Genomic DNA, 111,475 nt, shown 5'->3' with positions numbered 1-111,475 from the left:
GTCGTGGAGGGCGCTCCCGACGGCAGGTCGAGGAGCGCCTTGACCGCCGCGTTCTTCCCGGCGGCCATCGGGCCGTCGGGCGACGGCGGCTCCGCACCCCTCGCTGTGCACCCGGTCGCCATCGCGCTCGCGAGCACCAGCAGGGAACCGACACGCAACCACCATCGCCGAGAGTCCATGGGATGAACGTACGGCGGTGCCGGGCATACCGACGGCAGGCAAAGGTTACGAGGTGCGGAAATCAGTCAGGTTCCGTGGGGACCCATGAACCGGGTGCCGAGGGCGGCCTCCAGCGCTCACTCGACGTGGTGGCGGCCGGTGAACGGGCCCGCATCAACCGTGCTGCCAGAGCCAGACGGGGTCCTCGACCAGCGAGGGCTTGGTCGTGACGGTGTCCCAGTCCTGCGTCATGGTCCGCGATACCCATCGATACCGGGGTTGTCCTGCCGTCAGATGCCCGGCAACACCACAGGATGAGCAGGGGAATTCACCCCCGCGAGCGTGTCGATCGAGTTGCTTCGACGTCAATGACCGCACCCCCGGCTGTTGGGACAGGCGCAGGAAGGTGTCGACGTCGAACGCGTCCCGTGCCAGGTGGAGGCGGCGGGGGCAGCAGAGCAGCCGATTGCTCTGGTAGGCGGCCATGAACCGCGCGGTCGGCACGAAACGCAGCCACCGTCCTGCGAACTCGACCATCTCATGGTGCTGAGCGGTCATGTTGGATGGTGAAGCCATCGACATCAGCTTCTGGAAGGTGTCGAACTGGTCGGTGTCGATCTCGGGGATGCAGCCAGCCGGCTCTTCGGCGAACTGCAAGGTCTCCGGATCGACGAGCCGTACCCGGGGTCCTCCGCCGTCGCCGAACCGTAGTTGGGCGACGGTGAGCAGCTCCATCCTCGTCCACCAGCTGCGGTAGTAGTCGGGGGTCGCCAGGATCCAGAACTCTCTGGCCGAGGCGATCCGGTAGGTGAGCTGATTGGCGATCATCCAGTGGCGCTGCTCGGTCAGGAGTTCGTTTTCATAGCAGAGCGCGCCCGGCGGGAAGTAGAACGGCCCCGCCATGGGTGCGACGCGCTGGACATCCGCCGACAACCGGTCCAGGAGGTCGGTCCGCTGCGCCGCCACCTGGGATCCGCCCGAGCGGTAGCTGACGAAGATGCCCAGCCGATCGCCGTAGGGGCGGTGCTTTCGCGATTCGGATTCATCGAGGCGCCGGAGCAAGGGGTCATCGGGGTCGAACCCGGTGATGCCCATGCGTACCGAACGGATGAATGACGACTTCAGCTTCTCGGGCGAGGGGTCATGGGCGTACAGCGGTCCGGGAAACCGCATCTCGTTCAGCTGGGCGGTGACCCAGGCGACGATCTCCGTGTTCGTCCTGGACCGAGGGTAGGGCGGTGCGCCGCCCTCGCGGATCGGATTCAGATTGACCGGTAGCGGTGTGCGGGACACCACCAGGATGTGATCGAGGCCCTGAACCTGGTCGGTGATGACGCCGTAGAGATGGCCCGCATCCGTCGTCGCGTCGATGATCACGAGGTCGTCCTCGAAGACCGCCGCGACGAACTGGCTCATCACGGCTGCCCGCTCTCGGATCAGAAAGCCGCGCGCGGCCAACAACGCCCGGATGTCGGCGGACAGTGCCTGACCTTGCGTGCTGGGCACGCCGAAATACGCGGCGAACCGCTGCGTCACCATGACTCCTCAGCCGGTCGATCGGGGCGGCATGGGTCACCGCGGCCCCGCCTCTGCGACCGAGGCTGGGTATATCGATGATTCTGGACATCTGTCGCGGTCGCAAGGACTGCGGTGGGAGATCCCGGAAACGGCTGCCCCGCCGGCGACGAAGGCGAGTCAGAGGCGCTCGATGATGGTGACGTTCGCGGTCCCTCCGCCCTCGCACATGGTCTGCAGGCCGAACCGCCCGCCGGTCCGCTCCAGCTCGCCGAGCAGCGTCGTCATCAGCTTCACGCCGGTGGCGCCGAGCGGGTGGCCGAGAGCGATCGCGCCGCCGTTGACGTTGACGCGGTCGAGGTCGAAACCCGTCTCGCGCTGCCAGGCGAGCACGACCGGTGCGAACGCCTCGTTGATCTCCACGAGGTCGATGTCGTCCGGGGTCATCCCGGCGCGCTGGAGTGCGTACTCCGTCGCTGGAATGGGGCCCGTGAGCATGTAGACCGGGTCGGCGGCGCGGACGCTGAGGTGGTGGATGCGCGCGCGGGGTCGCAGGCCGTGCTCGGCGACCGCGCGGGACGAGGCGACGAGCATGGCGGCGGAGCCGTCAGAGATCTGGCTGGCGAGGGCCGCGGTGACCCGGCCGCCCTCGGCGAGCGGCTTGAGGCCGGCCATCCGCTCCAGTGACGTGTCGCGGCGGGGGCACTCGTCGGTGTCGACCCCGCTGAGCGGGGCGATCTCGCCGACGAAACGCCCCTCGTCGATGGCGGCGATCGCCCGGCGGTGGCTCTCCAGGGCGAACTCCTCCATCTCCGCCCGGCTGATCTGCCATTTGGCGGCGATCATCTCGGCACCGCGGAACTGGGAGATCTCCTGGTCGCCGTAGCGGGCGTGCCAGCCGGTCGAGCCGGAGAAGGGATCGGCGTGGCCCATCGGCACCGCGACGGACATCGCCGAAGCGATGGGGATGGCGCTCATGTTCTGCACGCCGCCGGCGACGATCAGGTCGGCGGTGCCGGACATGACCGCCTGCGCGGCGAAGTGGACCGCCTGCTGCGAGGATCCGCACTGGCGGTCGATGGTGACGCCGGGGATCTCCTCGGGCAGCCCGGCGGCGAGCCAGCTCGTGCGGGCGATGTTGCCCGCCTGCGGCCCGATCGCGTCGAGGCAGCCGAAGATGACGTCGTCGACGGCGGCCGGGTCGATGCCGGTCCGGGCCATGAGTGCCTGTAGCACGTGTGCGCCGAGGTCGGCCGGGTGGATCGCGGCGAGTCCGCCGTTGCGTCGGCCGACCGGGGTCCGGACGGCGTCGACCAGGTATGCCTCTGCGACAGTCACGACGAGAGTTTACCAAGCGAACGCTTGGTAATAACTCCCGCCCAAGGCGACGGACGTTGTCGGCGCGATCCCCGCTCTGCCACGCCGCCGCGGGCAGGAGCCGCCCGACGGCGATGCGGTCGTCGGCGGCCCTGCCCGGCTCCGCGGATCTCGCGGCGGCAGCGGCCCGGCTGCTGCTCAACGCGAGCGGCACGGGTCGTCGAGGCCCGCCTGCGTGTAGTCGGACGCCTGGCCCGTCGGAGGATATCGGCACATGGCGAATCGTCGCTATGTTGGCGACGATGGACCCGCTTCAGCACTTCATCCGCACCGACCAGGCGCCGGGCGCGCGGATCCTCGTCGCGCCCTCCGGCGAGGCCGAGGTCCTGTGCCGGTGGCTGGGCCGGCTGGTGGCGCCGCGGGGTTCGGCGGCGACATGGCCGTCGCGGCTGCTGGGAGTCCTCGTCGTGGCACCGTTCGCCCAGTTCACGCTGTTCAGCTTCGACCTGCAGGCGTTCCTCTACGAGGTCTTCCACGAGCGGCTCCCCGCGAAGGTGGCACACCTGGCACTGATGCCCGCGGTGAACTTCTTCGTCATGGCGGGCCTGGCCCAGGTCTGGTTCGGCGCACACCCGTCCGGGCACCGCACCGTCCTGTTCGGAGCGAACCTCGCGGGTGCCTACGCGGTGGTCCTGATCACCTGGTACATGGCGCTCGCGGTACGGACCGGGCTGCTCGCCTGGGGACTCGTCATGGTCCCGATCGTGGGCGGCCTCTGGATGGCGGCGAATGCCTACTACGGGTGGTTCTTCGAGCTGGATCCGCAGGCGCGGTCGTTCTTCCGGCCGACCTCGGCGGCGGTCGACCCGTGGCTCGGGGCGCTTCTCTGCGCCGCGCTGATCGCCCTGTCGCACGGATCGGAACGCAAGCTGCCGCCGCGCGTCACCGGCTCGCAGGCGTGGCTGCCGCTGCCGGAATTCCTCGGCGGCGGGCTCCCGCTCCGGCGGCGGGCCGCCAGGGTCATGCTCGTCGCCGTTCAGCCCGTGTCCGGGATGTTCAACGAGCTCGTGGCATCGCCGCGGCTCATGCCGTACGGGATCCTCATGCGGATGTTCGCCCTGGGCTACCGGCCGCAGATGAGCCGGATCCCTGCGGGAGCGGGTCGCACTCGCCCAGGCCAGCGGCAACCCGGCGCTCGACTACGTGGGTATCGGCGGCGGCACCCACCTGGACGCGGCCGCGTTCGGCGAATCCCGAGAGGTGAACCGGTGACGGACCTCCTTCCCGGCGGGCCCAGCGGCGCTCTGCTCCAGACGCTCAGGTTCGCCCGGGATCCCTACGGCCTCTTCCTCGGCGGCAAGGCCCGCTACGGCGACCCCTTCACCGTTCCGACCCTGTTCGGCCGGTGGTTCGTGACGGGGCGGCCGGAGGGGATCAAGGCGATCCTCGGCGCCGATCCGCTGAGTTTCGGGCCCAGCGCGGCTGTCCCGATGGAGTGGTACCTCGGCCCCGGCTCGATCGCACTGCTCGCAGGGGAGCGCCACCTGCGGGAGCGGCGGCTCATCATGCCGGCCTTCCACGGTTCGCGGATGCGGGCGCACGGCGCGGCCATCCAGGGCAACGCCGTCCGACGGCTGGCGGCGCTGCGGCCGGGCGAGCGGATCACCATGGTCCCGTTCGCCAAGGAGCTGTCGCGCCGCAACGTCATCAGCACCGTGTTCGGCGTCCAGGACGACTCGCGCGCGGCGCTGTTCGACGAGGCGATCCGCGAGGTCGTCGGGGCGGTGACCCCGCTGGTGGCGTTCGTCCCGCTGCTGCGGCGCGACCTGTTCGGGCTGACGCCCTGGCGGCGGATCCAGCGGTGGCTGACCGTGTTCGACACCCTGGTCCACGAGGAGATCCAGGCCCGCCGGGCGGTCGGCTCGCCGGGTGACGACGTCATCAGCGCCGTGCTGGAGGCCCGCGACGAGGACGGCGCCGGGATGAGCGACCGTGACGTGCGCGACGAGCTCGTGACGTTCCTGTCGGCGGGCCAGGAGGCGTCGTCGCACCTGCTGGCGTGGGCGGTCTACTGGATCCTGCGGGAACCCGGCGTCCACGACCGGCTGCTCGCCGAACTCGAGCCGCTGGGCCGGACCCCCGACCCGGACGCGCTGGCGCGCCTGCCGTTCCTGTCGGCGGTCATCGACGAGACTCTGCGCATCCACCCCATCGGCCCCAGCGTCGAACGCCATCTGCTGGAGCCGATGGACCTCCTCGGCCACCGCCTGCCCGCCGGCACGGTCGCGGTGGCCGCGACGGTGCTCGCGCATGCGGACCCGCAGACCTTCCCGGAACCGCACCGGTTCCTGCCGCAGCGGTTCCTGGACCGCCGGTTCACGGCGTCGGAGTACCTCCCGTTCGGCGGGGGCGCCCGGCGCTGCCCGGGCGCGGGCTTCGCGGTGCATGAAGTCAAGATCACTCTGGGTACGCTGCTGGCAGCGCACCGGTTCGACCTGGCCGACTCCCGTCCGGTGGCGCCGAAGCGCTACACCGTCACCGTCGGCCCGGCCGGCGGCGTCGGTGTCGTCTACCGAGGCCCCCGCTGACCTGTCGGCGGTCAGGCCGAGATGAATCCCGTCAGGGCCGACCGGACCGGGACGGCTGCGCGCCCGAGGAGGTTCTCCAGCTCGGGGCCGGTGGTGGCGAACTCCCCGCGCCGGGCGGCGTGGAACATGCCGAGCAGCATCCGGGCCTGCTCCGCGGGCACGCCGTGCCCGATCATCGAGGCCGTCCACTCCTCGTCGTCGGCGACGACGCGGCGAACGGTGCGCCCGGTGAGCTCGGAGACGATGCCGGCGACCTGCGCCAGGTCCAGCGCGTCCGGCGCGGTGAGCGGCGGCGTGGCGCCGTCGAAGCGGCCCTCGTCGGCGAGGATGACCGCCGCCGCCTCGGCGAGGTCGGCGTGCGTCGTCCAGGACACGGGTCCGTCGGCCGGCGCGACGAGTTCGCCGGTCACGAGCGCCTGGCCGAGCAGGTGCCGGATCGTGTCGGCGTAGAACCCGTTGCGCAGTGCGGTGAAGGGTGTGCCCGTCTTGGCGAGGTAGTGCTCGGTGGCCGCGTGGTCGGGCATCGGAGCGAAGACCGAGTCCTCGGCGGCGCCCTGATGGCTGGTGTAGAGGATGCGGGCGGCACCGGCATCGCGGGCGGCGTCGATCGCGGCGATGTGCTGGGCGACGGCGGCCTCGCCCGACTGGTTGGTCGAGACGATGAGCACCTGTGTCGCGCCCTCGAAAGCATGGGCGAGCGATCCGGGAGCGGTGAAGTCGCCGTGCCGCACGCGTACGCCGCGGGCTGCCAGGTCACTCCTGCGGTCGACGTCGCGGACGCTGACGCCGACCTGGTCCGCCGGGACCCGGCCGAGCAGCTGCTCGACGATCTGCGAGCCGAGCTGGCCGGTACCGCCGGTGATGATGATCATGATTTCTCCTCGTGTTATCGGTGTTACGGCAACAACGATACCACTGTTAGCAACTTTGGTAGCAGGATTGCGTTAGCATTGGAAACATGGCAGAGGCAGGAGCGGGGACCGCCGGTAAGGCCCGGACGCGAGCGAGCATCGTGGAGTGCGCGGCGCAGATCCTGCATGAGCAGGGCGCCGGCGCAGTCACCACCCGTGCGGTCGCGCAGGCCGCGGGCATGCAGGCGCCGACCATCTACCGGTTCTTCGAGGACAAGGACGCGCTGCTCGACGCCGTCGCCGAGCACGTCTTCGCCACCTACGTCGCCGAGAAGGCCACGGTGGCGGGCGAGGGTGACCCGATCGTCGATCTCCGGGCGGGCTGGGACACGCACCTCGGCTTCGGCCTCGCCAACGCGTCGCTATTCGGCCTGCTCACCGATCCCAGCCGCGCTCCATCGCCGGCGGCGGCGGCCGGGATGGAGGTGCTGCGCGCCCGGGTGCACCGCATCGCGGCGATCGGCCGGCTGCGGGTCCCCGAGCAGCGGGCGGTCGAGCTCATCCACGCCGCGGGCACCGGTGTGCTGCTCACCCTGCTCGCCACCCCGCCGGAGCGCCGGGACCACGGACTCGCGGACGCGATGTACGAATCGGTGACACGCGCGATCCTCACCGACGTGCCGGCGCTTCCCGCCGACGACGCGGCGGCTGCGGCCATCGCGTTCCGTGCCGTGGCGCCGAAGCTGCCCATGCTCACCGGCGCCGAGCGCGCGCTGCTCTCCGAGTGGCTGGACCGCGCCGACGCCGATCCAGCCACCGCGACCGGCTGAGAGGCCGGCCGACCTGGTCAGTGGCTGCCGTGCCGGCCGAGCGTCTCCTCGGGGGTCGCACCCGGGCGGGTCCACTGCGGCACCGGCCGACCGGTGGGGCCCCAGGTGGCGTTCCCGTCCGCGTCCGACCGCCAGTACCAGCAGGCCTGGCGCCCCGTGGCCGGGTGGCCCTCGCTGACGTGGCCGATCACGGGCCACCCGTCGGGATTGTCCTCCCACGCCTCGCCGCGGCCGTATGGCGTCATGTCGAGCAGGCCGAAGAACCCGCTGACCGGCTCGTTGCCCCGCCCCGTGGTGGAGTAGGTGAGGAACGCCCGGTCGCCGTCGCGCAGGAAGCAGGTGATGCGACCCATCTCCCCGCCGACCGGCTCGTCCACGCCGCGCACCGAATACCACGGCTGGGTGTAGCCCATGAAGTCCAGGTAGGGGGCGACCTCGTCCCACGGTCCCGTGGTCAGGACGGCGAACGAGACACCGCGGGCGTTGAGGTAGACGGCATCCTTCACGTTCCAGGCCATCGTGGTGCAGCCCTCGCACTGTCCCTGGTGCGGTGCCCCGTCGTACCACATGTGCTTGTAGACCAGGAGTTCGTCGCGGCCCTGGAACAGGTCGAGGAACGGGACCGGGCCATCGGGTCCGACGACCTCGACCGTCGGGTCGAACTCCACCATCGGCAGCCGCCGGCGGGCCGCGGCGATGGCGTCGCCCGCGCGGGTGTGCGCCTTCTCGCGGACCAGAAGCTCGTCCCGGGCGGCCTGCCAGGTGGCCAGATCGACCACCGGCGGTCGGCCGGGCGACGAGGTGGTCGGATCGTCCGGTGTGGTCGTCATGGGGTCCTCCGTGGTGTCTCGGTCCGGGCAGTATCGTACGGCCGCCCTCCGACATCCGCCGGGCAAACGCGCATTGCGGCCTCGTACTACGGTCGAGACCGTGACGGCTGTCTCTGTTTCGCTGTGGCTCCCCGTGTCCCGGTCCAACTTCTACAGTGCCTCGACCAATGTGGACCTGCTGGACCCGGATGACCCGGGCCGCTGCCGGTCACCCCTGCTCGACGAGTGCGACTACCGGATCCGGTTGCGGGTGACCGTGCTGCGGCGCCTGCTGGAGGTGCTGCCGCGCACGTTCGGCTACGACCGGCTCGCCGCACTGGAGACCACGACCGCCCACGACGCGCTCACCCAGCCGGTCAGCGTCACCGTGCGCCTCGTGCCGTCCGCCCAGACCGTGGCGGCGCATCCGGCCGCGAACGAGCAGCTGCTCGCCGCCGGCGTGGGCGAGGTCCAGTGCTGGGTGGACGAGAACGGCTTCTACGTGTGGACCGCCGACGGGCCCGACCCGGCCGCGACGCTCGCCGCGCTGCGTACCCATATCGGGCATGTCATCGGCGGCGACTTCACCCTCGGCCGGTGGAAGCCGGACCCCGACATCGAGGGCCGCGAAGCCGCCCAGAAGTACAACGACGTCCGCGATGACGATCCGGCGCTCGCCCGGCCCCTGGGCATCCTGACCTTCTTCCAGCTCAACACCGTCTTCGAGGGCCTGGCCAACGAGACGCTCACCCCGGCGGTCTTCTTCGAGAACTTCAGCCGGCTCGACCCCTACATGGCGAGCCACACCGTCGCCGAGACCGGGTTCCGCACCATCGGCGAGATCGCCGACCTGCTGCTCGTCGAGACCGACGCCCGCCAGCCGCTCGGCCAGACCGCGACGCTGTCCCGGTTCCTCGCGATCACCTCCCGCGAGTCGCTGCAGAAGCTGGCCTGGTCCGTCGAGAGCGTCCGCCGGGCGCTGCTCGACGAGATGATGGGCGTCCTGCACCGCCAGTCCCGGCTCAGCCAGCTGCGCCTGTTCTCCAGCGAGTGGACTCCGCAGCTCGCCGCCGGTGCCACCGAGACCCAGCTCCGCGGCTACGTCATGCTCGCCGGTGCCAAGCTGCCGCTGATCGTCAACGTCAACCGGCTCGCCGCGGCGGCGTGCTCGTTCATCGTGCGGACCGTCGGGGCGCACGCGCCCGGTGTCGACAACCTCCACCGGCAGCTGAGCGAATGGGACACCATCGTGCACGCCCTCGGCTCGGAGGTGCACGGGCTGGAACGCGCCATCGAGCAGGCCTGGATGGAACGCCTTCTCTACGAGCAGGAGCAGGTCCGGGCCCAGCAGGAGGTGGTGGCCGAGATCGAGCGCAGCCGCGACAGCCGCGCCTCGACCGGGTCCAGCGACGCCGCGATCAACTCCCTCGCGCTGTTCCTCGCCATCGTCGGCTCGCTGTGGGCCATCGAGACCTCCGGAGTGGGCGCCGACGCGAGCTTCAGCGACCAGGTCGCTGCGGTGCTGCCGGTCCTCGGCATCGGCATCGCCATCTATGGCGTCGCCATGGGGTGTGTGTGGTACCTGCGCTGGTTGAAGCAGCGCAGCAGCGACCGCAGCGTCTACAACTACGAGTACACGTTCCGGCTCGACGAGGACGCCGATCCGGCGCGGGTCGCCGACTACCTGCACCTGACCGAATCGACCCTCATCGACTGCGCCCTGCCGCACTTCAGCCTCACCCACCTCGGCGGCGGGCGCATGGAGCGGGTCTCCCGGGACAAGACCCTGGTCAAGCTGCACTCGGCGATCACGTTCTCGGTGGGTCCGTTCCGTCAGGCGCGGTTCGAGACGGTCAACGAGATCGTGGCGCACAAGGTGGCCGGAAGCCACCAGTACGTGCTGCGCGAGGTCCGCATCTTCGGCGACTCCACCCGGGCGCTGCGGCCCGACGAGACGATCGAGATGATCCGCCTCGTCCTGCGGCACACCGCCGGGGAGCTCCTCGACCGCACGGACAAGCCGCCGTTCGACGTGGACCGGGTGGTCGAGCTGGCGTTGCCGCTCTACCTTCGGGGCAATACAGCGGCCGTACCGGCGGTGCTCGAGGAGGAGGTCATCTGAGCTCCATCTCGGGGGGCCGGGGTCCTCGGTAGGGCAGGGTCTGGCTGTAGACCACGTTGGTGGTGGTCGAGCCGAACTGGGCCAACTCGTTCATCAGCTGTTCGAGGTGGCCCATCGAGGTGGCGGCGACCTTGAGCAGGTAGCAGTCGTCCCCGGTGGTCCGCAGGCACTCCAGGATCTCGGACCGTTCGGCGAGCAGCCTGTGCAGCGGCTGGTGCCGGCTGCCGGGGTATTTCAGGCGGACGACGGCGAGCACCGGATAGCCGGCCATGCCGAGGTCGACGGTCGCGTGGTAGCCGGTGACCACACCGGCCGACTCGAGCCGGCGGACCCGCTCGGTGGTGGCGGACGCGCTGAGGTTCACCCGGCGGGCGAGCTCCGTGAGGGAGATCCGGCCGTCGGCCTGGAGCTCACCGAGAATCGCCCAGTCGGTCGGATCGAGATTCCCGGTCATTCATCGAGACTACCGGGGAATCATCGCCGAAACGCTCCTGAGTCCGGGAGGATTCCGTTCCGGGGTGACTTGGTCGGAGGATAGTCTCGATCAAGTGCAGATCGGTGTGAACGTTCCGAACTTCGGCCCCGGGACCGACCCGGGGGTGCTGCGTGCCTGGGCGCAGACGGTGGAAGGGCTCGGATTCGACCTCCTGATGGTCTCCGACCACGTCGCGATCACCCCGGACGTGGCCGAGCAGTACCCGGCGCCGTTCTACGAGCCCTTCACCACCCTGAGCTGGCTGGCGGGCATCACCTCCCGGGTGCGGCTGGGCACGACGGTGCTGCTCATGCCGTACCGGCATCCGTTGCTCCTGGCCCGGATGGCCGCCAACCTGAACCAGCTCAGCGGCGAGCGGCTGGTCCTCGGGGTCGGTGTCGGCTGGGCGAAGCAGGAGTTCGAGGCGCTCGGGGTGCGGTTCGACCGGCGCGGACGGCTGACCGACGAGTACCTCCACGCGCTCAAGGCCGCCTGGGCGGACGAGAAGGACTACCGGGCCGGGCGGATTCCGATCTGGATCGGCGGCAACAGCGACGCCGCCCTGCGCCGGACGGTCCGCCTCGGTGACGCCTGGCACCCGCTGAGCTTCACCCCCGGCTGGTTCCGCGCGGCGGTCGACCGGCTGCGGGCCATCGCCGAGCAGGAGCAGCGGCCGATGCCGGCCCTGGCTCCCCGGATCAAGCTCTGGCTGACCGCGACCCCGGTGACCGGCACCGACCGGCTGGCCGGGGAAGGCACCCTCGACCAGGTGCTCGACGACATCGCCCAGCTGCGCGCCCTGGGCTCCGGGAGCGTCGTGCTCGACCCGTTCCACGGCGACCCGGAGCAGACCCGTCGCCCTGAGACCTGGTGGCAGATGCTCGCCGCCGTGGCCGCCCACCGCGAAACCGACCGAAAGGAAATCCCATGACCCCCGACGACGAACGCCTGCTCCGCCGGGCACTCGAGCTCGCCGCCGCCGCGCGGGCGGCCGGACACGCGCCGTTCGCTTCGCTCCTGGCAGGACCGGACGGCGAGGTCCTCATCGAGGCCCACAACACGGTCGCCGCCGACAACGACATCAGCGCCCACCCCGAGCTCAAGCTGGCCCGATGGGCCGCGAGCGAGCTCGACCCGGCCACCGCGGCCGGCACCACCATGTACACCAGCTGCCAGCCGTGCGGCATGTGCCAGGGCGGGATCGAACGCTCCGGCCTGGGCCGGGTGGTGTTCGCGCTCTCCACCGAGCAGCTCACCGCGCTCAAGCCGCCGGCGCCGCCGCTCGCCCTCCGCCTGGACGGCCCAGCTCTGCCGGACGAGGCCGGAGTCCCCGTGGCCGGTTACTACCTCTGACTCCGGCCCCGGCTCGGGAGCCATCGACTGCCGCTGTCGTAATAGTCTTCGGGCCATGGCCCTGACACCCGATGAGTTCTACGACCACGCGGTCGCGACGGCGGACGGCGAGCGGCGGCTCCCGCTGGCCCGGATGACGGGGTGGGACATCAGCCCGTTCGAACCGGACGGGCTCCGTGTCTCGCCGCTGCGGCCGCCGGTTCTGCCCGAGCCGCCCCGGCACGGCGAGGATCCGTCGGACTGCGGCACCTGCCGCAAGCGGGACGAGGGGATCTGGTTCAGCGAACGCTGGCGGCTGGCCCGGATCAAGGGTGTCGGCGTGCCGCTGGCGCTCATGCTCTACCCGCGCGACCACTACGACATGGCGGACCTGCCCGACGAGCTCGCCGCCGAGCTGGGGGTGCTGAGCACCCGCATCGTCCGCCACGTGCAGGCGCTGCCGAACATCTCGCGGGCCCACCTCTACCGCATCGGCGACGGCGGCGCGCACCTGCACGTGTGGTTCTTCGCCCGGCCCGAGGGCCAGGCCCAGCTCTACGGATCGTGGCTGGTCGTCTGGGACGACCTCCTGCCGGAGTACCCGGCGGACCTGGCGGAGGCCGACGCCGCCATCGTGGCGGACGCGCTGGTCGCCTCCTCCGGCGGCAGCCGGACGGCCACCGACTGATCCTTCCGCGGTTCGAGCCGCCCGGCGGCGAGTCCCCGATCGGGTGAATCTCGCCGCCACCAATTTGATCTACGTTTTAACAGGTCAGAGCTGTGTAACCGTCCCGGTGGACAACCCGTCCACTTGGTGCCGCCGGGCTGCCGAGCTCTCGACCACAGGGATCCACATGCGATCAGTCACCACCAGTCTTCGACGTGCCGCGGTCTGCGCCGTCGCTACCGCGGTCGCGCTCGCCGCTGCCGCCCCGTCGTACGCCGCGGTCACCTTCATCGGCCGCGACGTCCCGACCACCGCAGCCATCTCGCCGGGCAGCACCGGACCGGTGCCCTTCACCTACCAGAACACCGGCGGGGAAGGGCTCTTCCCGCCCGCCGGCACCTCGGTGGTCTTCACCGCCCCCGGCAAGACCGTCTTCGCTCCGCAGACGTCGGTACCGGGCCAGTACAGCGACGACGGCAGCAACTTCATCTCCAACAACCTCACCCTGCGCAACTGCGTGCTCAGCGCCGGCAACACCACGCTCACCTGCGAGGGAACCAGCATCAACGGCGGCAACAGTCGCTGGCCCTCCAACGGCTACTTCCGCTTCGCGCCGGAGGTCACCGTCGACTCCAGCGCCCCGAGCGGCGCGACGCTGACTCCGCCCGGCTCCGCGAGCATCACCTACGACGACGTGAACGCCGGCCAGACGCTCACGATCACCGACGGTACGCTGAACGTGGCCACCCCCGCCGTACCGCCGCTGGGGCCGAACACGCAGATCACCCTGCGCCCCGCCGCTGCGGTGGGCCAGGCCGCAGCCGTCGACGGCGCCTCCACGACCAACGGGGCCAAGGTGCTGCAGTGGCCGCTGACCGCGGCGAAGCACTTCCGCTGGAACGTCACCGACATGGGCGGCGGCTACTACCGGTTCACCAACGTCAACAGCGGCAAGTGCCTGAACGTCCAGGGTGCGGCCACCACGGACAGCACGCTCGTCATCCAGTTCACCTGCGCGAGCACCGACAACGAGCAGTGGAGCTTCGTTCCCAAGGGCATCGGCTACCAGATCGTCGCCAAGCACAGCGGCAAGTGCCTCAACATCGCCGGTGGACTCGGCCAGGGCAACGCGCTGATCCAGTACACCTGCACCAGCACCGGCGTCGCCAACGACGTGTGGCTGCCCGTGTGGGAACCGATCACGGTCTGACCGCTCCAGCGCACTCCAGCGGGCCGTCCGGAACATCCGGGCGGCCCGCTCCCGCGGATCAGGGTGCCTGCAGGTCCAGGCTCCGACGCAGGAAGTCGAGTTCGTGCTGGAGCATGTTCTCCTGGGAGCCGCCGCGGTGGGTCGCCCCGCTCAGCGGCAGCACCTCGTGGGGGCGCCCCGCCGCCAGCAGTGCGCTCGACAGCCGCAGCGTGTTCACCGGGTAAACGTTGTCGTCGGCGAGCCCGTGGATCAGCAGCAGCGGCCGGGTCAGCTTCGCGGCGGCCAGGACCAGGGAGTTGGCGTCGTAGCGCTCCGGATACTCGTCGGGGTGGCCGAGGAAGCGCTCCTGCCAGTGCGTGTCGTAGAGCCGCTCGTCGGTGACGGGCGCCCCGGCGACCGCGGCGTGGAAGACGTCGGGGCGGTGCAGCACCGCGTACGCGGCGAGCGAACCGCCGTAGGACCAGCCGCGAATGGCGACCCGGGTCAGGTCGAGCTCGGGGTGCAGGGCGGCGGCACCGGTCAGCCCGGCGATCTGGTCGTCGAGCACCGAGGTGTAGACGTCGCCGTGGACCTCCTTCTCCCACGCCGGTCCGCGGCCGGGCGTACCGCTGCCGTCGACGACGAGCACGGCGAAGCCCTGCTCGGCGAACCACTGCGCGACGAACGACGGCGGGAAGTGGTCGGCCGCGGTGACCATCTGCATCGCGGTTCCGCCATAGGGGCTCATCAGCACCGGCAGCGGACCGGAATCGTGCCGGGACGGCAGGAAGAGGTGCGACCGCAGCGCCCTCGGCCCGAGCGAGAGCCGGATGCGCCGCAGCGGGAACGCGGGCCGCTCGGCATGGCTGGCCACGACGATCGGCGGGCGACCCGGGCGGGTCACCGTCGCCACGTCCGGGTAGCGGCTCCGCGTGAGCAGGGTCTGGCCGCTCGACAGGCCATTGTGGACGCCGGGCTCGCCGGTGAGCTGCTCGATGCCGTCGGCGGTGTGGCGGTAGAGGTGGACCTCGGTCGGCTCCGCCGACGCCTGGAAGAGGACCGGATCGACACCGACGAGCGCTCGCAGCTGTAAGCCGGGCGGGGTGACGATCTCGCCGCCGACGGTCAGGTGCCGGGTGTCGCCGACGTCGCGGTGCCAGATCCACACCCCCTCCGCGGTACGGGTGGGCAGGCCCGCCACCAGCTCGACCCAGCACTCGTCGTGCCGCTCGTCGAGCACCGCCGTCGTACCGTCGACCTCGTCGATGCCGAGCAGCCGCACCGTACGCTGGTCCCGGCTCTGCACCGCGGCGAACGGCCCGTGCCCGTCCCAGCCCGCCGTCACGACGTACTCATAGGATCTCCGATCCCAGTCGACGGGGGTCCGGCTCCCGTCGAGGGAGTAGAGCCAGAGGGTCACGTCGGCGTTGGCCGTGCCCGCGATCGGGTAGCGCACCGCGGTGGGCTCGGCACCCGGATCACCGGGATCGCCGATCCACCAGACGTTGACGGGCGAGTCGTCCACCCGTGCCACCAGCAGCCGCTCGCCGTCGGGCGACCACCAGAAACCGCGCAGGCGGTCCATCGACTCCATCGCCACGTGCTCGGCGAGCCCGAAGGCGACCTCCGGCCCGTCCGGCTCGGCGAGCACCAGGTCGGTGCCGCCGTCGCACCCGACGACCCGCAGGGCGCCGTCCGCGACGTAGGCCACCCGCCGCCCGGTCGGGTCGAGTCGCGGGTCGACGGCCCCGGCTGCGCCGGGCAGCACCGTGGCGGACGCTGCCCCGATGTCGACCAGCCACAGCTCGCCGGAGAGCGCGAAGACGGCCCGCTTCAGCTCGGTCTCGGCGTGGTATTCGACGATGCCCGAGCCCGAGATCCGGGCCCGCTCCCGCCGGACCCGCTCCTCGTCGGGGAGGCTCCCGTCGTCGCCCTCGGGGGAGCCCGCGAGCAGCCGCTCCTCGCCGGTCGACAGGTCCAGCTCCCAGAGGCACGTGTGCGGGTCGTCACCGCCGGGGCTGCGCAGGAACAGCAGGCGCGAGCCGTCGGGGGAGAGCGAGAAGTCGCGGGGGGAGCCGAGGGTGAAACCGCGGGTGCGAACCAGCTGGTCCAGGAGGGAGGTCGCCGACATACCCCACATCATGGACCAACCGCCGCTGCGGGGTGAGCCGGTTTCGGCCGGCGACGTGGCGAAGGCACCGGAGACGAACCCCTCGCTGTCGTCAGCCCGCTCCCCGGCGCGGCTGCCACCGCGGGCGGCCTGTCCCACCGCCGGCAGCCGTCGGACCTACACCCGCTCGCTGATCGTGATCCCGCCGCGGGCGGCGAGTTCCCTGAACTTTAATGCTGGACACGCCGGTGTGCCGGAGTCGATCCTGACTTTCGTTGCAGTTTTCGCGGCGTGTCCAGCATTAAAATTCAGGGAGGAGCCGGCTCAGCGGAGCCAGTAGACGATTCCTGCCAGACCCGCCAGCGCGATCAGGCCCAGATAGGCCAGGACCAGCCGGGTGTCGCGCAGTACGCAGCGGGACCGGGTCAGCCCGGCGCGGCGCGCCCGCCAGTAGCCGACGAACCCGAGCACCCCGAAGAACAGCACCGCGACCGGGCCGAGGACCCAGGCCAGCAGTGCGATCGTCGCGTAGATGCAGAGCCGGAGCGGGTCGGCCGACTCCGTGGGCCGGGTCGGCTGCGGCGGTGCCGGGCGCACCACGGGCGTCACGCGAGTACCCCCGGCTCCGGCGTACCGATCAGGGGCAGCGACCGCTCCGGCACGGCGGACCGGGAGAGCCGCTGGGCCGACAGCGCGGGCCAGGCCTGGACGGCGCAGAACGGCGCGCACTGGTCGGCGGCGTCCTCGCCGCGTGTCGCCACGTGCACGCAGCACTGGGTGAGCCGCTCCTCGATCATGGTGGAGATGTCCATGAACGGCTTGACGGTGATCCGCTTGACCCGCTCGGCGAGCAGCTTGCGCAGCCGGGCCTGGCCGCCCGGCAGGGCCGATGAGGCGAGGGTCAGCATCGTGGAGATGCCCAGGTCGCAGTTCTCGCAGATGTCGCGCCACAGCTGCCCGACGTTGGGGTGCGACAGCGACGACTGCTCGGACAGCAGCCCGAGCAGGGACTCCTTGACGACCCCGCGCAGCTGGGCCGGGATGCCGGCGTCGGCGATCCGGTTGGCGACGAGGTCGGGGGAGAGCTCCAGGAACTCCAGCAGCTTGTCGTGCCCGATCAGCGCGGTCAGCGAGCGCCACTGCCCGGCGTCGTCGAGCAGCAGGTAGCCGACCGAGCAGCAGTGCGGGTGCGAGCAGGGCAGCGCGGTCAGGTCGGGCCAGCTGACCAGGTCGCCGGTCTGCGGGCCGAGCCGCGCGAGCACCCCGGTGTGGGTGAGCCGGTCCATCGGGTCGATGTCGCCGGAGCGCCCCGACCCGAACTGCGGCTGGATGCTGACACCGCCGACATAGGGGGTGTCCAGCGCCCGCTTCACGACGGCGCCGATCTCGCCGTCGTTGACGCCGAGCGTGGCGGTCATGGTGAGCGTGGTGAAGATGCCCCGGTCGGACAGGCGGTCGACGGCCTGCTCCTTGAGCCGGGTCAGGTCCGCGCCGCGGTGATGCCGGGAGGTGGCCGCGGACGGGCCGTCGTACTGCAGGTACACCTCGACCCGCTCGCGGTGGGTGGCGAGCAGGTCCAGCAGCGCGTCGTCGCGGGCGATCTTCACCCCGTTGGTGTTGATCAGGATCCGCACCACGTTGCGCGCACTGACCTCGGTGAGCAGCTCCGCCAGGTGCGGATAGAGCGTGGGCTCGCCGCCGGAGAGCATCAGCACGTCGATGCGGCCGTTCTCCCGCGACAGCCGGGTGTCGAGGCTCGCCAGCACATCGGCGAGGGGCACGACGCCGCTGATCGCCGGGGACGAGTCGGCGAAGCAGGTCGGGCAGCGCAGGTTGCAGTGGTCGGTCAGGTCGGCGAGCAGGATGCAGGTGTGCTGGGTCTGCCCCTCGGGCAGCCCGCGCAGGTAGGCCGACGGGACGGGGTCGAAGTTCCCGGCGACGTCGGGCAGGTGCGTCTTGGTCGGCGCGGTCCACTGCTCCAGGTAGCGCAGGATCTCCGGGTTCTCGTCGTAGAGGGTGCGCACCAGTCCGTGGTCGGGGCAGCCGCGCTCCAACCAGATGCGGGGCACCCCGGCGGCGTCGGGGCGCTCGGTCAGCCAGCCGGACAGGCGGCGTACCTGCGCCAGCGGCACGTCGGCGTGGTGGCAGTGCGGGCAGAACGCGTTGACGTAACGGTGCAGCCGGTCGCCGCGCAGGCCCATCCCGGTGCTCATAGCTGGGTCCCGCTGATCAGGGAGACGCACACGCCGAAGCCGACGACCGGCGTGATGATCAGGCCGACGGCCCAGCCGATGAGGATGCCGAGGCCGATGCCGCCGTCCTTGCGTACGGTCAGGATGATGCCCACGGTCAGCGCGGCGATGAAGACGATCACCTGGCCGATGAGCGCGGCCATCAGGAAGAACCCGGCCCGGTCGCTGTCGTTGGTGTAGTCGCTGGCCCCGCTGGGCTGCACGACGAGCACCGCGAGTCCCCAGGACGCGAGCACGGTCAGCAGGTGGGCGCCGATGGCGATGCCGATGCCGATGAAGACCCGCCCGGGCCGGACGGTCTGCTGGTGCTCTCTCGGCGGCGGTGGCGGGACCCACTGCGGTCCTGGCTGATAGGGGCCTTGCTGGTGCGGGCCGGGGTAGGTCAAGACACTGCCTCCATTTCAGAGGGACGGCGGAACAGGCCGGAGTAGGCGCCGCGGCGGGCCTGCCGCACGATGCGCCAAGCCGCGAGCGGGGCGAAGGCGAGCAGGAACAGCTGGGGGCGGGTCAGACCCGCGAGGACGACCTCGTTGCCGCGGACGAACTCCACCCCGAAGCGGAACGCGGCGTAGGCGGCGAGGTAGAGGGTGAGCAGCTGCCCCTTCGCGACCCGGCCGCGGATGCGCAGCAGCAGGAGCAGGGCGAGCAGGTGGAAGGCGATCTCGTACGCGAAGGAGGGGTGCAGGGCCACGCCGGCGGGTGCCCCGACCGAGGCCGCGTCCTGGCTGTTCAGCGTGATGCCCCACCAGCTGCCGGTCGGCGTACCGGGCAGCTCGGTGAGCAGGCAGCCGACCCGGCCCAGCGCCATCCCGGCGGCCACCGCCGGTGCGAAGAGGTCCCCGGTCGGCTCGCGGTAGCCGGTCAGCCGCTTGGCGATCAGCGCACCCGCGTACGCCCCGACCAGGCCGGACAGGATGCTGCGGTTGCCGTAGAGCCACTGCTCGAGCAGCGTGGCGTTGTCGCGGGGGTCCAGGTGCTGTGCCCAGGTGCCGAGGCGGCCGAGCAGCGCGCCGCCGACGAGGGTGCCCGCGACGACGCTCCAGATCCGGTCGTCGACCGGCTGCCCGGTGCTGCGCTGCTGATAGCGCGCCTGCATGACGAAGACGATCGCGGCGAGCACCACACCCAGCCCGACCAGCACGTCGTGGGTGCCGATCGGGATACCGCCGATCGTGGCGATCAAGGGGTGCATGGCGGGAGCTTATCGTCAGCTGGCTCAGCGGGCGGTGGTCAACCCGTCGAGGAACAGCGACGTGCAGTCGTCGGCGAGGTGGGTGATCGTGTAATCGGCGCTGGGCGTGAACCAGCGCACCGAGAGCCACACCGCGTCGCGCATCAGCCGGTGGAGGATCTTCGCGTCGAGGTCGCCGCGGAACGCACCCTGCGCGATGCCCTCCTCGATCACCTGCAGCCAGGTGTTCCGCACCTCCTCGCCGGCGTTCTTCAGGTAGGCGAAGCGCTCGAACTGCAGCAGGTAGTTGACGTCGTTCTGGTAGATCTCGGCGGCGTGCGGGTGCGCCTCGACCACCTCCAGCGAGGCCACGACGAGGTTGTGCACCCGCTGCCTGGGATCGGTGGCCCGGGCCAGCACGTGGCGGAAACGGGTCTGCAGGTCCTCCAGGTAGGCCGACATGATCTCGTCGACCATGCCCTCCTTGGAGTCGAAGTGGTGGTAGAGGCTGCCGGACAGGATGCCGACCTCATCGGCGATCTGGCGGACGGTGGTGGCGGCCACGCCCTTGTTGGCGAAGAGGGCGGCGGCGCTGCCGAGGATCGCCTCGCGCCGGACTCCTGGATCGCGCGCCATGTTTTCTCGCAGACGGGTCGGCGGAACGGGATCTGTATCGTAACCAACCAAGCGTTTGTTCTGTCCGACTCCGTGAGGTAGCGATCCTGCCGCGCTCAGCCGTATCGCTCGACGAGGGCGGTGCCGATCGCAGCGAGGTGGTCCCGCACGCCCGGCGGGCCGGTCACCTCGATCCATTCGATCAGTCCGGCCAGCTCGCCGGCGAGCATGGACTCGCTGTGGCCGCGGATGCCGACCTCGATGCGCCCGTCGGCTGCGGGGCCTCCCACGTCGAGCCGGTCGCCGAAGGCCATCCGGAGCACGTCAATCCCATGCGGCGCGCATACCGCCTGGATCTCCAGGGGTGTACGCCTGCGGTCGACCTCGTCGGCGATCTCGCGCCAGCTCTCGGCGAGGTCGAAGTCCTCGGGCCGGTGCACGGGGTCGTCGGTCGGGTCGGCGGACGACACGCGGTCGATCCGGAAGGTCCGCCGACCGGCCTCGGTATGGGACACGAGGTACCACGACGGGCCTTTGGCGACGATGCCCAGCGGGTGGACCGTCCTGTCGGTTGCGGCGCCTTTGCTGTCGACGTAGCCGAGCCGCACCTGGACGCCGCGGATAACCGCGTCCTGGAGTTCGTCGAGGAAACGGGGCCGCCGGTGCTCGATCCGACTCGACCCCCACCGTTGCGGGTCCATGACCAGCGACGACGCTGCTGCCTCGGCCGGCACCCGGAAAGGCTCCGGCAGGGCATGGACGAGCTTGCGCAGGGCCGCCTTCACGGTCGGCGTCGCCGCCGAGGCCGGGCCGGCGACGAGGAACAGGGCGCGGGCCTCGCTCGCGGTCAACCCGGACAGGTCGGTGCGGGCGCCGCCGACGAGGCGCCAGCCGCCGCTTCGGCCCTGCATGGAGTAGACGGGCACCCCGGCCATGGCCAGGGCGTCGAGGTCGCGGCGAGCGGTGCGCTCGGAGACCTCCAGCTCTCGGGCGACCTCTGCCGCTGTCACCTGCTCGCGGCGCTGCAGCAGGAGGAGGATGGCCACCAGCCGGTCGGTTCGCATGCAGGCAACATTGTCAGATAAACCGGTCACGAGGTGACCGGTTTAGGTCGGCAGGATGGCGGCATGACCTCACCGACAACGTTCAATCCTGACGACTTTCCTCAGCCCACCCTTATCTCGGTCAACGGCGTGGAGCTGGAGGTCTTCGAAGCCGGCCGAGAAAATGCGGGGAAGCCCATCGTCCTGTGTCATGGCTGGCCGGAGCACGCCTTCTCGTGGCGCCATCAGATGCCCGCCCTCGCCGCAGCGGGCTACCACGTCATCGTCCCGAACCAGCGGGGATACGGCCGCTCATCCCGCCCGGCCGATGTGGCGGAGTACGACATCGAGCACCTGACGGGTGATCTCGTCGCACTTCTCGATCACTACGGGTACGAGGACGCCACCTTCGTCGGTCATGACTGGGGTGCCATGGTCGTCTGGGGACTGACCCTGCTGCATCCGGACCGGGTGAACAACGTGATCAACCTGAGCCTGCCGTATCAGGAGCGCGGGGACAGGCCCTGGATCGAGTTCATGGAAGAGGTGCTCGGCGGCGACTTCTACTTCGTCCACTTCAATCGGCAGCCCGGCGTCGCGGACGCCGTGTTCGACGCGAACACTCGCCGGTTCCTCCGCAACCTGTACCGCAAGAACGAGCCGCCCAGGCCGCCCCAGCCGGGTATGGCGCTGATCGATCTCGCCAGGGCGGAGGCGCCGCTGGGCGAGCCCGTCATGAGCGACGGCGAACTGGCCGTCTTCGTCGCCGCCTTCGAATCGACAGGATTCACCGGCAGTGTGAACTGGTACCGCAACCTCGACCGCAACTGGCACCTGCTGGCCGACGTGGACCCGATCATCCGGCAGCACACGCTCATGATCTATGGCGACCGGGATGTGATCCAGAAGTCCGAGCGGCTGGCGGAGTTCGTGCCCGCTGTGGAAGTGGTCAGCCTGGACTGCGGTCACTGGATCCAGCAGGAGCTGCCGGAAGAAACCAACCAGGCGATCCTGAAGTGGCTGAACCAGCGGGAGGCCGCCCGGGACTCCAGCGTCAGGTAGCGCTTATGCGCTGGTAGCCGGGGCGTGGCGGCGTCATGTGGCTGCGGTGGGTCGGGGCGGTTCCAGACACACGGAGCCGCCCCGACACCCTATCCGGCGTTGCGCTGCCGACGTGCGCGCTCGAACTCGGCGTGGTCCGACATCCACGGACCATGCTGTTCGAGTGCGGCGCAGCCGCCGCTGACGAAGGCACTCACCAGCTTCCGGTAGTCGCCGATCCCGTCGACCAGGCTGTACTCGACCCGGTACTCCGGCTCCGACCCGGCTTCCCCGGGTCGCACCGTCGTGATCCGGGCGATGGAGTCCGCGTAGAGGTGCAGCTGAATCCCCTCGCCCATCTCCTCGTCCTCGATGGTGAAGACTTCGTTGTTCCCGGCGTAGCGATCGGCGACGAACTCCCAGAACTCGGCGGAGGCGGTGCGCGAACCGTCCCGCAGCCACTTCTTCTCGCCGTCCTTGTCATCGGTGAACGACAGGGCCGTCTTTCCCGCGGGCCCGCCGAGGTCGTCGTCGTCCTCCACCGGTGTGTTCCTGGCACGGCTCGCGGCCTCCGAGCACATCAGGAAGCTCACCGTACGCACGGCGTCTTCGACGAGTTCGGGGTGTGCGGCGCGCACGGCCGCGTCGACCGCCGCCGCCATCCGATCCCAGTCACGCTTGTCCGTGCCCCGTTTCCCCCGCCGCGGATCGAGGCCGATGCGCATCCCGGCGCACGCCTGCTCCGCGGTGGCGATCACCTCCATGACCCGGGGCAGCAGCTCGGGATCGACGGCATCGGGCAGCCGCCGCGGAATCGTCGAGCCGTGCAGATACTGGCCCGTGTACCTCAGGATCCCGGTGTCGAGCGGGCCGAGGACCACTCCGCGCTCGGCGCGACGGCGGGTCACGTGATATTCCTGGGCCCGCTTGTCGTTCGCCTGCTCTGTCGCCGCGTGCATCGCCGCGTAGACCTGACCGCGCTCGAGCAGGTCGATGTCGGCACCATGGGCGATGAGCCGGGCCTCGTACCACCGGACGCGCTGGAAGAGCGCGTCGACCTCCGCCGGCGCCGCGAGCAGAATCGGGTCCAGGAGCGCGACGGCGGCACTCTCGTCGAGCTCGCCCCGGGTCCCGGCGGCGTCGCACAGCGGAAGGACCGCGCTCCACAGCAGCAGGTGCCTGGCCAGGTCCTCCCGGATCACCGCGAGGTGGGACTCCTCGATCGGGAACGTGAACGTGCGCGGATCGTGGTTGGCGTCGGCCCCGGCGCCGAGCATCAGCTTGAGCTGCCCGTCCTCGCGGATCACGTTCGGGATCCAGCCGCTCCTGCGCGTGAAAACGATGTCTTTCATGACTCAGTCCTCCCCAGGACGGTCGCGGCGGGCATTACGACCACCGTGCAGATTCGGCGTCGAGGCGCGGGTCGGTGCGCACCCAGACTTCGCCCCCGGCGGCCCCGGCCGGGGCGTCTACTCGTTGGAGATCGAGGAATCCGATCAGCTGGAGCAGTTCGGCTCGTTCGGCCCGGTCATCGTCGGCATCATGCGAGCCGAAGAAGACGTAGTACTGGTCGCTCGGGTCGACGTGGCCCGAATCCGCCCAGATCCGACCGACTTCTGCGATCGCCGCCGCTTCCGTCGTGATCGTGGCGGCGCGGGCGGCGCCGCGGATCTCCGGTGACGCGTCGAGGTCGGTGAGGTCGGAGTACCACTGGCCGAAGCGGTCCAGGCTGGCGTATCCGTTCTCGAAGAACAGCATCGCGCTCGGAAGGTAGCGGTTGGGCCTGTCGACCTGGAGGTGCTCCGACCGGGGTTGGTCCGCACCCTTGATCCGGGAGATCACCCCCAGACGGGGCATGAGCACCAAAGTTTGCCCCCGCCGGTTCGTCCTTGACGGTGTAGGTGTCGGACTCTCGACCCCGGAAGAACGCAGAGAACGCCACGTAGGCTTCCTGGGGGTCGCTCACGGACACGTGTTGATCATCACCGTCGCCGGCGGCGAAGACGAACTGCTTCGGTCCGGGAGTGTAGGGGCGGGCCATGTGCGTCCTTCGTTCACGGGGGATGGCTCCGGCCAGCGTAGTGGATCACTGCGAACATGCTCGCGGCCTCTTCATCCGCAGGTTCAGGTTCGAGTCGACTGGCGGCCCGCTGCAACAGGTCCCTGGAGGACGCCGGTCCGATTACGTGGTGATCGAGGTATTACAGGTCGGCGGCGATCTCCAGGGCGCGGGTGATGGCGGTGTTCTCGGGCCGTCGTGCCTGCGCTGGCTTGGTCATCGAAGGCGATGAGCGCAGGTGTCCTCCACCGGTGAGTGGCCCCGTTGTCAGAGAACTGGTGTTCGCCGTTGCTTGTACGTGTCGAGTAGGGCAGACACGGCGTCAGTGACGGGTACCTCGCCGTCGAGGGGCGCCCATTGGTAGCTGTCGTGTTCGGTGAGGCGTACCGGTGATGTGGAGCTGACCTTGGCGATTGCGGCGATGTACTGGTCGGCGAGATGGCGGTCTGTCCACCGGTGCGCGTCGCCGAGTCCCGACCGACGCGGCGCCGGGAGCGAACAGCGGCCGCAGGCTGTCCGCGGCCGTGTCAACAGAATGACACAAGCAAGCACTTGTTACCGTAAGTGTTCCGCTTGGATCCGCCCCGCCGGGCGGGTCGGGTCACCGTCCGGCGGGGGCGCGGGGCTGCTACTGGCTGATGCCGATGATGTTGCCGTCGGCGTCCTTCACCATCGCCACCAGCATGCCGCCGCCGACGTCGGTGGCGTCCTGGAGTACCTCGGCCCCCGCCTCGACCAGGCTGGCGATCGCCGCCTTCACGTCCGTGACCTCCCAGTAGGGGACGGTGCCGGTCATGCCCTTCTTGTGTCCGTTGGGGTCCAGGCCGATCCGCTGGCCGTCGAGCTCGTACTGGACGTAGTAGGGCTCGTCCACCACGGGGGTGACGCCCAGGAGTGCGGCGTACACCGCCTTGGCCTTGTCGAGGTCGCTCACCGGGACGATGATCGTTTGTGCGGAGCCGGTCATGGCTGTTCCTCTTCTCGCTGGTCACGGGGGTGGATCCCCCTCTGATGCCAACCTACGGCCCGGGACCGGGGTGTTGCTTCTTAATTCCTGATCGTTGCCGTGGCTGCTTCGCCAAAGTGGCACGGGAGATGCTTGGCGAAATAAGTACATCCGGTTAACATGTTCACAGATCTCAATGTCTAGTGCTGATCTGCTCGGTTCCATCCCGATTCGCCGCCCGCCGCGGACTCGTTCGATGGGTTGACCGAGGCACGGCCACGGAGATCGAACAGCATCATTCGTGCTCATGTTCCTCTATCGGGAGGAAGTCAATGGGTTGGGGCGGGTCGAGGTCGTCGTTCACGACATGTGCTCTCCTGGGTAAGGCTGCGAGTCTCGGCATCCCGCGGTGGCTGCCGCCGCCTCGTCGGAGTCTTCGGCACTAACCATCCTCAGCTCCCGCTCGCCCGGATGCCGCTGCGACAAGCGCGGTCCCGTCGGGCTCGGCTCCCGTTTCCGTGTGTCGTTCGAGCGCCCGCATCTCGCCTTATTGCATCGACATTTGTCGATTTATATATCACCCAGAGGAAGGAACGACCATGAGGCTATTGCCGCGATCCCGCGGAGCGAGGCACAGGTTGGCGGGTGCCGCGATCCTGGCGCTCCTGTTGTCGGTGGGCGGGCCCGCCGGCCTGGCCGCGAGCGGACCCGCGCCCACGGAGCAGACGCTCCAGTCCTGGCACATGAAGATTTCGAAGGTGCCGCTCCCCGAGGCGAAGGGGTGCTTCACCGCCGACTACCCCCGGCTGGCGTGGCGGGGCAGCGCGTGTGCCGAGGCGCCGTCGATCCCGATGATCCCGAAGGTGCCGGGACCGATCCCCACCATCGTCGGCAACGGCAACCACATCGTCACGCAGACTCCCGGCGGGCCCATCAGCCAGGCGTTCGGCACGTTTGAGAACGTCACCGGCCTGTCGAGTGTGAGCTCGCCCATCAACAACGTCGGGCCGCCGGTGGCGAATGCCTACACGCTGCAGCTCAACACGAACTTCTTCCCGACCCCCGCCTGCGCCGGCGCGGCGATCCCCGCGCTGTGCACGGGCTGGCAGCAGTTCATCTTCGCCAACGACGGCAGCAACGGCGCGCTCTACATCCAGTACTGGCTGCTCGTCTACAACAACCCGTGCCCGGCCGGCTGGACGTCGACGATCATCCTCGGGGACACCTACTGCAGCAAGAACAGCCCGGCCGCGGTGGTCGCGGGCAACACGCCGATCACCCTGATCTCGAGCTTCGAGCTGACCGGCGACGTGACCGGAGCCGTGGACCTCGCGACGATGAAGATCGGCGCCAGCGTCTACGCCACGGCGGACACCAACATCGTCGACGCCACCGGCAACTGGATCATGGCTGAGTTCAACGTCTTCGGCTACGGCGGCGGCGGTATGGCCACCTTCAACGCCACCGCGTCGGCCCACGTCCGCACCCGGATCAACTACGGCGCCATGCCGGCGCCGATCTGCCAGGCGATCGGCTTCACGGCTGAGACCAACAACCTCAACTTCGGCCTGCCTCAGCCGCCGTCGACCCCGGGAACCCCAGCAGGGCCGAACCTCGTCTTCCTGGAGAACCTGCCCGGCGGAGCTGCGGCCAACTGCGACGCGGCGAACACCTGGGGCGACACGCACCAGGTCACCTTCGGCGGCCTGCTCTATGACTTCCAGGCCACCGGCGACTTCGTCGAGGCCCAGGTGGGCACCAACTTCGAGGTGCAGAGCCGCAAGGTCTCCGGCGCCCCGACCTGGCCGAACACGTCCCTCAACCGGTCGATCGCGACCCGCATGGGCAGCACCAAGGTCGCGGTCTGCGACGGGACCCGCCTGGTCGTCAACGGAACCACGGCGAGTGTCGCCCCCGGCGGGACGCTGTGGATCCCGGCCGGCGTGACCATCCACCGCACCAGCAGCAACGTCTACGTCATCCGGGACAACTCCGGCAACAGCGTCAAGGTCACCGCGAACAGCGGCTACAACAACCTCGACGTCGGCCTCGGAACCTTCCCGGTGACGGTGCGGGGACTGCTGGGCAACCCCGCCAACAACCCCAACCAGCTCGAAGCCAAGGACGGGACCAAGTACACCGTCCCGCTCTCGTTCAGCGACCTCTACAACAAGTTCGGCGCCAGCTGGCGGGTCAGCCCGGCCACGTCGCTGCTGAACCAGTGCAACACGGTCGCGTCGGGCAACCCGTCGGCGCCGTTCTTCTCCAGCAATCTCAACCCGACGGTCCGCACCCAGGCGGAGAACGCCTGCCGCCAGGCCGGGGTGAAGCAGGTCTGGCTCGACACCTGCGCCCTGGACGCAGCGGTGATCGGCCCGGAGGCCGCAGCGGCCTTCGTCAAGATGGAGCCGCCGCTGGTCAACGGCAACCGGCCAGGATCGCAATCCTGACCGCGTAGCCACGAAGTTCCGGGGACGGTCCGCTGAGGCGGGTCGTCCCCGGAACTGTTTCGATCCGCATGTTCTAGAGCGCTTGGACGGAGTCGTAGAACGTTTCTGCGGCGGTGCCGAAGTAGGAGCCGAAGAGTGTGAGTCCGAAGGCGTACTTGAAGGAGGTGACGGAGTTGAGGTATCCGGCGCCGGTGGCTTCGCTGAACTGGTAGAGCCACGGGCCTCCGCTGGAGCCGTTGCTCATGCTGCACAGCATTCCCACGGCGTTGGCCCGGCCGGTGACGTCGGGCACGGTGGGGCCGCTGCAGTAGGTGAGGCTTTGCCCGCCGGAGAAGTTGGACGGGTAGCCGAACACGTACGCGGCGATCGGCCGTGGCTGGCTGAAGGCGATGCCTTGTGCGCCCACGGTGTCCTGGAGGGATGTGCCGCCGAGTGTGGAGACCACGGCGGCGCCGAAGTCGTAGTTGAAGTCATCGCCGGCCAGCCATTGCGGTGAAACCTTGAGAATGCTGGCGGTCCAGGCGCCGTACGGCTGGGAGCCGTTGGCGTAGGCGGGAGCGAATATCCAGTTGGCGGCGTACCGGGCGGTGCCGAACATCGGGTGTTCCAGGATGCAGTGTCCGGCGGTCATGACGGTGCTTTTGTTCGCGCTGGTGACGGCTGCGGCGGAGCAGGTGTAGTCGGAGGACCCGAACTTGAAGAAGACCTTGCCGGTCGTTTTCGTGGCGATTCCGGCGCTGGTCCAGGGCAGGCCCGGCGACGGCAGCAGTTGCGGCACGGCGGCGCGCGGGGCGATGGTTCTGGGGGTACCGGCGTCCTGCCCGCCATCGGGCGATGAGGTGCGCGTGATGTTCAGCGGCCGGGATCGGCGCATTCGGTCAGGTGTCCAGTAGGCGAGGGCGTCGCGCTGCGAAGTGTCAGGGGGTGTTTCATGGGTTCTCCCGCGGCGTGATGCCGTTCTCAGGTCTGGGTGATGACCCAGATGGTCGGCCCGCTGCTGACGAGCAGGCCGCCCGCGGAGTCGCAGGCTGCCAGGTCGGTGTTGGGGATGGCCTGCTGCTTGACGACGGTGGCGCCGGACAGGACGCCGCTGGTGATGGGGCCCTGCGCGGTGTGGATGTGGGTGCCGTTGACAGTGGTCGCCGAGGCGGTGAAGGACCACTGGCTCGTCATCGACGGCACACCGTTCCAGATCAGGGGCCGCAGGCCGCTGCTGTTCTGCAGGATGCCGTCGCAGGACACTGGCGCGGTCCCGGTCAGCGGCGGGGTGAACGAGGTCAGAGCGGGGTGGGTCAGGCTGGCGCACATGGTGGCAGCGTCAGCCGAGTTGATGGTGACCGTGCCGGTCTGGTGGGTGATCCTGGGCGAGAAGGTGGTGTAGTTGCTGCCGGTGCAGGTGACCTGCCCAGGCTGGCGGCAGCCGGCGATGCGGCGGACACGGCCGTCCCCGCAACGGCAGAAAGGGCCAGTGCGACGGCGAGGAGAGGACGTGAACGGTTCATCTCCGCAGTGTTAGATCATGCCTGGCTGTCGCACAACGAAGGGTTCCGTCTGGCGGAATACCGATGGACGGCAGCGCAGCCTGTCGGCAACGGAGCGCAGCCAGACCGTGCCGGGCGGTGTTCCGTCCAGCGGAACGCACTATTGCGATCACGCGGTGAAGTCCCGAAGATGGCGTCGCCCCGCTCGATGCCGACCGACGCGAAGTGGCGGGCCGATGCACGGGGCCGGATGATATCCAGCGCTCCCGTCGGGAAGGATTCCTGATGTATAGGCGCCTATCACGGTCTGGAGGCCGCACCCGGTGCACCGCGTGCCAGCTGGTCTGCGCGGACTTCGTCTTCTCCGTCTACCGCGTGGCCCCGGCACCGCGCTGGGCGTCGACGTGCAGCACCCGGTAGGAGTCCTCGTCGTCCTCGGCACGCCCCACGAAGGTGTAGCGCAGGGTTCCGCTGAGGCCGAAGACCGTCGCGTCGAGGTCGAAGCTCTGCCGCCGTTTGATCCCGGCCATGATCTGGTGCAGCGCGATCCGCTGGGCGGACGGCAGGTGGACGCCGAGATAAGTGAAGATCACCGCGAAGTTGTCCTCGATCTTCTCCGCTGCGGTGCTGGTCGCCTGGGTCCGGTAGGCGGCCGGGACCTCGACCACCGTCGCGCGCTCCCGGGCGGCGAGGAAGAGCTGCTCCAACTCCAGCCCGTAGCCAAAGCTGGTCGACTCGCGGGCGAACGTCTCGGCGAGCCCGCGCCGGTAGACGCGCATGCCGGCCTGCACGTCGACGAGCTGGTAGCCGGTGGCGGCGCGGACGACACCGGCGAGGCCGTCGGTCACGGTGACGCGGTGATCGTCGTGGCGGCTGCCCTCAGCCGCGTACCGGTTGGCTATCGCCATCTCCGGGCCGCTCGCCGACCGCACCTGTGAGATCAGGTCCGGCAGGTAGTGCAGCGGCAGGTCGAGATCGCCGTCGACCTGGGCGACGATGGAGATCTCGGGATCGCGCAGCAGCTCGGCGAGGCCCTGCCGGTATGCCTCCGCCTTGCCGGCGCGGCCCGCCAGTCGGAGCAGGGTGGTGTCGGGGCCCGGCGCGGTCAGCGACGGCACCGGCGGATCGTCGTTCTGCACCACGACGAAGCGGCCGACGTGATCGGCGAGCTGGTGGCAGGTCTCGTCGAGCTGCCACTGGGCAACGGTGCAGACCGGAACGACGCAACCCACGGTCATCAGGCCACCTCCCGTACCGACGAGCCGGGCGCGGCCCGTTCCACGGCGTACCAGCTGAAGGCCCGGACCATCGCCTTGATGTCGCTGTCGCGCAGCGCCGCCTGGGATGTGTCCCACGCCCGGTCGATGATGTCGGCCGCCCGCCGCAGGCTCTCCTCGACGGCGCCGCAGCCGTTGATGATGTCGGCGAGCCGGTCGAGCGCGTCCGCACGGTCGGCGTCGGGGCCCAGCAGCCGCAGGATCTCGGCCTTGCCCGCCGCGCCGGTCCGGGCGAGGGCGACCGCCACGGGGTAGGTGAGCTTGCCGTTCTTCAGGTCGTCGCCCGCGGCTCGCCACAGGTACTCGATATCGGAGCCTTCGGTCCGGCCCAGGATGCCGGTGAGGTCGAGGACGTCGTCGGCGATCTGATATCCCACACCGATGGCTTCGCCCAGACGCCCGAGCGCGCGCTGCTGGTCCTCGGTGCCGCCGCCGAGCAGCGCGCCGATGCGCGCGAACGCCCCGGCCGGTACGCCGGTCTTGAGCCAGTGGGTCGCGAGGATCCGATCGGCGTGCGGCGCGGCCGGGTCGAGGCCGCCGGTCGGGTCGGCGAGGTCGAGTGCCTGACCGGTGTGCGCGGCGCGCAGCGCGCCGAGGAACAGGCGCTGAACCCGTGCCGTGGTCTGCGCATCCGTGCGGGTCATGCCGCGGAGCACATGGTCGAAGGCGAAGTACGCCGCGGTGCCGGAGTTGACGGCGTGGGCGATGCCGTACCGCAGGTGCGCGGCGGGAACCCCGCGCCTGGTCGCCGAGGCGTCCTCCACATCGTCGATGATCAGCGAACCGGTGTGGAGGAGTTCGCAGGCGCCCAGCAGCGGCCGGTGCTCCTCGTCGAGCCGTCCGCACGCGTCGATCGCGGCGAACATGAGGAAGGACCGCCACGACTTGCCCGGCTGATCGGTGATGTGCCGGACCGGTGCGATCAATGAGCGGACCGCGGCGTCGGTGTCCACGCTGCGCAGGCGGTCGTCGTCGGGGTCGACGTCGGCGAAGCTGGCGATGAAGTCCGCGTCCACCTGATCCGGGTAGAGCTCTCTGACCTGCACCCTGACCTCTTTGCCGACCTGGGCGAGGAAGGACTCGATCGAGGTGAGGCGAGTGGCGGGCTTCGTCTCGCAGAAGCCCTCGCCGTGGACGGGCTCCCCGCCCAGCCGCCCCGTCACGGTCACCGGGCCTTCCCAGTAGCCCCGGCTGAATCCTGCGGTCACCGACCGCACCTCGTGGTCGTCGCCGACGGCGGTTATCTCCAGGATGTCGCCGCCGGGCCATTCGTAGCGCCACCGTACGGGGTACTCGTTGAAGGTGGCCGTCGACACCCACACCCGGTCGACCGTCAACCGATGAGCTGCGAGCCGCATCGGATCGCCGGCCGAGTCCACGAACAGCGAGCTGCTGTGGGCGGATGTGCGGTTAGTGCCGACGACATTCCACAGGTCGTAGAGGCTGAGGTCACGGCCGTCGTCGAGATGGATGCTGGTCCACTCCCACGCCGTCGTCGCGCCCCCGGTGGCGCTGCCGGGGGCTTGGATGGGGCCGCCGAACTCGTGGTCGTACCACGCTGTGCCGGTCACGGCCCGTCCTCCGGCGGTCCCGGCGGGGGTGATGGCGCCGCTGACGTCCAGCCGGGTGACGCTGTAGTAGAACATCGCGTCCGCGCCGTCACCCCGCCGACCTGGCACGATGCCGTCGTCGCCGTACCGGTGGGCCTGCTTGCGGGCATGGAGCCGCAGCGTGATCTCCGGGTCGTCGCCGTGCCGAAGACGCAGGTCGTAGACGCCTGGGCCGGCCGATTCGAGCGAGGCGACGTCGGCGTACCGCAGCGCCAACCGGTCTTCGGCGATCCGGACGGGGCCGGGCAGCGGCAGATCCGGGAGCAGGACGCGGCCGTCTTCGATCAGCGGCAGCATCGCCCGGCGCACGTAGGGGTCGAGCGACCCGGTCGTGCGGATGCTCTCCCGCAGGCCCGCCGCCGCTCCGTCGTCCAGGAAGGCACGGCTGGTGCCGCCGGACCGCGCCGCCGAGCCGACGGTCCAGTGCACGGCATGGCCGCGCCGGATCGAGCCAGTGCCGGCATCACGCCAGGCGAAGCGGAAGAACGCCGCCGCCAGGGTCGTCTCCTGCCCGGCGTCGTCGCGCAGATGCGCGTTGAGGTACCACCATTCGATTCCGCTGGATTCGTGCGGCGATTCATGCCGGACGAGATCCAGCGGCTCGCCGGCCGCGGGCCAGTCGTCGTGGGCGCCGGTCACTGGACATCCATTTCCCCGCCAGGATAGCTGGCGATTACTGGTGCCGAGCCGACTCGTACGGATACGAGTGGGCTCGGCATTAATCAATGGGATGTCACGTGACGACGAGCCCCGACAGCGATAGGGCCGGCCCGAAGGTGAAGGACGGGTTGTCGACCGGGTCGCCGAAGAGGGAGAGGTCGTCCTCCCGCTGCAAACCTCCCAGCACGGAGCACGCCGTGCCCTGGTATGCGCTGGTGGCGACGAGGGTGGCGTGCGGTCCGCCGCCGATCTTCAGGGAGCGGAACGGCGTGGAGATGCAGAACGTCGACCCGAAGAACGAGCTGTAGTCGTAGCTCGTCTTCGTGCCGGTGTAGTTCGCTCCGGTCCAGAGGCAGATGTTCTCGGCGGCGCACGAACTGCTGGCGTGGGCGGGAGTGGGAAGGATGAGGAATGCGGTGGCGGCGGCCGTCGCGATGAGAGCGGCGAGGCGTGACCGAGGCGCGGATGTGAGGAGCATGAAATCTCCTTTCGAATTCAATTGTCAACGGGACGCTATGCGGGGTGATCGACGCTCGGCAAGAGGTTGTTCCGCTGCGCGGAACGGAATATGCGCGGCAATCCCCAGGCGAGCCGGACGGAGATGGATTTCGTGGCTGCGGCCTTCGGGTCTTCGCATGGAGCCAATGACGGCATACGCGCTGCGTGAGGCGATCCGGGACGTGCTGGGACATTTCTGGAACGAGAGCTTCGGGCAGATCTACCCCACCCTCTACGCCCTCGAAGCGGACGGCCACGTCATCCGCGAGGGCGGTCAGCGGGCACGGTCGTCCACCTTCACGATCACCGCCTCAGGCCGGGCCCGGCTGCGCGACCTGCTCGACGAGCCGGTGCAGGAGTCGCCGCCCCGCAACGGGCTGCTGCTGCGCCTGTTCTTCGGGCGCGCCCTGGGCCCGCAGCGCTGCGCCGACCTGCTGCGCCAGGCACAGACCCAGGCGCAGGTCCGGCTCGCCGAGCTCGAAGGACTGCTCGTCGAGCTCACCGCAGCCGAAGGGCACACCCCGGACTGGCCCTACATCCGGCTGACCATCCTGGCCGGAATCCGTCAGGCCCGCGCCTCGGCCGACTGGGCCGCCGAAGGCCTCGCCTCCCTCGACGCCGTCACCCCAGACACAGGAGCATCCTCATGAGCAGCACCACCCCACCGCGTCCCCGGCGGGCCCGGCTGAACTTCACGATCTTCGCGCTCGCCGCGATCGGCGCGGGCTGGCTCGGCGTGCTCATCGACCTCGGCAGCGGCGCCGAGCTCACCACCGGCGTCGCCACCAGCGACAGCGGCGGCACGGCCGGCCTCGCGGTCTTCATCGCCCTTCCCGCCCTGGTGGCACTCGTGCTCTACATCGCCTCACGCGACAGCGCTGGGCCGCTGGGATTCACGCTGCGCTTCCGCCACCCGGTCGGCTGGTTCGCCGGTGCCGCGGTCCTCTACCCGCTCGTCTCCGCGGTCGCGGTCGGCGTCGGGATCACCACCGGCCTCGCCGTGCTGCTGCACAGCGTCTCCAACGCCATCGTGACCCCGCTGCTCGTCAACGGGCACCTCACCTTCACCGGCCACGGTGATGTGCTCGCCTCACCCGTACCCAGCTCGATCGTGACGATGGTGCTGTTCACCGTGGTCGGCGTGGTCCTGGTCCGTCGGCGTCCACCGGCGCAGGCGCCGATCGCGGCGGCGGAGCCGGCGCTCGCCACCGCGCCGGCCCGAGTGTGACGCCGACGGCAGGTCAGACCCGGGTGAGCCGGACGGCGTCGGCGATGACGTAGCCCGTCCCGCTGGTCCACCGGCTCACCCCGACCTTGTCGCCGTCCCCGGCGGCGAGGGTGAACACGCCCAGCGTCACCCACCGACCGCCGTTGACCCGCTGGTTCACCCGTACGGTCTGGTTGCCGCCCGAGGTCGCGATGATGAACGGCGTCGAGTCGTTGTAGCCGGCGTCGGCCGGGTACCAGACCGCGACCTCGTAGGAGGCGAGTGCCGGGGTGCTGGCGGCGAACCAGGCCACGTCGCTGCTCGCCACCGGGTCGGCGAAGCGGTAGCCGGTGCCGTAACGCTGGCCGGAGTAGCTCGACGTGCCCCAGTTGGCGCTCGCCGTGAACCCGCCGGCGGTGGTGTCGTCGACGATCGTGCTCCAGGCCGGCGGCGGCTGGGTCCCGCCGCCCGCGACATCGAGGTAGTTGCGGTCGATGTTCATCGTGACGCCGCCCCAGGTCTCGGTGACGTCGCCGGCGTACTGGTGCAGGCGCTGGTGGTCGGCGTAGGCGGTGGCCGGGCAGTAGGAGCCGCCGTCGGTGTTGGCGACCCCGTTCCACCAGGCGATCCACAGGTGGTCGAGCCGGATGTAGGAGCTGTCGTTGTAGGCGGAGCAGACATCCTTCACACCGGACGACCCGCTGGAGTACATCCCCGACAGGTAGCCGAGCGCGTGCAGCCGCTGCGTCCAGCCGGACAGGTAGGAGAGCACGGCGGCCTTGCACGACGCGGTCGACGGGTACTGCTCGATGTCGTTGTAGATCGTGCTGCCCGCGCCGATGCCCAGGGCCGCTGCGGCGTTCACCGCGCTCGACGCGGCGGTGGCGCCCTCGGCCCGCGCGGTCGACGGGGTGCTCGACATCTTCGGCTGGCGGGTGCCGCAGGGGGCCTGGCGGCCGAGCTCGATCGGGATCAGGTGCCAGCCGTTGGCGGTCTGGTTCGCCACCCAGGTCGCGGTCAGGTTGGGCTGGGCGCACGATCGGCTGCCGCCGCTGATGTAGATGCCGACGGCCCGGTAGGGGGAGCCGGCCCGCCATGCGTTCATGGCCGACTGCGACGGTGCCGTGCAGGTGTCGAAGCCCTTGCCCACATAGGTCCCGGGCTGGGGCCCGACCGCGGCCAGCGGTGCCTGCGGGACGGCCGGGAGGGGAGCGGCGGACGCGGGAACCCCGGTCAGCGCGGCCACGAGGACGGCGAGACCCGCCACGGTTCTTCTCATCCAGGTCCTCCGGGGAAGAAATCTTCACGAGCATCGGTGTAATTGGAGAATTCCTACCACGTATTCACCGCCGCCACCAGTATTGACGGTGATTGATGGTATGCATAGGATGGTGCCCTCGGTTCGGCGACCGGATGCGTCAATCCCATCCGTCCCCCTCATGGGAGCGCCCGAATGAGCCGCCGCCGCACACTCCTGCCCGCCCTCGCCGCCGTCGCCGCCCTGGTGCTGTCGACCTCCGTGGGCAGCCCCGCCGCCGCCGCACCGCGATTCCGCGTGCTGGTCTTCTCCAAGGTCACGAACTTCTACCACGACTCGATCCCGGCCGGTGTCACCGCCGTCCAGCAGCTCGGCGCCGCCAACAACTTCGAGGTCGAGGCGACCACCGACGCCGCCGCGTTCACCGACGCCAACCTCGCCCGGTTCGACGCGCTGGTCTTCAACAACACCAACTCGATCCCCGGCTCCGGCGACCTGCTCAACGCGGCCCAGCGCCTGGCCCTGCAGAACTTCATCCGGGCCGGCGGCGGCTGGGTCGGCCTGCACGCGGCGTCCGCCAGCGAGCGCGACTGGACCTGGTACGACGGCCTCGTCGGCACGATCTTCGACTACCACCCGGACTTCAGCGCCACCGGCGGCGTCTTCCCCGGCCGGATCAAGGTCCTCGACCGGGCGCACCCGTCCACGAAGAACCTTCCTGAGCTGTGGGAACGCAGCGAGGAGTGGTACAACTGGAAGACCAACCCGACCGGCCGCGTGCACACCCTCGCCCAGGTCAAGGTCCGCGACGGCATCAACGGCCTCGACGAGGGCGTCGACCAGGCCTACTCGTGGTGCCAGAACTACGACGGGGGCCGGTCCTGGTTCACCGCCGGCGGGCACAGCATCTCCTCGTTCAGCGAGCCGTTCTTCCTCGACCACCTGCGCTGGGGCATCGAGTGGGCCGCAGGTGCCGCCGCCGGCGACTGCAGCGCCACCCAGAACGGCCAGTTCCAGCGGGTCCCGCTGGTCACCGCCGACCTCGCCGACCCGTTCGAGCTCGCCGTCGCGCCCGACCGCCGCGTCTTCTACATCCAGCGCACCGGCGCGGTGAAGGTGATCGACCAGGCCACGCTCGCCGTCACCACGCTGATCGACTTCGCCTACACCCCGGCCCAGACCAGCCAGTCCGACGGGCTGCTCGGCCTGACCCTGGACAACAACTTCGCCACCAACAACTGGCTCTATCTCCTGTGGTCGGACAAGACGCTCAACCAGCTCAACCTGTCGCGCTTCACCGTGACCGGCTCGACGATCGCGATCAGCTCCGAGAAGCGGCTGCTCGCCATCCCGACCCTGCGCGGTGAGGCGCGCGCCAACTCGCACATGGGCGGCTCCATCGCCATGGGCAAGGACGGCAACCTCTACGCCGGGATCGGCGACAACACCGACCCGTTCGAGTCCAGTGGTTACACCCCGATCGACGAGCGGGCCGGGCACCGCGCGTTCGACGCCCAGGGCACCGCGGGCAACACCAACGACCTGCGCGGCAAGATCCTGCGGATCCGCCCGCAGGCCGACGGCACCTACACCATCCCGACCGGCAACCTCTTCGCGCCGGGCACGGCCAAGACCAGGCCCGAGGTGTACGCCATGGGCCTGCGCAACCCGTTCCGCGTCACCATCGACCCGCTCACCAACGCCGTGCTCGTCGCCGACTACGGACCCGACGCGTCGGCGGCGAACGCCAACCGCGGTCCGGAGGGGACGGTCGAGTTCAACCGGATCACCAGCGCGGGCAACTACGGCTGGCCCTACTGCATCGGCAACAACATCGCGTTCAACGACTACAACTTCGCCACCAGCACCTCGGGACCGAAGTTCAACTGCGCGGCACCGGCCAACAACTCGCCCAACAACACCGGCCTCGCCACCCTGCCCGCCGCCCGCAGCGCCCTGGTCTGGTACGCCTACTCCGCCTCCACCCAGTTCCCGGAGGTCGGCACCGGCGGCGGCGGACCGATGAGCGGCCCGGTCTACGACTACGACCCGGCGAACCCGCGACTGTCGAAGTTCCCCGAGTACTTCGAGAACAAGTGGATCGTCTACGAGCTGACCCGCCAGTGGTGGAAGACGCTCTCGGTCCACAAGACGGCCCAGACCTTCACCGACCCCCGTTTCGGCGCCACCACCGTCGGCTCGCTGCAGTCCATCAACGGCATCTTCAGCGGGATGACCTGGATCCAGCCCTTCGAGGCCGAGTTCGGGCCCGACGGGTCGCTCTATGTGATCGACTTCGGTGCGGGCTCCGGCAGCGGTCGGGGCGGCTCCAACGAGGGCGCCGGGATCTACCGGATCGACTACGTCGCCAACGGGCTGCCTCCGGTCGCGAAGATCACCGCGAGCCGCGACAACGGCCCGTCGCCGCTGGCGGTCACCTTCGCCAGCACCGGATCGACTGGGGCGACGAGCTACGCCTGGGACTTCGACGGCAACGGCACCGTCGACTCCACCGCCGCGAACCCGTCCTACACGTACCCCGCGAAGGGTCGTTTCAACGCCCGGCTGACCGTGACCGGCGTGGGCGGCCTGACCGGCGTCGCGAGCACCGAGATCACCGTCGGCAACACCCGTCCCACCGTCACGATCAACGTGCCCCACGGCGGGTTCTTCGAGTTCGGCGACCGCATCCCCTACACGGTGACCGTCACCGACCCGGAGGACGCGGTGATCGACTGCAACCGGGTCGTGGTGCAGACCCTGCTCGGCCACGACTCGCACGCCCACCCCATGGACAACTACATCGGCTGCAGCGGAACGCTGGTCACCGAGTCCGGCGGCGGCGACGGGCACGGCGCCGGGACCGACCTGTTCACCCTGATCAGCGCCCAGTACACCGACGGCGGTGCGACCGGGGCAGTGCCCGCGCTCGTCGGGTCCGTGCAGGTCCAGCTGCAGCCCCGCAGCACCGAGGCCGAGAACTTCGACGCCGCGTCCGGGATCTCGGTCCTCGACCGGGCGACCGCGCAGGCGGGCCGGCGCCTCGGCGACATCGACAACGGGGAGTGGATCAACTTCGGCCCGGTCAACCTGCAGGGCATCGGCGGCGTCGTGGTCGGCGCCAGCTCCGGCGGGACCGGCGGCACGATCGAGTTCCGCAACGGCTCGCCCACCGGAACCCTGCTCGGTACGGCGACGATCCCGGTCACCGGCAGCTACGACAGCATCGTGTCGCCGACGGTCCCGCTGACCAACCCGGGTGGCACGTTCACGCTCTACCTGAAGTTCGTGAAGTCCGGCCAGACCGGTGACCCGGACATCATGGCGCTGGACTGGCTGCGGTTCAACGGAGCCGGAGTCAAGGCCGAGACGGGTGCCACGCTCTCGGTGAGCGCCACCCCGGCCACCGGCACCGGGCCGCTCACCGTCGCCTTCAGCAGCACCGCGACGGCTCCGCCCGGGCGGACCATCGTGGAGCGGCAGTGGTCCTTCGGCGACAACACGGCGACCGTGCACGCCGCGACGGCGAGCCACGTCTACAGCCGCAAGGGCACCTACACGGCGTGGATGACGCTGACCGACAGTGCCGGGGCGACCCACTCCAGCAGCGTGGTGATCACGGTGAACTGACACCGGCCGATCCCGTCGTACGCGTACCCGTATGAGGTGCGTGCGACGGGATCGGCGCTACGTCGCCGATCGTGGAGCATCGTCATCCCGGCCGGGCGTGATCCCGGGCAGGCCGGTCAGACGTAGGAACAGCGGTCGTAGTACCACCAGGTGGGTGATGCCCCGTGGTTCACGGTGGAGGTGTAGAAGTCCTCCTGGTGGCCGACGAAGGCTCGGCCGTGCTGACCGGGACCACCGGCTGGTCCACCAACGGCATCCTCGGCAAAGCGGTCAACCTGCCCGGCGGCAGCACCGCCAACGCGGTCGACCTGCCGGACAACCTGCTGCAGAACGCGGCGAACTTCACCGTCGGGTTCTGGGTGCGTCCCGATACCAAGAGCAACTGGACCAGCATGTTCCACATCGGTGACGGGCTCGGCGGCGCCGGGAGCTACTTCCACATCCAGATGCAGACCCAGATCAGCGGCAACACCGGGCTCGCCGCCAGCTTCAAGGCGAAGACCGGTCCCGAGGAGCGGGTGTACGCCAATCCCGTCCGGGACGTGGTCGCCAACCAGTGGAACCACGTCGCGTTCACCCGGCAGGGCTCGACCGGCACGCTGTACCTCAACGGCGCGGCGATCGCGAGCCGTTCCGACCTGACCGTCACCATGACCGGCATCGGCCCGACGGCCAACAACTGGCTGGGCCGCAACGGCTGCGGCGACGCCCCGTTCGACGGGCTGATCGACGACGTCCGGGTGTACACCTCGTCGACGCTGAACGCTTCGCAGGTGACGGCGATGTACAACGAGGGCAGCGCAGTGCGCTACACCTTCAACGAGAACACCGGCACCGCCGCCGGGAACTCGGGCGCGAAGGCGTCGATCGGTGCGGCCGCGCTGCAGGGTACGACGTCCTGGGCGGCCGGCCGGTTCGGTAGCGCGGTGAACCTGCCGGGCGGCGCCGCGAGCTCCGGCAACCAGGTCAGGCTGCCCGACAACATCCAGGCCGGACTGGCCAACCAGTTCGCCGTGTCCTTCTGGGCGCGTCCCGACACCCTCCCGAACTGGGTGCCGCTGCTGCAGATCGGCAGCAGCACGGACACGTTCTTCCTGCTCCAGTCGGGCACGAACAGCGGAACCACCGGCTTCGGAGCCACCTTCAAGGCGGCGGGAAACCCGGCGCAGGAGCGCCTCACGCTCGGCTCCGGCCGGGACCTGCCGCTCAACCAGTGGACCCATGTGGTGTTCACGATGAACGGCTCCACCGGCAAGATCTACTTCAACGGCGTGCTCCAGGGCACCCGTACCAACTTTCCCATCGGCATCGGCAACGTGGGCGTTGGAGACACCACCACGGCCAACTTCATCGGCGGGACGAGCTGGGGCGACCCCCGGTTCGACGGACTGATCGACGACTTCCGGCTATACGGCTACGAGCTCAGCGCCGAGCACGTGACGCAGCTGTACTCGGGTCGCCGGTGAACGCGTTGCGCTAGTCCCAACGCCGCTCGGTGAGGGCGGCGCGCTGGTTGTCAAGACGGCGTGTAGCGCAGGTAGACCAGAGCGGAGTTCCGGTATCGAGGTGAGTCACTCCAAGACACCCTCGAGACCAGGAACTCCGCTTTGGTCGATCAGATTGCCACTATTAGGCCAGTGGGCATGCTGTGGCCTGCGCCTGGCGCATGGACGCCAACCGTCCCGGTGCCGCCGAGGCGGGTCAGCCGAACGTCACCACGAGCCGGCCGTCCGAGGCGAACGACCAGTGCAGCGCACCTGCATACGCGGAGCACCGGCTCCCGTTCGTCCCCGACCAGAACTGGTTGGACGAGTCGGAGTTGCCGACGATCCGGTCGTTGGTCCCGCTGCCGCTGCGGCACGACGTGTTGCCGCGGAACACCGAGCTGCCAGCGTCGAACGAGAAGTTGCGCTCGGAGTTGTTGATGCTGACGTTGTCCGTGATCGTCATGCTGCCCGGGTTGCTGTTGTAGGTGAACCCGTGCTTGCCGTTGTTGTAGGCGATGCTGCGGCGCACGATGTGGTTGACCGCGATGTCCTCGCCGCCGAGCTTGTAGCCGTTGCGGTCACCGGCGCCCGCCTGGCCGCCGTTGCTCAGGGTGCCGTTGTTGTAGGCGAGGGAGTCCTCGATCGTCACCACGCCGATCGCGCCGGTGTCGGTCTTGGTGTAGAGGTCCCAGCCGTCGTCGATGTTGTTGTGCGACACGGCGTAGCGGAAGACGTTGCCGGAGCCGACGGTGAGCTTCGCGGCGAAGCCGTCCGCGTCCTCACCGTCGGAGTCGGCGTTGTCGTGCGACTCCGCGCTCAGGATCAGGTTGTTGGCCGGCCAGTCCGCCTTCGGGGTGGTGGAGAGCGTCCGGGACAGCTGCAGGCCGGTGTCGCGGTTGTAGCGCGTGATGGTGCGCTCGAGGATGTTGTTGCTGCCGCTGACGAAGATGCCGTTGTCACCGGCGCGCTCGACGATCAGGCCGTAGACGTGCCAGTAGTTGCCGTTCACCGCGAGCCCGCGGTTGGCCGGGTCCTCGGCTTGCGCCGAGAAGTTCAAAATCGGGATCTCACTCTGGTACGCCGTGAGCTTCTTGCGGGCGCTCGACGTGCCGTTGTTGCCGGTCTCGATGGTGACCGTCGAGGAGAAGCTGTAGGTCCCGCCGCGCATGAAGATCGTCCCGCCCGCGGTGACGCGGGTGATCGCCGAGGCGAGCGTCGTCGGGTTCGTGATCGTCCCGGCGGCACCCGCGACACCGTTCGGTGCCACGTAGAGCGCGCTGGACGGCGGCTGGCTGGTGCTCGGCGACGGCGACGCGCTGCTGGGCGACGGCGACGGGCTCGTCGGCGTGGAGGAACTCGCCGACGGTGCCGGGCTGCTGGGCGGGGTGGTGGTGCTGTCGGTGACCAGGACGTCGTCGAAGCGAGCGCTGGCGTAGCCGGTGAACAGGCCGATCCGCCCGGCGCTGATCGCGCTGTTGGTGGCGGTGCCGATGAGAGTGCCGTCGATGTAGCCGCTGATCGAGGACCCGCTGGCGGTGATGCGCAGCGTGTACCAGGTGCCGGTGGCGACGGTCCGGGACACTCCGGCCAGGACGGTGATCGTGGAGCCGTTCATGTACTGCAGCTCGACCCGGTTGGCGCCGGTCAGCGCGAGGCGGTACATCGTGGTGGCGCCGTTGGACCGGGCCACCAGGGCGGAGACGCCGCCGGAGCCGAAGCCGAGCGGCTTGACGCGGGCCTGGACCGTGTAATTGGTCCAGCTGGTGCTGCCCGCGAACTGGCGGGCCCGGTCGGTGCCGGTGTTGGACTGCTGGAAGGTCTGCGAGCCGTCGGCGACGAGGGTCCAGTCGCCGCCGGACTTCGACCAGCCGCTGGAGCCGGATTCGAAGTCGGCGCTGAACAGGGTGGCGGCGCTGGCGGGCGTCAGCATGACGGAGCCGGCGACGACGGTCATCGCCGTCACGGCCGCTGCTGTCGCCAGCGCGGCGACGAAGCGGCGTCGGTGAGAGAGCGCGAGCAATCTCATGGGTGTCCTTTCGGGAGACGGGAGCGGAGCGCGGACCGTGCCGTTCGGGCGACGACAAAGGACCTCGGAAAGCGCTTTCCGCACCGACGGTAAACCCGCCCGGAACATCCGTCAACCGGGAAATTCCGCGTCGCCGCCGTTCACGCCTCTATTTGCAGCGACGAATGTAGATATGTTCTGGTGCGGGGGTTTCTCCCGCCCGCCCGTGGATCCCCACAGTTGCAGGATTGGCCGATCCGTCGCCCACGATCGCCGCAACTCTTGAAGAGTCGGTCTCAGGCGAACAGCTCGCTCGCGGTCACCGGCCGCAGCCCGCGTCCGGCCAGCCCGGCCAGGATGCCCGGCATCGCCTCGACCGTCGTCTCGTGTCCGAAGTGGAGGCTGATGATCGAGCCGGGCCGGGCGAGCTCCAGCACCGTCCCGACCACCTGCGCGGGCGGGGGATCGGTGTAGTCGAGCGAGTCCACATCATAGGAGAGGCAGGCCGGGTAGCCCGCCCGCTTCGCCTGCGCCAGGATCAGCGGGGTGGCGGTCGGCGTCTGCGACGGCCGGAACCAGGCACCGATCGATCCGGTCAGCGTCCGCAGCCGCCGGGCGCAGGCGGCGATCTCGGCGTAGGCGGCACCGGCATCCAGTTCGGTGATCGCCAGGTGGTTCTGGGTGTGGTTGCCCAGCTCGTGACCGCCGGCGAGGACCCGGGCGGCGCTTTCCGGCTGCTCGTCCAGCCAGGAGCCGACGGCGAGGACCGTCGTTCGCGTACCACTCGCCGCGAGGACGGCCAGCAGGCGGCCGACCTGGCCCGGGTCGCCCTGCCCGTGGAAGGTGAGCGCGACCTGCGCGCGGTCGCGCGGCCCGTGGCGGACCTCGCCGACCACCGGAGCCGTGGTCGTCGCGACCACCGGCGCGGGTGTGGTCGGTGAGGTCACCGTCGCCGCTGTCGGCGGGGGAGCGCACGCGCCGACGCCGAGCACCATGGCGCCTGCCGCGCCGGCCTTCAGTACGTCCCGCCGCCCTACACCCATCTGTGCAGGCTAGAGCCCCTGCGGTCGGAATCGGCGGAGCCCGGGCCGACAGCACCCGTCCTGATCGATCATGCTGACGAGAGTCCACCACGGGTATCGGCGGCCGGTGGCGCCGCTCCGGACGGGCATGACGGAAATGTCGACGGGCCGGTGTGAGCGCCGCCCACCTGCTGCGGCGGTTCAGGTGCAGAAATGGGCGCTGATCCCGCGGCAGGGAATCCATAGCATCGACGAATGAGAATAAATAGAAACGCCGTCCGGCGGTGGGGACTGCTCCTCGCGGTGGTCGCCGCCGTCAACACCCTGACGACGGTGGCGCCCGTCGTACCTGCCCAGGCCGCGGACGGGGCCTACTGCGAATGCGTGAAGTACGTCAAGACCCGGTACGCCCTGACGCACATCGGCGACGCCTTCCTGTGGGAGACCTACCTCCCGCAGGAAGGCTTCACCAAGATGTCCGTCACCACCGTCCGCGTCGGCGACATCGCGGTCTGGGACCGCACCGAGGAGCCGCAGGTCGGCCACATCGCGATCGTGCAGGCGATCTACGGCAGCAGTCAGGGTCTGGCCATGACGTTCCGGGGCGCCCACCAGCGGGGGACCCCGCAATTCACCCACAACGGCTGCAACAACGTCACCGACTGGGTGAGCTCGTCCGCCTGGTCGACGGCGGCGTTCTTCCACCGGTAATCACTGTCCTAGGATGCCTTAGGGGGTGTGCGGCCGTTCACCCGGCTCGGCCAGGGTGGACGGCCGGTCGCCGACCGGCCGCGGAGCTCCGTCAGCTGTGCGCGGTGGAGATCTCGGCTACGACGAGCTCGGTCGTCGGGACTTCGTCCCAGTCGTTCTGCTCGGCCTCGGCCCAGGCGACACGATCCCCATCGCTGCTCACGCCCATGGACAGCATCGCCCGCGGCTCGGCGACGAGGAGCAGGCGCTCGCCGACGGCCGTGTCACCGACCGTCCGCGCGACCAGGCCGTCGCTGCCGTGAAAGACCACGAACCCCTCGCCCGGTACGCAGAGATCCGCCGTCGCATATGCGCCCACCTGCACCGCCGCTCGAGCAACGCCATCGGACCCCGGCAGCCGGGCGGTCCAGATCGTGCCGTAATCGCGGGCGGGCTGGGCCTCGAACCAGGCGACCCGACCCGCTGCCGCAGCCGGATTGACGGCCCCGCCGTGGGAGTCCAGCCGAACGGCTCGCCCGCCTGTGGCAGGGACCGCGTGGACCTCACCGAGCCAGTGGGTGCCGTAGGTGAACCATCCCTGGCTGACATCGGCTCCCGCTCCACCCAGGGTGAGCACGGTGCGGCGCCGATCCGCGATCGAGTAGGCGTGGACCGTCCGACCCGCCTCCTGGTTGTCGTCCCAGACCACCTGTCCTTCCCAGACCACCAGCCCGTCCCGGGCCACCACCGGCTGGGGCGGCGGGGAGTCCTTCGGACTCTGCTCGATCACCAGATCGGTGCCGGTCACGACGTTGGTCAGGTGCATCCGCCAGGGGACGGCGAAGCCGCGGTCGGGGTCGCCCGGCCTGACCTGCTCGGTCCAGACGACATGGTCGCCGGTCGCGGCCAGGCTGACGATCATCCCGTTCGGGTATCCCGTCCGGGCGACGGTCCGCCGCTTGCCGGACACGAGGTCCATCACCATCACCCGGTCGGCGGTGCCGTGCCGCCACACCTCGCCACTGGAGGTGAACGCCAGCCGATCACCCGAGAGCGACAGGTGACCGACATTGTGCTGCTTGACGGCTAACCGAGCCACCGGCAAGGCCACGGTCTGCTGGGTCGCGGCCGGGGCGCCACTCTGCCCCGGCGACGGTCGGGCGGCTGAGGGCTGGGCGGCGGGTGTCGCGGTGCAGCCGCCGACAAGCAGCGCGATGCACAGCGCGACGGCGCCAGCCGACGCGTACGATCTCGACCGTGCTCCGGGGCTCATCCGGCCACAATAGATTTCCACAGGCAACGGCGCTGTCCCGCTACCCGTACCATGCTGGACACGTGGACACACTGGGGGAGATCGCGGCGGCGTTCCGCATCGGATCACTCGTCGCGGCACCGCGACAGCTCAAGGGCGCCGAGGTGGTCGCCGTCTCGGCGGGCAACGGCTCCTTCGTCGTCAAGACCGAGCAGTCGCCGCCGTCCTGGCGGCTCGACGCGATGCGCATGACCGGTCGGGTCGAGAGCGCCGCGCTCGCCGCCGGTCTGGAGATCGCCCTGCCCGTCGAGCCGCCGTCCGGTCATGAGACGGCAGGCTACTGGGCGCGCTTCGGCGACCAGTGGTTCCGGGTCAGCGAACTCCTGACCGGCGTGCATCCCAGACCGCCTTTCGACATCAGGACAGCGACGTGGTTGGGCGTGACGGTCGCCAGGCTGGCGCGGCTGGGCCTCCCCGGCGACGTGCGCGACGACCCGTCCCGGCCGCTCTACCCGGCGCATGATTGGGCACCGTGGCTGGACGATGCCGCCCGGGCCGGTCTCGCCTGCGCTCCGGTGCTGCGTGCGGCCGTCCCGGTGATCGCCGAGGCGACGGCGCTGGTCCAGGCCGCGCTGGTGGGACCGGTCGAGGCCCGGCTGATGCACCGGGACCTCTCCGGACGCAACATCCTGCGCACGTCGGCGGGGCTGCGGCTGCTGGACTTCGACTACGCGGGTCCGGAGGTGCCGTGGTGGGAGGCGGTCGCCGTGGCGGTCCGGTCCGCGCAGGCCGCCGACCTCGCCGAGCCGTCCGAGCCGTCGCTGCGTGCTCTCCTCGCCGGGTACGCCGAGGCCGACGGCCCGATCGGGTCCGCCGACCACAGTGCCTTCGCAGGTCTCGTGTGGTCGCAGGTGGCGATGGCGGCGTACTCCCTGTGGGTGGCGGCTGGGCACCGTGGCGGCGACGCGGTTCGCCGAGCCGCCGCCGACCGCGACGCGGTGCACCTGGCCGGAGCGCTGACCCACACGATGTCCAGCCTGGACCGCTGGGTCGACCTGCTGCGCTGAGCCAAGATCGTCGCAACTCTTGAAGAGTTGGTCCTAAACCATTTAGGACCAACTCTTCAAGAGTTACGACGATCTTGGCGGCGATCAGGGCGCGCTGCCAGCGCCGGTCGGTGGCTGCGCGGGTCGGGGCTACGCGGGTTGGGGGGTCTCGGTGGGGTGGGCGGGGGCGGCGCCGAGACGGGAGACGGCGGTGACGAGCTGGCTGACCTGGTCGGCGAGCTGCGCCGACTGAGCCGTCGCGGCGGCGGCGTCCCGGCGGGCGGCGTCGCGTTCGGCGATGACCGCGGCGAGCTGTGCCGCGATCTGGGCGACCTGCAGGTCGGCGGCGGCGCGGGCGTCGCGGGAGGTGGCGAGCTCGCCCTCGACGGTCGCCAGCCGGGCTGCCAGGGACTCGGCGCGGGTGTGCGCGGCGGCAGCCTCGCCCCGGGCGGTGTTGAGGTCGGCGCGGACGGCGGCGGCTTCGGCGCGGACGGTGTCGCGCTCGGCGAGGGCGTCGGCGCGCAGCGCTTCGGCGGCGGCGAGCGCGGAGGCGGCCCGGTCCCGTTCGGCGAGGGCGGCGGCGGTGGCCTGCGTGGCGGTGGCGGTGGCGGCTTCGGCGGCGTCGATCCTGGTGGCGGCGTCGGTCCGGGTGGTCTCGACCTCGGTGGCGGCGGCGGCGCGGGCCTCGGCGACCGCTTGCTCGGCGGCGGCACGGGCGGTGCGGATCTCGTGGTCGGCTTCCTGGCGTACCCCCGCGATCGTGGCCGTGGACTCCTCGGCCGTGCGCTGCGTCTCCTCGCGTGCGGACTCCTCGGCCGCACGGGCCAGGTCCGCGGTCTGGCGGGCGAGCGTGGCTTCGGCCTCGGCGCGGCGCATGCCGGCCAGCGCGGTCTCGGCGGCGTGGCGGGCGTCGTCGCGCTCGGCGTGGGCTCCGGCGATCTCGTTGGCGGCGGCGGCGCGGGCCTCGGCGACCTGCCGGTCGACGCCGGCGGGGGAGAGGTCGGCGTCGAGGGCGTCGGTGAGGGTCTCGACGACCTGGTCGAGGCGGTCGACGAGCTCGAAGGCCTTGGCGACCTGCCCGGCGAGGCCGGGGGAGTTGCGCTGGCGCATGCGGGAGTTGCGGGAGGCGCGCTGGCATTCGCCGTCGTTGTCGCGGCAGTAGCGGAACGGGCGTCCGGCGGCGGCGCGCTGGGCGACGGGCTTGCCGCAGTGCAGGCAGGGCTTGGTGATCGAGTCGTCGATGTCGGCGGTCGTGCTCATGGCGGCGAGCCTAGCTGGCGGCGAGGGTCAGCCAGCGCAGGCCACGCTCGGTGAGGGCGGCGGCTTCGCTCGCGGTGAGGGGTGCGCGGCCGGTGGCCTTGCGCAGGAAGGTGTCGCGGTCCCAGCCGAGGCCGTCGGGGTCGCCGAGTTCGCGCAGGAGCCGGTCGGTGACGCGGGCGGCGGGTTCGGTGAGCCAGGGCGCGCGGCCGAGGGCGTCGGCGAGGTCCAGGCCGTGGACGGCGAGTTCGACGACGCGGGTACGCAGGTAGTCGCCCAGCCGGATCGGGTGTCCGTGCCGGGTCCGGACGAGGCGGTCGGGCGCCGCCCAGCCGGCGGCGGTGACCGCTGCCCGCCAGGTGTTGTCGAAGGTGTCCGGGGTGGCCCGCTGGTGGTGGGCTTCGTCGAGCCGGGCGGTGTCGGTGGCGGGGTCGAAGAGGCCGGGCGCGTCGTAATACCCCGCGGCGGTGAGCGGTTCGCCACCGGGCGGTGCCGTGGTGAGCATGGTGGTGGTACGGCTGAGGGTGAGCTGCACGTGTGCGAGGAGGTCGCGGGCGTCCCACGGTGCGCACCGGGTCGGAACGCCGAGGTCGGCGCCGCGCAGCGCGTCGGTGAGGGCGGCGGCTTCGGTGGTGATCGCGTGCAGGGCGAGGTCGTCGTGGCCCCCGTCCCAGTCGGCGGGCAGGGTGTAGGGCCAGCCCGTTCGCCAGCGGAACTCGCCGATGACCTCGCCGCGCAGGGTGGCGCCGCCGAGGAGGGTGGCGAGGGCGTGCCGGGTGGCGGCGTGTCCGATGAGGAGGATGTGCTCGCCGTCGTGGCGGGCGGCGAGGTCCCGGAGCAGGTCGGCCATGTGCGCGGTGACCTCGCGGTAGGACTGTCCGCCGGGGAACGGGACGTCGATGCGGGCGCCGCGTTCGCTGTGGAGCTTGGCGTGGGGCATGCCGTTCCAGGCGCCATAGTCGACCTCGCGCAGCCGGGTGTCGGTGATGATCGGGATCCCGGTGCCGCCGAAGGCGAGTTCGGCGGTCTGGACGGCCCGGTGCAGGTCGGAGCAGTAGACGGCGTGCAGGCCGGTGCCGCGGCGGCGTTCGCCGAGGGCCCGGGCGAGGTCGATGCCGTCGGCGGAGAGCTCGCCGGGAAGCCAGCCGGTGGCGTGGCCGGTCTCGTTGTCGAGGGTGACGGAGTGCGTCTCGTAGACGAGGTCGACGGCCACGGTGCGCTCCTACAGTTGGGCGAGGTAGCCGGTGAGCTGCTGGTAGAACCACTGCCGCTTGGGTTCGAACTCGGCCTTGTCGAAGCGCTGGCTGGCGCCTTCGGTGACGAGGACCATGAGCAGGTAGCTGGTGTAGAGGCACAGCCGGGTCTGCTCGGCGGGGGTGAGCTCGCGGCCGAGCATGGCGTCGATGACGATGTCGGCCTGGTCGGGTGCGGCGAAGGCGATGGTGGGGACGAGTTCGGCGAGCGGGTCGGCGTAGAGGGCCCGGCCGGCGTCGATGATGGCCTCGACGCGCCAGCCCCAGCCGTTGTCGATGACGAAGATGTTGCCGTCCCACAGGTCGAAGTGGACCAGGCTGGGGGTGGTGACCTCGTCGAGCAGGAGCGAGTGTTTGGCGACGAGGGCGGCGATCTGCTCGGCGGGCAGGGGCAGTTCGGCGTCGAACTCGATGGCGTCGAGGAGGATGTCGTCGATCATGGCGAGGAACGCGGCGCGCCAGCTCGGGGACCGGGTGCGGCCGTCGCGTCGGGGGTAGCCGAACAGGGGGCCGGTGAGTCCGGTGCTGCGGGCGGCGATCTCGCCGAGCTGGCGGCGGATGGCGAAGAGGTCCTCGGTGGGCAGCTTGTCGCGGACGGAGTCGAGGGTCTGGCCGCGCAGCATGTCCATGAGCAGAACCCCGCTGTCGGGGTCGCCGTAGCGCAGGGCCGGCAGCGGAACCCCGACGGTGATGGCGCGCTCGTAGAAGTGCATCTCGGCGCGGATGAGGTCTGATTCGTGGCGCAGCAGCCGGGGCCCGGCGGGCGGGGCGACCTTGAGGACGAGTTCGCGGCCGTCGGCGAGGCGTACGCCGTGGACGGCGTTGAAATAGCCGTCCGTGAACTCCGTCATGGCGATGATGGTGCCGCGCTGCTTGGCGAGTCCCTTGTGGACCAGGCTGGCGATCTCGCCAGGCGCGAGGCGAGGCTTGATCGCGTTCTGCACGTGCGTGATGGTAATCGGTTGCGAGCACAGCGTGTGCACCCGACCCGCGGTTGCGTTGTGCGGCAAACCGTGATCATTCCATAACCGCAGGCCACGCTTTGTTGCGATATGTGACGGGAGCTGGCGAGATCTCCCGGGTCGGGTCAGGTCGGCTGGGTGCCGGGCGGCAGGGTGCGCCAGGCCGCGGCTTCGGTGAGGTAGGCGTCGAGGGTGTCGCGCAGGGCGCGGGCGGAGTGGGTGAGGGCGACGTCGCGGCGGTGGGCCAGGGCGATGGTGCGATGGAACCCGGGCGGGGCGAGCGGCGTGACGCGCAGGCGGGGGCGCCCGGTCGCGGCCATGCTCGGGACGAGGGCCAGGCCGAGCCCTGCTTCGACGAGGCCGAGGACGGCGTCGAGTTCGCCGCCCTCGACGGCGAAGGTGGGGGTGAACCCGGCGGCACGGCAGGCGGCGAGGGTGACGTCGCGCAGGTCGTAGCCGGTGCGGAACATGACGAGGGGCTGGTCGCGCAGGTCGGTGATGCGCAGCGGCGGATGCTCGGTGGGCGGCGGCATCGCGGCGGAGGAGGCGACGACGAGGCTCTCGCGCAGGATCGGGGTGGCGGTGAGCGCCGGGTCGACGCCGGTGTCGGGGGCGATGATGAGGGCGAGGTCGAGCTCGCCGTGCAGGAGGTGGCGGACGAGGTCCTGGGAGCCGCCCTCTTCGAGGTGGAGGCTGATGCGCGGGTGGGCGTCGGCGAAGCGGCGCAGCACGGGCGCGACGAGGCTGACGCAGAGGCTGGGGGTGGCACCGAGGCGGAGCCGTCCGCGTTGCAGGCCGACGAGCTCGCGTACCTCCAGGCGGGCGGTGTCGGCGTCGGCGAGGATCCGCCGGGCCAGCGGCAGGAGGGCGGCGCCGGCGGGGGTGAGGGTGGCGCCGCCCCGGGACCGGCTGAACAGTTCGGCGCCGAGGTCGGCCTCGAGGGTGTGGATCTGCTTGCTCAGGGACGGCTGGCTGACGCCGACGGCCTCGGCTGCCTGGGTGAAGTGCCTGGTCTCGGCGACGGCGACGAAGGACCGGAGCTGCGCCAACTGCATGTCGATAGCTTATAGCTATGGGAATCGCTGCTGGGCAACCGTAAGCTCTGCGACCCAGGGTGCAACGTTTGGGCGCCCCGCGCGGACGTGACTGATGTGACCACCGACGTAGACACCGCCGACCCGCCCGCGCTGGAGCAGGTCTACCGGGAGCAGCGCATCGCGCTGACCCGGCTCGGCTACCTGCTCACCGGCTCCCGCGACCTGGCCGAGGACATCGTGCAGGCGGCGTTCGCCTCCGCCGCGCCGCGCTGGGACTCGATCGACCGGCCGCTGCCCTACCTGCGGCGGGCGGTGGTGAACATGGCCCGAGACGCCTACCGGCGGCGGGCCCGGGAGCGGGGCAGCCCTGCACCCGAGCCGGTGACCCACCTGCCCGAGGTCGACGAGGCGTGGGCGCACATCCGCCGGCTGCCGGACCGGCAGCGGGCGGTGGTGGTGCTGCGCTACTACGAGGACCTGCCGCTGACGGAGATCGCGGCGCTGCTGTCGCGTCCGGCGGCGACGGTGCGGTCCGACCTGTCCCGTGCGTTGAAGACCCTGAAGAAGGCGCTGACATGAAGCCGACCCCGTCCGACCCGGCGCTCGACGCCCGCCTGCGCAGCACGCTGCGGCAGGTAGCCGCCGCCGCGATCCCGCCCGGCCACCCCGAACCCGCTGCCCGTGCCGTCACCGCGCCCGCCCGCCGGCCTCGGCGCCGGTGGCGGCCGGCGCTCGTGCTCGCCGCTGTCCTGGTGCCGCTCACGGCCGCGGGGGTCGTCCTCGGCCGGGAGTACGTGGACCAGATCCCCCCGAAGAACGTGTTCTACACCGGTGTCGCCGCCGACGGCGAGCGCTACTGGCTGGTGCCGTCGTTCCATGACAACCCGTGCGATCCGGCGCTTCCCCACCCCGGGATCGAGTGGCTGCAGGAGGCGCGCAACTCGGTCGGCGGCGAGTGGGCGAGTGCCGGTTTCACCTACGGCGACTACGACGGGCGGACGTGCGCCGTCGACGAGGCGCCGTGGCTCGCCGATCCGGGCCGGGTCGGCGTGGGCAGCAGCCGGTTGGGCGCTGATGAGCAGGGCGAGCGGCTGTATGTCGTGGGCGCGCACCCGACGGTGGTGACGCTGCGGGTGACGGTGGGCGGGCGGACCTTCGACGTGGGGACGGTGCCGGTCCCGGGGCGAGCCGACGGTCCCCGCTACGCCGCGTTCCCGGTCCCGGCCGGGCAGCCGATCGAGGTGTCGATGCTGGACGGGGCGGGTGCCGTGGTGCCGGGCGGGCGGTGGGGCGCCGACGGCGACGGGCACCTCAGCTTCCTGACCAAGCCCACGTCGAAGTCGCAGGATTCGCGGTCCGCCTCGCCGGGTATCGAGATGCCATGACAGACGACGGCGAACGAATTCCGACAAGCGGGCCCGCGCTGCTCGACCAGACTCCGGTCGTCGAGCTACGTGACCAGGAGCTGCGGCGCGAGCTCACCAACGTCAAGGTCATGATGAAGGAGGCGCCGAGCAGCGTGCCGCTGGTGCGGGCGCTGTTCGAGCACCGGTTCACGGATCTGCGTGCCGAGCTGGACCGGCGCAGCAGCGCCTCCTCGCGCTGAACGGCGCTGATCCGGCCGGCTCGGTCGAGTCGGCCGGATCAGCGCCGGAAACAGCAGGCCAGCCCCCGGCGTGCCGGTCGGGGGCTGGCCTGCCCCCGTTGTGGTCAGTGCCAGTCGCTGATCATGACGTCGTCGGGTGCGGGGCTGCCGGTGCCGGTCTCCAGCAGCGACTTCAGGCTCATCAGGAAGATCGCCCACTTGGTGCTGCAGTGGTGCATGAACTCGTTCGGCTCCCGCCACCCGGTGTGGCTGAACAGGACGATGGTGTAGTCGCCCTCCTGCTTGAGCTCCCAGGTCACTGTGGTGCCGATCCACTCGGGCGGCCCGTCGACGACCAGCCAGGCCACGCGTTCACCCGGGGTGAGTTCGACGACGCGCATGTCGAAACCGCCGGGTACGAAGCGGAACGCGATCACCCCGCCTTGCTCGACGGATCCGGTCGTGTCGCGGGTCCACCAGCCGGCCAGGCCGTCGATCGTGGTCAGGGCGTCGTAGACCTTGTCGGGCGACGAGTTCGTGACACCGATTCTGTGCAGAATGTCCACCATGTCTACTCCTGTGTCGTGTCGTTGTCCTGGGCGCGCTGGATCGCCTCGGCGAGGCGCTTGATGCGGCGCAGGCGCGCGTCCCAGGCGTTGCCGACGGCGGCGAGCTGGGCCACCGCACGGGCGAACTGCGCCTCGTCGACCCGGTATCGCATTTCGCGCCCGGCCGGGGTGACCCGGACCAGCCCGGCCCGGTCCAGGACGCCGAGGTGCTTCGCGACGGCCTGCCGGGTCACCGGCAGGTGCTCGCTGAGGCTCGTCGCCGTCCCCTCGCCGTCGGCGAGGAGCAGGTCGAGCATCCGGCGGCGGGTCGGGTCCCCGAGCGCCGACCAGAGCTCGTCGTCGACGGCGACCGTCATGACGACGACACCAGTCGGGCGAGGTAGGCGCCGAGGCGGGGGATGAAGTGGTCCCAGCCCCGCACGTGGTCCTGGTAGGCGTGCTCCAGGACTGCGGCCTCCCAGCCCCGCTCGCGGAAGCCGGTCTCGGTCATCCGCACCCGGGTGCCCGCGCCCGACGGCTCCAGGTCGAAGGTGACCAGCAGCGAGTTGTCCGGCCCGGGTGCGTCGCCCGCCTCATAGACCCAGCGGAACGCGAACCGGCGCGGTGGCTCGGCCTCGACGACCGTGATCGGTTCGATCTTCGGCTCCTCGGATGCGGCGCCGTGGAAGACGATGTGCCCCTCGGCGCCGACCACCGGCTTGATCTCCGCCTCGTCCGGCCACCACTCCTTCAGGTGCTCAGGGCTGCTGATGACCTCGAAGACGACCGCCGGGGAGGCGTCCACGTGGATCTCGCGCTCGATGCTTCCGTACTCCATGATCATCCCTCTTTCGCAACGTTCGGTTGCGTATTACGGTAGATCGTCGCGGCGAGATGTGCAACATTTGGTTGCGCATGTGGGTAGGGAAACGCCCGGCTGGCGTACCAGCCGGGCGTTTCGGTTCTTCGTCAGACGGCCGCGAGGTGCGGTGCGGCCGGGACCTCGGCGGCGGCCGGCTCCAGCGCGATCCGGAGCACGTCGGCGACGTCGGCGAGCGGGTGGATCCGCAGGCCGGCGCGGACCTCCTCGGGGAGGTCGTCAAGGTCGGGCTCGTTGCGGGCCGGGATGATCACGTCGCTGAGGCCGGCCCGGTGCGCGGCGAGCAGCTTCTGCTTCACCCCGCCGATCGGCAGGACCCGCCCGGCGAGGGTGACCTCGCCGGTCATGCCGATGTCGGACCGCACCGGCCGCCCCGAGGCCAGCGACGCCAGGGCCGTGACCATCGTGATGCCGGCGCTCGGGCCGTCCTTGGGGACCGCGCCCGCCGGGACGTGCAGGTGGATGCGGCGTGCGGCGAGCGCGTTGGGGTCCAGGCCCAGCTCGCGGCCGTGCGACCGCAGGTAGGACAGGGCGATGTGCGCGGACTCCTTCATCACATCGCCGAGCTGGCCGGTGAGGGTCAGGCCCGGCTCGCCCTCCATCGAGGTCGCCTCGATGAAGAGCACGTCGCCACCGGCTCCGGTGACCGCGAGCCCGGTCGCGACGCCGGGGACCGCGGTGCGCTCGGCCGACTCCGGCGTGAACCGGGGCCGCCCGAGGTAGCCGACGAGATCGCCGACACCGACGTTGACCTGCCCATCCGTCCCGGCGAGGGCCACCGCGACCTTGCGGAGGATCTTCGCCAGCGCTCGTTCGAGCTGGCGTACGCCGGCCTCCCGCGTGTACTCCCCGGCGATCAGCGCCAGCGCCTCCTCGGAGACGGTGACGTCGCCGGGGGAGAGCCCGGCCCGGTCGAGCTGCCGGGGCAGCAGGTGGTCGCGGGCGATGCCGACCTTCTCCTGCTCGGTGTATCCGTCGAGGGTGACCAGCTCCATCCGGTCCAGCAGCGGGCCCGGGATGTTGTCCACGACGTTGGCGGTGGCGAGGAACAGCACGTCCGACAGGTCCAGGTCGACCTCGAGGTAGTGGTCGCGGAAGGTGTGGTTCTGCGCGGGGTCGAGGACCTCGAGCAGGGCCGCGGCCGGGTCGCCGGAGAAGCCGGTGGTGAGCTTGTCGACCTCGTCGAGCAGGATCACCGGGTTCATCGAACCGGCTTCGCGCAGCGCCCGGACGATCCGGCCGGGCAGGGCGCCGACATAGGTACGCCGGTGGCCGCGGATCTCGGCCTCGTCGCGGATGCCGCCGAGGGAGACCCGGACGAAGTTGCGGCCCAGGGCCCGGGCGACGGACTCGCCGAGACTGGTCTTGCCGACCCCGGGCGGACCGCCCAGCGCCAGCACCGCACCGGACCCGCGACCGCCGACGACCTGCAGGTTGCGGGCGGCGCGCCGGTTGCGGACGGCGAGGTGCTCCAGGATCCGGTCCTTCACGTCGGCGAGACCGGTGTGGTCGGCGTCGAGGGTCGCCCGCGCCGCGACGAGGTCGGTGTTGTCCTCGGTCCGCACGCCCCACGGCACGTCGAGCACCGTGTCGAGCCAGGTGCGGATCCACCCGGCCTCCGGGGTGGCGTCGCTGGCGCGCTCGAGCTTGCCGACCTCCTGCAGGGCCGCGGCGCGGACCTTCTCCGGCAGGTCGGCGGCTTCGACCCGGGTGCGGTAGTCGGCCGAGCCGTCGGGCTCGTCCTCGCCGAGCTCCTTGCGGATCGCGGCGAGCTGCTGGCGCAGCAGGAACTCCCGCTGCGACTTCTCGATGCCCTCGCGGACATCGGTGCTGATCTGCTCGGCGACCTGCTGCTCGGCGAGGTAGTCGCGGACCCAGCCGATGAGCAGCTCCAGCCGGTGCGCGGCGTCGGGTGCCGCGAGCAGCTCCATCTTCTGCTCGACGGACAGCCACGGCGCGTAGCCGGCGGAGTCGGCGAGCTGCACCGGGTCGGTCATCCGCTCGACCGCGTCGACGACCTCCCAGGCGGAGCGCTGCTGGAGCAGCGACGTGAGCAGGGCCTTGTACTCCCGCGCCAGCTCGCGGGTGCGGCCGGTGGGCGCGGGTTCGTCGAGGAGTTCGGCCTCCACCCACAGGGCTGCGCCCGGACCGGGTACGCCGGACCCGATCCGCGCGCGGGAGACACCCCGCAGGACCGCGGCGGGTTCGCCGCCCGCGAGACGGCCGACCTTCTCCAGGATCGCGGTGACCCCGTGGCTGGCGTAACCGCCGTCGATGCGCGGCACCGCGAGCAGGGTCTTGTCGCCGGCCGAGCGGGCGGCGTCGACGGCGGACTGGGTGGTGGAGTCGAGGGTGACGCGGATGACCATGCCCGGGAGCAGGACCGCGTCGGTCAGGGGAAGAACGGGATATGTCGACATCTGACACCTGCCATCGTGAAGTTGAGCGTGTCAGGCTCAAGTCGCGACGGGGTCGGTCTGTTCCACGGCGGCCCTCGATGTGACGCAGGCCACTTGCCCCGTCACTCCGCGCTGCGCTCGTGCCCGGATCGTCATAGGGTGACGGGTATGAGCCGGGTAATCGCTGACATCTCCATGTCCCTCGACGGATACGTCACCGCGCCGGGCGTCGACATGGAACACGGGCTGGGCAAAGGCGGGGAGTCCCTGCACACGTGGGTCTTCGCCAAGGACAGCCCGGAAGACGCGGCCATCACCGAGCGGAGCATGGCCGAGACCGGCGCCGTGATCATGGGTCGGCGGACGTTCGACTTCATCGACGGACCCAACGGGTGGAACGACGAGCTCGGCTACGGCGCGGGGCCTGACCAGGCGACCAGCGGACCGCCCGTCTTCGTCGTGACGCACTCCGCCCCGGCGTCGTGGCGGCTGGGGGCGCGGTTCCGGTTCGCGGGCAGCGTCGCCGAAGCCGTCGAGCAGGCGCTCGCCGCCGCCGGTGGCAAGGACGTGGTCGTGATGGGCGGCGGGGACGTGGTGCGGCAGGCGGTGCTGTCGGGGTACGCCGACGAGCTGCGGATCCACCTGTCGCCGGTGCTGCTCGGCGGCGGGACGCCGCTGTTCGCCGGCGACGGTGCCACGGTCGCCCTGCAGCAGACCGACGTGGTCGTGACCCCGTACGCCACGCACCTCACCTACCAGGTCGGCGGCTGAGGAGTCACCGCAGATCGCCGTCGCCGTGCAGGACTCCGCGGGCCTGCCGGTCGGCGAGCTTGGCGATGTTGCGCGCGGCGACGTCCTCCAGCCGGATGCCGAGCCGGGTGCACAGCTCCGACAGGTACCACAGGACATCGCCCAGCTCCATGGTCAGGGCATCCCGGTCGGCGTCGGTGACGACTCCGGCGCGGTCCCGGAAGATCTTCTTCACCTTCCCGGCCACCTCGCCGGCCTCGTTGACCAGCCCCAGGGTGGGATAGACGATGGGGTGGTCGGTCGCGATCGGCGCCCCGGTGCGGGCGGCGGCCTGCTGATAGGCGCTGAAGTCGACGGTGCTCTGCTCTGTCACGACCGCCAGTCTGGCCCCTGGCCGCAGGACCGGCCCGGGCGGACCCGCCGCCGGTGCGGCCCGGCGCAGCGCTGGCTACCGTGGCGGGATGACAGGGGCGGGGCCGGGCATCAGCCTGGCGGAGCGGTTCTACCGGGAGGCCGTCGCGCCGCTGCTCGGCCGGGTGCCGCACGGGGCGGCGCTGCTCGGGGACGGGTCGGAGGTGCTCGGCTTCGACGACGGCGTCTCCACCGACCACGACTTCGGACCGCGCGTCCAGCTCTTCCTGCCGCCCGGCACCGATCCCGCCCCGGTCCACCGGCTCCTGGGAGGCCTGCCGGAGCGGTTCGAGGGGTTCCCGGTCGCGTACGTCGACACCGACAGCCACGACGGGCAGCCGTCCCATCAGGTCGAGGTCACCACCGCCGCCGCGTTCTTCGCCGCGCGGACCGGTACCGACCCGGCCGACGGGATGGGCGTCGCGGACTGGCTGCTCACACCCACCCAGATCCTCGGCTCGCTCACCGCCGGGGAGGTCTTCGCCGACCCGGACCGCGCCCTTGAGATCCGGCGTGCCGCCCTGAGCTGGTACCCCGACGACGTGTGGCGGTACGCCCTCGCCGCCGGGTGGCTGCGGATCGCGCAGGAGGAGGCGTTCACCGGGCGCACCGGCAGCACCGGCGACGACCTCGGCTCCCGCGTCGTCGCGGCGAGGCTGGTCCGGGACCTGATGCGCCTGGCGTTCCTCGCCGAGCGCCGCTGGGCGCCTTACGGCAAGTGGTTCGGGCGGGCCTTCGCCGGACTGCCCGTCGCCGCGAGCCTCACCGGCACCCTCGACACCGCGCTCGCGGCCACTGACTGGCGCGAACGCGAGCACGCCCTGGCCGCAGCAGCCTGCGTCGTCGCGGCCGCCACCAACGAGCTGGGCCTGTGCCCGCCGGTCGACCCGTCGCCGCGCCGCTACTACACCCGCGACATCGAGGTCGTCGGCGCGGACCGGTTCACCGTCGCGCTCACCGCCGCCATCACCGACCCGGTGCTGCGGGGCGTCCTGGACCGGCTCGGACATCGGCACGGCGGCCCGGTCGGCACCCTGCCCGGCACCGTCGACCAGGCCGTCGACTCCGCCGACATCCTGTGCCACCCCGACCGCTGCCGGGCGCTCGCGCCCGTGCTCGGCCTGGTGTGACCCTGGTAACTGGCGTGACTGATCGCTCACACCCCGCCACGCTCACCGTTGCGCGCAATGCCGGGTTTCGCCCGATGATCAGTGACCCGGAAGGCGCACAGGCTGCTCACAGATAGCCGCTGGCTATTGAGAAGACGCAGTTCATGCATTGGACCATATGGCCAACCCGCTCCTAGCGTTTTCTCCGTGGTAGTAGCTTCCCCGCCCCGCGCCAGGGCCGCCGTTCCCCTCCCGCCCCGGGCCACCCGGCCCACGCCGGGACGCTCCACCGTCGCGCTCAAAGCCCTCATGGCCGGCACCGGACTGCTGCTCGTCGGGTTCCTGCTCGCGCACATGGCCGGCAACCTGAAGATCTTCGTCGGCGGCGAGGCGTTCGACCACTACGCGCACTGGCTGCGCGGGCTCGGCTCGCCGGTGCTGCCCGAGACCGGCTACCTGTGGCTGCAGCGGACGGTGCTGTCCCTCGCGGTCGTCGGCCACATCTGGGCCGCGACCGTCCTCACGGTCCGCGCGAAGAAGGCCCGACCCGTCCGGTACGCACACCGCAAGCCGGTCCAGGGCAGCTACGCCGCTCGTACCATGCGCTGGGGCGGGGTCATCGTCCTGGCCTTCATCGTGTGGCACATCCTGGACCTCACGGTCGGTGCGGTGAACCCGGTGGGTGACCCGGCGCACCCGTTCGCCAACGTCGTGGCCGACTTCGCGCCGAGCCGCTGGTACATCACCGCGTTCTACGCCCTCTCGATCATCCTGCTCGGGTTCCACCTGCGCCACGGCGTGTGGAGCGCCCTGCAGACCCTCGGCGTCAGCAACGCCCGCCGCCAGCGCGCCCTCAAGGGCGTGGCGCTGGCGCTGGCCGTGGTGCTCGTCGTCGGCTACCTCTCCGTGCCCTTCGCAGTGATGACGGGATTGGTGAAATAGATGGACACCTACTACACCGACGGCGACCCGATCGCGGACGGCAAGGCGCCGCAGGGCCCGATCGAGGACCGCTGGGAGCGGCGCCGGTTCGAGGCGAAGCTCGTCAACCCGGCCAACAAACGCAAGCTCACCGTCATCGTCGTCGGCACCGGACTGGCCGGGGGATCAGCAGCGGCGACCCTGGGCGAGCTCGGCTACCAGGTGAAGAGCTACTGCTTCCAGGACAGCCCCCGGCGGGCGCACTCGATCGCCGCGCAGGGTGGCATCAACGCGGCGAAGAACTACCGCAACGACGGTGACAGCGTGCACCGCCTCTTCTACGACACCGTCAAGGGCGGCGACTTCCGCAGCCGCGAGTCCAACGTGCACCGCCTCGCCCAGATCTCCACCGAGATCATCGACCAGTGCGTGGCGCAGGGGGTGCCGTTCGCCCGCGAGTACGGCGGCCTTCTCGACACCCGCTCCTTCGGCGGCGCCCAGGTGTCGCGGACCTTCTACGCCCGGGGCCAGACCGGTCAGCAGCTGCTGCTCGGGGCGTACCAGGCATTGGAGCGGCAGATCGCGGCCGGGACCGTGCAGATGAACTCCCGCCACGAGATGCTGGAGCTGATCGTCGTGGACGGCAAGGCGCGCGGCATCGTCGTGCGCGACCTCGTCACCGGGGAGGTCACCACCGAGTTCGCCGACGCCGTCGTGCTCGCCTCCGGCGGCTACGGCAACGTGTTCTTCCTGTCCACCAACGCCAAGGGCTGCAACGTCACCGCCGCCTGGCGGGCGCACCGGCACGGTGCGCTGTTCGCGAATCCCTGCTACACGCAGATCCACCCCACCTGCATCCCGGTCTCCGGCGACCACCAGTCGAAGCTGACCCTGATGAGCGAGTCGCTGCGCAACGACGGCCGGGTCTGGGTGCCCAAGCGCGCCGGCGACGACCGCGCCCCCGGTGCGATCGGCGAGGACGAGCGCGACTACTACCTGGAGCGGATCTACCCCGCCTTCGGCAACCTGGTGCCCCGCGACATCGCCTCGCGCGCGGCGAAGAACGTCTGCGACGAGGGACGCGGCGTCGGTCCCGGCGGGCTCGGCGTCTACCTCGACTTCGCCGCCGCCATCGGCCGCCTCGGCCGCGACGCCGTCGAAGCCAAGTACGGCAACCTCTTCGAGATGTACGAGCGGATCACCGGCGAGGACCCCTACACGGTGCCGATGCGGATCTACCCCGCCGTGCACTACACGATGGGCGGCCTGTGGGTCGACTACGACCTCCAGTCCACGATCCCGGGCCTGTTCGTCATCGGCGAGGCGAACTTCTCCGACCACGGCGCCAACCGGCTCGGCGCGTCCGCGCTGATGCAGGGCCTCGCCGACGGGTACTTCGTCCTCCCCAACACCATCGGCGACTACCTCGCCGCCGGGCCGTTCCCGAAGATCGACGCCGACACCCCCGAGGTCGCCGCAGCCCGCCGCATCGTCGAGGACCGGATCACCCGGCTGCTCGCCGTCAACGGCGACCGCACGGTCGACTCCTTCCACCGCGAACTCGGCCGCATCATGTGGGAGTACTGCGGCATGGAGCGCACCGACGAGGGCCTGCGCAAGGCGATCGGCATGATCCGCGACCTGAAGGCCGAGTTCTGGCAGCGGGTGCGTGTTCCGGGCGGCGAGGAGGGCTTCAACCAGTCCCTCGAACGCGCCGGCCGGGTCCTGGACTTCTTCGAGCTCGGCGAGCTGATGTGCATCGACGCCCTGCACCGCACGGAGAGCTGCGGCGGGCACTTCCGCGCCGAGTCGCAGACCGACGAGGGCGAGGCCCAGCGCGACGACGAGAACTTCTCCTACGTCGCGGCCTGGGAGTACACCGGCGGCGACCCGATCCTGCACAAAGAGGACCTGGTCTTCGACTACGTCCACCCGAGCCAGCGGAGCTACAAGTGAAGTTGACACTGCGCATCTGGCGCCAGGAGACCCCGCAGGTCAAGGGCAGGATGGTGACCTACCCGATGGACGACGTGTCGCCGGACATGTCGTTCCTGGAGATGCTCGACGTCCTCAACGAGCGGCTCACCCTCGACGGACAGGAGCCGGTCGCCTTCGACCACGACTGCCGCGAGGGCATCTGCGGCGCGTGCTCGCTGGTGATCAACGGCGTACCGCACGGACCGGAGAAGGCGACCACCACCTGCCAGCTGCACATGCGGCACTTCACCGACGGCGAGACCGTCGACATCGAGCCATGGCGGGCGCGGGCGTTCCCGGTCGTGAAGGACCTCGTCGTGGACCGGTCGGCGTTCGACCGGATCATCGCCGCCGGCGGCTACATCAGCGCCCCGACCGGATCCGCGCCCGACGCGCACGCGACGCCGGTGCCCAAGCCCGACGCGGACGCGGCGTTCGAGGCCGCGACCTGCATCGGCTGCGGCGCCTGCGTGGCGGCGTGCCCCAACGGGTCCGGGATGCTCTTCACCGCCGCGAAGATCACCCACCTGGGCCTGGTGCCGCAGGGCCAGCCCGAACGCGACTCGCGGGTCCTCGACATGGTCGCCACCCACGACGAGGAGGGCTTCGGCGGCTGCACCAACACCGGCGAGTGCACCAGCGTCTGCCCCAAGGGAATCCCCCTGTCGGCGATAGCGGGCCTGAACAAGGACTACCTGCACGCCCTGCGCGCCCGCTCCTGACCGCTCCTTCCTGAATTTTAATGCTGGACACGCCGCGAAAACTGCAACAAATGTCAGGATCGATTCCGACACCGGCGAGTCAGCATTAAAGTTCAGGGAACTTGAACGGCGGGCACCCCCGACCGGGGGTGCCCGCCGTCGCCTTCGATGACTACTTCGTGGGGCTGGCGGTCGGCGCCGGGCCGTGGCCAACGCGGCCGCCGAACCCAGGCCCGCCCAGTACGCCGGCCGACTGCGCCTTGATGATCGCGTCCGCCTCCGCCTGGGTCAGCTTGCCGTCCTTGACCGCCTGGTCCAGGCGCTCCTTCAGCTTCGCCGCCCGATCGGCCTTCTGATCGCCCTCCGCGGGCTTGTCACCCGTCGTCGGCCGGAGTTCGTCGCGGACCTTCGTCAGCGCGTCGGCGACCTTCTGCTCGTCGATGCCGAGCTCCTTGGCGAGCGCGGCGGCGAGCTTCTGCTGGTCCGGACCGCGCTGCTTGACCGTGCCCGGGGAAGCGGACGACGACGTCGACGGCGACGGGGTGGCGTCCTCGGCGTAGGCGACGGCGGGGACCGCGATGCCGACAGCCAGCACACCCGACGCACCGAGCAGCAGAACGGACTTCTTCGACAATTTCTTCATGGGGGTTCCATGCCTCCTAGTCGATCGGTGAGACACGACCGTGACCTGCGTTTCTCCAAGAACCCCCAGGTCAACCTCATAGAACCCTGGCAGTCGTCCACGAACGGCGATCGTCGCGCAGTCCAAGATCGCCGCAACTCTTCAAGAGTTGGCCCTATTCGGGGACGGCAGGCGGCGCCGTTATCGTGGCGGGGTGGTTCGGCCCGAGTACGCGTTGACGCCCGCCGTCCGGGCCGCCCTGCCGGAGCTGCCGTGGCACCTGCCCGCGCAGCGGCTCGGGCTGGGGGAGGAGTCCGCCGCCTACCGGCTCGGGGACGTCGTGGTGCGGGTGGGGCCGGTGTGGCGTACCGATGCGGAGATCTTGTGGTTTGGAGAGCTCGCGGCGACGGCCCGGACGTTCGTGCCGGAGGCGATCGCGCCGCTGCGGGCGCCCGTGCGCGTCGGCGGGCACCCGGTCACGGTGTGGCCGTTCGTCGAGGGCGAGCCGACCCGGCGCGGAAACCCGCAGTCCAGGGCGCAGGCGGCGCGGATCCTCGCCGGGATCCACGCGGCGCTCGCCACCGCGCCCGGGACGCGGGTGACCGCGATGACACAGGCCGACGCGGCCGACCTCCACGATCCGGAGCTCGACGCCTGGATCGCGGAGTTCGACCGGGCGGGCGGCCGCGTCCAGGCGCTGCACGGCGACTTCTGGCCCGGCAACTCCCTGACCAGCGCCGACGGGCGGATCGTCGCGGTCCTGGACTGGGACGACGCGTGGGTGCAGCGCCGCGAACGGGAGCTCGCCCACGCGGCGTGGGAGTGGGGCGACGGACTCGATACGGGCAGCCTGGACGGGGTGCGGGAGTTCCTCGCCGCCTACGGTGAGCACGGGCTCGACGAGGTGGCGCTGCGGCAGCTCATCCGGGAGCGGCTGCGGTTCGAGATCCGCTACGCGCGCAGCCGCCCCGAGGTCCTCGACGACGACGATCTCGTCTACCACGCCGACCAGGCTGCGGCATTCCACGCGCTCCGGCCGTCGTGAGCTGCGAAAATCAGGGCATGACTGGACGCGTGGTGCACTTCGAGATTCCCGCGGACGACCTCGCCCGCGCGCAGGACTTCTACCGTGAGGCGTTCGGGTGGAACATCGTGTCGATGCCCGAGCTGCAATACACCATGGTCAGCACGACGCCGATCGACGAGCAGGGCATGCCGACGGAGCCGGGCGCGATCAACGGCGGCATGCTGGCCCGGCAGTCGCCGATCACGAACCCCGTCATCACGATCGACGTCGAGGACATGGATGCCGCGATCGACAAGCTGGAACGCGCCGGCGGCACCCTCGTCCGCAAGCCGCAGGCGGTCGGCACCATGGGCATCGCCGCCTACTTCACCGACCCCGAGGGCAACACGCTGGGCCTCTGGCAGACCACCAGCTCCTGATCTAGGCTCCGCCTGGTGATGACGACCGAGCGGCTCGAACTGCGCGAGTTCACCTACGAGCTCGCCGAGCAGATCGTCGCGGGCGAGCGCGAGGACACCTGGGCGGCCGACTACCCGACCGGCGGCGACGTCGTGGTCGCGCAGCACGTGCTGCGGGCGCAGCTGCGCGGTGAGTGGGTGCCCTACCAGCTCGTCCTGCGCGAGTCCGGCACCGTCATCGGCGGTGCCGGCTACCACGGCCCGCCCAACGTCGAGGGAACGGTCGAGGTCGGCTACGGGGTCGCGGTGTCACACCAGGGCCGGGGGTACGCGACCGAGGCGACCCGGGCGCTGGTGGAGCGGGCGATCGAGCTGGGTGCGCACCGGGTCGTGGCGCACACCGACGGGAGCAACGCCGCGAGCCGGCAGGTGCTGGAGAACCTGGGCTTCGCACTGGTCCGCGCCGAACCTCAGGTGGAGGACGGCTACTACTACATGCTGACGTTCTGAACCGCCGGGTAAACCGGTGCGGTAGGCGCCCCCATTCTTCCGCGGTATCTTTCGCCGCCCGGCTTGCCTGCTCCGGACCGCATTGATCTCCTTGAGGCCCTGCCTACTGACAAGGAGTGTCCATGCATCGCAGCACGCGCACCATCGGCCCTGTCCGCCGGATCATGACGGCCCTGCTTCTCGCGGTCGGCCTGATGGCCGTCTCCGGCGTGATCGCCGCACCGGCCTCCGCGGGGGTCGACGCGACCGGCTGCACCGCGTACGGCTGCTACGGCGCCGACGGTTGGGGTTCCGGCTACGGCATGTGGGTGTCCGACGGCGACAAGATGTGGGTCTGCGACAGCTACCCCGACGGCAAGTCGGTCGCGGTCATGGCGGTCGTGGAGCCCGGTGGTCCGACGATCGTGAAGTGGCACACCACCGGCGCGAACAAGTGCACCGAGCGGTCCTTCGGCAACCTTCCCGAGGGCAGGCTGGTCGTGTTCTTCGCCTGCCTTGGCAACAACCTCATCGTGGACGAGAGCACCTGCGGCGACATCAAGAAGGCGTACGCGTAGGAGGCTTACGCGTAGGAGCGGCGGAGACGACCGCGGCGGCCACGGCTGCCCGGTCGTCTCCGCCGCCGAAAGCTATTATTATAAGATGACGTTCTGATGCGTCGATCCGTACGATGGCGAACCATGCGGCTGGAACTCGTCACCAAGGACAACGTGCACAAGGTCTGCAAGGTCAAGGTGCACCCCCATCAGGAGGTGTTCGTCGCTCCGGTCGCCAAGTCGCTGGCCGAGGCCTACGTCTACCCCGACGCCGCCTGGCCGCGCGCGATCGTCGACGGTGATCGCATCGTCGGGTTCGTGATGGTCGCGATCCAGCCCGACGATCCGATCGAGGCCTACCGGTTCTGCCTGTGGCGCCTCATCATCGACGCCGACGAGCAGGGCAAGGGCTACGGGCGGTTCGCGGTGCAGGCGGTCGCCGAGGAGGGCCGTCGGCGCGGCATCGGGCAGCTGCACAGCACCTGGCACCCCGGCGACGGCGGGCCGGAGGAGTTCTACGTGCGGCTGGGCTTCGTCCTCACCGGCGAGGTGCTCGACGACGAGACGGTCGGCGTACTCCAGCTCTGAGAGGGTCGGTCAATTCGGCCCTCGTCGGCGATAATCGCGAGCATGGGAAAGGTCCATGAGCGCATTGACGGTCGCTTGCGCGAGTTCATCGAGTCTCAGCACATCTTCTTCACCGCCACCGCGCCTCTGACCGGCGACGGCAAGGTCAATCTGTCCCCGAAGGGTTTGGCCGGGTCGCTCGCGATCCTCGACGAGGTGACCCTCGCCTATCTCGATTTCGCCGGTAGTAATGCCGAGACCATCGCCCACCTGCGCGAGAACGGTCGCATCACGTTGATGTGGTGTGCCTTCCAGGGGCCGCCCAACATCGTTCGGGTGCACGGACGGGGAGAGCCGGTGTTCCGTGACGACCCCCGGTGGGACGGGTTGATGGCCCGCTTTCCCGACATCGACACCAGCCTGCACGGTCACCGGGCCATCATCGTGGTGCACGCCGACCTGATCCGGGACTCGTGCGGGTTCGCCGTGCCTCTGATGACCTACGACGATGATCGTGACCAGCATGCCAAACGGTTCGCGCGCGAGGACGATGACTCGCTCGACGCCTATTTCCACAGCAAGGACCACATCGCGACGAGCCTCGACGGGCTGCCAGGCCTGCCGCTGCCGTTGCCGCCGACACCCGCGCGCCGCTGAACGCCTGCGGTGGGGAGCCCACCAAACCCAAGATCGCCGCAACTCTTCAAGAGTTGGTCCTAAGAGCTCTTAGGACCAACTCTTGAAGAGTTGCGGCGATCTTGGTGGTGCGGCGGGATCAGTCGCGGTGGAAGAATATGTCGTCGAGGTCGCCGTGGAACTGGTCGGTCTGCGAGTCGACCTTGTTCGCCGAGATCACCCTCGCGCCGATCGCGGCCGCGCCCGTCGGGGTGATCGCGCCGAGGGCGACGGTCTTGGTCAGCACCGACGCGAGCAGCCCGGTGCTGAGGTCCGTGATCCGGATCTCGAAGACGTTGCCGGTGAGCCGCGAGCACTTGACCTTGTACCAGACGTTGTCGGTGAGGGTGAACTTCGGATCGCCGGGGCCGGGGACGAGGACCGCGGTGGTCCCGTCGGACCAGCGGCACGACGGCGTCCAGTAGTCGGCCTGCAGCTTCCACTGGTGCAGGCCCGTGCCCGCGCTGCCGAACTGGATGACGTTCATCCCGGCGGTGACGGAGGAGGCCCCGGTGTGCAGGCGGATGTTGGCACCGAAGGTGAAGGTGCTCGTTCCGCCGCCGTTGGCGACGAGGGTGCTGGAGGAGGCCGGGGTGATCAGGGCCTGCGGGCACGGTGCGGTGGCGCATTCGGTGCCGCCGAAGGCGAGGTAGGGATCGGTGGTGCCGGGGTCCGTCACCGAGGTGACGGTGCCGCTGTTGGCGGTGCTCACTGTGCCGTCGTTGAGGTTGCTGGAGCTGTCGGTGACGACGGTGGCCGAGGACATCGTGCCCTGGTAGCGCAGCTCGTAGTAGGGGACGGCGTGGGCCGGAGCGGCGGCGGCGACCGCCAACGCCAGTCCGGCCGTGATCGCGATGGCCTTGCGCCGCATGGCTGATACCTGCTTCCGGTCGAGGGGAGGCGGGTCGAATCACGCCCTGCGGCCACTGTTGCATCCATGTGTGACGATGAACAGAGCTTCCGGTGACGGCTTGCCGTCATGGTTGGCGGAGACGACCGCTGCAGCGTTGCCCGGTCATCTCCGCGGCGAGATGGTCAGCAGTTGCGATACACGTGATCGGCCATGTTGCGGTATGGCGTCACGTCGGCGTCGGTCTTGTTGGCGGAGCTGACCGAGAAGAGGAACAGGTCGTCGGAGTGATCGGGCTGGGTGCGGTGGTTGAGATAGGAGACCGACCCGCTGCTGAAGTTGTAGTGCACGGACTCGGTCCGGTCGTGCCAGCCCCACCAGGCGAGGTCCTGCCAGCCGCAGTCCGACAATTTGCCTCGGGGATAGGTGTAGTTCACCCCGTCGTAGAAGCAGAACCAGCCTGACGGGCAGTCGGCGGTCGCCGCCAGGGAGGAGCGCGGCCGGGTGAGCGTGACGACGAACTTCCCGCCGTCGTAGCTGATCTCGTTGGGGCCGATCTGGACACCGCCGGGTGCGGCGGCGAGGTAGTCGTCGATCAGCTCCTGCGCGGAGTGCGGCGCCGGCGTCGGCGCGGCCTGGGCGGGAGCGGGCGGTGCGGTGAGGGAGAGAACGACGGTGGCGATGACGGCCCACCGTCCTCTGACGGCCATGGGGTGCCTCCTGACTAGTGCGGGTCGCTGCTCGCTGAGGGTTAATGAGTCAGCGCTTACCGTAACGGTGACACTGCGTAGCAACCCCTTACCCCGCTTATGTCAGCGGCAGTGCAGAAATCAATTGCGGCCCTCCACTTCATGGCTTCCCTGGTGGCACATGGTGTGCCATCGGCCAAGCTCAGTGCGGGTCGCGCTTGCAAATCGACCGGGCTAGGTCGTAACTGATTTGTGACGTCATGGAGTGCCCGTGCGGGACAACTCCTATGTGGGCGCCCACCCCGCCCGCCACCGCGACGATCTCCAACCATCGCCCGGTGTTTCACAGTGGTCAGGAGCAGCGAGTGACCAGCGACGGTCCCCGTAGTGAAGCGTGGCATGACGCGCTGACCGATAAGTACCGCGACGAGGTGCTGCGCATGCTGGTACGCAACCTCGGCGGCTACCCCGAGGAGGCACGGGACCTGACGGCGCACACCTTCGAGACCGCCTGGCGGCGGCGTGACCACGTGCCCGACGACCCTCGGGCCTGGCTGATGCGCACCGCCCGCAACTTCCTGCGCAACCACCTGCGCGCCAACCACCGGCGCCCGCTCGACCTGGTCGAGCCGGACGTGATGAACACCCCCGGCTGGCTGGTGACCGAGGACATCAGCGACACGATCAGCACGCTCGTCGACGTGAAACGGGCTCTGCTGCTGCTCGAACGCGAGGAGCAGGTCCTGCTCTGGGCACGTTATGTGGACGACGCGACCACCGCCGAGCTCGCGTCATCGCTCGGGATCAGCCAGAACGCCGTACACCAGCGGCTTGTCCGGGCGCGGACCAACCTGCGGCGCCTGGTGGAGCGCAACCCCGGCGCTGCCGAGCGCGGGCCGGGCGTCGATGCGAGGGGGAGTTTGCAGCGATGAAGGACAACGAGTATTTCGAGGATCTGACGCGGCGCGCGGCGCGGGCGACCGACCCGTGGCGCCACGTCGACCCCGGGCCGCCGCTCTCCGCGGCGGACCTGAGACGCCAGGCCGAACGGCCCGACCGCCAGCCCTCGGGCTGGAACCGGCTCCGCGAGCTGGTCGGCGGCCGGGCGCGGCCGGGGGTGATGACCTGGCCGAGGACCGGTGTCGTCGGCGGCGTGGTGCTGGCGCTGCTCGTCGCCGTCGGCGTCGGCTTCGCCCAGACGCCGGGCGCCGCGCCGGACGCCGTCTACGGTGCGCCGGGATCGCTGCGGCTGGAGTTCCCCGGCGACGCGCCGGCCGCCCGGGACACCCTCAAGGAACTCGCGGCCCGCGTCGCCGCCGTCCACGACGACCCCGGCACGGGCGGCTACTCCTACCTGCGGGTGCAGACCTGGTCGGCGGACCTCACCTCGGGGAAGGCCGCCTACACCGGCACCTTCACCGCCGCCGACGAGCAGCTCTGGGTGGCCGGCGACCGGTCCGGGCGCCGGGTGATCACCGACCTGCCGGCCCAGCGCGCGGGGGCCGTCACCGCCGAGCGCACCGGGCCGAACCCGCCCGCGCGCGCCGATGCCCGTGACGTCGCCGAGTTCGCCCCCGGGGAGCTCAGCCTCGTCATCGACGAGGTCTCCAGCGAGCCCTCGATCTTCGCCGGGCAGCTCGCCTACCACGACTCGTCGCCCGGCCCGCAGGCCCCGCTGCGGTCCATCGCGGCGATCTGCCGCTACCACCTGCTCACCCCGGCGCAGCGGGCGGTCGCGCTCACCGTGCTCGCCAACACCGACGGGGTCCTGTTCCGCGGGCGCGTCACCGACCGGGCCGGTCGGCCCGGGCTCGCCTTCAGCGCCGACAACCCCGGCGCCGCGACCCGGGACCTGCTCATCGTCGACGCGGCGACCGGCGGGCTGCTGGGACACGAGCAGATCATGCTGGTACGCCCGGACCGGGCCGACATCCCCGTCCCGTCCACCTTCACCTACGTGATCTACCTCGCCGGACGGCGTGTGAACGCCGTCGCTTAGGGTCGTTCAGTGACGAGCAGACCCGCCCGGATCCTGGTCTACGGCGTGACCGGGTCGGGAAAGACCACCCTCGCCGCCCGGATCGGCGAGCGCTTCAGCCTGCCCTGGCACTCCGTCGACGACCTGACCTGGGAACCCGGCTGGGTCGAGGTGCCGCCACCGGTGCAGCGGGAGCGGATCGCGGCGATCTGCGCCGGGGACGCGTGGGTGCTCGACTCCGCTTACGGCTCCTGGCTCGACGTCCCGCTCGGCACGGCGGACCTCGTCGTCGGACTCGACTACCCGCGCTGGCTGTCGCTGGGACGGTTGCTGCGGCGCACCGTCCGGCGGTCGGTCGCCGGGACCGTCGTCTGCAACGGCAACCGGGAATCGCTGAAGAGCCTGCTGTCCCGCGACTCGATCGTGGTGTGGCACTTCCGCTCCTTCGCCCGCAAGCGGGCCCGGATGCGCAGCTGGCAGGCCGCACCCCACGGTCCGGCGGTGCTGCTGTTCCGTTCGCCCGGCGAGGCCGAACGCTGGCTCCGGACCGTGTGACGGGTCAGCACGGCAGCTCCTGGACCAGCTCGTAGAGCCTGCCGTCCGGGGCGTGGAAGTGTGCATACCGCTGGCGGTCGGTCTCCGCCGGTTCTTCGGTCTCCACACCGGCGGCCTGCAGCTCCGCGACCGCCGCGTCGAGGTCCGCCACGAGGAAGCCGATCGTGCGGGAGGTCCCGCCGCCCGGCTCGCGCTCATCGGCGACGCCGAACCGCGAACCGTCGGGCAGTTCGAAGATGTCGGAGTCGGCGGGGTCGTGGTCCGGGGCGCGCCGCAGGCCCAGGGTCGACTCGACGAACGCGGCCATCGCCGCGCGTTCGGCGGTGGCGCTGCCGGCGAATACCAGCCCGAGGATCTCCATCGGCTGATCTTCTCATCAGCGCCCCGGCGACGATACGGTGCCGGGATGCAGGAGTCCGGGTTCTGGGATGTCATCGACGACGCGTACGCGTCATTGGAGTGCGGCTACTACGACGAGGACCACCCGGGTGCCGCGGTCGCGCAGGCGTGGCTCGACGGACTGGCCGGGTTGCCGCCCGCCGAGGTGCTCGACTTCGCCGTCCACTTCGAGGCGGCGCTGGAGCGGGCCTGGCGTCCCGAGGTCTGGGCGGCGGCGTGCCTGCTCACCGGCGGCACCCCCGACGACATCCACGCGGCCTTCGGCTACGAGGACCGGTTCCTCGACTTCCGGGCGAGCCTGGTCGCGCTCGGCAGCGCGTCGTTCGGCACGGTCGTGGCCGACCCGGACGCGTTGGCCGACCTACCGGATCTGGAGGCGGTGGAGCGCGGTGACTGGGACCTGTTCATGAAGCTCGACGGGGTGGCCGAGGACGCGTATGCGCAGGCCGGCGGCGGGGTGCTCGCGAGCGTGCTGGCGGGAAGGCTCGGCGGCCCGCCGCACCGGGGCGCCCCGGCGGATGAGACGTGGTGGGTGCCCGACAGCGTGTCGCGGCAACGCTTCCCGCGGCTGGCCGCCCGGTTCCCCCACGGCATGCCGTGACGGCGGCCGTCCCGGCTGGTGTGCCGGGACGGCCGCGTGATCGCTAGGCCGTGGTCACGGCGAGGGAGTCGATCAGGAAGTCGGTCTTCAGCGAGGCGTCCTCGACGCTGAGGAACTTCAGCGTGACCGTCTTGCCGCGGTAGGCGGTGAGGCTCACCGTGCGGCTGACATAGGTGCTGCCGGCGTTGACGTTGGACCAGGTCGCCAGGGTCGTTGTGGTCGAGCCGTCGATGACCTGCACCTTCACGGTGTCGTAGACGGTCGAGCCGGTCTCGGCCGTGACGATGCGCAGGTAGTACCCGAGCGTCGCCGAGGTCACCGTGGACGGGATCGTGATCGACTGGGACAGCGTGTCGGTGTTGGTGGTGCCGTTGCCGCCCATCCAGGCGTACCAGCTGCCTGCCTGCGCCGGGTAGGTGGTCCAGTTGCCGACGACGCCGCCGGTGATGGTCCAGTTGGCGGTGCCGCTCTCGAAGCCGCCGTTGGCGAGGATGGTGCCCGGCGTACCGGTGCGGTAGTCGATCGTGTGGGTGTAGACCAGGTCACGCGCGGTCGCGGTGACATTGAGGCCGGTCAGCGGCCGGTCGATGGTGAACCACTCGCGGAACGAGCTCGACGTGTACTGCCGCATGTTGTTGAACGTCCCGCTGGGGCCGCCGTCGATCTGGCGCCACAGGTCGATCAGGGAGCCCGCGACCCGGGCCTCCACCTGCTCGCCGTCCTCCGGGTTGGTGCGGCTGGCGGCCTGGCCCGGGTTGTTCCACGCCGTGATCATGAGATCCATCCACTGGCCGTCGGCCCAGTAGAACCGGCCGTCGCCCATGACGTATCCGGTGATCGCGTTGGCGAAGCCCTCGGTCCAGGCGCACATGTTGCCGGACTTCTTGTGCAGGTAGTGCGGGCTCGGGCAGTCCGACGCCGGCCACCAGAAGCCGTAGAGCATGTGCTGGAAGGCGTGGCCGGTCTCGTGCAGCACCAGGTGCTCGGAGTCCGGGTCGGCGTCCATCAGCGCGACGTAGCGGGTGGAGCCGGTGGTGTAGTAGGTGCCGTCGGTGCTGCCCGGCTGCCAGTGGATCGTGATCTTGCTGCAGCTGCTGCTCTCCCGCGCGGTCCAGCAGTTCGTGCTCGATCCGCGCAGGTCCCACAGCTTGTTCAGGGTGTCGAAGGCGTGCCAGCCGCGCATGTTGGTGCTGGTGGGCGCAAGGGTGCCGAAGTTCGCGTCGGTCCCCGAGGCCACATTGGACAGCGTCGCCGAGGTGACGGTGTAGGCGGTCGACCCGGCGTTGTTGGTGACCCGCCACAGCGTCGAGTCCGAGGTGAACTTGACGAACAGCGAGTAGAGCGTGACCGACGAGGCGAAGCACAGGTTGAAGGTGCCGTCGGTCGCGCCGGTCAGACCGGTCGCGAAGGTCAGCGTCGACCCCGACGACGTCTGCTTGCCCTGGACCGTGATCGGCACCCGGCGGGCCGGGATCCAGGCCCCGGCCTTGTTGGTCACCTGGAACGCGCCCACGGCGCAGATCTGGCCCGGCACCGCCGTGGCGACGGCGTGCGGCGCGATGTCGACGCGGGCCGACCGCGTGACCGACGCCGAGTCCTGGTCGATGCCGAGGCGGGAGGCCCCCGCGGTGGCGCCGATCGTGAGCAGCGCCGAACCGTTGCCGGACCGGCCGGTGGTCACGGCGTCGAGGTCGGTGACGCTCGCCTCGATCTGCGCGGGCCCCGCGGCCACCGCGGTCACGACGAAGGTGATCGTCCGACCGGCCAGGGGCAGCGCCAGCACCTGGTCGGAGACCTGCAGCAATCCGCTGGTACGCGCGGCGGCGAGCCCGGAGACGACGCGCAGGTTCCCGGGCAGCCGGATCGACAGCTGGGCCCGGTCGATGGCGATCTGCGTGCGCAGCCGCACGCGGACGGTCGCCGCCTCGCCGACGGCGGGCAGCCGGTCCAGCGTGACCTCGGGGTGCACGCAGCTCGGTGCGGCCTCGGAGTCGCGATGGGTGAGCTCGGTCGGGGCGCAGGCGGCAGGCGGCGCGGACGGTGCCGGGGGAGCGGAGAGGGCGGGGGCGGCGGGCACGAGGACGCCCAGGGCCGTCACAGCGGCGGCGGCGAGAACAGCGAGCCGGAGGGGTCTGGATGACATGGGGACATGCCTTTCCCGGCAACCGGTCGGCCGCCGTGAAGGTGAGGTGGAGCAGGGGGTTCGATGTGCTCTAGACCTTGGCCCACGCCATCAGATCGGTCAATATCAAGGACCGTAGCCAATCGAATAACGTTGGATGCATACTCAGCGCGTGAGCGCTGCCTTCGGTGCGGCACTGCGCGTCGCCATCCAGCGCAGCGGCCGCAGCCTGCACAGCATCGCCGATGAGCTGCGCGAGCGGTCCACCCCGGTGAGCCCGAGCACGTTGAGCTGCTGGCAGAACGGTGACAGCCAGCCGGAGCGGTCCCGGTCCCTGGCGGCGCTGGCGAACGTGGAGCGCATCGTCGGCGTACCGGCCGGGTCTCTTGTGGACAAGCTGGGGCCGCGACGGCCGCGCGGCAGCTGGCGGCCCCGGACCGGGGACGTGCCCTTCGAGCATTTCTGGGACAGCCCGGAATCGCTGGTCCGGACGCTGGCGAAGCTCGACGCGACGCCGGAGGACACCTACAACCCGCACCGGGTCTCGACCTTCTCCAGCTACCAGGTCGACCACCATGGACAGATCCGCTCGCTGCGGACGCGGCGGCTGGTCCGGGCCGACCGTGACGGCGCCTCCCGGATCATCTTCCCGATCTGCCTGAGCACGCTCACCGAGCCGCCGCAGGTCGTGCACACCGACGGCTGCGCACCGGCCCGGTTCCGGGTGGACGTGGCGAGCTCCACCTGCGTCTTCGAGTTCCGCCTGGACCGCCCGCTGCGGGCCGGGGAGCTCGCTTCGATCGAGATCGCGCTGCGCTACCCGGCCGGGCAGGCCGAGGGCTACGTGCGGCTGGACGCGTTCCGGCCGCCGCGGGACCTGACGATCCAGGTCGCCTTCGACCCGGCCCGGCTGCCGGCGCGGTGCTACGGATATGTCCAGCCGCACCACGCGCGGCCCAAGCGGGAGGTGAGCGGCGGATCCGTCGCGCAGCCCCCGCACACGCTGCAGTTCATCACGATGGACCCGGCTCCCGGGGCCTACGGGGTGGGCTGGGAGTGGTGAAGCGGCGCGGCCTGCTGCGCCTCCCGCTCCGCTCGGGCGGACACCGGGACCGCAGCGGCGCCGAGGGCCGCCAGGACCGCTGCGAGCCCGATCCAGCCGAGCATTCCCGCAGGCAGGACCACTGCCGTGATCAGAACGGCACCGGTGACGTCGACGGCGTTGACGCCGAGGTTGAAAGCGGTCAGGAACCGGCCCCGGAACCGCTCCGGGCTCAGCGCCAGCGACAGACCCCAGGATCCGGCCGAATGCCACAGCTCCCCGCAGGTCAGCGCCAGCACGGCGAGGACGGGCAGGACGATGACGACCCAGCCGCCGGCACCGGCCGAGACGGAGATCAGCAGGGCGAAACCGGCGAGCATCACCGCGGCGAGGCGTAGCTGCCGCGCCGCCTCGACGGGTGCGTCGCTACGGCGGCTGAACCGGACCTGCAGGAGCATCACCAGCACCGTGTTGACGGCGATCAGCACCGTGACCATCGCGGGCGGCGCGCTGGTGTGGCCGATCAGCCACAGCGGCAGGCCGATCGCGAGCAGCGGGCGGTGGATGCTGATCGCCCCCGACAGCAGCGCGGAGAGGCAGAACCAGGGGCGCCGCCGCAGCGGGGCGCCGGCCTCGGTGCGGGACGCGGCCGGCGGTGCCTGCCGCGCGCGCAGCGTGCCGAGCATGGCGGCGGCGAAGACGAAGGTGGCGGCGTTGCCGCAGACCACGAGGAGCAGCGCGGTGCGGTCGCCCGCGAGCACGGCGAGGGTCGCCAGGAGGGAGCCCGCGGTGAAGCCGACATTGCGCACGCTGCGCAGGTAGGCCAGGAGCTGCACCCGCCGGTCCGGCTCCACCGTCGCCGCCGCGACGGCGGTGGTCAGCGGCGGGCTCGCCTTCTCCGCGAGGCCGAGCAGCAGCGTCACGACCAGGTAGCCGGTGAAGTCGTCGACCAGCACATAGCCGAGGAATCCGATCGCGCGCCAGAGCTGCAGGAGCTGCAGGACGCGGCGGGTGCCGAACCGGTCGGCGGTGATGCCCCACGGGACGGCGAAGGCCATCCCGGCGACGCCGGCGACGGCGATGGCGGTGCCGATCTGGACCGCGCTCAGCCCGAGCAGCCGGGTGAAGAGCACGACCGACGCGGCCATGAAGGCGCCGCTGCCGAGGGAGTCGATGAGGGCGATCAGGACGAGGCGGCGCTCGTCGCCGGAGCGGGGCCAGGAGGAGCTGCGACCGGGTGCGGGCGGCGCGGCGGTGGCGGTGGCGGTCATCGGGTGGCGATGCTGATCGTCGCGGCGGCGAGCCCGGCCGTCGCCCACGCCTGGTCGGCGTCGGCGCCGGTGGCGAGGACATGGCCGACGCGGTCGTGCGAGGCGCGGACCGGGCCGAGCCGCTGACCGGGCCAGGCGTCCACGACCACGTCGTGCACGCCCGGCAGGTCCCGCGCCTGGGCGATGCCGTCGACGCCGGTGACGGTGCCCGGCTGCGGGGTCAGGTAGCGGATCGCGGCACCCCGGAGCGACCGCGGTATGCGGTGCGGGGCCTGACCGGCCATGATCTCGAAGTAGAGCTGGGCGACCGGCCCGTCGTAGGCCAGCTCCAGCAGCTCCATGATCCGGTCACCGGGGATCCGGGCGGCGCACTCGACGAGGGCGGGACCCTGCGGGGTGAGGATCCACTCGCCGTGAAGGATGCCGTTGCGCAGGCCGCTGACGGCGGTCAGCCGCCGCATGCACTCGGTCAGCGCCGAACCGCTCCGCGCCGCGAGCGGGCCGCGGACCTGGTGTCCGATCTCCACGGGGTGGTCACCCGGCAGGACGTGCTTGTCGGTGAGGTTGGTGAACACGACCTGGCCCTCGTGGACCAGGCACTCCACGCTCACCTCCGGACCGGTGAGGCGCGTCTCGACCAGGAAGCGGGCCGGTTCGGCGTAGGCGATGCCCGCCGACACGGCACCGGCGGTGCGCTGCCAGACCTCGGCCGGGTCGTCGGCGGTGTCGAACATGGACACCCCCTCGCTGCCGGCCCGGTTGGAGGGCTTGAGGACGAACCGGTCGCCGCCGAGGTCGGGCAGTGCGGCGGCGAGCGCGGCCGGGCCGTCGACCTCGCGCCAGTCGGGCTGGTGCAGCCGGGCCAGCTCGGCCGCCTCGCGCAACCGCAGCTTGTCGCGGAAGAGCAGCGCGGCGGGCACGCCCGCGCCGGGCAGGCCGAGGCGCCGCGCCAGGTCCGCGGCCGCCACCACGGCCGCTTCGGTGCCGGGCACCACCCGGTCGACGGGTACGCCGCCCCGGTGCCCCGCGAGCGCGGCCACGATGGCGTCCGGGTCGAGGCCGGGTACGCCGATGACGGCGTCGACGAGGGCGACCTTGTCCGCAACGCGGTGCAGATCCCGGCGCTCGATCGTCTCGGGGGTCTCGACCACCACCACGGAACCGTCCGGGTAGTGCCCGGCCAGCACCCGCAGCAGCATTCCGGCGTAACCGACCATCACCGCGGTCATCGGGCCGCCGCCATCAGCGACGGCTCCGCCAGGGAGCGGCAGCGCAGGTCGAAGCTCGCCGCCGCGGCCCTGATCGCCGCCTCCACCTGCCCACTCGTCGAGCCGCGGAACCGGAACCGGCCGCCGACGTGCTCGTAGAAGGCGTCGGTGGAGGCGGGCACGATCTCGCCCGCCGGCAGGACCTTCTCCGCGTAGGGGCCGTCGGGCAGGTGCAGCAGCGAGCAGGAGCGCTCGATCAGGCACGGCGCCGAGGCCGGGCTCGGCATCAGCAGCCACCCGCCGACCGGCTGGCCACCGGCGAGCGGTTCGACGGCGGGCCGCTCGCCGAGCTGCAGCGCCACCTCGATCCGCATCAGGTCCAGGCCGTGCAGGTCCCGCCAGATGAAGGGGATCTCGGCACCGCCGACCCGGCAGCCGACCTCCAGGAACGTGGCCCGCGGCGCCCCGGCGGCGTCCTCGCCCACGAACATCTCCAGGTGGAAGATCCACGGTTCGGCGGACATCGCCCGGGCCATCCGCTCGGTGAAGTCCTCGATGACCGACAGCGTCGCCGGGTCGTCCTCTTCGACCGAGCCGAGCGGGTCGCCGGTGGTGAAGCCGAGGCAGGTGTTCACGTAGCGCGACGCCCGCCACGGGCCGAGGCGGTGGCCGTCGAAGACCCCGTCGACGTGGTAGATCTGCTCGTCGACGAACTCCTGGACGATGCTGGGCCGCTCGGGTGCGAAGCCGACCAGGTCCGTGGCGGAGGTGATCCGGCGTACGCCGGAGCTCGCGCTGCCGCGGCGCGGTTTGACGATGACGGGCCAGCCGACCCGGTCGGCGAAGGCGGCCACGGCGGCGGCGTCGGTGGCCTCGGCGTATGCGGGCAGCCGCAGCCCGGCCGCCTCGACGCGCCGCGCCATCTCCAGCTTGTCGAGGAACCGGCGCAGGTCTTCGGGATGGCGGCCGGCACAGCCGTACTCCGCTCGCAGCGCCGCGACCTCGGGCAGGTCGCCCTCCTTGAGCGCGATGATCGCCACGGGCGGGCCGTGCCGCCGGGCCAGCGAGGCGACGGCGTCGCGGATGGTGTCCCCGGCGGCGGGGTCCAGGACGAGGATCTCTGCGGCCGACGCGGGTACCGATTCCCGGCCGAGCGCGGTGGTCACATAGGTGACGGGTCGGCCGGCGTGGTCGACATAGGACGGGTAGTGGGCGTAGCGGTCGCGCCAGCGGTGGACGATCACGACATGCCCGGACTGCTGCGTGGTCACGGTCATTCTCCTGTGGTTCGGGCGGGCGCGGTCAGTCGGCGGCGGTGACGACGTCGATGCGGTCGCGGGCGGCTTCGCAGCGGGCTGCGGCGTCCGCGGCGTCCACACCGCGGCCGATGACGAATCCGATCGTCCGGTCGTGGGAGGAGCGCAGCGGGGTGGCGCGGTCGCCCGGCTTCGCGGTCAGGTGGACGGTGATGTCGCTGTCGGCCGCGGCCTCGGCCACGCCGTCGAAGCGCTGGATGATGCCGGGCCGCGCGGTGAGGAAGCGGACGGCGGCGCCGTGGCGCATGGCGGGGGGCTCGGCGGGTCCGGGTTCCAGGCCCAGCGGCACCGAGGCGGCCCAGCGGGCGAGGTCGATGCCGTAGGCGAGCTGGATGAGCTCGCGCAGGCTGCCGCCGCCGATCCGGTTGTGGGACTCGACGATGCGCGGTCCGGCGGGCCCGAGGATGACCTCGGTGTGCGCGGGGCCCTCCACGATCCCGACCGCGTCCAGGAACCGGTGGACCAGGTCGGCGATGCCGGTGCCGTCGAGGTCGACGCGGCTGGGGATGGTGTGCCCGATCTCGACGAGCCCGGGGGAGAGCACCTTGTCGGTGCTGGTGATCACCACGTGCCGGCCGGCGTGGGAGAAGGTCTCGACGCTGAGCTCGGTGCCGCGCAGGAACTCCTCCGCGAGCATCGGCCGCTCGCCCAGCAGCTCCCAGGCCGCGCGCGCCTCCTGCTCGCCGGCGATGGGGAAGACGCTCTCGCTGCCCGCGCCGTCGACGGGCTTGATGATGATCCGGTCGCCGACCTCGCCCAGGAACCGCACGGTGGCGTCGAGGCCGTCGACGACCCGCCAGCGCACCGGGCTGATGCCCCGCTCGGCGAGGTGCCCGCGCATCGCCACCTTGTCCTTGAGCAGCCGGACGCTCGCCACGCTGTTGCCGCCGAGCCCCAGCGCCTCGTTGAGCTGGGCGGCCGGGACGAGGCAGTCCTCGGTCAGCGACAGGACCCGGGCGAAGGGGCGCTCGGCGTGCAGGTCGCGGACGATCTTCTCCAGGAGGGCGTAGTCGCCGAGATCGGCGTGGACGATCCGTTCGGTGAGCTGCGCGGCGCGCGGTTCGTAACCGCCCTCGCGGTGGATGAGAACGGTGTCCAGGCCAAGCCCGTGCGTGCCTTCGAGGATGTTCGCGCGACCACCCAGCACCACGACGCGTACCGGCATGACCAACCCCCTGAGCTGCGACGACAAGGACATGTGTCCGGCCGTGACCGGAGCGTGACCGACGGTACCGGGGCGGTCGGCGATTGTAAATAGGTACATTTCAATTGACGAATTGTTAACATCGTGCCCGCCGGGCAAAGTTCCACAATAGACGCCGTTGGTCATTATCGATGTGCTTGACTCGTCTTTGTCGTAATGGATTTTTGAATTAAATATCGAGGCGAGAAAATTAAAAAATGGCACTGAGCTGTGATGATGTGCGACTAGTGCCAAGTTGCTTGACGCATCCAATGCGCGCCATTACTGTTCCATCGCAATCGATCAATGCCTTGGCGCATTGGATGAACGGCGTCTTTCCCGCCTCGTTCTGCCAGCCACGCGCCGCCGATCGCCGTCCACTGCGACATCCAGAAAGGCGAACTGTCATGACCGTGCTCGCGTCACGAACGCAGCCCGCCAGAGCAGACCGACCGGCCGCGTCCGAGATCAGGGACTCGATGACCGTCCTGCCCCGCTGGTGCCAGCTGCCGCTGACCCTCCTCACCGGCAAGCCGTACACCGGTCAGGCCGCGCCGCAGCTGACGGCGACCTTCCACCTCGCCGCCGCCGTGGCCTCCGTCGTCGTCGGGGTGGCCATCGCCGCGGCCGGCTGGCTCACGGCCGGCTGGGCCCTGCTGCTCCTGCCGGCCGGCTGGGCGGCGACCCTGCACGGCGCCCGCAACCTGCGCATGCTCATCTTCCACCAGTGCTCGCACCGCAACATGTACGGGCGGCGCAGCCTCGACAACGCGATCGGCTACGCCATCCCCAGCCTGCTGATCATCCAGAACTTCCAGCGATACAGCCGCGAACACGTCAGCGACCACCACGCCGTGCACCACATGACCCTGCGCGACCCCACCGTCCAGGCCTTCCTCGTCTCCCTGGGCCTGCGCCCCGGCACGACCCGCCGCCAGATGTGGACCACCGTCCTGCGCAAGCTCGTCTCGCCGTGGTTCCACCTGCAGTTCCTGGTCGCCCGGATCCGGTCCTTCGCCACCGGCTCGGCACCGGCGGAGAAGGCCGCCGCCATCGGGATCTACGGCACCGCCGCCGTGCTCGCCACGGCCGCCGACGCCTGGGCCCTGCTGGCGGTCGTCTGGTTCGTGCCCCTGGTGCCGCTCTACCAGATCAGCAACACCCTGCGGCTGTGCGTCAAACACACCTTCCCCACCGCCGACACCACCCACCGGCGGGGCAGGGAGCACTTCGCGGGCCTCACCAACGCGATCTTCCTCGGCTCGCCCGCTCCGGCACCCGGCGCGTCCCCGCTGCGGGCGGCGCTGGCGTGGCTCGGCTGGTCCGCGCGGATGCTGCTGTGGCACCTGCCGGTCCGCTACCTGGTCCTCACCGGCGACACCGTCGTGCACGACTTCCACCACCGCTACCCGGTCAGCCGCCGGTGGGTCGACTACATCTTCGCCCGCCAGCACGACCTCGACGCCGGACACCCGGGCTGGCCGCCCTACACCGAGGAGTGGGGACTGATCGCGGCGATCAACCGGGTCTTCGACTCCCTCGCCGCCGCCGACCCCGACGAGTTCGACATCCGGCGCATCGCCTCGGTCAGCCGACGCGAACTCTTCGCCGCCTTCGACGACTGACCGTCCCCGTCAACCACACCCCAGCTGCCCAGAGAGGGCCAGTCATGCCATCGCCGGAAGAACGCAACGGCCGCCTCGTCATCCTCGGTGTCGCGGCCAGCGACAGCCACGCCGTCGCCAACCACCTCATCGCGCAGGCGCTGCGTACGCGGGGCTTCACCGTCGTGAACCTCGGCGTCTGCACCCCGGTGGCCGAGTTCGCCGACGCGTGCGAGCGCCACCCCACCGCCGAAGCGGTGATCATCGGCAGCCTCAACGGCCACGTCCACGAGGACCTCGCCGACCTGCCCGCGGCGAAGGAGTCCGGGCGCATCGGCGTACCGGTGCTGGTCGGGGGCAACCTGTCCGTCGGCGCCGCGAAGGACCCCGCCGCGGCCCGGCACCTGCGCGCGCTCGGCGTCGACCACGTGTTGGACTCCGTCCACGAGCTCTTCGAGCTCCTCGACGAACTGCACACCACCCGGCCCGCCCGCTTCCTGCTGCCACCGGTCGGTGCGGGCCATGGCCGATAGCGGCGCGGGCGAGCCGCTGCCCGATCCGGGCGAGACCGCCGCCTACCTCACCGAGCTTGGCAAACCGACCGTCGCCGAGGTCCTGCGATCGGCCCGGGAACGGGGACGCGTCGCGCTGCAGCCCCGATGCGGTGTCGGCGACCACCCGAAGATGGGCGCGCTCCTGCAGCGCCTGGAGCAGGACGGCCGGGCCGACATCCTCACCATCACCATCGACTCCCACACCCGGCTCGGCCGGTTCGACCGGGCGCTCGCCTCGCTGCGCCGCGACCCGGACACGCTCAATGGCTACCCGCTCGTCACCCACGGCTGGCGCCGGGGCCGGGAGCTCAACGAGCAGGTCGGGCCGCCGCTGCAGATCCGGCACGGCTCACCCGACGCCCGCACCCTGTTCCAGGTCTCCGTCGCCGCGGGCATCACCTCCTTCGAGGGCGGCGGGATCACCTACAACCTGCCCTACTCCAAGGACGTACCGCTGCGGGACTCGATGTCCGCGTGGCGGGAGGTCGACGCCCGCTGCGGCGAGCTCGCGGAGCTGGGCGTCGTCGTCGACCGGGAGATGTTCGGCACCCTCACCGCGGTGCTGATGCCGCCCTCGATCAGCCTGGCGATCAGCCTGATCGAGGCCGTGTCGGCCGCCGCCGAAGGGGTGCGGTGCCTGTCCATCTCCTATCCGCAGAGCGGCAACGTCGTGCAGGACATCGCCGCGCTGCAGGCGATCCCCGTGCTGGCCGCCCGCTACCTGCCGTCCACGGTCGAGGTCCACCCCGTGCTGCACGAGTTCATGGGCGTCTTCCCCCGCGAGCGCCACCACGCCGAGCAGCTCATCTTCTTCGGCGCGCTCGTCGCCCGGCTCGGCGGCGCGGCGAAGCTCGTCACCAAGACCTACCAGGAGGCCTTCGGCATCCCCGACCCGGCCGCCAACGCCGCGGGTCTGCGGCTGGCCGACATCGCCAACTCGTCGCTGCTCGACTTCGTCACCGTGGACACCGCCGCCACCGCGGAGGAGCGGGAGTGGATCCTGCGGGAGGTCGCCGACATCGTCGATCCCGTCCTGGGCCAGCCCCGCCTGATCAACGCGGTCGTGACGGCCTTCGCCGACGGGCGGCTGGACGTGCCGTTCAGCGCGAGCCGGCACGCCCGGTCCGAGATCATCCCGGGGCGTGATCCGGCCGGAGCCATCCGCTACCACTCCTGGGGACGGCTGCCCATGTCCGAACCGGTCGTCCGGCGCAACCGCCTGATGCTCCGGCAGCAGTCCGCTGCCGCGCCGACGGACCTGTTCGACGTCCTCCAGGACGACATCAACTACTTCCCGCGCCTGTTCGGTGAGACCGCGGTCCAGAACATCGGGCACGGCGGCCCCGCGCTCAGACCGTGAACGGCCACGGCACGTCCCGGTAGGCGGCGTCGACGAGCAGGCGCTCGATGCCGCGCAGGAAGCGCTCGGCGGCCTGCGGCGGCAGCACCGAGGTGTCCGCGGTGAGGATCATCCGGACACCGCCGGGCGCGTCGACGATCTCGACCCGGGTGAGCCAGGCGAAGTGCTCGTAGCCAGGGGCCGAGGTGACCGTGGTGGCGTCCATCGCCGCGCGCACCTCGGCCTCGTCCACGGCCCGGCCGGTCAGGTCGGCGTCGGTGGCGAGCCGGAAGTCGTTGACGTAGCAGTGCGGGCTCACCCCGGTGGCGTAGGGGAAGCCCGCCGCCTCGAACGCCGCGCGCATCAGCTCCGGGTCGTGATAAGCGTGCTGGTACGCGTCGAGCGCCGCCCGCCACACCCGGGGCAGCAGGGCGGCGAAGTCCGGCCGGTCGCCGAGGTCGACCACGGTGAGCGCGAGCTGGTTGAGTTTGGCGATCGCGTCCTGGTATCCGTCGAGGAAGCGGTTGCTGACCATGGTGAAGATGCCGACCACCGGGTTGCCCGACCAGGCCGACGCGACCGCGGCGATGGCGGCGAGCAGCACGGTTGCTGTGCTCACCCCGTGGCGGGCGGCGAGAAGCCGGGTGGCGGCGTCGGCCGCGGTGGAGACCATCGCCGTCCGCCCGAACCGTGGCGTCAAAGCTGGTCCGAGCACCGGCAGGGTCTGCTGCGGCAGTCGCGCGTAGCCGCGTACGCAGTGCGCCACCGCCCGCCGAGCCCGCCGTGCATGCGTGCCGCTGCCCTCCAACGCGGCGATGTCCGCCGATTGAAGTCCGGCCGGTGCGGCGACCGGTACACCGAGGAACAGCAGCCGCAGATCCCGCAGGACGATCCGGGCCGACAGGAAGTCGACGGTGGTGTGGCTGAAGACGACCACCACCTCGCGTACCGCCCCGCCCGCGACGACCACCGCGATCCGCTGCGGCCACTCCCGGCCGTGCTCGACCGGGTCGATGGAGAGCCGGTTGGCGACTCGCGCCGCAACACCCTCGTCGCCCGGGTCGGCGCGGACCAGGAGGACCGGCTGTGCGCCGTGGGCGGCCACGATCTGTTCCGGCGTGCCGCCGGTCGCGACCAGCCGGGTACGCAGCGAGCTGTGCCGCCCGAGGAGGGCTCCGATGGCGGTGAGGGCGCTGTCCACGTCGGACGGTGCCGGCAGCGGAAGGACACGGCGCAGGCTCACCATGGACTGGTCCAGGCCGGGCCGGTGCAGTGCCGTCCACAGCGTGCTCTGCCCCCAGGTGAGCGGTACCGGAAGCGCTGCGACACCGGCGAACTCGGCCGCCAGCCACTCGTCCGCCGGGTCGTCCTGTGACACCACTGGGGTACCTCCGGTCGCAGTAGTCGAGAGACACGGTGCCATACGGCCGTCGGGGCGGGATTGCGGTAGACCACGTCGCCGAGACGAGCCGTTCCGGTCGATAGTGTTGCCGACCGGCTACCCGCAGTGATCGGAAGCCGTCGTCATCGCGACCGGGCGGCCCTCGACCACGGGACCGGACAGTAAACGAAGCTGCCTTCTCAGCTGTTATCCGCGACCAGGCAACGCTATTACGGTCGATCAATCAATCTCCGATCCCTCCTGGCGCCCTGCTCCAGGGGGATTCCGCTGCGCCGAAGGGGTTCCATGCAGATCTCCCTGCAATCGTTCAACTTCTCGGATCGGTTCGTCCGCCACATGGGCCAACTGGGCGAGCTGACCCCGATCACGTCGGACCTGGACCGCCGGGACGCCACGTTCCGCCTGATCGACGGCCTCTCCGACAGCAGGTTCGTCACGTTCGCGGCGAGCAATCTCGCCAACCACGTGCTGCGGCAGCAGGGGACCCGCCTGCGGCTCGACGACAAGGCGGCGGCGGACTCCACGTTCAGGGCGGACGCGACGTTCATCCTGACGCCGGGGCTCGCCGACGCGACCGCCGTGTCGCTCCGGTCGGTGAGCCAACCCGACCGGTTCGTCCGGCACCGGCAGTTCCACCTCTACGTCGAGCAGGTCGTCGGCGACGGCGACCTGATGGACGCGACGTTCACCATCGCCAGCGGATTCGTGAGCTGAAGGCAGGCCGACATGTTCATCTCTCTGGAGTCCCTCAACGTTCCGAACCGCTTCGTCCGGCATGCGGGCTTCCTGGCGGAGCTGTCGCCGATCGTGTCGGACACCGACCGCCACGACGCGACGTTCCAACTGGTGCCGGGCCTGTCCGACAGCCGGCTGGTCTCCTTCGCCTCGTACAACTACGGCAACTCCGTGCTGCGGCACCAGGATTACCGGGTACGGCTGGGGGAGCGGCAAGCCGACGATCTGTTCCACCAGGATTCCACGTTCGTCATGACACCGGGGCTCGCCGATCCGACGGCGGTCTCGTTCCGCTCGGTGAACTTCCCGGACCGGTACCTGCGGCACCGCGATCTCCACATCTACATCGACCCGATCACCGACGACGCCGGACGCCGCGACGCGACCTTCCGGGTCGGGCCGGGCTTCCTGCCGCAGTTCACCTTCGACGCCTCGATCTCGGCCGCCGACACGGTGACGCTCGTCGACCGGCACCGGGCGGCGGTCGCGAGCCTGGCCGCGTGCACCAGGCTCGCCGGTGACGAGAAGCTCAAGGTGCTGCGCACCTACGAGAAGGCGATCAACCATCGGACCATCACGACGCCGGGGGTGAACGCCAGCGCGCAGGTGGGGGGTTCGTATCTCAACGTCAACTTCGGCGTCCTCTTCCCCCAGGGCGGCGATGAGATCGCGCAGACGCTGCTGCACGAGATGGCGCACTGCGCCGGATACACCCACCCCAGCCGGCGCGACCCCGACTGGAGTCTCGGGCAGAGCTGCGACGATCCGGCACCCCGACCGTTCGACTGCCCTGGCGACAACGGGCCGTACTACGGCACGCCGCCGCTGCGGGCCGAGTTCTGCATCGCCGGCGTACAGAGCGATGCGCAGCTGCGGGTCGACCGGAAGGCCGCAGGCGAGCGCTGCGAGATCGACCCGGACGGGTTGGCGACGCTGAGCGCCTAACCCGCGGTCAGGGCTTGGGCTTGGGGCCGATGTGGAGCGCGGCGGTGGCCTGGCGCAGTGCGGTGACCGCGCCCCTGTGGTCGCCGAACTCCGCGAGCAGGTCGCCGAGCTCGGCCCAGACCCGTGCCGCCTGGCGGGTGGCCTTGAGCCCGGTCAGGGCGTCGGCGGCTTCGGCGAAGATGACTTTGGCGGACTTCCTGTCGCCCTTCGCCGCGAGGGCGGCACCGAGCGCGGTCTGTGCCCGGGCGCGCTCCAGCGCGGGCTCCGCACCGAGCTCCCGCAGCGATTCCCGGGCCGTGTCGGCGGCGAGGTCGAGGTCGCCCTCCAGCAGGTGCGCGCGCGAGAGCTCGGTCAGCACATAGCCGCGGTCGAAGCCGATCGTCAGGCCCGACAGGGCTTCCTCGAGCGCCTCGCGTGCCTCGGCGGGGCGGGGCGGGTCCTGGTGCAGGAGCAGGTAGCCGTAGGCGGCGAGCAGCCGCAGCGCGCTGCGCTGATCGCTGCCGTGGCGGAAGTAGGACAGGGCCTCCTCGGCCAGCTCCAGCGCCTGCCAGTGCTTTCCGCGCTCGCTGGCGACCTCGCTGGCGTTCCACAGGACGGAGGCGCGGGCCCGGGGCGACCGCATCCGCTCGGCGCGCTGCAGCCCCTCCTGCAGCAGCCGCTCGGCCTGCGAGTAGTCGCCGAGCTCCACGTGCGCCGAGGCGATGGTGACCAGGAGCTGGATCGCCGCCTCGGACTCCCAGGCGTTGAGCCGGTCGAGCTGCTGCATCGTGCCCGAGCCGATCTCCACCACGCGCTCGAGCTCGCCGAGCTCCCGCAGGCAGCGGCACCAGCTGACCATGATGCCCAGCGAGGCGGTGAGGCCGGTGGTGCGCACGGCCTCCTGGACGAGCGCCTCGTATGCCTTGGCGGCCTCCTCGAGGCGTCCGTCGGCTTCGAGCGCGCGGGCCAGGCCGATCGTGGCGGCGGTACGCAGGATCGGGCTCAGGTGCGCGATGGCGAGAGCGGTCTCGAAGTGGGTGCGGGCCGCGTCGCCCCGGCCCGCCTCGAGGGCCAGCTCTCCGAATCGGACGCTGAGCTCCGGCGGGCGGGTGTCGCCGCCGTCGATGGTGCCGAGCAGCTCGTCGGGCTGGCACCCCAGCCGGGTGGCGAGCAGCCTCACCACATCGGCGGTCGGGTTGCGGCGCCCGGACTCCAGCAGCGACACGTAGCTGACCGAGAGGTCGTCTCCGGCGAGATCGCGCTGGGTGATGCCGCGGGCGGTTCGAAGGGCGCGCAGCCGACGGGCGAACTCGTTTACACCCGGTTGACTGACTTGACTCATCGTGTCAGCTCCTTATTTACTCAAGCAAAGCTTACCAACCTTCCAAGGAGCTGATATGAGGGTGCTGAGCAAACTGGCCATGATCGCGCTCGCGGTGGTCGCGCTGTCGGTGGCCGCCCCGGCGGCGGCCCAGGCATCTCCTGGTGGAAACGGTTTTCCGCCCTGCTGTGACGGCCGCTGACGATCCACTGACGACAGAAACGCACCGGCTCGACGCCGGTGCGTTTCTTTTTGATCTTTGTCAAATTTATTGACAAGCATTGGTCAACACTTGATGATTTGGGGAGTCACAGGCACTAGGAGGAATAGTGAGCAAAGTCAGATCAGTCGTGGCGACCGTCGCCCTGGCGATCGTCGCGACGCTTTCCCTGTCAGCCGCACCGGCACAGGCGGTGCCGCCGGAGATCCCCGTCCCGCCGCACGGCCACGTCTACAACGGAGCCAGCCCGCGCTGCCTCGACTCGGGCGTGCCGGCCTTCTCGCAGCTCTGGACGTGCAGCACCAGCACCTACCAGAACTGGACACTCACCCGCCTCGGCACGATCCGCGGGCAATCGCCGGCGGGCTGCCTCGACGCCGGCGCGGGCACCAACGGAACGGGCGTGCCGCTCGTCGCCTGCAGCGGCTCGCTCAGCCAGAAGTGGACCTGGAACGGCAGCACCATCGTCAGCCAGTCCAGCGGCCGGTGCCTCGACGCCGACCTCGCCACCATCGGCTCCGGCGGCACCAAGGTGCAGCTCTGGGACTGCGCCGGCGGCACCAACCAGCAGTGGTATTTCGAGTTCTCCTGAGTTCCCCTTCCGCGCCGGTCGGTCTCCTTCCCGGCGGGGTGCTGGGGACCAACTCTTCACGAGTTGGTCCCCAGCACCGGCGCAGCGGGCGGTCAGGACGACAGGAGGGTGCGGACCCGGTCGGCGCCGACGGCGAGCAGGAGCGTGGGCAGGCGGGGGCCGGTGTCTCGGCCGACGAGCAGCCGGTAGACGAGCACGAAGAAGGCCCGCTGGGCGGCCTTGAGCTCCGGCGTCGGCGCGGTGTCCAGGGGCAGCCCGAGCTGGAGCTTCGGCACGCCGTAGACGAGCGCGGTGAGCCCGTCGAGCGACCAGCTCGCGGCCAGGCCGTCGGCGAGCAGTTTCAGCGCGTGCCGGTCCGCGTCGCCGAGCGACGCCAGCAGCTCCGTGTCGGGCCCGCCGCGCACGCGGGTGCGCTCGGCCGCCGGGACCTGCGTCGTCACCCAGGCCGCCGCCCGGTCCAGGCGCGGCCGGAAGTCCGCCAGGTCGCCCGGTGCGAGGTCGGCGAGGACCCGGCGGAGCTGCGCCGGGTCGCCGGTGGTCACGTCCACGATGGAGGCGAGGGTGCGGAACGGCACGGTCACCGGTGTGGTGGGCAGCGTCCGCGCGGAGGTCGCGCTCGCCCGGGTGTACGCCGCCAGCTCCACCTCGTCGGCGGACCCGGCCCGCACCCGGCGGGTCAGGGCGTCCCACTCGTCGTAGAGGCGCCCGATCTCGGCGTCGAACGCCACCGTGATCGCCTGGTTCGGCCGGCGCCTGCCGTAGAGCCAGCGCAGCAGCTGCGGCTCCATGATCTCCAGGGCGTCCGCCGGGGTCGGCGCGCCACCCGCCGAGCCGCTCATCTTCGCCGAGCCGCTGGTCCCGACGAACGAGTAGGCCAGGTATGCCGGCGGCCGCCCGCCGAAGACCTCGGCGACGACCTGCGACCCGACGGTGAAGCTGGACCCCGGGGAGGAGTGGTCGGCACCGGCGGCCTCGAAGTCGACCCCCTCGTACGCCCAGCGCATCGGCCAGTCGACCTTCCACACCAGCTTGCCCGCCACCTCGGCGAGCAGCCCGGCACCGGTGTGGCCGCAGGCGCAGTCGAAGGCGAGGTGCGTCGATTCGTCGTCGAACGCGGTGACCGACGTGGTGTCGCGCCCGCAGGCGGGGCAGTAGGGCTTGAACGGGTAGTAGTCCTCGTCGGGTTCGCCGGTGCGGTGCAGGGTGCGGTAGCGGGCGAGGATCGCGTCGATCTCGGCACGGCGGCGCATCGCGAGCAGCGTCGGCCCGGCGTAGGCGCCCTCGGCGTACCGGATGGATTGGCTCGTCTCGGTGACCGCGACGCCGAGGTCGGCGAGCGCGGCCCGGAACGGGGTCTGGAAGTGCTCGGCCCAGCTGGCGTGCTCGCCGCACGGGTCCGGGACGGCGGTGAGGGGGCGGCCGATGTACTCGGCGAAGCCCGCGGGCAGCCCGGCCGGGACCTTGCGGAGGCGGTCGTAGTCGTCCCAGGAGAGCAGGTGGCGGCAGTCGTGGCCGCGGCTGCGCAGCTCCTCGGCGACGGCGTGCGGCACCATCACCTCGCGCAGGTTGCCCAGGTGGATCGGGCCGCTCGGGCTGATGCCGGAGGCGACCGTGAGCTGCTTGCCCGGGATCGCCGCCGCGAGCACCTGGTCCGCTGCGCGGGCCGCCCAGTCCTGTGTCCCGCCGCCGGCCATGCCTGTCTCCCTGTCCGTTGTGTCCGGTCAGGATAGGTCCGGGGGCGGTCGGACCGCCCCCGGAATATGCATTAGGCCTTGTCGATGGCGTTGGCGAGGATGGCGTCGTGGACGTAGCGCGCCATTCCCACCGTGTGCTGCTCGTAGTGGGCCGTGAAGCGCTCGTCGGCGAGGTACATCTCCGCCAGGCCGGTCTGGATCTCGTAACTGCAGTCGTAGTACGACGCCGAGATCTGCCGCCGGTGCTCCTCCGCGAGGGCCATCGCCTCGGGGGAGTCCGGCGCGAGCCCGGCCCGCATGGCGGCGGCGAAGTCGTCGAGGAGCTTCGCCGCCTCGCCCTGGATACGCTGCCAGTCCTCCTTGGTGTATGTCGCGACCCGGCGCTGCGACTGCTGGTAGGCATCGGTGTCGCCCCAGCGCTCGCGGGCCTCGTCGGCGTACTGGTCGGGGTCGACGTCGCCGAAGACCTCGAACCGCTCTTCCGGGGTCAGTTGGATCCCCACTCTGCTCGCCTCCAATGCGAACTCGACTGCCGCGATCATGGACTGGATCCGGTCCGCCCGCTCCGACAGCAGCTCGTGCTGGCGGCGCAGGTGTGCCTGGAGGTCCAGGTCCGGGTCGTCCAGGATCTTCGCGATCTCCTCGAGGGAGAACCCCAGCTCCCGGTAGAGCAGGATCTGCTGCAGCCGCTGCAGATCGCCGTCGGAGTAGCGCCGGTAGCCTGCCGCGGTCCGCCCGCTCGGGCTGAGCAGGCCGATCTCGTCGTAGTGGTGCAGTGTGCGTACGGTCACGTGGGCCACCTCGGCGACGCGGCCGATGCTGTAGCTCATGGGCTCTCGCCTCCCTTCGCACCCCAGGTTGCCGCCTTCCGCTACGTGAGAGTCAAGCGCAATCTCCCCGGCCGCGTGTGCCACTTCATCAGGTGTGCCACTTCGGCGCCCGCGCTGCTGGTGCTCGTCGGCGGCCTGGTGTGGCGGCGGCGCCGCCCGGTCAGCTGAAGGGCAGGGTCTGCAGGCCGGTACGCCCGCCGTCGCCGGTGGTGATCAGCCCGTCGAGGACCTGGAGGATGCCGTACCGGCCTGCCAGCTCGAACTGGCCGGAGTCGCCGGCGGGCACGACCCGCCAGGTCTGCGCCGGATCGCCCGGGACGCACACCGCCAGCGTGAGCGCCGCGCCGGCGGTGTCCGCGACGCAGTGACCGGGACCGGCCTCCTGGTTCCAGAAGCGCGGCTTGATGACGACGAGGTTCTGCCCGGCGACCGGGGCCGGGTAGAGCGCCATCATCGTGGACTCGCCCTTGGCGGTGCCGGTGAAGTCCACCACCCCGTTGGCACCGACCTCCAGGAACCGGTCCACGCCGTCGTCGGCGACGTCGATGAGCACGTCGGCTCGCAGGTCGATGCTGATCTGGGCCAGCTTCGACACGTCGGCGACGACCGTCGGCGACGGCAGCGGGGAGGCCGACCGCGAGGGCGGCGTGCTGCTGGGCGCGGCGCCCGAGCTCGCGGGTGCTGGTGCTCCCGGCGTCTCGGCCCGCCACCGGCCGAGCACCGTACTCGCGCCGATCGCGGCCAGGAGGACGGCGGCGAACGCGGCGCCCGCGGCCCGGCGCTGCCGGCGTCGGGCGGCGCGGTGGCGGACCTCGCGCGCCGGGGCCGGTGCGGCTCCGCGTTGAACCTGGTCGGCGTAGGCCCGCAGGCCTTCCCTGATGCGGTCGTCAGACATCGCGGTTCCTCCGCCCCGTCGCTTGGTTGTCGCTGTCGGTCAGATAATCGGCCATGGCGCGGCGGCCGCGGCTCAGCCAGGTGGTGACGGTCCCGATCGGGATGCCGGTCTCGCGATGGATCTCGGCCACGGTGAGGTCGACGAGATGATGCAGGACGATGACCCTGCGCTGTTCGGCGGGGATCCGGCGGAGCGCCTCGACGATCACCACATGATCCGGGCTGAGCCCGTCGATGTGCTGGTCGGCATGGTCGCGGCGATGGGCGTAGAGGCGGTTCACCGCCTTGCGCCAGGTGCTGACGGCGAGGCGGTAGGCCACCTGGCGTACCCACGCCTCGGGGTTGTCGTAGTGCCGGATCCGGTGCCACCGGTTCCACGCCCTGAGGTAGGCCTCCGCGACGGCGTCCTCGGCCTCGGCCTGGCGGCCCACCATGATGGAGACGTGGGCGAGCACCCGGCGCGATGTCGCCGCGTAGAAGGCGTCGAAGTCCTCGTCGTCACGCATGGCAGTGAGCTCCAGTGGTAGTGCGGTACCGCTGGGCCGCTGGTTCACCGGCCCGGCGGGTCACTGCGCGTAGCGGATGGTCTGCAGCCCCGTGCGGCCGCGGTCGGCCGTGGTGATCAGGCCGTTCTCGACGTGGATGATGCCGTGTGCGCCCTCCAGCTCGAACTGGCCGGAGTCGCCCGCCAGGACGACCCGCCACGTCTGCTCCCGGTCGCCGGGCCGGCACGGGTCCAGCCGCAGCGCGGCGCCGGTGGTGTCCGCGACGCAGTAGCCGGGGCCGACCTCCTCGTTCCAGAACGGCGGCTTGATGACGACGAGGTTCTGTCCGGCGACCGGCGCCGCGTGCAGCGACATCATCGTCGAATCGGTCCGGGAGGTGCCGGTGAAGTCGACCACCCCGCCCGTTCCGACCTCCAGGAAGCGGTCCACGCCGTCGTCGGCGACGTCGATGAGCACTCCCACCCGGAGGTCGACACCCGCGCGGACCAGCTTCGACACGTCCGAGACCACCGTCGGGGACGGCACCGGCGACGGCGGGGGAGTGGGAGTCGGGCTCGCGGTCGGCGAGGGGACGGCCGACGGGGTGCTCGGGGCCGCAGGCGTTCCCTGGCCGTCGGCGCAGGCTGCGAGTGCCGCCACCGCGGCTCCCGCGGCGATCATCTTGGCGGTTCGGGACATCGTGACTCCTCCGGGTGGTGGCGGCTGTCGCTGCGTTTCCCCACACACGCGCGGTTCAGTCGGTCGAATGCGGATCTGAGGTCACGGTTGGGTAACGGCGTCGGCGACGGCTGCGTCCGGAACCCGCTCGCCGGACCCTACGCGCTCGCCTAGGCTGGCCGTATGGGTGAACTGGTCTCCGTCAATGTCGCCGTACCCCGCCACAATCCGGCCAAGTCGACCGGCACCACCGGCATCGACAAGCGCCCCGTCGACGGCCCCGTCCGCCTGCGCCGCCCCGGCCCGAAGACGACCGGGCTCGGCAGCGGGGTCATCGGCGACGCCGTCTACGACGTCCGCCACCACGGCGGCGACGAGCAGGCCGTCTACGCCTACGCCCGCGAGGACCTCGACGCCTGGGGCGCCGAACTGGGCCGCGAGCTCACCGGCGGCATGTTCGGCGAGAACCTCACCACGTCCGGTGTGGACGTCAACGGCGCCCGCCTCGGCGAGCGCTGGCACGTCGGCGACACCGTGGTGCTCGCGGTGACCGTGCCGAGGATCCCGTGCGACACCTTCTCCCACTGGATGGGCGAGCCGGGCTGGACCAAGCGGTTCACCGCCAAGGCGGTCCCGGGCAGCTATCTCAGCATCGTCGAGGAGGGCGAGGTCCAGGCGGGTGACACCATCACCGTCGTCGACCGCCCGGACCACGACGTCACGATCGGGCTGGTGTTCCGGGCGCTGACACTCGAACCGGAGCTCCTGCCGCTGCTCCTCGCCGCCGACGCGCTCCCCACCGATATGCGGGAGAAGATCGAGCGCCGCATCGGGTGATCGCGGTCACCCGATGTCACGGATCGCGGGGGCATCCGGTCACCTGGGCATGACGACAGAGAAGCTCACCATCCTGCTGGCCGGTGCGAGCGGCGTCTTCGGCCGGGAGATCACCACGGCGCTCACCGGGGCGGGGCACACCGTCATCGGGTTGGGCCGCGCAGCGGCCAACGGCGTACCGGCGGATCTGCTGGACCGCGACGGCCTGCTGCGGGCTGTGGCCGGGACCAGCGCGGACGCCGTGGTCCATGCCGCGACGGCGCTCAAGCGCCCGCCGCTGCGCCACCGCGACATGGCCGCGACAGATCAACTTCGCATTCTGGGTACGCGCAACCTGCTCGCCGCCGCCCGCGAGGTCGGAGCGACGAGGTTCATCGCGGAGTCGATGGTGTTCGGATACGGCTACGGCGATCATGGCGATACCCCGCTCGCCGAGACCGACGGCTGGGCGCCCGTGCAGCGCGATCCGGCGCTGGAGCAGCACGTCGCCGCGATGCGGACCAAGGAGGAGCTGATGCTCGGCGCCGGTGGCATCGCCCTGCGGTACGGCCTGTTCTACGGCGGCGCCGGCACCGACGCCATGGTGCAGATGCTGCGCAAACGCATGCTGCCGCTGCCCGCCGACGGCGGCCGGGCGCTGCCGTGGGTGACTCTCGCCGACGCGTCGGCGGCGATCGTGGCCGCCCTGGAGCACGGGCGGCCCGGGCAGGCCTACAACATCGCCGACGACGCGGCCGTGGGGTTCCGGGAGATGGCCGAACTCACCGCCGAGGTCTTCGGAGCGCCCGCCCCGATGCGGGTGCCCCGCTGGGTGCCGGGCATGCTGGGCTACCTGTCGGTGATCCTCTCCACCAACCTGCGCGTCGACAGCGGCCTGGCCCACCGCGAGCTCCACTGGCGCCCGAGCCACGACGGCGCCCGAGCAGCCCTCGCCGAGCAGGCATGATGTGGGGATGATCGACGTCTTCGACGAGAACCGGCGGCTGCTCTTCTCCGTCGCCTACCGGATGACGGGCAGTGTCGCCGACGCGGAGGACATCGTCCAGGACGCCTGGCTGCGCTGGTCCGCGGTGGAGGCGGCGGCGGTGGAGCAGCCGAAGGCGTACCTGGTGAAGACCGTGACGAACCTGGCGCTCAACCAGCTCACCTCGGCCCGCGCGCGGCGCGAGTCCTACGTCGGGCCGTGGCTGCCCGAACCGCTGCTGACCAGCCCCGACACCGCCGAGGAGGTGGAGATGGCCGAATCGGTCTCGATGGCGATGCTCGTCGTGCTGGAGACGCTGTCCCCGCTGGAGCGGGCCGTCTTCCTGCTGCGGGAGGTCTTCGGCTACGACCACGCCGAGATCGCCGAGATGCTCGGCCGGGAGGAGAGCGCGGTCCGCCAGCTCGCCCACCGCGCCCGCGAGCACGTGCGGGCGCGGCGCCCCCGCTACGACGCGGATCCGGCGACCCGGGCGCAGGTGGTGGAGCGGTTCCGGGCCGCGTGCGCCGGCGGCGACCTCGCCGAGGTGATGGCGGTGCTCGCACCCGACGTGACGGTCTGGTCCGACGGCGGCGGCATCGTCTCCGCGGCCCGGCGGCCGGTCGTCGGCGCGGACCACGTCGGGCGCTGGATCGTCGGCGTGCTCGGCAAGGTCGAGGGGCAGGAGTTCACCGCGCGGCTCGCCGAGATCAACGGCGAGCTGGGGGTCCTGTTCGTGCTGGGTGGGGTACCGATCGGCACGGTCAGCCTGGAGGTCGACGGCGACCGGATCGCCGCGCTGCGGATCGTGATCAACCCGGAGAAGATGCGAGGTGTCACCGGGCAGGGCTGAGTGGAGGATGCGCCGGTGGCGAGTTGCGGGGGATCGTGGTTGCATGTCACGCATGGATGACGCTGTGGAGATCGCCGGGATCCCGGCCCCGATGCACTGGTCCGAGCCGCCGGTCGCCACCCGCTACGCGGACGGTGTGCTGCGGATCGAGGCCGGTGGACTCACCGACCTCTTCGCGGACCCGGCCGGGCTCAACGCCACCGTCAACGCGCCCCGGCTGCTCGCCGAGGTCACCGGCGACTTCCAGCTCTCGGCGAAGGTCACGGTCGGGTTCAAGGCGACCTACGACGCCGGAGTGCTGCTGCTGTGGGCGGGGGAGCGCCAGTGGGCGAAGGTCTGCTTCGAGCGCTCGCCGCAGGGGCAGCCGATGGTCGTCTCGGTGGTGACCCGGGGGACCTCCGACGACGCCAACGCGTTCACCGTCGACGGTGACACGGTGTGGCTGCGGGTGTCGCGGATCGGGCCGGCCTACGCGTTCCACGCCTCGACCGACGGGCAGCACTGGGAGTTCGTGCGCTACTTCGGGCTCGGCACGGACGCCGCCGAGGTCGGGTTCGAGGTGCAGTCGCCGACCGGCAAGGGCTGCACGGCGAGGTTCGCCGAGATCACCTTCACCGCGACCCGCCTCGCGGAGCTGCGCGACGGCAACTGATCAGATGTCGGCCGGTGCCGGGGCGACGGCCTTCTCCGCCGCCCCGGCAACGCATGTCATCGACCGTTATGGCTCACGGTGCCAGTCTCGGAACAGCTTCGCCGTCCCGAGCAGCACGAAGAAGAAGACGTAGATCCCGCCCAGGGCGCTGACCCAGATGCGCCACGACGCCCCGGGCAGGGCGAAGAAGGCCACCGATGTGAGGAACGGGGTGGCGATCAGCAGCGCTTTTCCCGGCACCTCCCACCAGCTGTCCGCCGGTGGTTCCTGCACGGGCCGCCAATGATCCAGCGGTAGCTCGTCCGGTCGCCAGGTCTCGACAGGTAGTTTCTCCACCTTCCCCATTCCGCGCCCCCCATCCGCGTAACCCGACGCCAGGCAGGACGGATATGACGCTCCGCCAACAACTGCGACCGGGTCTGAGGCGCCGATTCTACCGTCGGTTCCTCAGGTTTCTGCCCTCGTCCAGCCCTGCCCGGTCCACAACCGACGGACGGTGCCGGACAACACCCGGTCGATCGCCGACGCGGACCTCGGACCGGCGCGGGGGTCTCGCGGCGGGGGCGCTCAGAGTGCGTCGACCTCGTCGGCGAGCCGGGGCCGGTGCCCGGCGAAGTAGAGGGTGACGGCACCGCCGACGATCGCGTAGACGGCGAGGACCAGCAGCGGCAGCCCGATGCGGGCGCCGCCGAAGTAGATGATGCCCCGGAACGCCGAGACCCCGGCGCCGGTGGGCAGCCATGGCCCGATCGCCGCCCAGAACGCGGGCAGCAGCGGCGCCGGGTAGGCACCGCCGGCGCTGGGGTTGCCGAGGATGACGAAGAGCAGGACGGCGAGCCCGATGCCGATGATGCCGGAGACGACCTGCAGCGCCATGGTGAAGGCGCCGACCGCGAAGACGACGAGGGTACCCAGCGCCCAGAGCTTGAGGAAGTGGTGCGGCAGGCCGCCGACGTATCCGTAGGTGATGGCGGCACCGCCGAGCCCCGAGGCGACCGCGTAGGCGGCGAGCGCGGTGAGGCGTACGGTGGCGCGCTGGCGGGTGGCGGGTCGGGCGCCGAGGCTGACGCTGAGCGCGGAGGCGACGAGGTAGCCGCCGATGACCCAGCCCACGATGAGGTAGAACCCGGCGAGCCCGCGCTGGTCGCCGGGCGGCAGCGGCTTGGCGTCGCTGACCTGCAGCATCCGGCCGGCCGCCTGGTCGACCTTGCCGATCACCGCGATGAGGGCCTCGGCGACGGGGGCACCGGCGGCGGAGGCGACGACGAGCTGGTCGCCGGTGGTGCCGACGAGCACGGCGCCGTAGGCCGTGCGGTCGTCGATCCGCGCCCGGGCGACGGCTTCCGAGGCGACGGCGGTGGCGTGGACGGGGTCGCCGGGCAGGGCGTTGAGGCGGGCGGCCGCCTGCTCGGCGGCGGCCGGGGTCGGCGCGGCGACGGCGATCTCGACGTGGTGCGGCGCGGGTGCGTGGAACGCGGCCAGGTAGCTGGCGATGAAGCCGAGCTGCAGCGCGAGCACCCCGGCGACGAGCATGGCGGCGCGGGGCGTGACGCCCTCGGTGATCCAGCGAACGGCCCTCATGGGCCGAGACTAATGTCTGTTTAGTCGGTTTCGCCGAGATACTTGTAGAAGTACGTCGTGGCCTTCAGCTCGCCGTCCGGCTTCGCCGCGTGGAACGGGATCGTGCCCACCTCCACCCAGCCGCTGCTGCGGTAGAGCGTCTCGGCCGGACTGCCGGTCTCCGTGTCGAGGATCAGCAGCGTGGCACCGGCCTGCTCGGCACCGCGCTCGGCGGCGGCGAGCAGCGCCCGGCCCAGGCCCCTGCCGCGCGAGCGGCGGTGCACCAGCAGCTTCTTGACCTCGGCCCGGTGCCGGCCGTTGGGCATCTGCTCCAGCGCCGCCTGGACCGTGCCGGTGACCCGGCCCTCGTCGTCACGGGCCACCCACATCAGCGTCGTGCCGTCGTCGACCGGGCCCAGCGCCCTGGTCCACCAGTCCGCCGCGTCGCGGGCGCCGAAGGGGTGGACGAACCCGACCGAGGCGCCGTCGTCGACCGCGTCGACGAGCACCTCGGCGAGCTCGGCCAACAGGTCCGGGGTCAGGTCGGCCGCGGTGAGTCCGCTGATCTGCTGCACCCGAGGATCTTAAGCCGCGTCGCTCACGCGGCCGCCTGGAGCTCCTTGACGACCGCCAGGGCACCGTCGACGTGGCCGCCGATGTTCATCTGCGAGTTGAAGACGTGGCGGATGATCCCCGCGCCGTCGATCACATACGTCACCCGGCCGGGCAGCAGGCCGAAGGTCGCCGGTACGCCGAACGCCTTGCGCACCTCGCCGCCCTCGTCGCTCAGCAGCGTGAAGGGCAGGTTGTAGCGGTCGGCGAACTTCTTGTGCGACTCGACCGAGTCGGAGCTGACGCCGATCACGACGGCACCGGCGTCGGTGAAGACCTCGTGCGAGTCGCGCAGCGAGCAGGCCTGCGCCGTGCAGCCCCGGGTGTCGTCCTTGGGGTAGAAGTAGAGCACGACGGTCTTGCCGCGGAAGTCGCCGAGGCTGACCTTCTCGCTCGACGTGTGCGAGGCGAGGGTGAAGTCCGGTGCGGCGTCGCGGACACCGGGACCCTTGACGGCAGCCATGATGCGCTCCTTGACTAGGCGGTAACTCCTTCGAGCCTACTCAGGGGTAGTTGCCTCATCAACCGAACCTCACACGGCGGCGAGTTGCAGCAGCTGCGGGGTGACGGCCTTGAAGTAGAGGGCGGCACCGGCCTTGTAGTAGTGCACCCCGTCCCACCGGTAGCTCTTGCTGGTCGAGATCTTGGGATCGGTGCAGAACTGCACCGGCGGCTCGACGGTCGAGACGTTGAGCGGATCCGCCGCCGCTGCCGCGGTGAGCAGGTCGTTGACGTGCCGGGTCCGGGTGTCGTCGCCGCGCTCCGGCCAGAACCCGGCACTCGCCCGGATCGGGCGGTAACAGGGCAGCAGGGCCAGCGCCACCTTCGCCTGGGCGCCGCGCAGGGCGCCGATCGCCCGCCCCAGCGCCTCGGTGAAGGCGGCGTCCCAGGCCGGCGAGGCGAAGATCAGCTTGCCGGTCTCGGTGGTGAGGTCGAAGACGTCCCACGCGCCGAGCATCACCAGCGCGATCGTCGGTTTGGTGCGCTGCGCGTCCGAGCGCCAGTGCGACTCCCAGCTCCGGCAGTCCGCGAGCAGGTTCTTGCGCTCGCCGGTGCGGCTGGTCACCTTGCCGAGCAGGACACCGCAGCCGGTCAGGGTCTCGTCGGTGATCTTCAGGTACTTGTCGATGTCGGACGGCTTGTTGATCATCAGGGTCATGCCCTGCGAGTCGCCGAAGACCGCCACGCGTACCGGTGATGTGGGCGGTTTCCTCGTCGGTGACGGCAGCACCGAGCCCGAGGGCGACGGCGCCGGCGGGACCTCCAGCGGGCCCAGCTCGATCTCCGGACCGGCGTCGACCGGCGCGGCCGGGCCGGCGCCGGTCCGGGCCGCGACCACCGTGAGCTGCCAGCCGAGCCCGCCCGCGACGAGCGTCAGCACCATCGCCATCGCCGGGGTCCGCATGGTCGCGACCCGCAGCTTCGGCGCGCGGACGGCGTGGCGGGGCCGGCGCGGGTGCAGCGTGAAGAAGCTGGTGCTGCGCCACGGCCGCTCCACCAGCCAGAACGACAGCTCGGCGAGGACCAGCACGATCGCGACCCGCAACCCGGTGTTCTCCCACCCGGTCAGCGGCACGTCCACGCCGGGCCGGGTGAGCACACAGACCGGCCAGTGCCACAGGTAGATCGCGTAGGACCGCTGGCCCAGCCACCGCAGCGGCTGCGCGCCCAACACCCTGCCGAGCCAGGTCGCCCGGTGACCCGCCGAGGCGACCAGCGCCGCCGCGAGCAGCGCGATCACCAGGAAACCGCCCCGGTAGAGCAGCGGATCGTTGTCGCCGAGCAGCACCGCCACCGCGCCGAGCCCGCCGAGCGCGGCCAGCCCCAGCAGGTCCAGGCCGATCCGCCGCCCGGTCGACAGCACGTCGAGCTGCCGCCACGGCCGCAGCGCCACCGCGAGCGCCGCGCCCAGCAGCGGCGTCGCCGCCCGGGTGTCGGTGCCGTAGTAGACCCGCGACGGGTCCGCCCACGGGTCGAACAGCAGCCCGGCCGCGACCGACGAGGCGACGATCGCCGCGCCGATGAGCAGCAGCATCGTCATCCGGCTCACCCGCTTGCGGGCGAACAGGATCAGAACCAGCGGCCAGAGGACGTAGAACTGCTCCTCGACCGCGAGCGACCACAGGTGGGTCAGCAGCGCCGGGCGCTCGCCGCCGCCGAAGTAGGACGAGTCCTGGATGATCAGCCACCAGTTGGTCCCGTAGACCAGGGAGGCGACCAGGTCACCGCGCAGCCGCGCGGCCTGCTCGGGCAGCAAGAAGACCGCGACCGCGGTGACCGCCGCCATGAGGGCGAGCGCTGCGGGCAGCAGCCGCCGGGCCCGCCGCTGGTAGAACTTCTTGATCGAGATGGTGCCGGTGCCGCGCGCCTCGACGAGCAGCAGCGTCGTGATCAGGTAGCCGGAGAGGACGAAGAAGACGTCGACGCCGAGGAATCCGCCCTGCAGCGGTAGCGCCCCGGTGCCGGTGGTCCCGACGTGGTACGCGAAGACGGCCGCCACCGCCAGGGCTCGGACGCCGTCCAGCCCTGGCGCGTAGCGGAAACCTGAACCGGTGCTGTGGGCCACGGCTGCATGCTAGTGATTTTCTGAGATCAATCTGTGCCGCCGTTTGGCCAATAATGCGCAGATCACGGCCCCGATGATCGAACCGGCGAAAGCAAGTCCCATATCTTTCTGCGCGTCCCAGATGTCGCCCTGCTGACCGTTGTAGGCCTCGGCCATCCCGGGCGCCAGAGCGATCGCGATGCCCCACTCGAAGAGCTCGTAGAGCGCGCCGGTCGACAGGACCACGTTGATCGCCGACACCGCCGAGCTCACCGTGGCGCGGCCCCGGTCCATGAGCACCCGCATCAGGATCGGGGCCAGCAGCAGGCCGTAGGCGAAGTGGACCAGCCGGTCGAAGTGGTTGCGTTCCCAGCCGAACCGCGCCGACAGCGTCGAGCCGGTGAGGTGCCGCGCCCACTCGTCGTAGGGCACGAACGAGTAGATCCACCGGGCCGCGACCGTGTGCAGGGTCAGGAACACCAGGGCCAGCACGAACGACGACAGCGGCAGCCGCAGCCGGTGCTGGGCGTAGACCAGCCCGACCAGCGCGACGGCGGTGAGCGAGTGGTGCAGGGCCTGCTCGGTCGGGTAGATCGGCCGCCACCAGCTCACCGCCAGCAGGGCGAGGAAGACGGCGAGCGCGATGCGGTGACCCCGTGGTAACGACATCCCGGCAGGGTAGGCGTTGCGTGTGCGCTACGCCAGGTCGTCGGCGTCCGGGCGGCGCAGCAGCGACTGGTACCGCGGCTTGTCGGCGAAACGCGCGAGCACGTAACCGGTGGCCGGGGTGAAGGTCCGGCCGCTCTGCAGGTCTGCGCCGGGCACGAACTCGCTGGTGAAATCGGCCGGGTTGACCACGACCGTCGCGGTGCTCGGCACGGCGTAGAAGTAGACCTCGGCCGGGACGCCGGGCAGGAATCCGTTCCAGATGCCGATCAGCTCGGCCTCGACGGTGATGCCGGTCTGCGCCGCGACGAGCCGACGGCCAGCGTCACGCGGGTCCTCCCCGGTCTCGACGGCGCCACCGGGCAGGCTCCAACGATTGGACCGGGTCACCGACTGCTCGTCGCGCATGCGCAGCAGCACCGCACCGTCCGGGTGGACCAGCGCGACCAGGACAATCCGCAACGTCGTCATGCGATCAACCCTAAACCCGCCGCGCTCGTCCGCCGCCCGCCCGGCTTTCGCCTGCTTGGCCGCTTGGTCGCGCTGTTGCTTGGTCGCGCTGTTGCCTGGTCGCGGTGTTGCTTGATCGCGTGGGAACCCGGAAACTCGCCCCATCAGGCTGCTGGATGGGGCGAGTTTCCGGGTTCCCACGCGATCAGGTCGCCCTACTGGACGGCGAGGAGGTCCACCACGAAGATGAGGGTCTCGCCCGGCTTGATCAGCCCACCCGCGCCGCGGCTGCCGTAGCCCAGCTCGGCCGGGATGGTCAGCTTGCGCCGGCCGCCGACCTTCATGCCGGCCACGCCCCTGTCCCAGCCGGCGATGACGCGGCCGCCGCCGAGCGGGAACTGGAACGGGCTGTTACGGCTCCAGGACGAGTCGAACTCCTCGCCGGTGGAGAACGCGACGCCGACGTAGTGCACGACGACCTGGTGGCCGGCGGTGGCCTCCGCGCCGTCGCCGACGGTGATGTCCTGGATCACCAGGTCGGCGGGCGGGGTGCCCTCAGGGAATTCGATCTCAGGTTTGGTCAGGTTCATGTCACGAATCCTAGGGCCTGAATCCGCCCACCCGTCATGTCACCGGGGCCGCGCGAGCCGGGCGGCCGCCGCCGGACGGGCGGCTCGTCCTCGACCAGTCGGCTGAGGCACCGCTCAGGATCGGGGTCTACGCACCGTGCGACATCGGCGGACGCCGGTTCATCACGGCTCGGAACGCCCGGCCGGTCTTCCGGCGGTCTCGGGACCGGGCGACGCGTGTCAGGACGCCCGAGTGCCGGTGACGTCGGCGAGGTGGTGCACGACGTCGTGCAGGAAATACCGGGCGAAGGTGTCGATGGTGAAATGCGCCCCGTCGCTGCGGGTGCCGGGCCGCTGCCACTGCTCACCGGTGACCGCGTCCAGCTCATCGGCGAAGGCGTCGGCTGCGGCGACCAGCTCCGCGCTGACGACGGCCGGGTCCTGCTCGCTGTAGCGGTCCGCGATCGCGGTGGCGTCCTGGTTCCAGTCCGGGAAGGTCGGGCCGTCCTCGGCGAGCATCAGCCCCAGGCGGTAGGAGTAGAGGTTGCACACGTCGCGGACGTGGCAGGCGTACTCCAGCGGTGACCAGGTCTGCGGGTCCGGCCGGACCGCCACATCGTCGCGCCGGGCGAGCAGGTCGGCCCAGGCTGCCCCGTTGCCGCGCAGCGCACTCGCGACAGCGGCCGGGGCGATGGAGGCTGCGGTGTAGCCGCACTCGGGGCACGGGCGCTCCAGCACCCACGTCCAGTCCTTGGTGTCAGGCGTGATCGTCACCGGCCCACAGTAGGGCCTTCGGCGGCGGATGGTGTGCTGTGGCGCGGGACACAGGGAACTCGACGGTGCGGAGTGGCAGCAACAGACATGGATCCAGGATTTCGCGCCCGCGTACGGGTCGGGGACACCGATGCCTTCCGGACACTGTTCCGCGAGCATTCCCGGGCGGTCTACAACCACTGCTTCCGGCTGCTCGGGGACTGGTCGGTGGCGGAGGACTGCGTCTCGCTCGTCTACCTCGAAGCGTGGCGCCTGCGGGCCAAGATCGACGCCGACGGCGGGACGCTGCTCCCGTGGCTGCTGGGCATAGCCACCCACGTGCTGCACCGCCGCCACCGGGTGTCCCGCCGCCACCGTGCCGTCCTGGCCCGGATGCCGCCGCCCGCGGTGGTGCCCGACTTCGCCGACGAGGTCATCGGGAGGCTGGCCGACGCGGAACGCGTGGCGGCAGTGGGAGCCGTGCTGCGCCACCTGCCCCGCGGTGACCGCGAGGTGCTGGCGCTGTGCGTATGGGCGGGGCTGGACTACGCCGCGGCGGCGGAGGCGCTCGGCGTACCGGTGGGCACCGTGCGGTCACGGCTGTCCCGGGCGCGCGTGCGGCTGGCCCGGCTGGCCGAGAAATCTCCCGTCGATCGGGAACCCGGGTTCGACGAGTTGGCAGTCACCGATTGGCCGCACACCCGCGGCCCGGCCTTGCGGGAGGAGCTTCGATGAAGGACACCGATGCGGACGTGCGGTGGCTGCGCCAGCTGCTCGCCATGCCATCCGAGCGCGAACTCCCCTCGGGCCGACAGCGCCGACGAGAGGAACACCTGATGGAGAGCTTGCAGGAGATGACCGGGACGCAGACGCGCAGCCGGCGGGCGGTGGCCGTGCGCCGCTGGGCCCTGGTCGGCGGGGCGGTCGCCGTCGCCGCAGCGGCCGTGGTCTTCGTGGCGACCGCTGTGCTGGGGCCGGCACCGACTCCGGCCTACGCCGTGAGCACCGATGACGACGGTTCGGTCACCATCACCGTCAACCACGCCGGTGACCCCGCCGACGCCAACGAGCAGTTGCGGCAGGCAGCGGTCCGGGCCACGGTCATCCTGCCGTCGGCGGAGAGCGCCTGTCCGGCCGGAGACCGGCAGGGGGTGACGATCATCAGCTTCCACAGGAGCGGCTTCGCCACGCAGCTCGTGCCGGCACCCGACTACCTGGAGGTCATCCAGGAATCGGGCCAGGCGAGCCGGGTGCGGATCCGGCCCGGTGACATCCCGGCCGGGCAGCTGCTGATCATCACGCCGGTGGAGAGTTCCGCCGGGATGGTGATCCAGGTCGGCAGCTCGGATCTGTCCGGCCCGAGCTGCATCATCAGCTTCGCCGAGACATGGGGCGGCTCCGTCCCGGTCCCGTCGTCGTCGCCCTCCCCCGAGAGCTGATCCCGATCCGCCGGGGCCACGGGCCGGTGCCGTCGCCGACCCGTGGCCCCGGCGGTCCGCGCCGCCGGATTCGGCAGACGCGGGCCCGTCCGGCACACTGCGGGGAAGGTGCGAGCGGCGGGGGAGCGACATGGGCCAGCGGATCAGCGTCGAGGAGTACGACCCGTCGTGGCCGTCTCGGTTCGACGAGGAGGCGGCGGCGATCGGGGCCCTGATCGGGGCGTGGGTCACCGGCGGTGTGCACCATGTCGGGAGCACGGCGGTCCCCGGGCTCGCGGCGAAGCCGATCATCGACATCATGGCCGGGGTGGTCGACCTGGAGTCGTCGCGGCCGTGCATCGAGCTGCTGGGGGAGCTGTCCTACCTGTACGCACCGTATCGGACCGACGTCATGCACTGGTTCTGCAAATCGTCGCCGGAGTCGCGTACCCACCACCTGCACCTGGTGCCCACCGGGTCGCCGCGCTTCGCGGAGGTGCTCGCCTTCCGGGACCGGCTGCGGGTCGATCCGGCAGCGGCGGCGCAGTACGAGGCGCTCAAGCGCGACCTGGCGGCCCGGTACCCCGAGGACCGCGAGGCCTACACCGACGGCAAGGCGGAGCTGATCCAGCGGCTGCTATGAGATGGCGGCTATGACAGAGCCTCGACATACCGGGCCCGCCACAGCGGTGCGGGGTCGCCGCCGAGGCTCGTCCAGTACTCCCGGCCATGGGTGATCTGGCCGTCGATCACGGTCCAGAACGAGGCTGCCCGGAAGACGCCGAGCCCGGCGTGCGGGACCTCGACCTCGGAGACGACCGACTCCTCCTGCGCCACGATGCGCAGCAGGTTGATCGTCCAGCCCTCCGGGTACTCGCTGTTCACCGCGATGAAGTTGGCCCGGCCGACGATCTTCTCGCCGCTGACGGGCCACTCGACCACCGCGCCGTCGGCGAAGAGCTCGCCCACACCCGCCCAGTCGCGCTCGGCGATGCGGTGCCACAGTTCCTCGATCACGTTCAACGGCTCCATGGGGCGACAGTCTGTCAGGCTGCGGCGTTGCGGTAAATGGCTGGCGGATCATCATCCGATTTGTCCGTCCACTGTGGTACCGCGGCGCAGCGCGAGCCGGGCCGGGAGCACACTCGCTCCGACGGCGAGCAGCAGGCACAGCCCGACCACCCCGCCGACGACCGGCCAGGGGATCACCAGGCCGACGGGGGTGCCGACCTGGTCGCTCAGCCCGGCGCGGATCGCGATCAGCGCGGGGACCGCCACCGCGGCGCCGAGCAGCGTCCCGATGAGCACGACGAGCGCGGACTCGGCGGCGACGGTGGCGATCACCTGCCGGTTCGTCGCTCCGGCGAGTCGCAGCACCCGGAAGTCGCGCACCCTGTGCGCGGCGGCCATCAGCAGCGTGTTGGCGACGGCGATCGCGCCGTAACCGGCTGAGACGGTGATCAGCAGCAGCGTGAAGATCCAGACCAGCCGGTCCTCGGCACTGTCGGCCTCGGCCGCGTAGGCGGCGACGTCGATGAGGCGCGCTCCCGATCCGGGCGGAGGCGCCACCGGCCGGTCGACGAGGATCGCCGAGGACAGGGCGGACGGGTCGTGGCCGCGGACGGTGGCCCGGGGCAGCAGCAGCCCGGCCGGCGCGGATCTGTCGGGGAGCACGGCGACGACCCGCACCGGCACGGTCTCGCCGTCGGCGAAGGTGACCGCCGACGGCAGCGTGGCGGCGACCGACGCGGTGGCGGCGCCGGTGCCGCCGGACAGTTCGGCGAGGTCCACGCCCAGCCTGGCGAGTGCGGTGGGGTCGACGCCGAGCGCGCCGATCGGTTTCCCGTCGGCGTAGACGGTGGTGGGCAGCAGCGCCGAGCCCGGCACGGCCGAGGCGGCGGCATCGGTGAGGCCCGGGACGCCACGCTCGGGGGCGATCACGGAGCCCGCCTCGACAGCGGCGCCGCGCCTGGCGGCGTAGGCGGCCGCCGAGGTCTGGACCAGGCCCGAGATGAGGACCGCGAAAGCGACCGTGAGCAGCACCGGGGCTGCCGTGGCCGCGGTACGCCGGGGCGCGCTCAGGGCACCCTCGCGGACCAGCATCCCGGTCGCACCCCGGCCGCGCCCGAGCGGCCAGGAGAGCAGCCGCACGACGAGCGGCACGAACGCCGGAGCCAGCGCGACAGCGGCCGTCATCAGGGCCATCGCGGCGTAGAGGGCCAGACTCCCGCCCTCCTGCGCGTCGTCGCTGGTCGCCACACCGACGGCGAGGGCGGTTCCGGCGACGGTGAGCAGCCCGCCGGCGATCCAGCGGGCCGCACCCATCGGCCGGGACTCCAGGACCGCCTCGCGCAGCGCCTCCATCGGCCGGACCCGTGCTGCCCGCCGCGACGCCGCCCACGCACCGGCGAGCGCGACCACCGGCCCGAGCAGCAGGGACAGGGCGATCGGCCAAGCGGTGAACCGCACCACGAAGGTCGCCGGTTCGAAGCCGGCGTCGACGAGCACCCCGGCCAGGGCGAAGGCGAGCCCCGTGCCCAGGACCACCCCGGTGACCGACGCCGCTGCTCCCACCCCGAGGGCCTCGCCGAAGATCATCCGGCGGACCTGCCGGGGCGTCGCCCCGATCGCACGCAGCAGGCCCAGTTCGCGGCGGCGCTGCGCGACCTGGAACGCGAAGGTCGACGCGACCACGAAGACCGAGACGAACCCGGCGAGCGCCGCCATCGCGGTGAGCACCTGCATGCCGATCCACCTGGTCCGAGCATCGGCACGCGGCTCGGCCGCCGCCCGGTCCGCACCGGTCAGCACCCGCGCCCCGGTCGTGTTCGCCGCCATGTCGGCGACCCGGCGCACGTCGGCCCCGGGTTGCACGGTCACCCCGATGACCCGCACGCCGGGGGCCAGCTCCGCCGCCACCGCATCGCTGAGGTAGATCCCCGGCCCGTCCACCACCCCGGTCACCGTCTGCGTCGACGGCCCGGCCGCCGTCAGCAGCGTCACCACGCTCCCCGCGCCGAGGCCGAGCCCGCTGCCGACCGCGATCTCGCCGGAGCGTGTCGGCGGCCGCCCGGTCACCAGTCGCACCCCGCCGAGCCCGCTGCTCGCCCAGCCGTGCCCCGTGACGGTGGCGGTGTGGGGCCGTCCACCCAGCACGAGCTGCGCGTAGAAGCCGCGGTCCGGCACGGCCGTGGCGACGCCGTCGATCGCGGCGAGCCGCTCGACCAGCTCCGCAGCCCGCGCCGACGACCACGGCACCGACTCGGCGAACTCGTCCGCGCGGCCCGCGGCCGGGCTCAGCACCAGCACCGCTGCCGCCGCGAGCCGATCGGGAACCGCGGGCTGCCCCGACGCGTAGAGCAGCGTGCTCAGCGCCACGACGGTGACCCCGGACGCGGCGGCGACGAACGCACCGAGTAGCGCCCGCCGCCGCGGGGTCAGCACGGCACCTCCAGCCGTGCCATCCGGGCCGCGATCACGGCTGCGTCGGCGCGGGGCAGGTCGTCGACGATCCTGCCGTCGGCCAGCAGCAGCACCCTGTCCGCGTAGGCCGCCGCGACGGGGTCGTGGGTCACCATCACCACGGTCTGCGCGTGCTCGTCGGCGAGGCCGCGCAGCAGGGCCAGGACCTGCCGGGACGTGGCGCTGTCGAGGGCACCGGTGGGTTCGTCGGCGAAGAGCACCGCCGGGCGGCTGATCATCGCGCGGGCGATCGCCACGCGCTGCTGCTCGCCGCCGGAGAGCTCGCCCGGACGGTGGGCGGCCCTGCCCGCCAGCCCGACGGCTGCGAGTGCGGCCGTGAGCTCCCCGGGTGCGGGGCGACGCCCGGCCAGGCGCAGCGGCAACGCCACATTCTGCTCGGCGGTGAGGGTCGAGACCAGGTTGAACGCCTGGAAGACGAAGCCCACCCGGTCGCGGCGCAGGACCGTCAGCGCGTCATCGCCGAGCGGCCCGAGCTCCGTGCCGCCGATGCGGACCGAACCGGCGGCGGGGCGGTCCAGCCCGGCCGCGCAGTGCAGCAGGGTCGACTTGCCGGAGCCGGACGGTCCCATCACGGCGGTGAACGTGCCGGCGGTGAAGGCGACCGTCACCTCCTCCAGGGCGGTCACCCGCCGGGGGCCGAGTCCGTAGCCGGCGGTCACGCCGTGCAGCTCGACTGCGTGTGTCGTCATGCCGGAGACGATGCCGCCGGGCAGGCACCCGCCGCGTCGGCCCGTGGCCGGGACTTCGGCCTCCGACCACGGGCCGACGCGGCGGGTCGACGGCGGCTCGTCTCCACCCTGGGGATGACGCGTCGTGGTCCGACGCGCGACCCCCGGCGGGCCGGATACCGTCAGGGTGTGACCACGATCGACGCGCTCCCGCTGCTCGGCCGCCGGTGGCGGTTCGGCGAGCTGATCGCGGCCGACACCGTGCTAGCGGTGGTGCTGGCGCTGCTCTGCTCCTACGCGGCGATGGAGGGCACCGCCCTGGTGCCGGTGGCGTGGCTGACAGGGGTGCTGATCGGCGGCCCGCTCGCCGTGCGGCGGCGCTGGCCGGTCGTCACCGCCGTCGTCACCATCGCCGCCTCGGCAGCGGCGCTGACCTCCGGGATCATCCCCGCCTACGCGGCCGTGCCGCCGAGTGCCGCTGTGGCGTTCGCGCTCTACATGGTCGGTGCGGCCGTGCCCCGCCGGGCGTCGATCCTGACCCTCACCGGCGGGTTCGCCGCGATGGTCTGCGCGCTCACGCTCGCCGACACCTCTGCGAGTGCCGAGTTCGGCGGCGCGGAGGTCGGGTTCGCCTGCCTGGCGGTCGGCGCGGGCTGGGTGCTGGGCCGGGCCACCCGGGACCGCCGGGCCTCCGCGGCGAGCCGGCTCGAGCAGGCCACCCAGCAGGCCGTGATCCAGGAGAGGCTGCGCATCGCCCGCGAGCTGCACGACATCGTCGCCCACAGCATGAGTCTCATCGCCGTGAAGGCCGCGGTCGCCAATCACGTCGCCGAGCTGCGGCCGCAGGAGGCAGGTGCCGCGCTGCGGGTCATCGAGTCGACGAGCAGGGCGGCTCTCGCCGAGCTGCGCCACGCGGTCGGGGCCCTGCGCGGCGACGAGGCCTACACGCCCACGCCGGGCCTCGCCGGGCTGGCGCGCCTCGCCGAGCAGGCCGCGAGCAGCGGCGTCGAGGTGCACCTGGAGGTGCGCGGCGAGGCCGAACTCCCCGAGGGGGTGGGTGTCTCGGCCTACCGGATCGTGCAGGAGTCCCTGACCAATGTGATCAAGCATGCAGCACCGGCCCGCTGCGAGGTCACCGTGACCGTCGGCGGCGGCGAGTGCCGCATCGAGGTGACCGACGACGGCAGGCGCCCGCCCGCGGATCCGGCCCGGCCGGGCCATGGGCTGGTCGGGATGCGGGAGCGGGTCGCCGTCTACGGCGGAGCGCTCGACGCCGGTCCGCTGCCCGCAGGCGGCTTCCGGGTGGCCGCGTGCCTGCCCTACGGGGAGGTCCCGTGACGCGGGCCAGGGCTGTCGACGCGGCTGCTCCTGGACGCGCGGGTGTCCGCAGGCACGCCCCGAAGGCCCCTGAGGCGGCGGGTGGTCCGGCGGCTGTCCGATGGGGAGGTCCCGTGGCCCGGGTCCGGGCGGCCGCGGCGCCGCCCGACGAGGAGGCGCTGTGATCCGCGTGCTGATCGCCGACGACCAGGCGCTGCTGCGGGGCAGCTTCCGGGTGCTCGTCGAGACCGATCCCGGGCTCACCGTGGTCGGCGAGGCGGGCACCGGTGCCGAAGCGGTGGCGCTCGCCGAGCGGCACCGTCCCGATGTGGTGCTGATGGACGTGCGGATGCCGGAGCTCGACGGGATCGGCGCGACCCGGCGGATCAGCGCCGTGCTGCCCGAGACCCGGGTCCTCATTCTGACCACGTTCGACCTCGACGAGTACGTTTACGCCGCGCTGCGGGCCGGTGCCAGCGGGTTCCTGCTCAAGGACACCCCGCCGGCCGAGCTGCTCGCCGCGATCCGGGTCGTCGCCGCCGGGGAGGCGCTGCTGGGGCCCACGGTGACGCGGCGGCTGATCGCGGAGTTCGCGCGGCGGCCGGAGCCCGCCGTCGGCGTTCCGGCCGGGTTGGGCGGGGTGACCGAGCGGGAGCGGGAGGTGCTGACCCTGGTCGCCCGGGGCCTGTCCAACACGGAGATCGCCGACCGGCTGACGGTGAGCCTGCCGACGGTGAAGACCCACATCGGGCACCTGCTCGGCAAGCTCGGCGCGCGCGACCGGGCCCAGTTGGTGATCGCGGCCTACGAGTCGGGGCTGGTGACGGTCAGCCGGTGACCGGGAGCAGTTCCGGTC

At 71.1% G+C, this 111,475-nt stretch carries 113 protein-coding genes (2 of these 113 only partly in view); 50 read left to right on the top strand and 63 right to left on the bottom strand.

From position 1 onward, the window contains the following. The 3 genes from F4553_RS03140 to F4553_RS03130 all read right to left on the bottom strand — a co-directional run. Nucleotides 1-179, bottom strand: partial view of an outer membrane protein assembly factor BamB family protein gene (locus F4553_RS03140; RefSeq protein ID WP_184831782.1) — the start only. It extends 1,069 nt beyond the left edge of the window; 179 of the gene's 1,248 nt are visible here — the first part of the coding sequence; its start codon is at nt 177-179; the stop codon falls past the left edge of the window. A gap of 154 nt (nt 180-333) precedes the next feature. After that, the gene (locus tag F4553_RS03135; protein WP_184831780.1) at nt 334-1,695 is read right to left on the bottom strand and encodes a hypothetical protein; all 1,362 of its coding nucleotides are present in this window, start codon (nt 1,693-1,695) and stop codon (nt 334-336) included. Between the two features lie 159 nt (nt 1,696-1,854). Then, nucleotides 1,855-3,012 carry an acetyl-CoA C-acetyltransferase gene (locus F4553_RS03130; RefSeq protein ID WP_184831778.1) on the bottom strand — a complete coding sequence of 386 codons (1,158 nt, stop codon included), beginning with the start codon at nt 3,010-3,012 and terminating at the stop codon, nt 1,855-1,857. A 281-nt stretch (nt 3,013-3,293) separates the two neighbouring features. On the opposite strand from F4553_RS03130, the gene F4553_RS03125 reads away from it, so the two are divergent. After that, nucleotides 3,294-5,579 (top strand): cytochrome P450, encoded by a 2,286-nt coding sequence (locus F4553_RS03125; RefSeq protein ID WP_184831774.1) that lies wholly within the window; start codon nt 3,294-3,296, stop codon nt 5,577-5,579. Nucleotides 5,580-5,590: 11 nt separating this feature from the next. On the opposite strand, the gene F4553_RS03120 is transcribed toward F4553_RS03125, so the two are convergent. Further along, nucleotides 5,591-6,451, bottom strand: a complete 861-nt coding sequence (locus F4553_RS03120; protein ID WP_184831772.1) for an NmrA family NAD(P)-binding protein — start codon at nt 6,449-6,451, stop codon at nt 5,591-5,593. 86 nt (nt 6,452-6,537) lie between these two features. On the opposite strand from F4553_RS03120, the gene F4553_RS03115 reads away from it, so the two are divergent. Beyond that, nucleotides 6,538-7,260, top strand: a complete 723-nt coding sequence (locus F4553_RS03115; protein WP_184831770.1) for a TetR/AcrR family transcriptional regulator — start codon at nt 6,538-6,540, stop codon at nt 7,258-7,260. A 17-nt stretch (nt 7,261-7,277) separates the two neighbouring features. On the opposite strand, the gene F4553_RS03110 is transcribed toward F4553_RS03115, so the two are convergent. Further along, nucleotides 7,278-8,090, bottom strand: coding sequence for a DUF899 domain-containing protein (locus tag F4553_RS03110; protein ID WP_184831768.1), 813 nt, complete (start codon nt 8,088-8,090; stop codon nt 7,278-7,280). A gap of 100 nt (nt 8,091-8,190) precedes the next feature. Between F4553_RS03110 and F4553_RS03105 the strand changes: the two genes are divergently transcribed. Then, the gene (locus F4553_RS03105) at nt 8,191-10,191 is read left to right on the top strand and encodes a hypothetical protein (protein WP_184831766.1); all 2,001 of its coding nucleotides are present in this window, start codon (nt 8,191-8,193) and stop codon (nt 10,189-10,191) included. On the opposite strand, the gene F4553_RS03100 is transcribed toward F4553_RS03105, so the two are convergent. After that, nucleotides 10,184-10,645 (bottom strand): Lrp/AsnC family transcriptional regulator, encoded by a 462-nt coding sequence (locus tag F4553_RS03100; protein ID WP_184831764.1) that lies wholly within the window; start codon nt 10,643-10,645, stop codon nt 10,184-10,186. The two genes, F4553_RS03105 and F4553_RS03100, sit on opposite strands and share 8 nt — an antisense overlap. A gap of 94 nt (nt 10,646-10,739) precedes the next feature. On the opposite strand from F4553_RS03100, the gene F4553_RS03095 reads away from it, so the two are divergent. From F4553_RS03095 to F4553_RS03080, 4 genes are all read left to right on the top strand, one after another. Then, on the top strand, nt 10,740-11,597 hold the full coding sequence (locus tag F4553_RS03095) for an LLM class flavin-dependent oxidoreductase (protein WP_184831762.1): 858 nt from the start codon (nt 10,740-10,742) through the stop codon (nt 11,595-11,597). Then, nucleotides 11,594-12,019 (top strand): nucleoside deaminase, encoded by a 426-nt coding sequence (locus tag F4553_RS03090; RefSeq protein WP_184831760.1) that lies wholly within the window; start codon nt 11,594-11,596, stop codon nt 12,017-12,019. Before F4553_RS03095 ends, F4553_RS03090 begins: the two co-directional genes overlap by 4 nt. Nucleotides 12,020-12,074: 55 nt before the next feature. Then, nucleotides 12,075-12,686: an HIT family protein gene (locus tag F4553_RS03085; RefSeq protein WP_184831758.1), complete on the top strand. Its 612-nt coding sequence runs from the start codon at nt 12,075-12,077 to the stop codon at nt 12,684-12,686. A 166-nt stretch (nt 12,687-12,852) separates the two neighbouring features. After that, nucleotides 12,853-13,875, top strand: coding sequence for an RICIN domain-containing protein (locus F4553_RS03080; RefSeq protein ID WP_184831756.1), 1,023 nt, complete (start codon nt 12,853-12,855; stop codon nt 13,873-13,875). 58 nt (nt 13,876-13,933) lie between these two features. Here F4553_RS03080 and F4553_RS03075 read toward each other — a convergent pair whose 3' ends face one another. From F4553_RS03075 to F4553_RS03045, 7 genes are all read right to left on the bottom strand, one after another. Then, nucleotides 13,934-16,123, bottom strand: a complete 2,190-nt coding sequence (locus tag F4553_RS03075) for a S9 family peptidase (protein ID WP_221469670.1) — start codon at nt 16,121-16,123, stop codon at nt 13,934-13,936. A 165-nt stretch (nt 16,124-16,288) separates the two neighbouring features. Continuing rightward, nucleotides 16,289-16,573 carry a hypothetical protein gene (locus F4553_RS03070; protein WP_221469669.1) on the bottom strand — a complete coding sequence of 95 codons (285 nt, stop codon included), beginning with the start codon at nt 16,571-16,573 and terminating at the stop codon, nt 16,289-16,291. Further along, nucleotides 16,570-18,177, bottom strand: a complete 1,608-nt coding sequence (locus F4553_RS03065) for a radical SAM protein (protein ID WP_221469668.1) — start codon at nt 18,175-18,177, stop codon at nt 16,570-16,572. The genes F4553_RS03070 and F4553_RS03065 overlap by 4 nt, the downstream gene beginning before the upstream one ends. Continuing rightward, a complete protein-coding gene (locus F4553_RS03060; protein ID WP_184831754.1) occupies nt 18,174-18,602 on the bottom strand; it encodes a hypothetical protein in 429 nt (142 codons plus the stop codon). Before F4553_RS03060 ends, F4553_RS03065 begins: the two co-directional genes overlap by 4 nt. After that, a complete protein-coding gene (locus tag F4553_RS03055; protein WP_184831752.1) occupies nt 18,599-19,408 on the bottom strand; it encodes a prolipoprotein diacylglyceryl transferase in 810 nt (269 codons plus the stop codon). Before F4553_RS03055 ends, F4553_RS03060 begins: the two co-directional genes overlap by 4 nt. 24 nt (nt 19,409-19,432) lie before the next feature. Continuing rightward, complete coding sequence (locus F4553_RS03050) at nt 19,433-20,023, bottom strand: TetR/AcrR family transcriptional regulator (protein WP_184831750.1); 591 nt, start codon at nt 20,021-20,023, stop codon at nt 19,433-19,435. Nucleotides 20,024-20,118: 95 nt separating this feature from the next. Next, nucleotides 20,119-21,066 carry a helix-turn-helix transcriptional regulator gene (locus tag F4553_RS03045; protein WP_184831748.1) on the bottom strand — a complete coding sequence of 316 codons (948 nt, stop codon included), beginning with the start codon at nt 21,064-21,066 and terminating at the stop codon, nt 20,119-20,121. 33 nt (nt 21,067-21,099) lie between these two features. On the opposite strand from F4553_RS03045, the gene F4553_RS03040 reads away from it, so the two are divergent. Continuing rightward, entirely contained in the window at nt 21,100-22,107 is a 1,008-nt protein-coding gene (locus tag F4553_RS03040) for an alpha/beta fold hydrolase (protein ID WP_312875073.1), read from the top strand. A gap of 89 nt (nt 22,108-22,196) precedes the next feature. Here F4553_RS03040 and F4553_RS03035 read toward each other — a convergent pair whose 3' ends face one another. The 3 genes from F4553_RS03035 to F4553_RS03025 form a co-directional block, all read right to left on the bottom strand. Beyond that, the gene (locus F4553_RS03035) at nt 22,197-23,438 is read right to left on the bottom strand and encodes a DUF6357 family protein (protein WP_184831740.1); all 1,242 of its coding nucleotides are present in this window, start codon (nt 23,436-23,438) and stop codon (nt 22,197-22,199) included. Nucleotides 23,439-23,472: 34 nt separating this feature from the next. Beyond that, nucleotides 23,473-23,943 carry a hypothetical protein gene (locus F4553_RS03030; RefSeq protein ID WP_221469667.1) on the bottom strand — a complete coding sequence of 157 codons (471 nt, stop codon included), beginning with the start codon at nt 23,941-23,943 and terminating at the stop codon, nt 23,473-23,475. Nucleotides 23,944-24,773: 830 nt separating this feature from the next. After that, nucleotides 24,774-25,112 carry a VOC family protein gene (locus F4553_RS03025; RefSeq protein ID WP_184831738.1) on the bottom strand — a complete coding sequence of 113 codons (339 nt, stop codon included), beginning with the start codon at nt 25,110-25,112 and terminating at the stop codon, nt 24,774-24,776. Between the two features lie 722 nt (nt 25,113-25,834). Between F4553_RS03025 and F4553_RS03020 the strand changes: the two genes are divergently transcribed. Continuing rightward, a complete protein-coding gene (locus F4553_RS03020) occupies nt 25,835-27,541 on the top strand; it encodes a VWD domain-containing protein (protein ID WP_184831736.1) in 1,707 nt (568 codons plus the stop codon). A 73-nt stretch (nt 27,542-27,614) separates the two neighbouring features. Here the strand turns inward: F4553_RS03020 and F4553_RS03015 are convergent, their stop codons facing one another. From F4553_RS03015 to F4553_RS02995, 5 genes are all read right to left on the bottom strand, one after another. Next, nucleotides 27,615-28,415: a trypsin-like serine peptidase gene (locus F4553_RS03015; protein WP_184831729.1), complete on the bottom strand. Its 801-nt coding sequence runs from the start codon at nt 28,413-28,415 to the stop codon at nt 27,615-27,617. An 86-nt stretch (nt 28,416-28,501) separates the two neighbouring features. Beyond that, a complete protein-coding gene (locus F4553_RS03010) occupies nt 28,502-28,849 on the bottom strand; it encodes a hypothetical protein (RefSeq protein WP_184831719.1) in 348 nt (115 codons plus the stop codon). 541 nt (nt 28,850-29,390) lie between these two features. Then, nucleotides 29,391-30,260: a glycosyltransferase family protein gene (locus F4553_RS03005; protein ID WP_184831717.1), complete on the bottom strand. Its 870-nt coding sequence runs from the start codon at nt 30,258-30,260 to the stop codon at nt 29,391-29,393. Further along, nucleotides 30,260-32,548: a lipocalin-like domain-containing protein gene (locus F4553_RS03000; RefSeq protein ID WP_184831715.1), complete on the bottom strand. Its 2,289-nt coding sequence runs from the start codon at nt 32,546-32,548 to the stop codon at nt 30,260-30,262. Before F4553_RS03000 ends, F4553_RS03005 begins: the two co-directional genes overlap by 1 nt. Nucleotides 32,549-32,642: 94 nt before the next feature. Next, the gene (locus F4553_RS02995; RefSeq protein WP_184831713.1) at nt 32,643-33,047 is read right to left on the bottom strand and encodes a peptidase inhibitor family I36 protein; all 405 of its coding nucleotides are present in this window, start codon (nt 33,045-33,047) and stop codon (nt 32,643-32,645) included. Between the two features lie 166 nt (nt 33,048-33,213). On the opposite strand from F4553_RS02995, the gene F4553_RS02990 reads away from it, so the two are divergent. Both F4553_RS02990 and F4553_RS02985 read left to right on the top strand, forming a co-directional pair. Next, nucleotides 33,214-33,717 carry a PadR family transcriptional regulator gene (locus F4553_RS02990; RefSeq protein WP_246465805.1) on the top strand — a complete coding sequence of 168 codons (504 nt, stop codon included), beginning with the start codon at nt 33,214-33,216 and terminating at the stop codon, nt 33,715-33,717. Next, a complete protein-coding gene (locus F4553_RS02985) occupies nt 33,714-34,295 on the top strand; it encodes a hypothetical protein (protein ID WP_184831704.1) in 582 nt (193 codons plus the stop codon). The genes F4553_RS02990 and F4553_RS02985 overlap by 4 nt, the downstream gene beginning before the upstream one ends. 13 nt (nt 34,296-34,308) lie before the next feature. On the opposite strand, the gene F4553_RS02980 is transcribed toward F4553_RS02985, so the two are convergent. Further along, on the bottom strand, nt 34,309-35,553 hold the full coding sequence (locus tag F4553_RS02980) for a glycoside hydrolase domain-containing protein (RefSeq protein WP_184831702.1): 1,245 nt from the start codon (nt 35,551-35,553) through the stop codon (nt 34,309-34,311). A gap of 174 nt (nt 35,554-35,727) precedes the next feature. On the opposite strand from F4553_RS02980, the gene F4553_RS02975 reads away from it, so the two are divergent. Together F4553_RS02975 and F4553_RS02970 are read left to right on the top strand one after the other, a co-directional pair. After that, a complete protein-coding gene (locus F4553_RS02975) occupies nt 35,728-39,162 on the top strand; it encodes a ThuA domain-containing protein (RefSeq protein ID WP_184831699.1) in 3,435 nt (1,144 codons plus the stop codon). 197 nt (nt 39,163-39,359) lie between these two features. Further along, the gene (locus tag F4553_RS02970; RefSeq protein WP_221469666.1) at nt 39,360-40,628 is read left to right on the top strand and encodes a LamG domain-containing protein; all 1,269 of its coding nucleotides are present in this window, start codon (nt 39,360-39,362) and stop codon (nt 40,626-40,628) included. Between the two features lie 235 nt (nt 40,629-40,863). Here F4553_RS02970 and F4553_RS02965 read toward each other — a convergent pair whose 3' ends face one another. After that, nucleotides 40,864-42,675 (bottom strand): right-handed parallel beta-helix repeat-containing protein, encoded by a 1,812-nt coding sequence (locus F4553_RS02965; RefSeq protein WP_246465804.1) that lies wholly within the window; start codon nt 42,673-42,675, stop codon nt 40,864-40,866. Nucleotides 42,676-42,950: 275 nt separating this feature from the next. Then, a complete protein-coding gene (locus tag F4553_RS02960) occupies nt 42,951-43,697 on the bottom strand; it encodes a polysaccharide deacetylase family protein (RefSeq protein ID WP_184831696.1) in 747 nt (248 codons plus the stop codon). A gap of 234 nt (nt 43,698-43,931) precedes the next feature. Here F4553_RS02960 and F4553_RS02955 point away from each other — a divergent pair, with 234 nt between their 5' ends. After that, nucleotides 43,932-44,387 carry a CHAP domain-containing protein gene (locus F4553_RS02955; protein ID WP_184831694.1) on the top strand — a complete coding sequence of 152 codons (456 nt, stop codon included), beginning with the start codon at nt 43,932-43,934 and terminating at the stop codon, nt 44,385-44,387. 91 nt (nt 44,388-44,478) lie between these two features. Here F4553_RS02955 and F4553_RS02950 read toward each other — a convergent pair whose 3' ends face one another. Continuing rightward, the gene (locus tag F4553_RS02950) at nt 44,479-45,639 is read right to left on the bottom strand and encodes a hypothetical protein (RefSeq protein WP_184831692.1); all 1,161 of its coding nucleotides are present in this window, start codon (nt 45,637-45,639) and stop codon (nt 44,479-44,481) included. A gap of 62 nt (nt 45,640-45,701) precedes the next feature. On the opposite strand from F4553_RS02950, the gene F4553_RS02945 reads away from it, so the two are divergent. After that, complete coding sequence (locus F4553_RS02945) at nt 45,702-46,685, top strand: aminoglycoside phosphotransferase/kinase family protein (RefSeq protein WP_184831690.1); 984 nt, start codon at nt 45,702-45,704, stop codon at nt 46,683-46,685. 129 nt (nt 46,686-46,814) lie between these two features. Here the strand turns inward: F4553_RS02945 and F4553_RS41670 are convergent, their stop codons facing one another. From F4553_RS41670 to F4553_RS02920, 4 genes are all read right to left on the bottom strand, one after another. After that, nucleotides 46,815-47,924, bottom strand: a complete 1,110-nt coding sequence (locus tag F4553_RS41670) for a hypothetical protein (RefSeq protein ID WP_184831680.1) — start codon at nt 47,922-47,924, stop codon at nt 46,815-46,817. Between the two features lie 10 nt (nt 47,925-47,934). Next, on the bottom strand, nt 47,935-49,134 hold the full coding sequence (locus F4553_RS42200; RefSeq protein ID WP_312875072.1) for a histidine phosphatase family protein: 1,200 nt from the start codon (nt 49,132-49,134) through the stop codon (nt 47,935-47,937). 9 nt (nt 49,135-49,143) lie between these two features. After that, nucleotides 49,144-50,118, bottom strand: coding sequence for a phosphotransferase family protein (locus F4553_RS02925; RefSeq protein WP_184831678.1), 975 nt, complete (start codon nt 50,116-50,118; stop codon nt 49,144-49,146). Between the two features lie 143 nt (nt 50,119-50,261). Next, nucleotides 50,262-51,197, bottom strand: coding sequence for a LysR family transcriptional regulator (locus F4553_RS02920; RefSeq protein WP_312875108.1), 936 nt, complete (start codon nt 51,195-51,197; stop codon nt 50,262-50,264). Nucleotides 51,198-51,287: 90 nt separating this feature from the next. Between F4553_RS02920 and F4553_RS02915 the strand changes: the two genes are divergently transcribed. The 3 genes from F4553_RS02915 to F4553_RS02905 are packed head-to-tail and all read left to right on the top strand — an operon-like array spanning nt 51,288 to nt 52,779. Next, entirely contained in the window at nt 51,288-51,752 is a 465-nt protein-coding gene (locus F4553_RS02915) for an RNA polymerase sigma factor (RefSeq protein WP_184831674.1), read from the top strand. Further along, nucleotides 51,749-52,558, top strand: coding sequence for a hypothetical protein (locus F4553_RS02910; protein ID WP_184831672.1), 810 nt, complete (start codon nt 51,749-51,751; stop codon nt 52,556-52,558). Before F4553_RS02915 ends, F4553_RS02910 begins: the two co-directional genes overlap by 4 nt. Next, complete coding sequence (locus F4553_RS02905) at nt 52,555-52,779, top strand: hypothetical protein (protein ID WP_184831670.1); 225 nt, start codon at nt 52,555-52,557, stop codon at nt 52,777-52,779. Before F4553_RS02910 ends, F4553_RS02905 begins: the two co-directional genes overlap by 4 nt. A gap of 104 nt (nt 52,780-52,883) precedes the next feature. Here F4553_RS02905 and F4553_RS02900 read toward each other — a convergent pair whose 3' ends face one another. From F4553_RS02900 to lon, 4 genes are all read right to left on the bottom strand, one after another. Next, nucleotides 52,884-53,327, bottom strand: coding sequence for an SRPBCC family protein (locus F4553_RS02900; protein WP_184831668.1), 444 nt, complete (start codon nt 53,325-53,327; stop codon nt 52,884-52,886). A 2-nt stretch (nt 53,328-53,329) separates the two neighbouring features. Next, nucleotides 53,330-53,683 carry an ArsR/SmtB family transcription factor gene (locus F4553_RS02895; protein ID WP_184831666.1) on the bottom strand — a complete coding sequence of 118 codons (354 nt, stop codon included), beginning with the start codon at nt 53,681-53,683 and terminating at the stop codon, nt 53,330-53,332. Beyond that, nucleotides 53,680-54,144: an SRPBCC family protein gene (locus F4553_RS02890; RefSeq protein WP_184831664.1), complete on the bottom strand. Its 465-nt coding sequence runs from the start codon at nt 54,142-54,144 to the stop codon at nt 53,680-53,682. Before F4553_RS02890 ends, F4553_RS02895 begins: the two co-directional genes overlap by 4 nt. Before the next feature lie 131 nt (nt 54,145-54,275). Next, complete coding sequence (gene lon, locus F4553_RS02885; RefSeq protein ID WP_184831662.1) at nt 54,276-56,606, bottom strand: endopeptidase La; 2,331 nt, start codon at nt 56,604-56,606, stop codon at nt 54,276-54,278. A 147-nt stretch (nt 56,607-56,753) separates the two neighbouring features. Between lon and F4553_RS02880 the strand changes: the two genes are divergently transcribed. Then, nucleotides 56,754-57,356, top strand: a complete 603-nt coding sequence (locus F4553_RS02880) for a dihydrofolate reductase family protein (protein ID WP_184831660.1) — start codon at nt 56,754-56,756, stop codon at nt 57,354-57,356. 4 nt (nt 57,357-57,360) lie between these two features. Here F4553_RS02880 and F4553_RS02875 read toward each other — a convergent pair whose 3' ends face one another. Continuing rightward, nucleotides 57,361-57,708 (bottom strand): nucleoside triphosphate pyrophosphohydrolase family protein, encoded by a 348-nt coding sequence (locus F4553_RS02875; protein WP_184831658.1) that lies wholly within the window; start codon nt 57,706-57,708, stop codon nt 57,361-57,363. Nucleotides 57,709-57,796: 88 nt separating this feature from the next. Between F4553_RS02875 and F4553_RS02870 the strand changes: the two genes are divergently transcribed. The 4 genes from F4553_RS02870 to F4553_RS02855 all read left to right on the top strand — a co-directional run bounded on the left by F4553_RS02870 (nt 57,797) and on the right by F4553_RS02855 (nt 62,475). Next, nucleotides 57,797-58,876, top strand: coding sequence for a DUF4037 domain-containing protein (locus tag F4553_RS02870; protein WP_184831656.1), 1,080 nt, complete (start codon nt 57,797-57,799; stop codon nt 58,874-58,876). A gap of 186 nt (nt 58,877-59,062) precedes the next feature. Then, nucleotides 59,063-59,797: a succinate dehydrogenase cytochrome b subunit gene (locus F4553_RS02865; RefSeq protein WP_312875071.1), complete on the top strand. Its 735-nt coding sequence runs from the start codon at nt 59,063-59,065 to the stop codon at nt 59,795-59,797. Beyond that, nucleotides 59,798-61,732 (top strand): fumarate reductase/succinate dehydrogenase flavoprotein subunit, encoded by a 1,935-nt coding sequence (locus tag F4553_RS02860; protein ID WP_184831655.1) that lies wholly within the window; start codon nt 59,798-59,800, stop codon nt 61,730-61,732. Next, a complete protein-coding gene (locus F4553_RS02855) occupies nt 61,729-62,475 on the top strand; it encodes a succinate dehydrogenase/fumarate reductase iron-sulfur subunit (protein WP_184831653.1) in 747 nt (248 codons plus the stop codon). The genes F4553_RS02860 and F4553_RS02855 overlap by 4 nt, the downstream gene beginning before the upstream one ends. A 151-nt stretch (nt 62,476-62,626) precedes the next feature. Here the strand turns inward: F4553_RS02855 and F4553_RS02850 are convergent, their stop codons facing one another. Beyond that, a complete protein-coding gene (locus F4553_RS02850; protein ID WP_184831651.1) occupies nt 62,627-63,097 on the bottom strand; it encodes a hypothetical protein in 471 nt (156 codons plus the stop codon). Between the two features lie 193 nt (nt 63,098-63,290). On the opposite strand from F4553_RS02850, the gene F4553_RS02845 reads away from it, so the two are divergent. The 6 genes from F4553_RS02845 to F4553_RS02820 all read left to right on the top strand — a co-directional run bounded on the left by F4553_RS02845 (nt 63,291) and on the right by F4553_RS02820 (nt 66,771). Beyond that, entirely contained in the window at nt 63,291-64,121 is an 831-nt protein-coding gene (locus F4553_RS02845; protein WP_184831649.1) for a phosphotransferase family protein, read from the top strand. Nucleotides 64,122-64,138: 17 nt separating this feature from the next. Next, nucleotides 64,139-64,522, top strand: coding sequence for a VOC family protein (locus F4553_RS02840; protein WP_184831647.1), 384 nt, complete (start codon nt 64,139-64,141; stop codon nt 64,520-64,522). An 18-nt stretch (nt 64,523-64,540) separates the two neighbouring features. Further along, nucleotides 64,541-65,011 (top strand): GNAT family N-acetyltransferase, encoded by a 471-nt coding sequence (locus F4553_RS02835; protein WP_246465977.1) that lies wholly within the window; start codon nt 64,541-64,543, stop codon nt 65,009-65,011. Between the two features lie 122 nt (nt 65,012-65,133). Next, nucleotides 65,134-65,568 (top strand): hypothetical protein, encoded by a 435-nt coding sequence (locus F4553_RS02830; RefSeq protein WP_184831643.1) that lies wholly within the window; start codon nt 65,134-65,136, stop codon nt 65,566-65,568. Nucleotides 65,569-65,691: 123 nt separating this feature from the next. Continuing rightward, a complete protein-coding gene (locus tag F4553_RS02825) occupies nt 65,692-66,135 on the top strand; it encodes a GNAT family N-acetyltransferase (protein WP_184831641.1) in 444 nt (147 codons plus the stop codon). A 42-nt stretch (nt 66,136-66,177) separates the two neighbouring features. Further along, complete coding sequence (locus tag F4553_RS02820; RefSeq protein WP_184831639.1) at nt 66,178-66,771, top strand: pyridoxamine 5'-phosphate oxidase family protein; 594 nt, start codon at nt 66,178-66,180, stop codon at nt 66,769-66,771. Between the two features lie 118 nt (nt 66,772-66,889). Here the strand turns inward: F4553_RS02820 and F4553_RS02815 are convergent, their stop codons facing one another. Continuing rightward, nucleotides 66,890-67,660, bottom strand: a complete 771-nt coding sequence (locus F4553_RS02815; protein ID WP_184831637.1) for a hypothetical protein — start codon at nt 67,658-67,660, stop codon at nt 66,890-66,892. A gap of 164 nt (nt 67,661-67,824) precedes the next feature. Next, nucleotides 67,825-68,349 carry a peptidase inhibitor family I36 protein gene (locus F4553_RS02810; protein ID WP_184831635.1) on the bottom strand — a complete coding sequence of 175 codons (525 nt, stop codon included), beginning with the start codon at nt 68,347-68,349 and terminating at the stop codon, nt 67,825-67,827. A gap of 344 nt (nt 68,350-68,693) precedes the next feature. On the opposite strand from F4553_RS02810, the gene F4553_RS02805 reads away from it, so the two are divergent. Genes F4553_RS02805 through F4553_RS02795 form a run of 3 tightly spaced genes read left to right on the top strand, consistent with a single transcriptional unit; the run spans nt 68,694 to nt 70,861 of the window. Beyond that, nucleotides 68,694-69,260 (top strand): RNA polymerase sigma factor, encoded by a 567-nt coding sequence (locus tag F4553_RS02805; protein ID WP_184831633.1) that lies wholly within the window; start codon nt 68,694-68,696, stop codon nt 69,258-69,260. Continuing rightward, complete coding sequence (locus F4553_RS02800) at nt 69,257-70,327, top strand: hypothetical protein (protein ID WP_184831631.1); 1,071 nt, start codon at nt 69,257-69,259, stop codon at nt 70,325-70,327. Before F4553_RS02805 ends, F4553_RS02800 begins: the two co-directional genes overlap by 4 nt. A gap of 9 nt (nt 70,328-70,336) precedes the next feature. Beyond that, nucleotides 70,337-70,861 (top strand): P-loop NTPase family protein, encoded by a 525-nt coding sequence (locus tag F4553_RS02795; RefSeq protein WP_184831629.1) that lies wholly within the window; start codon nt 70,337-70,339, stop codon nt 70,859-70,861. Nucleotides 70,862-70,865: 4 nt separating this feature from the next. On the opposite strand, the gene F4553_RS02790 is transcribed toward F4553_RS02795, so the two are convergent. Beyond that, on the bottom strand, nt 70,866-71,222 hold the full coding sequence (locus tag F4553_RS02790) for a VOC family protein (protein ID WP_184831627.1): 357 nt from the start codon (nt 71,220-71,222) through the stop codon (nt 70,866-70,868). Between the two features lie 45 nt (nt 71,223-71,267). Here F4553_RS02790 and F4553_RS02785 point away from each other — a divergent pair, with 45 nt between their 5' ends. Continuing rightward, nucleotides 71,268-71,861: a DUF4240 domain-containing protein gene (locus F4553_RS02785; protein ID WP_184831625.1), complete on the top strand. Its 594-nt coding sequence runs from the start codon at nt 71,268-71,270 to the stop codon at nt 71,859-71,861. A gap of 43 nt (nt 71,862-71,904) precedes the next feature. On the opposite strand, the gene F4553_RS02780 is transcribed toward F4553_RS02785, so the two are convergent. After that, complete coding sequence (locus F4553_RS02780) at nt 71,905-74,004, bottom strand: hypothetical protein (protein ID WP_184831623.1); 2,100 nt, start codon at nt 74,002-74,004, stop codon at nt 71,905-71,907. A gap of 151 nt (nt 74,005-74,155) precedes the next feature. Between F4553_RS02780 and F4553_RS02775 the strand changes: the two genes are divergently transcribed. Further along, complete coding sequence (locus F4553_RS02775; protein WP_221469665.1) at nt 74,156-75,046, top strand: hypothetical protein; 891 nt, start codon at nt 74,156-74,158, stop codon at nt 75,044-75,046. Here F4553_RS02775 and F4553_RS02770 read toward each other — a convergent pair. From F4553_RS02770 to F4553_RS02755, 4 genes are read right to left on the bottom strand one after another with little or no spacing between them, the layout of a single operon-like run. Next, nucleotides 75,022-76,296: an MFS transporter gene (locus tag F4553_RS02770; RefSeq protein WP_184831619.1), complete on the bottom strand. Its 1,275-nt coding sequence runs from the start codon at nt 76,294-76,296 to the stop codon at nt 75,022-75,024. The two genes, F4553_RS02775 and F4553_RS02770, sit on opposite strands and share 25 nt — an antisense overlap. Beyond that, nucleotides 76,293-77,525, bottom strand: coding sequence for an ATP-grasp domain-containing protein (locus F4553_RS02765; RefSeq protein ID WP_184831617.1), 1,233 nt, complete (start codon nt 77,523-77,525; stop codon nt 76,293-76,295). Before F4553_RS02765 ends, F4553_RS02770 begins: the two co-directional genes overlap by 4 nt. Next, complete coding sequence (locus F4553_RS02760) at nt 77,522-78,775, bottom strand: ATP-grasp domain-containing protein (RefSeq protein WP_312875070.1); 1,254 nt, start codon at nt 78,773-78,775, stop codon at nt 77,522-77,524. The genes F4553_RS02765 and F4553_RS02760 overlap by 4 nt, the downstream gene beginning before the upstream one ends. A 31-nt stretch (nt 78,776-78,806) precedes the next feature. Continuing rightward, the gene (locus F4553_RS02755; protein ID WP_184831613.1) at nt 78,807-79,985 is read right to left on the bottom strand and encodes an ATP-grasp domain-containing protein; all 1,179 of its coding nucleotides are present in this window, start codon (nt 79,983-79,985) and stop codon (nt 78,807-78,809) included. Nucleotides 79,986-80,410: 425 nt separating this feature from the next. On the opposite strand from F4553_RS02755, the gene F4553_RS02750 reads away from it, so the two are divergent. The 3 genes from F4553_RS02750 to F4553_RS02740 are packed head-to-tail and all read left to right on the top strand — an operon-like array spanning nt 80,411 to nt 83,521. Continuing rightward, the gene (locus tag F4553_RS02750) at nt 80,411-81,628 is read left to right on the top strand and encodes a fatty acid desaturase (protein WP_184831611.1); all 1,218 of its coding nucleotides are present in this window, start codon (nt 80,411-80,413) and stop codon (nt 81,626-81,628) included. A 44-nt stretch (nt 81,629-81,672) separates the two neighbouring features. Next, the gene (locus tag F4553_RS02745) at nt 81,673-82,140 is read left to right on the top strand and encodes a cobalamin-dependent protein (protein WP_184831609.1); all 468 of its coding nucleotides are present in this window, start codon (nt 81,673-81,675) and stop codon (nt 82,138-82,140) included. After that, nucleotides 82,130-83,521, top strand: coding sequence for a methylaspartate mutase (locus F4553_RS02740; RefSeq protein ID WP_184831601.1), 1,392 nt, complete (start codon nt 82,130-82,132; stop codon nt 83,519-83,521). Before F4553_RS02745 ends, F4553_RS02740 begins: the two co-directional genes overlap by 11 nt. Here the strand turns inward: F4553_RS02740 and F4553_RS02735 are convergent. Next, nucleotides 83,511-84,878 (bottom strand): condensation domain-containing protein, encoded by a 1,368-nt coding sequence (locus tag F4553_RS02735; RefSeq protein ID WP_184831600.1) that lies wholly within the window; start codon nt 84,876-84,878, stop codon nt 83,511-83,513. The genes F4553_RS02740 and F4553_RS02735 overlap by 11 nt on opposite strands. A gap of 309 nt (nt 84,879-85,187) precedes the next feature. Here F4553_RS02735 and F4553_RS02730 point away from each other — a divergent pair, with 309 nt between their 5' ends. Both F4553_RS02730 and F4553_RS02725 read left to right on the top strand, forming a co-directional pair. Then, nucleotides 85,188-85,616 carry an AbfB domain-containing protein gene (locus tag F4553_RS02730; protein ID WP_184831598.1) on the top strand — a complete coding sequence of 143 codons (429 nt, stop codon included), beginning with the start codon at nt 85,188-85,190 and terminating at the stop codon, nt 85,614-85,616. Nucleotides 85,617-85,628: 12 nt separating this feature from the next. Beyond that, a complete protein-coding gene (locus F4553_RS02725) occupies nt 85,629-86,582 on the top strand; it encodes an AbfB domain-containing protein (protein ID WP_184831596.1) in 954 nt (317 codons plus the stop codon). A gap of 7 nt (nt 86,583-86,589) precedes the next feature. On the opposite strand, the gene F4553_RS02720 is transcribed toward F4553_RS02725, so the two are convergent. Continuing rightward, nucleotides 86,590-87,903 carry a helix-turn-helix domain-containing protein gene (locus F4553_RS02720; protein WP_184831594.1) on the bottom strand — a complete coding sequence of 438 codons (1,314 nt, stop codon included), beginning with the start codon at nt 87,901-87,903 and terminating at the stop codon, nt 86,590-86,592. A 55-nt stretch (nt 87,904-87,958) separates the two neighbouring features. On the opposite strand from F4553_RS02720, the gene F4553_RS41665 reads away from it, so the two are divergent. Then, on the top strand, nt 87,959-88,084 hold the full coding sequence (locus F4553_RS41665; RefSeq protein ID WP_281394930.1) for a hypothetical protein: 126 nt from the start codon (nt 87,959-87,961) through the stop codon (nt 88,082-88,084). A gap of 127 nt (nt 88,085-88,211) precedes the next feature. Next, entirely contained in the window at nt 88,212-88,694 is a 483-nt protein-coding gene (locus F4553_RS02715) for a ricin-type beta-trefoil lectin domain protein (protein ID WP_184831592.1), read from the top strand. Nucleotides 88,695-88,786: 92 nt separating this feature from the next. Here the strand turns inward: F4553_RS02715 and lysS are convergent, their stop codons facing one another. The 5 genes from lysS to F4553_RS02690 form a co-directional block, all read right to left on the bottom strand. Continuing rightward, entirely contained in the window at nt 88,787-90,388 is a 1,602-nt protein-coding gene (lysS, locus tag F4553_RS02710; RefSeq protein WP_184831590.1) for a lysine--tRNA ligase, read from the bottom strand. Between the two features lie 71 nt (nt 90,389-90,459). Then, nucleotides 90,460-91,218, bottom strand: coding sequence for a MerR family transcriptional regulator (locus tag F4553_RS02705; protein ID WP_184831588.1), 759 nt, complete (start codon nt 91,216-91,218; stop codon nt 90,460-90,462). A gap of 160 nt (nt 91,219-91,378) precedes the next feature. Next, complete coding sequence (locus tag F4553_RS02700) at nt 91,379-92,113, bottom strand: hypothetical protein (RefSeq protein WP_184831586.1); 735 nt, start codon at nt 92,111-92,113, stop codon at nt 91,379-91,381. Continuing rightward, nucleotides 92,106-92,618: a sigma-70 family RNA polymerase sigma factor gene (locus F4553_RS02695; RefSeq protein WP_184831584.1), complete on the bottom strand. Its 513-nt coding sequence runs from the start codon at nt 92,616-92,618 to the stop codon at nt 92,106-92,108. Before F4553_RS02695 ends, F4553_RS02700 begins: the two co-directional genes overlap by 8 nt. 60 nt (nt 92,619-92,678) lie before the next feature. Continuing rightward, nucleotides 92,679-93,296 carry a hypothetical protein gene (locus F4553_RS02690; protein ID WP_184831582.1) on the bottom strand — a complete coding sequence of 206 codons (618 nt, stop codon included), beginning with the start codon at nt 93,294-93,296 and terminating at the stop codon, nt 92,679-92,681. 162 nt (nt 93,297-93,458) lie between these two features. Between F4553_RS02690 and F4553_RS02685 the strand changes: the two genes are divergently transcribed. Genes F4553_RS02685 through F4553_RS02670 form a run of 4 tightly spaced genes read left to right on the top strand, consistent with a single transcriptional unit; the run spans nt 93,459 to nt 96,578 of the window. After that, a complete protein-coding gene (locus F4553_RS02685; RefSeq protein WP_184831580.1) occupies nt 93,459-94,112 on the top strand; it encodes an MOSC domain-containing protein in 654 nt (217 codons plus the stop codon). Nucleotides 94,113-94,161: 49 nt separating this feature from the next. Further along, nucleotides 94,162-95,058 carry an NAD-dependent epimerase/dehydratase family protein gene (locus F4553_RS02680; protein WP_184831578.1) on the top strand — a complete coding sequence of 299 codons (897 nt, stop codon included), beginning with the start codon at nt 94,162-94,164 and terminating at the stop codon, nt 95,056-95,058. Nucleotides 95,059-95,065: 7 nt separating this feature from the next. Next, complete coding sequence (locus tag F4553_RS02675) at nt 95,066-95,926, top strand: RNA polymerase sigma-70 factor (RefSeq protein WP_184831576.1); 861 nt, start codon at nt 95,066-95,068, stop codon at nt 95,924-95,926. Between the two features lie 43 nt (nt 95,927-95,969). Continuing rightward, nucleotides 95,970-96,578, top strand: a complete 609-nt coding sequence (locus F4553_RS02670) for a DUF1349 domain-containing protein (protein ID WP_221469664.1) — start codon at nt 95,970-95,972, stop codon at nt 96,576-96,578. A 66-nt stretch (nt 96,579-96,644) separates the two neighbouring features. Here the strand turns inward: F4553_RS02670 and F4553_RS02665 are convergent, their stop codons facing one another. The 9 genes from F4553_RS02665 to F4553_RS02625 form a co-directional block, all read right to left on the bottom strand. Then, complete coding sequence (locus tag F4553_RS02665) at nt 96,645-96,851, bottom strand: hypothetical protein (protein WP_184831574.1); 207 nt, start codon at nt 96,849-96,851, stop codon at nt 96,645-96,647. A 294-nt stretch (nt 96,852-97,145) separates the two neighbouring features. Then, complete coding sequence (locus tag F4553_RS02660; protein ID WP_184831572.1) at nt 97,146-98,159, bottom strand: ABC-2 transporter permease; 1,014 nt, start codon at nt 98,157-98,159, stop codon at nt 97,146-97,148. A gap of 20 nt (nt 98,160-98,179) precedes the next feature. Next, on the bottom strand, nt 98,180-98,713 hold the full coding sequence (locus F4553_RS02655; RefSeq protein WP_221469663.1) for a GNAT family N-acetyltransferase: 534 nt from the start codon (nt 98,711-98,713) through the stop codon (nt 98,180-98,182). Between the two features lie 23 nt (nt 98,714-98,736). Continuing rightward, nucleotides 98,737-99,213: a peroxiredoxin gene (locus tag F4553_RS02650; protein ID WP_184831570.1), complete on the bottom strand. Its 477-nt coding sequence runs from the start codon at nt 99,211-99,213 to the stop codon at nt 98,737-98,739. 69 nt (nt 99,214-99,282) lie between these two features. Then, nucleotides 99,283-101,316, bottom strand: a complete 2,034-nt coding sequence (locus tag F4553_RS02645; protein ID WP_184831568.1) for an acyltransferase family protein — start codon at nt 101,314-101,316, stop codon at nt 99,283-99,285. 9 nt (nt 101,317-101,325) lie between these two features. Beyond that, complete coding sequence (locus F4553_RS02640) at nt 101,326-101,964, bottom strand: DUF2238 domain-containing protein (RefSeq protein ID WP_184831567.1); 639 nt, start codon at nt 101,962-101,964, stop codon at nt 101,326-101,328. 27 nt (nt 101,965-101,991) lie between these two features. After that, entirely contained in the window at nt 101,992-102,432 is a 441-nt protein-coding gene (locus F4553_RS02635) for an NUDIX hydrolase (RefSeq protein WP_184831565.1), read from the bottom strand. Nucleotides 102,433-102,626: 194 nt separating this feature from the next. Next, nucleotides 102,627-103,001, bottom strand: a complete 375-nt coding sequence (locus F4553_RS02630; RefSeq protein WP_184831563.1) for an FKBP-type peptidyl-prolyl cis-trans isomerase — start codon at nt 102,999-103,001, stop codon at nt 102,627-102,629. Between the two features lie 219 nt (nt 103,002-103,220). Beyond that, nucleotides 103,221-103,754 carry a DinB family protein gene (locus F4553_RS02625; RefSeq protein WP_312875069.1) on the bottom strand — a complete coding sequence of 178 codons (534 nt, stop codon included), beginning with the start codon at nt 103,752-103,754 and terminating at the stop codon, nt 103,221-103,223. Nucleotides 103,755-103,841: 87 nt separating this feature from the next. Here F4553_RS02625 and F4553_RS02620 point away from each other — a divergent pair, with 87 nt between their 5' ends. From F4553_RS02620 to F4553_RS02610, 3 genes are all read left to right on the top strand, one after another. Next, on the top strand, nt 103,842-104,468 hold the full coding sequence (locus F4553_RS02620; RefSeq protein ID WP_184831559.1) for an RNA polymerase sigma factor: 627 nt from the start codon (nt 103,842-103,844) through the stop codon (nt 104,466-104,468). Continuing rightward, on the top strand, nt 104,465-105,172 hold the full coding sequence (locus tag F4553_RS02615; protein WP_184831557.1) for a hypothetical protein: 708 nt from the start codon (nt 104,465-104,467) through the stop codon (nt 105,170-105,172). Before F4553_RS02620 ends, F4553_RS02615 begins: the two co-directional genes overlap by 4 nt. 130 nt (nt 105,173-105,302) lie before the next feature. Beyond that, nucleotides 105,303-105,794 (top strand): GrpB family protein, encoded by a 492-nt coding sequence (locus F4553_RS02610; RefSeq protein WP_184831555.1) that lies wholly within the window; start codon nt 105,303-105,305, stop codon nt 105,792-105,794. A gap of 8 nt (nt 105,795-105,802) precedes the next feature. On the opposite strand, the gene F4553_RS02605 is transcribed toward F4553_RS02610, so the two are convergent. From F4553_RS02605 to F4553_RS02595, 3 genes are read right to left on the bottom strand one after another with little or no spacing between them, the layout of a single operon-like run. After that, nucleotides 105,803-106,183, bottom strand: coding sequence for a nuclear transport factor 2 family protein (locus F4553_RS02605; RefSeq protein WP_184831553.1), 381 nt, complete (start codon nt 106,181-106,183; stop codon nt 105,803-105,805). Between the two features lie 51 nt (nt 106,184-106,234). Further along, on the bottom strand, nt 106,235-108,595 hold the full coding sequence (locus F4553_RS02600; RefSeq protein ID WP_184831551.1) for an FtsX-like permease family protein: 2,361 nt from the start codon (nt 108,593-108,595) through the stop codon (nt 106,235-106,237). Beyond that, nucleotides 108,589-109,323 carry an ABC transporter ATP-binding protein gene (locus F4553_RS02595; protein WP_184831549.1) on the bottom strand — a complete coding sequence of 245 codons (735 nt, stop codon included), beginning with the start codon at nt 109,321-109,323 and terminating at the stop codon, nt 108,589-108,591. Before F4553_RS02595 ends, F4553_RS02600 begins: the two co-directional genes overlap by 7 nt. 168 nt (nt 109,324-109,491) lie before the next feature. Here F4553_RS02595 and F4553_RS02590 point away from each other — a divergent pair, with 168 nt between their 5' ends. Both F4553_RS02590 and F4553_RS02585 read left to right on the top strand, forming a co-directional pair. After that, nucleotides 109,492-110,640: a sensor histidine kinase gene (locus F4553_RS02590; RefSeq protein ID WP_312875068.1), complete on the top strand. Its 1,149-nt coding sequence runs from the start codon at nt 109,492-109,494 to the stop codon at nt 110,638-110,640. 160 nt (nt 110,641-110,800) lie between these two features. Then, nucleotides 110,801-111,457: a response regulator gene (locus F4553_RS02585; protein WP_184831547.1), complete on the top strand. Its 657-nt coding sequence runs from the start codon at nt 110,801-110,803 to the stop codon at nt 111,455-111,457. On the opposite strand, the gene F4553_RS02580 is transcribed toward F4553_RS02585, so the two are convergent. After that, nucleotides 111,447-111,475, bottom strand: the final stretch of a protein-coding gene (locus tag F4553_RS02580; RefSeq protein ID WP_312875067.1) for an MFS transporter. 1,222 nt of this gene lie beyond the right edge of the window; only the last 29 of its 1,251 coding nucleotides appear in the window; its start codon lies beyond the right edge, outside the window; the stop codon is at nt 111,447-111,449. The two genes, F4553_RS02585 and F4553_RS02580, sit on opposite strands and share 11 nt — an antisense overlap.

Origin of the sequence: Allocatelliglobosispora scoriae (assembly GCF_014204945.1) — a bacterium.
GTDB lineage: Bacteria > Actinomycetota > Actinomycetes > Mycobacteriales > Micromonosporaceae > Allocatelliglobosispora > Allocatelliglobosispora scoriae.
This window is presented reverse-complemented; position numbering and strand designations above follow the sequence as displayed.

Bases quoted from the DNA above. Each gene is read 5' to 3' on its own strand.
- F4553_RS03125 (WP_184831774.1), top strand. From the start codon at position 3,294: ATGGACCCGCTTCAGCACTTCATCCGCACCGACCAGGCGCCGGGCGCG.
- F4553_RS03120 (WP_184831772.1), bottom strand. From the start codon at position 6,451: ATGATCATCATCACCGGCGGTACCGGCCAGCTCGGCTCGCAGATCGTC.
- F4553_RS03115 (WP_184831770.1), top strand. From the start codon at position 6,538: ATGGCAGAGGCAGGAGCGGGGACCGCCGGTAAGGCCCGGACGCGAGCG.
- F4553_RS03110 (WP_184831768.1), bottom strand. From the start codon at position 8,090: ATGACGACCACACCGGACGATCCGACCACCTCGTCGCCCGGCCGACCG.
- F4553_RS03100 (WP_184831764.1), bottom strand. From the start codon at position 10,645: ATGACCGGGAATCTCGATCCGACCGACTGGGCGATTCTCGGTGAGCTC.
- F4553_RS03090 (WP_184831760.1), top strand. From the start codon at position 11,594: ATGACCCCCGACGACGAACGCCTGCTCCGCCGGGCACTCGAGCTCGCC.
- F4553_RS03085 (WP_184831758.1), top strand. From the start codon at position 12,075: ATGGCCCTGACACCCGATGAGTTCTACGACCACGCGGTCGCGACGGCG.
- F4553_RS03080 (WP_184831756.1), top strand. From the start codon at position 12,853: ATGCGATCAGTCACCACCAGTCTTCGACGTGCCGCGGTCTGCGCCGTC.
- F4553_RS03065 (WP_221469668.1), bottom strand. From the start codon at position 18,177: ATGAGCACCGGGATGGGCCTGCGCGGCGACCGGCTGCACCGTTACGTC.
- F4553_RS03055 (WP_184831752.1), bottom strand. From the start codon at position 19,408: ATGCACCCCTTGATCGCCACGATCGGCGGTATCCCGATCGGCACCCAC.
- F4553_RS03050 (WP_184831750.1), bottom strand. From the start codon at position 20,023: ATGGCGCGCGATCCAGGAGTCCGGCGCGAGGCGATCCTCGGCAGCGCC.
- F4553_RS03045 (WP_184831748.1), bottom strand. From the start codon at position 21,066: ATGCGAACCGACCGGCTGGTGGCCATCCTCCTCCTGCTGCAGCGCCGC.
- F4553_RS03035 (WP_184831740.1), bottom strand. From the start codon at position 23,438: ATGAAAGACATCGTTTTCACGCGCAGGAGCGGCTGGATCCCGAACGTG.
- F4553_RS03030 (WP_221469667.1), bottom strand. From the start codon at position 23,943: ATGCCCCGTCTGGGGGTGATCTCCCGGATCAAGGGTGCGGACCAACCC.
- F4553_RS03025 (WP_184831738.1), bottom strand. From the start codon at position 25,112: ATGACCGGCTCCGCACAAACGATCATCGTCCCGGTGAGCGACCTCGAC.
- F4553_RS03020 (WP_184831736.1), top strand. From the start codon at position 25,835: ATGAAGATTTCGAAGGTGCCGCTCCCCGAGGCGAAGGGGTGCTTCACC.
- F4553_RS03015 (WP_184831729.1), bottom strand. From the start codon at position 28,415: ATGCGCCGATCCCGGCCGCTGAACATCACGCGCACCTCATCGCCCGAT.
- F4553_RS03010 (WP_184831719.1), bottom strand. From the start codon at position 28,849: ATGTGCGCCAGCCTGACCCACCCCGCTCTGACCTCGTTCACCCCGCCG.
- F4553_RS03005 (WP_184831717.1), bottom strand. From the start codon at position 30,260: ATGACCGTGGGTTGCGTCGTTCCGGTCTGCACCGTTGCCCAGTGGCAG.
- F4553_RS02995 (WP_184831713.1), bottom strand. From the start codon at position 33,047: ATGCTCCTCACATCCGCGCCTCGGTCACGCCTCGCCGCTCTCATCGCG.
- F4553_RS02990 (WP_246465805.1), top strand. From the start codon at position 33,214: ATGACGGCATACGCGCTGCGTGAGGCGATCCGGGACGTGCTGGGACAT.
- F4553_RS02985 (WP_184831704.1), top strand. From the start codon at position 33,714: ATGAGCAGCACCACCCCACCGCGTCCCCGGCGGGCCCGGCTGAACTTC.
- F4553_RS02980 (WP_184831702.1), bottom strand. From the start codon at position 35,553: ATGAGAAGAACCGTGGCGGGTCTCGCCGTCCTCGTGGCCGCGCTGACC.
- F4553_RS02975 (WP_184831699.1), top strand. From the start codon at position 35,728: ATGAGCCGCCGCCGCACACTCCTGCCCGCCCTCGCCGCCGTCGCCGCC.
- F4553_RS02965 (WP_246465804.1), bottom strand. From the start codon at position 42,675: ATGAGATTGCTCGCGCTCTCTCACCGACGCCGCTTCGTCGCCGCGCTG.
- F4553_RS02960 (WP_184831696.1), bottom strand. From the start codon at position 43,697: ATGGGTGTAGGGCGGCGGGACGTACTGAAGGCCGGCGCGGCAGGCGCC.
- F4553_RS02955 (WP_184831694.1), top strand. From the start codon at position 43,932: ATGAGAATAAATAGAAACGCCGTCCGGCGGTGGGGACTGCTCCTCGCG.
- F4553_RS02950 (WP_184831692.1), bottom strand. From the start codon at position 45,639: ATGAGCCCCGGAGCACGGTCGAGATCGTACGCGTCGGCTGGCGCCGTC.
- F4553_RS41670 (WP_184831680.1), bottom strand. From the start codon at position 47,924: ATGAGCACGACCGCCGACATCGACGACTCGATCACCAAGCCCTGCCTG.
- F4553_RS02910 (WP_184831672.1), top strand. From the start codon at position 51,749: ATGAAGCCGACCCCGTCCGACCCGGCGCTCGACGCCCGCCTGCGCAGC.
- F4553_RS02905 (WP_184831670.1), top strand. From the start codon at position 52,555: ATGACAGACGACGGCGAACGAATTCCGACAAGCGGGCCCGCGCTGCTC.
- F4553_RS02900 (WP_184831668.1), bottom strand. From the start codon at position 53,327: ATGGTGGACATTCTGCACAGAATCGGTGTCACGAACTCGTCGCCCGAC.
- F4553_RS02895 (WP_184831666.1), bottom strand. From the start codon at position 53,683: ATGACGGTCGCCGTCGACGACGAGCTCTGGTCGGCGCTCGGGGACCCG.
- F4553_RS02890 (WP_184831664.1), bottom strand. From the start codon at position 54,144: ATGGAGTACGGAAGCATCGAGCGCGAGATCCACGTGGACGCCTCCCCG.
- lon (WP_184831662.1), bottom strand. From the start codon at position 56,606: ATGTCGACATATCCCGTTCTTCCCCTGACCGACGCGGTCCTGCTCCCG.
- F4553_RS02880 (WP_184831660.1), top strand. From the start codon at position 56,754: ATGAGCCGGGTAATCGCTGACATCTCCATGTCCCTCGACGGATACGTC.
- F4553_RS02870 (WP_184831656.1), top strand. From the start codon at position 57,797: ATGACAGGGGCGGGGCCGGGCATCAGCCTGGCGGAGCGGTTCTACCGG.
- F4553_RS02860 (WP_184831655.1), top strand. From the start codon at position 59,798: ATGGACACCTACTACACCGACGGCGACCCGATCGCGGACGGCAAGGCG.
- F4553_RS02850 (WP_184831651.1), bottom strand. From the start codon at position 63,097: ATGAAGAAATTGTCGAAGAAGTCCGTTCTGCTGCTCGGTGCGTCGGGT.
- F4553_RS02840 (WP_184831647.1), top strand. From the start codon at position 64,139: ATGACTGGACGCGTGGTGCACTTCGAGATTCCCGCGGACGACCTCGCC.
- F4553_RS02835 (WP_246465977.1), top strand. From the start codon at position 64,541: ATGACGACCGAGCGGCTCGAACTGCGCGAGTTCACCTACGAGCTCGCC.
- F4553_RS02830 (WP_184831643.1), top strand. From the start codon at position 65,134: ATGCATCGCAGCACGCGCACCATCGGCCCTGTCCGCCGGATCATGACG.
- F4553_RS02825 (WP_184831641.1), top strand. From the start codon at position 65,692: ATGCGGCTGGAACTCGTCACCAAGGACAACGTGCACAAGGTCTGCAAG.
- F4553_RS02820 (WP_184831639.1), top strand. From the start codon at position 66,178: ATGGGAAAGGTCCATGAGCGCATTGACGGTCGCTTGCGCGAGTTCATC.
- F4553_RS02815 (WP_184831637.1), bottom strand. From the start codon at position 67,660: ATGCGGCGCAAGGCCATCGCGATCACGGCCGGACTGGCGTTGGCGGTC.
- F4553_RS02810 (WP_184831635.1), bottom strand. From the start codon at position 68,349: ATGGCCGTCAGAGGACGGTGGGCCGTCATCGCCACCGTCGTTCTCTCC.
- F4553_RS02800 (WP_184831631.1), top strand. From the start codon at position 69,257: ATGAAGGACAACGAGTATTTCGAGGATCTGACGCGGCGCGCGGCGCGG.
- F4553_RS02790 (WP_184831627.1), bottom strand. From the start codon at position 71,222: ATGGAGATCCTCGGGCTGGTATTCGCCGGCAGCGCCACCGCCGAACGC.
- F4553_RS02785 (WP_184831625.1), top strand. From the start codon at position 71,268: ATGCAGGAGTCCGGGTTCTGGGATGTCATCGACGACGCGTACGCGTCA.
- F4553_RS02780 (WP_184831623.1), bottom strand. From the start codon at position 74,004: ATGTCATCCAGACCCCTCCGGCTCGCTGTTCTCGCCGCCGCCGCTGTG.
- F4553_RS02770 (WP_184831619.1), bottom strand. From the start codon at position 76,296: ATGACCGCCACCGCCACCGCCGCGCCGCCCGCACCCGGTCGCAGCTCC.
- F4553_RS02765 (WP_184831617.1), bottom strand. From the start codon at position 77,525: ATGACCGCGGTGATGGTCGGTTACGCCGGAATGCTGCTGCGGGTGCTG.
- F4553_RS02755 (WP_184831613.1), bottom strand. From the start codon at position 79,985: ATGCCGGTACGCGTCGTGGTGCTGGGTGGTCGCGCGAACATCCTCGAA.
- F4553_RS02750 (WP_184831611.1), top strand. From the start codon at position 80,411: ATGACCGTGCTCGCGTCACGAACGCAGCCCGCCAGAGCAGACCGACCG.
- F4553_RS02745 (WP_184831609.1), top strand. From the start codon at position 81,673: ATGCCATCGCCGGAAGAACGCAACGGCCGCCTCGTCATCCTCGGTGTC.
- F4553_RS02740 (WP_184831601.1), top strand. From the start codon at position 82,130: ATGGCCGATAGCGGCGCGGGCGAGCCGCTGCCCGATCCGGGCGAGACC.
- F4553_RS02730 (WP_184831598.1), top strand. From the start codon at position 85,188: ATGCAGATCTCCCTGCAATCGTTCAACTTCTCGGATCGGTTCGTCCGC.
- F4553_RS02725 (WP_184831596.1), top strand. From the start codon at position 85,629: ATGTTCATCTCTCTGGAGTCCCTCAACGTTCCGAACCGCTTCGTCCGG.
- F4553_RS02720 (WP_184831594.1), bottom strand. From the start codon at position 87,903: ATGAGTCAAGTCAGTCAACCGGGTGTAAACGAGTTCGCCCGTCGGCTG.
- F4553_RS41665 (WP_281394930.1), top strand. From the start codon at position 87,959: ATGAGGGTGCTGAGCAAACTGGCCATGATCGCGCTCGCGGTGGTCGCG.
- lysS (WP_184831590.1), bottom strand. From the start codon at position 90,388: ATGGCCGGCGGCGGGACACAGGACTGGGCGGCCCGCGCAGCGGACCAG.
- F4553_RS02705 (WP_184831588.1), bottom strand. From the start codon at position 91,218: ATGAGCTACAGCATCGGCCGCGTCGCCGAGGTGGCCCACGTGACCGTA.
- F4553_RS02700 (WP_184831586.1), bottom strand. From the start codon at position 92,113: ATGTCTGACGACCGCATCAGGGAAGGCCTGCGGGCCTACGCCGACCAG.
- F4553_RS02695 (WP_184831584.1), bottom strand. From the start codon at position 92,618: ATGCGTGACGACGAGGACTTCGACGCCTTCTACGCGGCGACATCGCGC.
- F4553_RS02690 (WP_184831582.1), bottom strand. From the start codon at position 93,296: ATGTCCCGAACCGCCAAGATGATCGCCGCGGGAGCCGCGGTGGCGGCA.
- F4553_RS02685 (WP_184831580.1), top strand. From the start codon at position 93,459: ATGGGTGAACTGGTCTCCGTCAATGTCGCCGTACCCCGCCACAATCCG.
- F4553_RS02680 (WP_184831578.1), top strand. From the start codon at position 94,162: ATGACGACAGAGAAGCTCACCATCCTGCTGGCCGGTGCGAGCGGCGTC.
- F4553_RS02675 (WP_184831576.1), top strand. From the start codon at position 95,066: ATGATCGACGTCTTCGACGAGAACCGGCGGCTGCTCTTCTCCGTCGCC.
- F4553_RS02670 (WP_221469664.1), top strand. From the start codon at position 95,970: ATGTCACGCATGGATGACGCTGTGGAGATCGCCGGGATCCCGGCCCCG.
- F4553_RS02660 (WP_184831572.1), bottom strand. From the start codon at position 98,159: ATGAGGGCCGTTCGCTGGATCACCGAGGGCGTCACGCCCCGCGCCGCC.
- F4553_RS02650 (WP_184831570.1), bottom strand. From the start codon at position 99,213: ATGGCTGCCGTCAAGGGTCCCGGTGTCCGCGACGCCGCACCGGACTTC.
- F4553_RS02640 (WP_184831567.1), bottom strand. From the start codon at position 101,964: ATGTCGTTACCACGGGGTCACCGCATCGCGCTCGCCGTCTTCCTCGCC.
- F4553_RS02635 (WP_184831565.1), bottom strand. From the start codon at position 102,432: ATGACGACGTTGCGGATTGTCCTGGTCGCGCTGGTCCACCCGGACGGT.
- F4553_RS02630 (WP_184831563.1), bottom strand. From the start codon at position 103,001: ATGAACCTGACCAAACCTGAGATCGAATTCCCTGAGGGCACCCCGCCC.
- F4553_RS02620 (WP_184831559.1), top strand. From the start codon at position 103,842: ATGGATCCAGGATTTCGCGCCCGCGTACGGGTCGGGGACACCGATGCC.
- F4553_RS02615 (WP_184831557.1), top strand. From the start codon at position 104,465: ATGAAGGACACCGATGCGGACGTGCGGTGGCTGCGCCAGCTGCTCGCC.
- F4553_RS02610 (WP_184831555.1), top strand. From the start codon at position 105,303: ATGGGCCAGCGGATCAGCGTCGAGGAGTACGACCCGTCGTGGCCGTCT.
- F4553_RS02605 (WP_184831553.1), bottom strand. From the start codon at position 106,183: ATGGAGCCGTTGAACGTGATCGAGGAACTGTGGCACCGCATCGCCGAG.
- F4553_RS02595 (WP_184831549.1), bottom strand. From the start codon at position 109,323: ATGACGACACACGCAGTCGAGCTGCACGGCGTGACCGCCGGCTACGGA.